The 113,810-nt window shown below is 48.6% G+C and carries 118 protein-coding genes, 2 pseudogenes, 2 riboswitches and 2 other annotated features (2 of these 124 running past the window's edge); of the genes and pseudogenes, 50 read left to right on the top strand and 70 right to left on the bottom strand.

The window, feature by feature from the left end:
* From BBB58_RS04050 to ypfJ, 5 genes are all read right to left on the bottom strand, one after another.
* Positions 1–746, bottom strand: the 5' portion of a protein-coding gene (locus BBB58_RS04050) for a PTS transporter subunit EIIC (RefSeq protein ID WP_031422144.1). 628 nt of this gene lie to the left of the window's left edge; only the first 746 of its 1,374 coding nucleotides appear in the window; its start codon is at positions 744–746; its stop codon lies off the left edge, out of view.
* Positions 747–759: 13 nt separating this feature from the next.
* The gene (murQ, locus tag BBB58_RS04045; protein WP_074035613.1) at positions 760–1,653 is read right to left on the bottom strand and encodes an N-acetylmuramic acid 6-phosphate etherase; all 894 of its coding nucleotides are present in this window, start codon (positions 1,651–1,653) and stop codon (positions 760–762) included.
* Positions 1,654–1,754: 101 nt separating this feature from the next.
* Positions 1,755–2,222 (bottom strand): GNAT family N-acetyltransferase, encoded by a 468-nt coding sequence (locus BBB58_RS04040; RefSeq protein ID WP_074035611.1) that lies wholly within the window; start codon positions 2,220–2,222, stop codon positions 1,755–1,757.
* A complete protein-coding gene (locus BBB58_RS04035; protein ID WP_074037872.1) occupies positions 2,219–3,067 on the bottom strand; it encodes a MurR/RpiR family transcriptional regulator in 849 nt (282 codons plus the stop codon). Before BBB58_RS04035 ends, BBB58_RS04040 begins: the two co-directional genes overlap by 4 nt.
* 94 nt (positions 3,068–3,161) lie before the next feature.
* Positions 3,162–4,016, bottom strand: a complete 855-nt coding sequence (ypfJ, locus tag BBB58_RS04030; RefSeq protein WP_031422139.1) for a KPN_02809 family neutral zinc metallopeptidase — start codon at positions 4,014–4,016, stop codon at positions 3,162–3,164.
* A gap of 147 nt (positions 4,017–4,163) precedes the next feature.
* Here ypfJ and thmT point away from each other — a divergent pair, with 147 nt between their 5' ends.
* Complete coding sequence (gene thmT, locus BBB58_RS04025; RefSeq protein ID WP_012727443.1) at positions 4,164–4,352, top strand: 2-hydroxymuconate tautomerase; 189 nt, start codon at positions 4,164–4,166, stop codon at positions 4,350–4,352.
* A 39-nt stretch (positions 4,353–4,391) separates the two neighbouring features.
* On the opposite strand, the pseudogene BBB58_RS04020 reads toward thmT, so the two are convergent.
* Together BBB58_RS04020 and BBB58_RS04015 are read right to left on the bottom strand one after the other, a co-directional pair.
* A pseudogene (locus tag BBB58_RS04020) lies at positions 4,392–5,978 on the bottom strand (Na/Pi cotransporter family protein).
* Positions 5,979–6,000: 22 nt separating this feature from the next.
* Positions 6,001–7,296, bottom strand: coding sequence for an HD domain-containing protein (locus tag BBB58_RS04015; protein ID WP_074035609.1), 1,296 nt, complete (start codon positions 7,294–7,296; stop codon positions 6,001–6,003).
* Positions 7,297–7,403: 107 nt separating this feature from the next.
* On the opposite strand from BBB58_RS04015, the gene BBB58_RS04010 reads away from it, so the two are divergent.
* Both BBB58_RS04010 and BBB58_RS04005 read left to right on the top strand, forming a co-directional pair.
* Positions 7,404–8,246: a lipoate--protein ligase family protein gene (locus BBB58_RS04010; RefSeq protein ID WP_074035607.1), complete on the top strand. Its 843-nt coding sequence runs from the start codon at positions 7,404–7,406 to the stop codon at positions 8,244–8,246.
* 8 nt (positions 8,247–8,254) lie between these two features.
* Complete coding sequence (locus BBB58_RS04005) at positions 8,255–9,100, top strand: DegV family protein (RefSeq protein WP_074035605.1); 846 nt, start codon at positions 8,255–8,257, stop codon at positions 9,098–9,100.
* Positions 9,101–9,141: 41 nt separating this feature from the next.
* Here the strand turns inward: BBB58_RS04005 and BBB58_RS04000 are convergent, their stop codons facing one another.
* Complete coding sequence (locus BBB58_RS04000) at positions 9,142–11,091, bottom strand: glycoside hydrolase family 3 protein (RefSeq protein WP_074035603.1); 1,950 nt, start codon at positions 11,089–11,091, stop codon at positions 9,142–9,144.
* A 288-nt stretch (positions 11,092–11,379) separates the two neighbouring features.
* Here BBB58_RS04000 and lipA point away from each other — a divergent pair, with 288 nt between their 5' ends.
* Together lipA and BBB58_RS03990 are read left to right on the top strand one after the other, a co-directional pair.
* Positions 11,380–12,315: a lipoyl synthase gene (gene lipA / locus BBB58_RS03995; protein ID WP_074037871.1), complete on the top strand. Its 936-nt coding sequence runs from the start codon at positions 11,380–11,382 to the stop codon at positions 12,313–12,315.
* A 17-nt stretch (positions 12,316–12,332) separates the two neighbouring features.
* Positions 12,333–13,163 carry a lipoate--protein ligase family protein gene (locus BBB58_RS03990; protein WP_074035601.1) on the top strand — a complete coding sequence of 277 codons (831 nt, stop codon included), beginning with the start codon at positions 12,333–12,335 and terminating at the stop codon, positions 13,161–13,163.
* 35 nt (positions 13,164–13,198) lie between these two features.
* Here the strand turns inward: BBB58_RS03990 and desA are convergent, their stop codons facing one another.
* The 6 genes from desA to BBB58_RS03960 all read right to left on the bottom strand — a co-directional run bounded on the left by desA (position 13,199) and on the right by BBB58_RS03960 (position 19,275).
* Positions 13,199–14,212: a Delta(5) desaturase DesA gene (desA, locus tag BBB58_RS03985; protein WP_074035599.1), complete on the bottom strand. Its 1,014-nt coding sequence runs from the start codon at positions 14,210–14,212 to the stop codon at positions 13,199–13,201.
* 201 nt (positions 14,213–14,413) lie between these two features.
* Positions 14,414–15,955 carry an alpha-amylase gene (gene amyS, locus BBB58_RS03980; RefSeq protein WP_439097892.1) on the bottom strand — a complete coding sequence of 514 codons (1,542 nt, stop codon included), beginning with the start codon at positions 15,953–15,955 and terminating at the stop codon, positions 14,414–14,416.
* A 175-nt stretch (positions 15,956–16,130) separates the two neighbouring features.
* Positions 16,131–16,658, bottom strand: a complete 528-nt coding sequence (locus tag BBB58_RS03975; RefSeq protein ID WP_074035595.1) for a DUF2812 domain-containing protein — start codon at positions 16,656–16,658, stop codon at positions 16,131–16,133.
* On the bottom strand, positions 16,655–16,987 hold the full coding sequence (locus BBB58_RS03970; RefSeq protein ID WP_012727454.1) for a PadR family transcriptional regulator: 333 nt from the start codon (positions 16,985–16,987) through the stop codon (positions 16,655–16,657). Before BBB58_RS03970 ends, BBB58_RS03975 begins: the two co-directional genes overlap by 4 nt.
* A gap of 129 nt (positions 16,988–17,116) precedes the next feature.
* Positions 17,117–18,244: a YfbR-like 5'-deoxynucleotidase gene (locus BBB58_RS03965; RefSeq protein WP_074035593.1), complete on the bottom strand. Its 1,128-nt coding sequence runs from the start codon at positions 18,242–18,244 to the stop codon at positions 17,117–17,119.
* A gap of 11 nt (positions 18,245–18,255) precedes the next feature.
* Entirely contained in the window at positions 18,256–19,275 is a 1,020-nt protein-coding gene (locus BBB58_RS03960; protein ID WP_031422116.1) for an ion channel, read from the bottom strand.
* A gap of 106 nt (positions 19,276–19,381) precedes the next feature.
* Here BBB58_RS03960 and BBB58_RS03955 point away from each other — a divergent pair, with 106 nt between their 5' ends.
* The 5 genes from BBB58_RS03955 (at position 19,382) to BBB58_RS03935 (ending at position 22,468) form a co-directional block, all read left to right on the top strand.
* Positions 19,382–19,840 (top strand): hypothetical protein, encoded by a 459-nt coding sequence (locus tag BBB58_RS03955; protein ID WP_012727457.1) that lies wholly within the window; start codon positions 19,382–19,384, stop codon positions 19,838–19,840.
* A complete protein-coding gene (locus BBB58_RS03950; protein WP_012727458.1) occupies positions 19,837–20,205 on the top strand; it encodes a hypothetical protein in 369 nt (122 codons plus the stop codon). Before BBB58_RS03955 ends, BBB58_RS03950 begins: the two co-directional genes overlap by 4 nt.
* Positions 20,202–21,431: a glutathionylspermidine synthase family protein gene (locus tag BBB58_RS03945; RefSeq protein WP_074035591.1), complete on the top strand. Its 1,230-nt coding sequence runs from the start codon at positions 20,202–20,204 to the stop codon at positions 21,429–21,431. The genes BBB58_RS03950 and BBB58_RS03945 overlap by 4 nt, the downstream gene beginning before the upstream one ends.
* Entirely contained in the window at positions 21,428–21,841 is a 414-nt protein-coding gene (locus BBB58_RS03940; protein ID WP_012727460.1) for a DUF350 domain-containing protein, read from the top strand. Before BBB58_RS03945 ends, BBB58_RS03940 begins: the two co-directional genes overlap by 4 nt.
* 210 nt (positions 21,842–22,051) lie before the next feature.
* Positions 22,052–22,468, top strand: coding sequence for a hypothetical protein (locus BBB58_RS03935; protein WP_143180220.1), 417 nt, complete (start codon positions 22,052–22,054; stop codon positions 22,466–22,468).
* A 41-nt stretch (positions 22,469–22,509) separates the two neighbouring features.
* Here the strand turns inward: BBB58_RS03935 and BBB58_RS03930 are convergent, their stop codons facing one another.
* The gene (locus tag BBB58_RS03930) at positions 22,510–23,610 is read right to left on the bottom strand and encodes a globin domain-containing protein (RefSeq protein WP_012727462.1); all 1,101 of its coding nucleotides are present in this window, start codon (positions 23,608–23,610) and stop codon (positions 22,510–22,512) included.
* 186 nt (positions 23,611–23,796) lie between these two features.
* Here BBB58_RS03930 and BBB58_RS03925 point away from each other — a divergent pair, with 186 nt between their 5' ends.
* A complete protein-coding gene (locus tag BBB58_RS03925; protein WP_012727463.1) occupies positions 23,797–24,237 on the top strand; it encodes an RrF2 family transcriptional regulator in 441 nt (146 codons plus the stop codon).
* A 22-nt stretch (positions 24,238–24,259) separates the two neighbouring features.
* On the opposite strand, the gene BBB58_RS03920 is transcribed toward BBB58_RS03925, so the two are convergent.
* Entirely contained in the window at positions 24,260–25,192 is a 933-nt protein-coding gene (locus BBB58_RS03920; RefSeq protein WP_074035587.1) for a ring-cleaving dioxygenase, read from the bottom strand.
* A 119-nt stretch (positions 25,193–25,311) separates the two neighbouring features.
* On the opposite strand from BBB58_RS03920, the gene BBB58_RS03915 reads away from it, so the two are divergent.
* The 6 genes from BBB58_RS03915 (at position 25,312) to BBB58_RS03890 (ending at position 30,610) form a co-directional block, all read left to right on the top strand.
* Complete coding sequence (locus tag BBB58_RS03915; RefSeq protein WP_012727465.1) at positions 25,312–25,521, top strand: helix-turn-helix transcriptional regulator; 210 nt, start codon at positions 25,312–25,314, stop codon at positions 25,519–25,521.
* Positions 25,518–25,985, top strand: a complete 468-nt coding sequence (locus tag BBB58_RS03910; RefSeq protein WP_074035585.1) for a hypothetical protein — start codon at positions 25,518–25,520, stop codon at positions 25,983–25,985. Before BBB58_RS03915 ends, BBB58_RS03910 begins: the two co-directional genes overlap by 4 nt.
* A 129-nt stretch (positions 25,986–26,114) precedes the next feature.
* Positions 26,115–27,443, top strand: coding sequence for an MATE family efflux transporter (locus tag BBB58_RS03905; RefSeq protein WP_074035583.1), 1,329 nt, complete (start codon positions 26,115–26,117; stop codon positions 27,441–27,443).
* On the top strand, positions 27,427–29,718 hold the full coding sequence (gene gshAB, locus BBB58_RS03900; RefSeq protein WP_074035581.1) for a bifunctional glutamate--cysteine ligase GshA/glutathione synthetase GshB: 2,292 nt from the start codon (positions 27,427–27,429) through the stop codon (positions 29,716–29,718). The genes BBB58_RS03905 and gshAB overlap by 17 nt, the downstream gene beginning before the upstream one ends.
* Before the next feature lie 62 nt (positions 29,719–29,780).
* On the top strand, positions 29,781–30,113 hold the full coding sequence (locus BBB58_RS03895) for an ArsR/SmtB family transcription factor (RefSeq protein ID WP_031422096.1): 333 nt from the start codon (positions 29,781–29,783) through the stop codon (positions 30,111–30,113).
* On the top strand, positions 30,110–30,610 hold the full coding sequence (locus BBB58_RS03890; RefSeq protein ID WP_012727470.1) for an SRPBCC family protein: 501 nt from the start codon (positions 30,110–30,112) through the stop codon (positions 30,608–30,610). Before BBB58_RS03895 ends, BBB58_RS03890 begins: the two co-directional genes overlap by 4 nt.
* Positions 30,611–30,653: 43 nt before the next feature.
* Here the strand turns inward: BBB58_RS03890 and BBB58_RS03885 are convergent, their stop codons facing one another.
* Genes BBB58_RS03885 through BBB58_RS03875 form a run of 3 tightly spaced genes read right to left on the bottom strand, consistent with a single transcriptional unit; the run spans position 30,654 to position 33,242 of the window.
* Positions 30,654–31,712 carry a threonine aldolase family protein gene (locus BBB58_RS03885; protein WP_047794793.1) on the bottom strand — a complete coding sequence of 353 codons (1,059 nt, stop codon included), beginning with the start codon at positions 31,710–31,712 and terminating at the stop codon, positions 30,654–30,656.
* A 55-nt stretch (positions 31,713–31,767) separates the two neighbouring features.
* Positions 31,768–32,748, bottom strand: a complete 981-nt coding sequence (locus tag BBB58_RS03880; RefSeq protein ID WP_074035579.1) for a zinc-binding dehydrogenase — start codon at positions 32,746–32,748, stop codon at positions 31,768–31,770.
* A gap of 2 nt (positions 32,749–32,750) precedes the next feature.
* The gene (locus BBB58_RS03875) at positions 32,751–33,242 is read right to left on the bottom strand and encodes a lactoylglutathione lyase family protein (RefSeq protein ID WP_074035577.1); all 492 of its coding nucleotides are present in this window, start codon (positions 33,240–33,242) and stop codon (positions 32,751–32,753) included.
* A gap of 118 nt (positions 33,243–33,360) precedes the next feature.
* Between BBB58_RS03875 and BBB58_RS03870 the strand changes: the two genes are divergently transcribed.
* Complete coding sequence (locus BBB58_RS03870; RefSeq protein ID WP_074035575.1) at positions 33,361–33,669, top strand: winged helix-turn-helix transcriptional regulator; 309 nt, start codon at positions 33,361–33,363, stop codon at positions 33,667–33,669.
* A 28-nt stretch (positions 33,670–33,697) separates the two neighbouring features.
* On the opposite strand, the gene BBB58_RS03865 is transcribed toward BBB58_RS03870, so the two are convergent.
* Positions 33,698–34,078, bottom strand: a complete 381-nt coding sequence (locus tag BBB58_RS03865) for a VOC family protein (protein ID WP_074035573.1) — start codon at positions 34,076–34,078, stop codon at positions 33,698–33,700.
* 75 nt (positions 34,079–34,153) lie between these two features.
* Here BBB58_RS03865 and BBB58_RS03860 point away from each other — a divergent pair, with 75 nt between their 5' ends.
* Positions 34,154–34,636 carry a GNAT family N-acetyltransferase gene (locus tag BBB58_RS03860; protein ID WP_074035572.1) on the top strand — a complete coding sequence of 161 codons (483 nt, stop codon included), beginning with the start codon at positions 34,154–34,156 and terminating at the stop codon, positions 34,634–34,636.
* 14 nt (positions 34,637–34,650) lie between these two features.
* Here BBB58_RS03860 and BBB58_RS03855 read toward each other — a convergent pair whose 3' ends face one another.
* From BBB58_RS03855 to mtnK, 5 genes are read right to left on the bottom strand one after another with little or no spacing between them, the layout of a single operon-like run.
* Entirely contained in the window at positions 34,651–35,652 is a 1,002-nt protein-coding gene (locus BBB58_RS03855; protein WP_074035570.1) for an ABC transporter permease, read from the bottom strand.
* 1 nt (position 35,653) lies between these two features.
* A complete protein-coding gene (locus BBB58_RS03850) occupies positions 35,654–37,027 on the bottom strand; it encodes a sugar ABC transporter ATP-binding protein (protein ID WP_074035568.1) in 1,374 nt (457 codons plus the stop codon).
* Complete coding sequence (locus BBB58_RS03845) at positions 37,027–38,106, bottom strand: sugar ABC transporter substrate-binding protein (protein WP_074035566.1); 1,080 nt, start codon at positions 38,104–38,106, stop codon at positions 37,027–37,029. Before BBB58_RS03845 ends, BBB58_RS03850 begins: the two co-directional genes overlap by 1 nt.
* A complete protein-coding gene (mtnA, locus tag BBB58_RS03840; protein WP_012727480.1) occupies positions 38,099–39,133 on the bottom strand; it encodes an S-methyl-5-thioribose-1-phosphate isomerase in 1,035 nt (344 codons plus the stop codon). Before mtnA ends, BBB58_RS03845 begins: the two co-directional genes overlap by 8 nt.
* Positions 39,130–40,281, bottom strand: coding sequence for an S-methyl-5-thioribose kinase (gene mtnK, locus BBB58_RS03835; protein WP_074035565.1), 1,152 nt, complete (start codon positions 40,279–40,281; stop codon positions 39,130–39,132). The genes mtnA and mtnK overlap by 4 nt, the downstream gene beginning before the upstream one ends.
* A gap of 82 nt (positions 40,282–40,363) precedes the next feature.
* Positions 40,364–40,466: riboswitch (SAM riboswitch) on the bottom strand.
* A 205-nt stretch (positions 40,467–40,671) separates the two neighbouring features.
* Positions 40,672–40,773: riboswitch (SAM riboswitch) on the top strand.
* Positions 40,774–40,845: 72 nt separating this feature from the next.
* On the opposite strand from mtnK, the gene BBB58_RS03830 reads away from it, so the two are divergent.
* Genes BBB58_RS03830 through BBB58_RS03815 form a run of 4 tightly spaced genes read left to right on the top strand, consistent with a single transcriptional unit; the run spans position 40,846 to position 43,808 of the window.
* The gene (locus BBB58_RS03830; RefSeq protein WP_074035563.1) at positions 40,846–42,000 is read left to right on the top strand and encodes a 2,3-diketo-5-methylthiopentyl-1-phosphate enolase; all 1,155 of its coding nucleotides are present in this window, start codon (positions 40,846–40,848) and stop codon (positions 41,998–42,000) included.
* Entirely contained in the window at positions 41,997–42,647 is a 651-nt protein-coding gene (locus BBB58_RS03825) for a 2-hydroxy-3-keto-5-methylthiopentenyl-1-phosphate phosphatase (protein ID WP_074035561.1), read from the top strand. The genes BBB58_RS03830 and BBB58_RS03825 overlap by 4 nt, the downstream gene beginning before the upstream one ends.
* Positions 42,644–43,261 (top strand): methylthioribulose 1-phosphate dehydratase, encoded by a 618-nt coding sequence (locus tag BBB58_RS03820; protein WP_074035559.1) that lies wholly within the window; start codon positions 42,644–42,646, stop codon positions 43,259–43,261. The genes BBB58_RS03825 and BBB58_RS03820 overlap by 4 nt, the downstream gene beginning before the upstream one ends.
* A 13-nt stretch (positions 43,262–43,274) precedes the next feature.
* Complete coding sequence (locus BBB58_RS03815; protein WP_074035557.1) at positions 43,275–43,808, top strand: 1,2-dihydroxy-3-keto-5-methylthiopentene dioxygenase; 534 nt, start codon at positions 43,275–43,277, stop codon at positions 43,806–43,808.
* A gap of 36 nt (positions 43,809–43,844) precedes the next feature.
* Here the strand turns inward: BBB58_RS03815 and BBB58_RS03810 are convergent, their stop codons facing one another.
* Entirely contained in the window at positions 43,845–44,675 is an 831-nt protein-coding gene (locus BBB58_RS03810; RefSeq protein ID WP_074035556.1) for a TerC family protein, read from the bottom strand.
* 254 nt (positions 44,676–44,929) lie between these two features.
* Here BBB58_RS03810 and folE2 point away from each other — a divergent pair, with 254 nt between their 5' ends.
* On the top strand, positions 44,930–45,841 hold the full coding sequence (gene folE2, locus BBB58_RS03805; RefSeq protein WP_074035555.1) for a GTP cyclohydrolase FolE2: 912 nt from the start codon (positions 44,930–44,932) through the stop codon (positions 45,839–45,841).
* A gap of 42 nt (positions 45,842–45,883) precedes the next feature.
* On the opposite strand, the gene BBB58_RS15050 is transcribed toward folE2, so the two are convergent.
* From BBB58_RS15050 to pta, 4 genes are all read right to left on the bottom strand, one after another.
* Positions 45,884–46,072: a hypothetical protein gene (locus BBB58_RS15050; RefSeq protein ID WP_143180218.1), complete on the bottom strand. Its 189-nt coding sequence runs from the start codon at positions 46,070–46,072 to the stop codon at positions 45,884–45,886.
* Entirely contained in the window at positions 46,048–46,347 is a 300-nt protein-coding gene (locus BBB58_RS03800) for a rhodanese-like domain-containing protein (protein ID WP_041917952.1), read from the bottom strand. The genes BBB58_RS15050 and BBB58_RS03800 overlap by 25 nt, the downstream gene beginning before the upstream one ends.
* Before the next feature lie 38 nt (positions 46,348–46,385).
* Positions 46,386–47,105, bottom strand: coding sequence for a DUF2711 family protein (locus BBB58_RS03795; protein WP_074035553.1), 720 nt, complete (start codon positions 47,103–47,105; stop codon positions 46,386–46,388).
* A 76-nt stretch (positions 47,106–47,181) separates the two neighbouring features.
* Complete coding sequence (pta, locus tag BBB58_RS03790) at positions 47,182–48,171, bottom strand: phosphate acetyltransferase (protein WP_074035551.1); 990 nt, start codon at positions 48,169–48,171, stop codon at positions 47,182–47,184.
* 338 nt (positions 48,172–48,509) lie between these two features.
* Between pta and hemQ the strand changes: the two genes are divergently transcribed.
* Positions 48,510–49,286, top strand: a complete 777-nt coding sequence (gene hemQ / locus BBB58_RS03785) for a hydrogen peroxide-dependent heme synthase (RefSeq protein WP_074035549.1) — start codon at positions 48,510–48,512, stop codon at positions 49,284–49,286.
* A gap of 75 nt (positions 49,287–49,361) precedes the next feature.
* A complete protein-coding gene (locus BBB58_RS15130) occupies positions 49,362–49,508 on the top strand; it encodes a hypothetical protein (RefSeq protein ID WP_012727492.1) in 147 nt (48 codons plus the stop codon).
* 3 nt (positions 49,509–49,511) lie between these two features.
* On the opposite strand, the gene BBB58_RS03780 is transcribed toward BBB58_RS15130, so the two are convergent.
* Entirely contained in the window at positions 49,512–50,450 is a 939-nt protein-coding gene (locus BBB58_RS03780) for an ATP-grasp domain-containing protein (protein WP_074035547.1), read from the bottom strand.
* Between the two features lie 153 nt (positions 50,451–50,603).
* On the opposite strand from BBB58_RS03780, the gene BBB58_RS03775 reads away from it, so the two are divergent.
* Positions 50,604–52,094 carry a potassium/proton antiporter gene (locus tag BBB58_RS03775; RefSeq protein ID WP_074035545.1) on the top strand — a complete coding sequence of 497 codons (1,491 nt, stop codon included), beginning with the start codon at positions 50,604–50,606 and terminating at the stop codon, positions 52,092–52,094.
* 41 nt (positions 52,095–52,135) lie between these two features.
* Here BBB58_RS03775 and trpA read toward each other — a convergent pair whose 3' ends face one another.
* Genes trpA through trpD form a run of 5 tightly spaced genes read right to left on the bottom strand, consistent with a single transcriptional unit; the run spans position 52,136 to position 56,361 of the window.
* Positions 52,136–52,903 carry a tryptophan synthase subunit alpha gene (gene trpA / locus BBB58_RS03770; RefSeq protein ID WP_074035543.1) on the bottom strand — a complete coding sequence of 256 codons (768 nt, stop codon included), beginning with the start codon at positions 52,901–52,903 and terminating at the stop codon, positions 52,136–52,138.
* Positions 52,900–54,087: a tryptophan synthase subunit beta gene (gene trpB, locus BBB58_RS03765; RefSeq protein WP_074035541.1), complete on the bottom strand. Its 1,188-nt coding sequence runs from the start codon at positions 54,085–54,087 to the stop codon at positions 52,900–52,902. Before trpB ends, trpA begins: the two co-directional genes overlap by 4 nt.
* Positions 54,084–54,638, bottom strand: a complete 555-nt coding sequence (locus BBB58_RS03760; protein WP_074035539.1) for a phosphoribosylanthranilate isomerase — start codon at positions 54,636–54,638, stop codon at positions 54,084–54,086. Before BBB58_RS03760 ends, trpB begins: the two co-directional genes overlap by 4 nt.
* Positions 54,614–55,375 (bottom strand): indole-3-glycerol phosphate synthase TrpC, encoded by a 762-nt coding sequence (trpC, locus tag BBB58_RS03755; RefSeq protein ID WP_074035537.1) that lies wholly within the window; start codon positions 55,373–55,375, stop codon positions 54,614–54,616. The genes BBB58_RS03760 and trpC overlap by 25 nt, the downstream gene beginning before the upstream one ends.
* On the bottom strand, positions 55,372–56,361 hold the full coding sequence (gene trpD / locus BBB58_RS03750; protein WP_074035535.1) for an anthranilate phosphoribosyltransferase: 990 nt from the start codon (positions 56,359–56,361) through the stop codon (positions 55,372–55,374). The genes trpC and trpD overlap by 4 nt, the downstream gene beginning before the upstream one ends.
* A gap of 55 nt (positions 56,362–56,416) precedes the next feature.
* Positions 56,417–56,644 (bottom strand) — a binding site (T-box leader).
* Between the two features lie 48 nt (positions 56,645–56,692).
* Positions 56,693–56,921 (bottom strand) — a binding site (T-box leader).
* A 242-nt stretch (positions 56,922–57,163) separates the two neighbouring features.
* Here trpD and BBB58_RS03745 point away from each other — a divergent pair.
* Complete coding sequence (locus BBB58_RS03745; RefSeq protein WP_244150774.1) at positions 57,164–58,477, top strand: amino acid permease; 1,314 nt, start codon at positions 57,164–57,166, stop codon at positions 58,475–58,477.
* 83 nt (positions 58,478–58,560) lie between these two features.
* On the opposite strand, the gene BBB58_RS03740 is transcribed toward BBB58_RS03745, so the two are convergent.
* From BBB58_RS03740 to BBB58_RS03730, 3 genes are all read right to left on the bottom strand, one after another.
* Complete coding sequence (locus BBB58_RS03740; protein WP_074035532.1) at positions 58,561–60,051, bottom strand: murein hydrolase activator EnvC family protein; 1,491 nt, start codon at positions 60,049–60,051, stop codon at positions 58,561–58,563.
* Positions 60,052–60,471: 420 nt separating this feature from the next.
* Positions 60,472–60,837: a DUF423 domain-containing protein gene (locus tag BBB58_RS03735; protein ID WP_074035530.1), complete on the bottom strand. Its 366-nt coding sequence runs from the start codon at positions 60,835–60,837 to the stop codon at positions 60,472–60,474.
* Between the two features lie 12 nt (positions 60,838–60,849).
* Entirely contained in the window at positions 60,850–61,455 is a 606-nt protein-coding gene (locus BBB58_RS03730) for a trimeric intracellular cation channel family protein (protein WP_012727503.1), read from the bottom strand.
* Between the two features lie 93 nt (positions 61,456–61,548).
* Between BBB58_RS03730 and BBB58_RS03725 the strand changes: the two genes are divergently transcribed.
* Positions 61,549–63,186 (top strand): ABC1 kinase family protein, encoded by a 1,638-nt coding sequence (locus BBB58_RS03725; protein WP_074035528.1) that lies wholly within the window; start codon positions 61,549–61,551, stop codon positions 63,184–63,186.
* Here BBB58_RS03725 and BBB58_RS03720 read toward each other — a convergent pair.
* Positions 63,125–64,708, bottom strand: a complete 1,584-nt coding sequence (locus tag BBB58_RS03720; RefSeq protein WP_074035526.1) for a GNAT family N-acetyltransferase — start codon at positions 64,706–64,708, stop codon at positions 63,125–63,127. The genes BBB58_RS03725 and BBB58_RS03720 overlap by 62 nt on opposite strands.
* A complete protein-coding gene (locus BBB58_RS03715) occupies positions 64,705–65,217 on the bottom strand; it encodes a glycerol-3-phosphate acyltransferase (protein ID WP_074035524.1) in 513 nt (170 codons plus the stop codon). Before BBB58_RS03715 ends, BBB58_RS03720 begins: the two co-directional genes overlap by 4 nt.
* Before the next feature lie 92 nt (positions 65,218–65,309).
* Here BBB58_RS03715 and BBB58_RS03710 point away from each other — a divergent pair, with 92 nt between their 5' ends.
* Positions 65,310–66,722, top strand: a complete 1,413-nt coding sequence (locus BBB58_RS03710; protein WP_074035522.1) for an NAD-dependent succinate-semialdehyde dehydrogenase — start codon at positions 65,310–65,312, stop codon at positions 66,720–66,722.
* 51 nt (positions 66,723–66,773) lie between these two features.
* Here BBB58_RS03710 and BBB58_RS03705 read toward each other — a convergent pair whose 3' ends face one another.
* The 6 genes and pseudogenes from BBB58_RS03705 to BBB58_RS15045 all read right to left on the bottom strand — a co-directional run bounded on the left by BBB58_RS03705 (position 66,774) and on the right by BBB58_RS15045 (position 70,844).
* On the bottom strand, positions 66,774–67,406 hold the full coding sequence (locus tag BBB58_RS03705; protein ID WP_031422042.1) for an HAD family hydrolase: 633 nt from the start codon (positions 67,404–67,406) through the stop codon (positions 66,774–66,776).
* A gap of 113 nt (positions 67,407–67,519) precedes the next feature.
* Positions 67,520–67,884: pseudogene (locus BBB58_RS03700) on the bottom strand (rhodanese-like domain-containing protein).
* A gap of 108 nt (positions 67,885–67,992) precedes the next feature.
* The gene (locus BBB58_RS03695; protein WP_074035521.1) at positions 67,993–68,271 is read right to left on the bottom strand and encodes a DUF5327 family protein; all 279 of its coding nucleotides are present in this window, start codon (positions 68,269–68,271) and stop codon (positions 67,993–67,995) included.
* Between the two features lie 61 nt (positions 68,272–68,332).
* A complete protein-coding gene (locus BBB58_RS03690) occupies positions 68,333–69,619 on the bottom strand; it encodes a DUF2252 domain-containing protein (RefSeq protein WP_074035520.1) in 1,287 nt (428 codons plus the stop codon).
* Between the two features lie 13 nt (positions 69,620–69,632).
* A complete protein-coding gene (gene msrA / locus BBB58_RS03685; RefSeq protein WP_074035519.1) occupies positions 69,633–70,583 on the bottom strand; it encodes a peptide-methionine (S)-S-oxide reductase MsrA in 951 nt (316 codons plus the stop codon).
* Between the two features lie 78 nt (positions 70,584–70,661).
* Complete coding sequence (locus BBB58_RS15045) at positions 70,662–70,844, bottom strand: hypothetical protein (RefSeq protein ID WP_074037870.1); 183 nt, start codon at positions 70,842–70,844, stop codon at positions 70,662–70,664.
* Between the two features lie 224 nt (positions 70,845–71,068).
* Here BBB58_RS15045 and BBB58_RS03675 point away from each other — a divergent pair, with 224 nt between their 5' ends.
* Together BBB58_RS03675 and BBB58_RS03670 are read left to right on the top strand one after the other, a co-directional pair.
* Complete coding sequence (locus BBB58_RS03675; protein ID WP_074035518.1) at positions 71,069–72,145, top strand: diguanylate cyclase; 1,077 nt, start codon at positions 71,069–71,071, stop codon at positions 72,143–72,145.
* A 128-nt stretch (positions 72,146–72,273) separates the two neighbouring features.
* On the top strand, positions 72,274–72,798 hold the full coding sequence (locus BBB58_RS03670; protein ID WP_074035517.1) for a hypothetical protein: 525 nt from the start codon (positions 72,274–72,276) through the stop codon (positions 72,796–72,798).
* A gap of 253 nt (positions 72,799–73,051) precedes the next feature.
* Here the strand turns inward: BBB58_RS03670 and cydC are convergent, their stop codons facing one another.
* The 8 genes from cydC to arcA form a co-directional block, all read right to left on the bottom strand.
* Positions 73,052–74,770 (bottom strand): thiol reductant ABC exporter subunit CydC, encoded by a 1,719-nt coding sequence (cydC, locus tag BBB58_RS03665; RefSeq protein ID WP_074035515.1) that lies wholly within the window; start codon positions 74,768–74,770, stop codon positions 73,052–73,054.
* Positions 74,767–76,491: a thiol reductant ABC exporter subunit CydD gene (gene cydD, locus BBB58_RS03660; RefSeq protein ID WP_074035513.1), complete on the bottom strand. Its 1,725-nt coding sequence runs from the start codon at positions 76,489–76,491 to the stop codon at positions 74,767–74,769. The genes cydC and cydD overlap by 4 nt, the downstream gene beginning before the upstream one ends.
* 122 nt (positions 76,492–76,613) lie before the next feature.
* The gene (locus tag BBB58_RS03655) at positions 76,614–77,303 is read right to left on the bottom strand and encodes a Crp/Fnr family transcriptional regulator (RefSeq protein WP_074035511.1); all 690 of its coding nucleotides are present in this window, start codon (positions 77,301–77,303) and stop codon (positions 76,614–76,616) included.
* Positions 77,304–77,419: 116 nt separating this feature from the next.
* A complete protein-coding gene (locus tag BBB58_RS03650) occupies positions 77,420–79,762 on the bottom strand; it encodes a glycoside hydrolase family 31 protein (RefSeq protein ID WP_074035509.1) in 2,343 nt (780 codons plus the stop codon).
* Between the two features lie 163 nt (positions 79,763–79,925).
* On the bottom strand, positions 79,926–80,888 hold the full coding sequence (gene arcC, locus BBB58_RS03645) for a carbamate kinase (RefSeq protein ID WP_074035508.1): 963 nt from the start codon (positions 80,886–80,888) through the stop codon (positions 79,926–79,928).
* A gap of 14 nt (positions 80,889–80,902) precedes the next feature.
* Positions 80,903–82,378 carry an arginine-ornithine antiporter gene (gene arcD, locus BBB58_RS03640; RefSeq protein ID WP_074035507.1) on the bottom strand — a complete coding sequence of 492 codons (1,476 nt, stop codon included), beginning with the start codon at positions 82,376–82,378 and terminating at the stop codon, positions 80,903–80,905.
* A gap of 52 nt (positions 82,379–82,430) precedes the next feature.
* On the bottom strand, positions 82,431–83,459 hold the full coding sequence (gene argF, locus BBB58_RS03635) for an ornithine carbamoyltransferase (RefSeq protein WP_074035506.1): 1,029 nt from the start codon (positions 83,457–83,459) through the stop codon (positions 82,431–82,433).
* Positions 83,460–83,480: 21 nt separating this feature from the next.
* Complete coding sequence (gene arcA / locus BBB58_RS03630; protein ID WP_074037869.1) at positions 83,481–84,710, bottom strand: arginine deiminase; 1,230 nt, start codon at positions 84,708–84,710, stop codon at positions 83,481–83,483.
* Positions 84,711–85,031: 321 nt separating this feature from the next.
* On the opposite strand from arcA, the gene mgtE reads away from it, so the two are divergent.
* Positions 85,032–86,390 carry a magnesium transporter gene (mgtE, locus tag BBB58_RS03625; protein ID WP_074035505.1) on the top strand — a complete coding sequence of 453 codons (1,359 nt, stop codon included), beginning with the start codon at positions 85,032–85,034 and terminating at the stop codon, positions 86,388–86,390.
* Between the two features lie 114 nt (positions 86,391–86,504).
* Entirely contained in the window at positions 86,505–88,283 is a 1,779-nt protein-coding gene (locus BBB58_RS03620) for a solute:sodium symporter family transporter (RefSeq protein ID WP_074035503.1), read from the top strand.
* 20 nt (positions 88,284–88,303) lie between these two features.
* On the opposite strand, the gene BBB58_RS03615 is transcribed toward BBB58_RS03620, so the two are convergent.
* A complete protein-coding gene (locus BBB58_RS03615) occupies positions 88,304–88,996 on the bottom strand; it encodes a GGDEF domain-containing protein (protein WP_167365512.1) in 693 nt (230 codons plus the stop codon).
* A gap of 379 nt (positions 88,997–89,375) precedes the next feature.
* Between BBB58_RS03615 and BBB58_RS03610 the strand changes: the two genes are divergently transcribed.
* From BBB58_RS03610 to BBB58_RS03595, 4 genes are all read left to right on the top strand, one after another.
* Positions 89,376–90,392 (top strand): serine hydrolase domain-containing protein, encoded by a 1,017-nt coding sequence (locus tag BBB58_RS03610; RefSeq protein WP_074035499.1) that lies wholly within the window; start codon positions 89,376–89,378, stop codon positions 90,390–90,392.
* Entirely contained in the window at positions 90,389–90,778 is a 390-nt protein-coding gene (locus tag BBB58_RS03605) for a GNAT family N-acetyltransferase (protein WP_074035497.1), read from the top strand. Before BBB58_RS03610 ends, BBB58_RS03605 begins: the two co-directional genes overlap by 4 nt.
* A gap of 11 nt (positions 90,779–90,789) precedes the next feature.
* On the top strand, positions 90,790–91,497 hold the full coding sequence (locus BBB58_RS03600) for an SDR family NAD(P)-dependent oxidoreductase (RefSeq protein ID WP_074035495.1): 708 nt from the start codon (positions 90,790–90,792) through the stop codon (positions 91,495–91,497).
* A gap of 82 nt (positions 91,498–91,579) precedes the next feature.
* Complete coding sequence (locus tag BBB58_RS03595) at positions 91,580–91,789, top strand: hypothetical protein (RefSeq protein WP_012727529.1); 210 nt, start codon at positions 91,580–91,582, stop codon at positions 91,787–91,789.
* 18 nt (positions 91,790–91,807) lie between these two features.
* On the opposite strand, the gene BBB58_RS03590 is transcribed toward BBB58_RS03595, so the two are convergent.
* Positions 91,808–92,230: a hypothetical protein gene (locus tag BBB58_RS03590; RefSeq protein WP_012727530.1), complete on the bottom strand. Its 423-nt coding sequence runs from the start codon at positions 92,228–92,230 to the stop codon at positions 91,808–91,810.
* 143 nt (positions 92,231–92,373) lie between these two features.
* Here BBB58_RS03590 and BBB58_RS03585 point away from each other — a divergent pair, with 143 nt between their 5' ends.
* On the top strand, positions 92,374–93,369 hold the full coding sequence (locus BBB58_RS03585) for an MDR family oxidoreductase (RefSeq protein ID WP_074035493.1): 996 nt from the start codon (positions 92,374–92,376) through the stop codon (positions 93,367–93,369).
* A 67-nt stretch (positions 93,370–93,436) separates the two neighbouring features.
* Here the strand turns inward: BBB58_RS03585 and BBB58_RS03580 are convergent, their stop codons facing one another.
* The 3 genes from BBB58_RS03580 to BBB58_RS03565 all read right to left on the bottom strand — a co-directional run bounded on the left by BBB58_RS03580 (position 93,437) and on the right by BBB58_RS03565 (position 95,917).
* Positions 93,437–93,781, bottom strand: coding sequence for a YflT domain-containing protein (locus tag BBB58_RS03580; protein WP_074035491.1), 345 nt, complete (start codon positions 93,779–93,781; stop codon positions 93,437–93,439).
* Positions 93,782–93,877: 96 nt separating this feature from the next.
* Complete coding sequence (locus BBB58_RS03575; protein WP_074035489.1) at positions 93,878–95,335, bottom strand: UDP-N-acetylmuramoyl-L-alanyl-D-glutamate--2,6-diaminopimelate ligase; 1,458 nt, start codon at positions 95,333–95,335, stop codon at positions 93,878–93,880.
* Between the two features lie 348 nt (positions 95,336–95,683).
* A complete protein-coding gene (locus tag BBB58_RS03565; RefSeq protein ID WP_074035487.1) occupies positions 95,684–95,917 on the bottom strand; it encodes a WYL domain-containing protein in 234 nt (77 codons plus the stop codon).
* A 121-nt stretch (positions 95,918–96,038) separates the two neighbouring features.
* Here BBB58_RS03565 and BBB58_RS03560 point away from each other — a divergent pair, with 121 nt between their 5' ends.
* Together BBB58_RS03560 and BBB58_RS03555 are read left to right on the top strand one after the other, a co-directional pair.
* A complete protein-coding gene (locus BBB58_RS03560) occupies positions 96,039–96,254 on the top strand; it encodes a hypothetical protein (protein WP_012727536.1) in 216 nt (71 codons plus the stop codon).
* 155 nt (positions 96,255–96,409) lie between these two features.
* Positions 96,410–96,715: an RNA polymerase sigma factor gene (locus BBB58_RS03555; RefSeq protein WP_074035485.1), complete on the top strand. Its 306-nt coding sequence runs from the start codon at positions 96,410–96,412 to the stop codon at positions 96,713–96,715.
* On the opposite strand, the gene BBB58_RS03550 is transcribed toward BBB58_RS03555, so the two are convergent.
* Together BBB58_RS03550 and BBB58_RS15040 are read right to left on the bottom strand one after the other, a co-directional pair.
* The gene (locus tag BBB58_RS03550) at positions 96,661–97,461 is read right to left on the bottom strand and encodes an HAD family hydrolase (protein WP_074035484.1); all 801 of its coding nucleotides are present in this window, start codon (positions 97,459–97,461) and stop codon (positions 96,661–96,663) included. The genes BBB58_RS03555 and BBB58_RS03550 overlap by 55 nt on opposite strands.
* 85 nt (positions 97,462–97,546) lie before the next feature.
* A complete protein-coding gene (locus BBB58_RS15040; RefSeq protein ID WP_143180216.1) occupies positions 97,547–97,732 on the bottom strand; it encodes a hypothetical protein in 186 nt (61 codons plus the stop codon).
* 127 nt (positions 97,733–97,859) lie between these two features.
* Between BBB58_RS15040 and BBB58_RS03540 the strand changes: the two genes are divergently transcribed.
* From BBB58_RS03540 to BBB58_RS03525, 4 genes are all read left to right on the top strand, one after another.
* Positions 97,860–98,420 (top strand): RNA polymerase sigma factor, encoded by a 561-nt coding sequence (locus BBB58_RS03540; protein ID WP_074035482.1) that lies wholly within the window; start codon positions 97,860–97,862, stop codon positions 98,418–98,420.
* The gene (locus tag BBB58_RS03535) at positions 98,417–99,139 is read left to right on the top strand and encodes an anti-sigma factor (RefSeq protein ID WP_031422001.1); all 723 of its coding nucleotides are present in this window, start codon (positions 98,417–98,419) and stop codon (positions 99,137–99,139) included. Before BBB58_RS03540 ends, BBB58_RS03535 begins: the two co-directional genes overlap by 4 nt.
* Before the next feature lie 63 nt (positions 99,140–99,202).
* Entirely contained in the window at positions 99,203–100,108 is a 906-nt protein-coding gene (locus tag BBB58_RS03530; protein WP_074035481.1) for a Gfo/Idh/MocA family protein, read from the top strand.
* Positions 100,109–100,121: 13 nt separating this feature from the next.
* The gene (locus BBB58_RS03525; protein ID WP_074035480.1) at positions 100,122–100,313 is read left to right on the top strand and encodes a hypothetical protein; all 192 of its coding nucleotides are present in this window, start codon (positions 100,122–100,124) and stop codon (positions 100,311–100,313) included.
* A gap of 43 nt (positions 100,314–100,356) precedes the next feature.
* Here BBB58_RS03525 and BBB58_RS03520 read toward each other — a convergent pair whose 3' ends face one another.
* Positions 100,357–101,256 (bottom strand): DMT family transporter, encoded by a 900-nt coding sequence (locus BBB58_RS03520; protein WP_074035478.1) that lies wholly within the window; start codon positions 101,254–101,256, stop codon positions 100,357–100,359.
* A 328-nt stretch (positions 101,257–101,584) separates the two neighbouring features.
* Here BBB58_RS03520 and abc-f point away from each other — a divergent pair, with 328 nt between their 5' ends.
* A complete protein-coding gene (gene abc-f, locus BBB58_RS03515) occupies positions 101,585–103,429 on the top strand; it encodes a ribosomal protection-like ABC-F family protein (RefSeq protein WP_084543027.1) in 1,845 nt (614 codons plus the stop codon).
* A 25-nt stretch (positions 103,430–103,454) separates the two neighbouring features.
* Here abc-f and BBB58_RS15125 read toward each other — a convergent pair whose 3' ends face one another.
* Positions 103,455–103,619: a hypothetical protein gene (locus BBB58_RS15125; protein WP_167365511.1), complete on the bottom strand. Its 165-nt coding sequence runs from the start codon at positions 103,617–103,619 to the stop codon at positions 103,455–103,457.
* 569 nt (positions 103,620–104,188) lie between these two features.
* Positions 104,189–105,037: a Cof-type HAD-IIB family hydrolase gene (locus BBB58_RS03510; RefSeq protein WP_074035475.1), complete on the bottom strand. Its 849-nt coding sequence runs from the start codon at positions 105,035–105,037 to the stop codon at positions 104,189–104,191.
* A gap of 166 nt (positions 105,038–105,203) precedes the next feature.
* On the opposite strand from BBB58_RS03510, the gene kynU reads away from it, so the two are divergent.
* The 4 genes from kynU to BBB58_RS03490 all read left to right on the top strand — a co-directional run bounded on the left by kynU (position 105,204) and on the right by BBB58_RS03490 (position 109,398).
* Positions 105,204–106,478, top strand: a complete 1,275-nt coding sequence (gene kynU, locus BBB58_RS03505; protein WP_074035474.1) for a kynureninase — start codon at positions 105,204–105,206, stop codon at positions 106,476–106,478.
* A gap of 13 nt (positions 106,479–106,491) precedes the next feature.
* On the top strand, positions 106,492–107,331 hold the full coding sequence (gene kynA / locus BBB58_RS03500) for a tryptophan 2,3-dioxygenase (protein ID WP_074035472.1): 840 nt from the start codon (positions 106,492–106,494) through the stop codon (positions 107,329–107,331).
* Between the two features lie 15 nt (positions 107,332–107,346).
* Positions 107,347–107,970 carry an arylformamidase gene (gene kynB / locus BBB58_RS03495; protein ID WP_074035470.1) on the top strand — a complete coding sequence of 208 codons (624 nt, stop codon included), beginning with the start codon at positions 107,347–107,349 and terminating at the stop codon, positions 107,968–107,970.
* Positions 107,971–108,243: 273 nt separating this feature from the next.
* Complete coding sequence (locus tag BBB58_RS03490) at positions 108,244–109,398, top strand: sugar phosphate nucleotidyltransferase (protein WP_338082750.1); 1,155 nt, start codon at positions 108,244–108,246, stop codon at positions 109,396–109,398.
* Between the two features lie 54 nt (positions 109,399–109,452).
* Here the strand turns inward: BBB58_RS03490 and rbsB are convergent, their stop codons facing one another.
* The 5 genes in view from rbsB to rbsK are tightly spaced (at most 59 nt apart) and all read right to left on the bottom strand, a layout consistent with a single transcriptional unit that may run on beyond the window.
* Positions 109,453–110,328 carry a ribose ABC transporter substrate-binding protein RbsB gene (gene rbsB, locus BBB58_RS03485; RefSeq protein ID WP_074035469.1) on the bottom strand — a complete coding sequence of 292 codons (876 nt, stop codon included), beginning with the start codon at positions 110,326–110,328 and terminating at the stop codon, positions 109,453–109,455.
* Positions 110,329–110,387: 59 nt separating this feature from the next.
* Positions 110,388–111,353, bottom strand: a complete 966-nt coding sequence (locus BBB58_RS03480) for an ABC transporter permease subunit (protein ID WP_084543025.1) — start codon at positions 111,351–111,353, stop codon at positions 110,388–110,390.
* A 1-nt stretch (position 111,354) separates the two neighbouring features.
* Positions 111,355–112,833, bottom strand: a complete 1,479-nt coding sequence (locus tag BBB58_RS03475) for a sugar ABC transporter ATP-binding protein (protein WP_074035468.1) — start codon at positions 112,831–112,833, stop codon at positions 111,355–111,357.
* Positions 112,834–112,844: 11 nt separating this feature from the next.
* A complete protein-coding gene (gene rbsD, locus BBB58_RS03470; protein ID WP_012727563.1) occupies positions 112,845–113,234 on the bottom strand; it encodes a D-ribose pyranase in 390 nt (129 codons plus the stop codon).
* On the bottom strand, positions 113,234–113,810 hold the 3' portion of the coding sequence (rbsK, locus tag BBB58_RS03465) for a ribokinase (protein WP_074035466.1). It continues 308 nt past the right edge of the window; the window shows 577 of its 885 coding nt (coding positions 309–885); the start codon falls outside the window, past its right edge; it ends in the stop codon at positions 113,234–113,236. Before rbsK ends, rbsD begins: the two co-directional genes overlap by 1 nt.

The following is a 113,810-nucleotide window of genomic DNA, read 5'->3' as shown; positions in this document are numbered from 1 at the left end:
AAAATAATATCAATGGATACCGGCATGAAGCGACGAATGTGCTTCTCGATATACGTCATGAGCCAACCGGCAAAAATAACACCGAATAATCCACCACGCCCGACGACGAGCGGCTCCCCATAAATGACGATGTCCGCGAGAAGCGGGTTGAACAGGATCCCCCCGGCAATCGCCCCGAGTACCGGCGTTCCTCCAAACTCTTTTGCCGTGTTCCAACCGACAAGGATGGCTAAGTACGCGAAGACCGTGCTACCGAGCACGAGTAGAATCTGCATCCATGTCTCCGTCCGGTCGACGCCGGCGTTGACGGCAAAGTTCGCTGCCCCGTTAATGATCCCCGATGCGACAAGTCCCGGAATGAGCGGAATGAAGATATTCCCGAGGCGACGAAGAAATCGTTTGAACGGTGACTTTTGTTTTTCTTTCACCTTCTTGCGTTCGATTGCCGCACGCTCCTCTAACGTCAGGTTCGCATCAACCGACTCTTCCCCGATTGCGAGCCCTGTCTCATGACTCATATAATCCGCGACCCGATTCACAGTACCTGGGCCGACGACGATTTGCAGCGTCTCATCATTGATGACACCCATGACCCCGTCAATCTTTTTCAATGCGTCAATGTCTGCCTTTGTTCCATCTTTCAGCGTCAGTCGAACACGTGTCATACAATGCGCGAGTTGACGGATGTTCTCTTTCCCCCCGACATGTGCGAGGATATCCCGTGCTAAAACCTCTTCTTTCTTCATCTCGATTTCCCCCTTATAGCGCCTCGCGGACGAATCCGTTCGCGCGCTCTAATCGTTTGACAGCCTCCTCATAAGAGACGTCCGCTAAAATCATGACAATCGCCGTTTTGACGTGCCCCTTGGATGAAGCAAAATAACGCGCGGCCATTTCCATGTTGACCCCTGTCGCTTCTGCAATCATCCGCTTGGCACGCACTTCTAGCTTTTCATTCGTCGGTTGCACATCAACCATCAAGTTTTGATACACTTTCCCTACTCCAATCATCGACGTCGTCGAAATCATGTTGAGGACAAGTTTCTGTGCTGTTCCCGCCTTCAATCTCGTTGAACCGGTCAGTACTTCCGGTCCCGTTTCCACTTCAATCGGGTAATCCGCATGTCGACTGATGACTGCATCGCGATTACATGAAATTGAAGCTGTTGTGGCACCGAGTTCTCGTGCGTAATCGAGACCTCCGACCACATATGGCGTTCGACCGCTCGCTGCAATCCCAACGACTGTATCCTCTGCCGTCAAATGAAGCGCTTTCAAATCTGTGACCGCCAATTCCTTACTGTCTTCTGCTCCCTCAACGGCTTGAATGAGCGCGCGTTCGCCGCCGGCAATCAGTCCGATGACTTGATTGGGTGATACTCCAAAAGTTGGCACACACTCCGCTGCGTCTAAAATCCCTAAACGTCCACTCGTGCCCGCACCGATATAAATCAGGCGACCGCCTTTACGAAAGGATGCGATGACTCGCTCCACGACTTTTGTGATGACCGGAAGTTGCTCTTGAATCACTTGAGGAACTTTATGATCCTCTGCATTCATAATCGCCAATCGTTCCTCAATCGACATCTCGTCCAGGTGCATCGTTCGTTCATTCCGTCTTTCTGTAGCCAGTTTATCTAGCATCGCCACCATCCTTTCTTCTCTATGATTTCATCGTACTATATTGAAATTTAAAGTCAATTTATAATTTAATTTTTATGAAATTTAATTTCAAATAAACTTTAAAGAAAAACTCACTCTGAACGAATGAGTCGTTTTTTCTTTACGTGCACGCGTGTTCCTTTATTCGTGATCGAATCCTTCTCATACACGTATCCGTTTCGCTCCCAAAATCGGCGAGCTCTAACATTATGAGGAAGCACGCCTAACCGAAACTCCATTTGATACGGGCGCATATATTGGTCTTCCAATTGTTCATACAACGTTTGCGCCAAACCTGTCCCATGGAGAGATTCTTCGACAACGAACAAACCAAGCCAAAGCGAGCCATCGATCGGATGTTTTTTTAAGAGGTCGGCGATTGCCACGATTCGCTCTTCTTCACGAAAAATCAGGCTAATGGTACCTTCTTCTTCAAAATCTGCCACGTTCTCGTCACGAAACATCTCGACTGTCTGTTCATTCAATCTTGCGAATGTGCGCAGGTCCATCAAAAAGCGTTGCAATTCTTGACGATCTTGAGCCGTATAAGGTTGAATCATCGGCGTAGTTTCACCATCTCATCACGGGCTTCTGCGTACCGATCAATCAACCCTTCTCCCTTCCGGTGGAGGAGTCCCATATATAACGTATCGACAATCGTCAATTGTGTCATCCGTGAGGCGATGCTCGCGATTCGGAAGTCGCTCTCGACGTTCGGTGTACAGAGTCGAACGTCCGCTTCTCGGTAAAGCGGTGATTTGTCGAGGTTAGTGATGGCGATGACCGGAACACGTTTCTTTTTCTCAATTCGGACGAGCTCGAGCACATCTTTCGTTCGTCCTGACGTGCTGATTGCGACGAATACATCAGACTTTCCTAAATGCGGGATCAGCGACAACATATAATGAAAATCGGGAGAGGTCGTGGCCGCATATCCCAGCTTCGTAAACTTATATTGCGCATCGATTGCCGCAGTCGAAGACCCACCGACCCCGTAAAAGATGACGCGGTTCGCGCGAGCGAACAGGTCCACTGCATGTTCAAGTTCTCGTTTATCCATCGCTTCGGCGCACGCCTCGATTGCCGCCTTGTTCACATGGATGACTTTTTTGAACGAGTCATACGGCGTGTCTTTTTGCTGGAGGACGTTAAAGTCCGTCAGCGTCGTCTCCGTGACAGCCAAGTCTTTCACGAGCGCAAGCTTGAACGCTTTAAAACTATCAATTCCGACGACTCGAGCGAAGCGAACGATACTCGCCTCGGACACATCCGTCTTTTGGGCAAGCTCTTTTGTCGTCATGTTTGGAATGAGTGTTGAATGGGACAAAATATAGTCGGCGATCTTCTTTTCGACCGCTGTCATATCCTCTTTCGCTAAATCAATTTTCGTAAGTAAGGATTCCATTTGGTCATCCCCTTCCTGCAACTGTTGTTCTTTTATGATAGCGGATTCCTTCCACATATTCCAATCACCTAAAAAGATCGAGCAGGCGCCCGATCTATAAGTTGTTCGTATTGAACGTGTCGCCACCTTGAATCGATCCGTTCTCAAACCCTCTCTCGAACCACCGCATGCGTTGTTCCGACGTCCCATGCGTGAACGAGTCTGGTGTCACATATCCACGTGCCTGACGCTGCAGCGTGTCATCGCCAATCTGATGCGCGGCATTCATCGCTTCTTCCACGTCTCCCGCTTCAAGATACCCTAACCCTTGCGCGTGATGGGCCCATACGCCCGCATAGTAATCTGCCTGCAACTCGAAGCGTACGAGATAGCGATTGAATTCGGTCTCGCTCATCTCGTTACGAAGCGGCATGATTTCTTCTGTCGTCCCGAGAAGCGTTTGGACATGATGCCCGACCTCATGGGCAACAACATAAGCCATCGCGAAATCCCCTGGTGCATTGAAACGTTGACTCAATTCATCATAAAAACTCAAATCGATATACAGTTTTTGGTCGCCGGGACAATAGAACGGACCCACAGCGGAGCCGGCAATACCACAAGCGGATTCAACCTGTCCGGAAAATAGAACGAGCGTCGGCTCTTCATAGGTCATCCCATTTTCAGCGAAGATGTCTGTCCACACTTCTTCCGTATCCTTTAAGACAACCGCTACGAAATCTGCCATCTCCTCTTCACGAGCCGTTCCGGTATACGTCCCCTCCGATTGAGGTTCCCCGAGTCCGATATTGTTGACGAGATCGGTCGGGCTTCCCCCGTTCAATAATGTAAAAACGATGACGAGAATCAACCCAAGACCGCCTCCGACCCCGGCAATCCCTTTCCCTCCGATGCTACGCCCACGTCGATCCTCGACGTTCCGGCTCTGTTGTCTTCCTTTCCACTTCATCCCGATTCCTCCTACATTCGCTCTGTCTTGTTTATTACCCCAAATCCGGTAAAAGTGAGCTCATGTTTCGAGGTAGATGAGAATTTTCTTTTCTAGAGGAAGGGGATTCTCTACAATGAAAGAGACTTCAGCAAAGGAGGAATGACCATGCCTTATGTAACTGTAAAAATGCTCCCGGGCCGTACCGTGGAACAAAAACGCGCGTTGATTGAAAAAGTGACGGATGCCGTCTCCGAAACGACGAATGCGCCAAAAGAAAACATCACCGTCTTCATCGAAGAGATGGATGCGACACATTACGGACAAGCCGGCGTCATGCACGCAGATAAGAAGTAAGTGACGAACGGACTCCTGATATGGAGTCCGTTTTTTGTTCTAGTCTTCTCGGTTCACGTCGAACCGTTCACTCGGTACGGTCGGCTTAATCAAGTGACGTGTCGCTCGCCAAATGTGGTAGCCGATACGGTCGAGCCAGAGCAATACTTGTACTTTTTGTATCGTCTGGTCCATCTCCAACTGATTCGCCGCCGTTTCTTCTAGCAGCTCCGAGCGATGTGCTTTCCGATATTCCGCCAGTTGTTTTGAGGCCTGTTTCCACAGCTTCGAATCCTCTGGTGGCGTATGATGATTCAGTTGATTCACAAGGTCAAGCTCATGCAATACGAGTTCTCGTGCCGCTAAAAAGTCGGTGTCCCGAAGTGCGTGGACCGGTTCGACTTCTCGCAAGACATATAACCAGCGTTCCAGATGATCGATCGTATGCAAGAGGGATAGATGTTGGCCATAATCATTTTGCTTTCCTTCATCTTCAAGACGTATCGTGCTCAAAAAGACACGGACATCACTCAACGTCTTGTCGACGAGCGTCAATTCATCTTCACGAAGACGTCCCTCTCGGACAAGCAATTCCGTCTCATTTCCTAAATATCGTTCGATTTCAAGTAAAGAGCGTCGTGTCGCTTCAAGAGCGACCGTCGGGAGTTGTGACATGTTTTTATCGAGCAGACGTGTCAATTTTTTGGAGCGACTCGGAATCCACTTCAGTAATCGCCGTGCGAACGTTTGATAAAATGGTAGGAATAAGATCACACCTAGTAGATGGAATGTCGTATGGAATAAGGCGAGACGTAATAAGTCGTTCCAGTTGAACCAATCGGCTACTCGATTGACGACCTCGAAGAGAACGGGGAACGTCAGCCATCCAATGAGGACGATTGACACGTGGTAGATGGCATGCCCCAATACAATGCGTCGGGCTGACTTCCAGCCTCCGATTGAACCGAGTGCCACGACGAGGCTCGTCCCCGCACTTTGACCAAGCACCAAATAAGCGGCTTGCGGGAGTGAAATCGCCGCCGTCGCGAGAGCCGTCATCGTTAGCACGAGTCCAATCGTCGATGACTGAAGGACGGCGGTCATCATAAATCCGATTCCAATCAGAAGTGCCTGATGCAGAACGGTCATCTCACCGGCCGAGCCAAACGAGAACGTGACGACATCCCGCATCGCTTCTTGAAGTGTCCCAATCCCAACAAAGATCAACCCGATACTGACGAGCAACAGTCCCACACGGCGAAGATGCGGACTGGATAGACGAAACGCCATCCCGATTCAAATGATCGGCAAAAACAACTGGCGCACGTCTAAGTTATAGCCGAGGATGGCAATGATCCATCCCGTCGTCGCGCTGCCTACGTTTGCGCCAATTACGAGAGGTAACGATTGCGTGAACGTGAGAAGCCCCGCGCTCACAAACCCAATCGTCATCAGTGTCGTCACCGAGGAAGATTGAAACAGGGTCGTCAGCATTGCGCCGAGAGTCGCCCCTGACAAAGAGCCGTCGGTGAATTGATTCAACCGATGACGCAATCGTGTACCAGCCCATTTTTTGAGCGTATCTGTCAGTAACGTCATCCCGAGTAAAAAAATCCCGATTCCACCAATCAGTGTCGCAATCTCCATCGTGTCACGCCCCTTTGCGTGTTTAATCGTCCTTCAATGTCGATAAAATCCACGATTTTTCATTCGCATAATCTTTTAAATTCAACAACACATCTTCCGGATAATAAATTTTTTCATCCGATTGTCTCGAGTTCAAAATCGACTGGACGAGCATCGAGACCTCTGAAATCTCTTTTCGCTCCCCGTCATTCATCTGTAGATAAATCCCCTCGTATTTGCCTTGTCCTTTATATAAATCGTATGGCAATTGACTCAATTGATCTTCAAGCAGATAGTATGTTGGTGGAAGCCCGATCGTCTCCATCGTCTGTCGCAAGCGCTCCATATAACGGACACGATTCGCTTCCGGGAAGTTCTTATATTTTAATAATCGGCGATTCACGAATCGACTCGCCAAATCGGCTAGAATCGCGTCGTCTTCTTCCATCCATTCTTGGAAATAGAAGTAGACGACCGTCTCATCCAATTTCAAATATTGTTCGAGTGACATACCGGTGCGTTCAAAGATCGGCAAAAAGTGTTTCGGCGTCATGTTAAACTCATAGCCACTCTCATAGAGCTCCTGTGCCCGCTCAAGAATCGCTTTCAAGAGGAGATCGCTCGACCGTGTCGCCGGATGAAGGTACACTTGCCAATACATTTGATAGCGACGCATAATATAGTCTTCAATCGTATGCATCCCAGACTGCTTGACCACGACTTGGTCTTCATCCGGACGCAAGACGCGCAACATGCGTTCTAAATCAAACTTTCCATAACTGACACCCGCAAAGTGAGCGTCGCGTAACAAATAGTCCATCCGGTCGACATCAAGCTGTGAGCTGAGCATATTGACGATCAAGCGATTCGGATGCGTCTTATTGATGATAGAGGCCACTTCTTCGGCAAACCCGACACCCATCTCAGATAAAACCCTATTTACTTCGGTTTCCCCTAAAATGATGCGCTCCGTCCACACTTCATGACGAACGGAAAAGACGTGCTCGAACGCGTGCGAGAATGGACCGTGTCCGACATCGTGCAAGAGCGCTGCTGCCAACAGTAGTTCACGGTCGCGGTCGTCCCATTCCGGATACTGTTGGAACTGATCGATTAACTGGCGTGCGATTTCATATACGCCGAGCGAGTGATGAAATCGCGTGTGCTCCGCGCCAAAAAAAAACAAAAAAGACGTTCCAAGTTGTTTGATACGACGCAAACGCTGAAATTCTTTCGTATTGATCAACTCCCAAATGAGGTGATCGTAAACATAAATATATCGATGTACCGGATCCTTAAATACTTTCGATCCAGATAGTTGTCCTCGAGACGAGTACATGACATGCCCTCCTACGTTTCGTTATGTTCTAGATTCGACTTCAAACGAATCGTTCCCTCCATGCTATAATGAGGAGGAAAATTTTTTGTGAAAAAAAATTAAAAAATATGATCCATCCATTATTACGACAACCGAGCTATCGCATCATCGATCAGTCGAGTCTTGGCACGATGTTTCAAGCGGAACAATCGTTTGCGACTGATGATACGTTATGTGCGTCAACGCAAGAACGAGGTGCCGTCTTGCGGGCATGGGTGCACACCGATACGATTGTACTCGGAATCCAGGATGCTCGGCTGCCTCATTTGAAAGAGGGAATTCGTTACTTACATGAACATGGATTCCGTCCCGTCGTCCGAAACTCAGGCGGTTTAGCCGTGGTGCTAGACGATGACGTCCTCAACCTTTCTTTAATTTTACCAGAGAAGGACGGGATTCAAATCGACAGCGGCTATGAGGCTATGACCTCGCTCATCCAACACATGTTCCAAGACGTCACGAATGACATCGTCCCAGGTGAAGTCGTCGGCTCATACTGTCCTGGAAGTTTCGACTTGTCGATCGACGGCAAAAAGTTCGCTGGGATTTCGCAACGACGCGTCCGTGGCGGTGTCGCCGTTCAAATTTACTTGAGCGTAAGACAGAGCGGGAGCGCACGTGCTGAAATCATCCGTGACTTTTACAACCTTGCCATTCAAGGAGAAGTGACAAAATTCACGTACCCTACCATTGTACCGGAAACGATGGCTTCGCTTGAAGACTTGCTTGGAATCCCGCTTACCGTGCAAGATGTCCTCACTCGAGCCTACCGCGTTCTTTCCACTGTCAGTTCGCTCCAAAACGCGACACTGACGGCAGACGAGCAAACGATGTTTGCAAGTCAGCTCGAACGCATGTGGAAACGGAATGAGCCGTTACGCGACATTGAACAACAATTAACAGAGGAGTGATTCATCCAATGTTTAAACTGATCACAGACACCGGAGCCGATTTGACACACGATCAAATCATCGAATACGGTCTTGAAATTTTACCGCTCGGTGTCATCATCGACAACGAAGAATTTTTAGACGGCGAAACGATTCAACCGAAAGAAGTATACGATGCGATGCGTCAGGGTAAGACGCCAAAGACGTTCCAAATCGAGGCGTCACGAATCGAACACTGTTTCCGTCAGCATCTCGAGGCTGAAATCCCGTTCTTATATCTTGCTTTCTCCGGAGAACTCTCCGGTACATACCAAACCGCTGTCATGGTCGGCGAAATGTTGAAAGAGGAATACCCAGACAGTACATTCACGGTTCTTGATACACGGACCGCCTCTGTCGGACAGGCATTGTTCGTCAAAACGGTCGCAGCGTATAGCCAAGACCATACGTATGAAGAAACGGTCGAGTATGCCACTTCGCTCGTCGGCAAAGTCCGCCACTTGTTCACGGTCGAATCGCTCGAATATTTGATGCGGGGCGGACGTGTCTCGAAGGCGAGTGCTTTCATCGGAGACTTGTTGACGATTTTACCGTTATTGACGGTTGAGGACGGCAAGCTCGTCCCGATTGAAAAGGTGCGTGGTCATAAAAAGGTCATGCGCCGGATGGTCGAATGGACAGTCGAATCGAAGTCGATCGTCGAGAACGGAGACCTCTTCATCGGTCATGGTGACGACCTAGAAAAAGCCGAACAGTTCGAGAAGTTGGTCCGCGAACATCTCGAACCGAAGCACATCACGAAGACACTGGTCGGGTCTGCCATCGGTGCCCACACCGGTCCCGGTCTACTCGTCATCGCCTATTTCGAGGCATGAAAAAATGAGCTCTCCCGATTTTCGGGCGAGCTCATTTTCGTTTAGCGATTCCAGTTTTTAAATCCATCACCGAACTGCGCGTAATTTTCGTCTTGGAATACACCGTCCACAAATTTCGGTACATCTACCGGCAACTTCCCTTGTGGCTTCACTTCACCGAAGATGGCACGAATGCCTGCCGGTAAGTTCGGACCAGCCGACTTCAAGTTGCCCGCCTCCGAATCTGGACCGTTCGGATCGCCTTTGAATCCATAGATTAAGAGATGTGCGGGGGCATCCGGTTGAACGGCAATGTCGTATGGGTTGCGCAAACTGAGTAAAACCGATTGTTTCCCTGTCTCATTTGCATAACGGAACACTTCGGCCGGTACATAATGATCAGCTGATGTCGGTTTTAATTTCGCGCTGTTGTTCACGTTCGAACCGACGATGATATAGTCAGCCGCCTCAACTTGTTGCCGTAGTGCCGGATTTTGATTTAGATGCGGCGTTGATGCTGAGTAGTTGGCCGTGATGACGTTCACGTCTTTCATATTCCCTGCATTCTTTTCTAGTGACTTGATTGTTTTCACCATGCTATCCGTTTGGTCTTTCGCTGGCGACAAGACGAGCACCGTGTCTCCTTTTTTTGTTTTTAATGGGAGCGTCTTCTTCTCGTTCTTCACGAGAGTGACGGCCGCCTCCGCGATTTCACGTTCCTTCGCTTTATGCTCAGCGCTTCCTACCGTGGCATTCGCTTCTGCGAGCTTCATCTCGAGCGTCGTGGAGTCCGTCGTTTCTCCCCAAATTCCACGCTCCGCTTTCAGTTTTAAAATGCGTTCCACTGATTCATCGATGGTCGCCTCCGATAAACGTCCATCCTTCACTGCCGCAATGACTTCCTCAAAGATTGCTTCGAGTTTGATCACATCTGCTTCCGAGCGTAAAATCGTCGGCATGAGCGCGATGTCGACCCCTGCTTCGAACGTCTTGATGACCGCCTCTGCTTCCGTAAAATTGTCTGCGATGGCTTGCATGTTGAGTGCGTCGGTCACCACGATTCCTTCATATCCGAGTTCCTCACGAAGCACTCCCGTGATGACATCATCCGAAAGCGTCGCCGGGAGTGGGAACGTGCCGCGTTCTGATTCGACGACCTCGTCCTCGATTTGTGGCATCCCGATATGCGCCGTCATGATCATGTCGATCCCTTCTGTGATGGCACGTTTGAACGGTAACAACTCGAGACCACGCAACTCGTCGAGTGATTTATCGACAACCGGTAACCCATAATGCGAGTCGACAGCCGTATCGCCATGACCTGGGAAATGTTTCGCCGTTGCTGCAACACCTTGGTCTTGAATACCTTGTGTCATCGCGGAACCGAGTTCCCCGACTAGTTCAGGGTCGCTCGAGAACGAACGGACGCCGATGACCGGATTCCCCGGATTGTTGTTGACGTCAAGTACCGGTCCGAAGTTCACGTTTACCCCGAGTGCGTTCAATTCAGAACCGATGATTTCCCCTGCATCATAGGCATATTGACTGTTACGTGTGGCCCCGAGTGCCATATTCCCCGGTAAATTCGTTCCCGTCCCAAGTCGTGTCACAATCCCACCTTCTTGGTCGATCGTGACGAATAACGGGACATCATTGCTGGCATCTTGTTTCACGACTTCTTGCAAATCATGAACGAGTTTCGTCGTCTGTTCCGTTTCCTTCACGTTCTCCGCAAACAATATCACTCCACCGAGATCGAAACGATCGATGACACGCGCCACTTCCGGTGCAAGAGATGTATGGTTCGCCCCGTTCCATAATCGGAAGTCCGGCATGATCATCTGCCCGATTTTTTGTTCGAGCGTCATCGACTCTAGCTGCGTGTTGACGCGCTGGTCAATCGACATCGTCGGCGTCCCTTCCGCCACGACCGCGTCTGCTGCTGGAACCGACGAGACGAGCAATGCCGTCGTCAATCCGAGTGTTGCCGTCCAATTCAGTGCCTTGTTCATGTTCCCACTCCCCTTAGTCAAATTTGGCTGACCCCCAAACGAAAAGGCATGGAGGAAGAAGCGTTGCCTCATCAACGCTCGTTCACCCCATGCCTGATCGCATCAGTTACATTTGGTCCTTATTCAGGTGGTCAACAACAGTATAGCAACTCCACTTTTTTTAAACAATTGTTCAAGTGAAAGCGTAACCATTTTGAAACAATGTTTCTGTTTTGATACACAGTGAACTGTATTGGCAAAACCAATAATTTCTGTGGTTCGTTTTTGATTCGTTTTTTGGTAAACTCAATTCGATACAGAAAAAAAAACAAAAAGGGGGAAATTATTGTGGCAAGAGGGGAACTGAAACGTAAGCCGGAATGGTTAAAGATTAAATTAAACACGAATGATACGTATACCGGCCTAAAGAAGAAAATGCGCGAGAAAAATTTACATACGGTATGTGAGGAAGCGAAATGTCCGAACATTCATGAATGTTGGGCGGTACGTCGGACCGCAACCTTCATGATTCTTGGAAGTATCTGTACACGTGCTTGCCGTTTTTGTGCCGTCACGACTGGGAAACCGAACGAGCTCGATTGGGAAGAGCCAAAGCGTGTCGCCGAATCGGTTCGACTTATGAACTTGAAACACGTCGTCATCACGGCTGTCGCGCGTGACGACTTGAACGATTACGGGGCTACTGTCTTCGCAGAAACGGTTCGCGCGGTTCGCGCCATGAACCCGGAGACATCGATTGAGGTGCTCCCGTCAGACATGATGGGTGACTTCTCTGCCTTGCAGACGTTGATCGATGCGGGTCCTGACATCATGAACCATAACTTAGAGACAGTCCGTCGCCTCACACCGAGAGTCCGTGCGAAAGCAACATATGACCGCACGCTCGAGTTCTTGAAGCGTTCGAAAGAATTGAACCCAGATATCCCGACGAAGTCATCGATCATGGTTGGGCTTGGGGAGACGAAAGAGGAATTGATTGAAGCGATGGATGACCTCCGCGCGCACAACGTCGACATCTTAACGCTCGGTCAATACTTGCAGCCGACGAAGAAACACCTCGAGGTGGAACGTTACTACCATCCGGACGAGTTCGCCGAGTTGAAAGAGATTGCTCTATCAAAAGGATTCTCACATTGTGAGGCAGGTCCACTCGTCCGTTCGTCATACCACGCGGATGAACAAGTACACAAGGCGCGTCGCCACACGATGTTGCCAATCGACTAACAGAAAGAAGAGAGATTATGACTGGTACGACGTGGCACTTACTTAGAACTGAATCGACTTCACCGGCTAAAAATATGGCGATTGATGAAGCCATCGCCAATTGGGTCGCAAAGGGAGAACTCAAACCGACGCTTCGTTTTTATTCATGGGCACCTCATGCAATCAGCGTCGGACGTTTCCAGCGAGCGACGCGTGACTTGGATCGGGACGCCCTCAAAGCGAACAATATTCCGGTCGTTCGTCGCTTAACAGGGGGACGTGCCGTGTTGCATGCGGATGAGTTGACGTATAGCGTCATCTTGCCCGAATCGACCCCTGCCCTCCCGACGAATATCATCGAGAGCTATCGCCTACTCACGGAAGGGGTTCGTCGCGGATATCACGAACTCGGCGTCCCCGCCGAATTTTCGGTGCCATTGACGGAAGAGGATCGCGAAGCGCTCCGCAAACCAAAATCGGCCGTCTGCTTCGATGCTGCTTCATACTATGAGCTTGCTGTCGACGGGAAGAAGATTGCGGGTAGCGCACAAGTGCGCCACCAAGGGGCCGTACTTCAACATGGTTCGATTCCTCTCTCCGTCGATGATGAGGTGTTGTTTGACTGTTTCGCGATGGATGAGACGGAGAAACACGAAGCCAAAACACGCTTCAGCGAAAAAGCCGTCGCCTTGAACGACACGTTAAATCGTTTCGTTTCCTTTGACGAAGTAGCGGACGCATTCGAGACCGGCTTCAAGGACGCTTTTTCGTTGACGTTCGAACCGCTTGTCTTCACGAAAGAACAGCAAGCCGAAATCGATTTGCTCGTCCAGAAGTACGAGAGTGATGAATGGGTCTGGAAACGCTAAAAAGATTGTCCCTTTTCATCAGGGACAATCTTTTTTTATGCCGCATTCGCTCGGCGCAACAGATGGCGCACTTCTCGGAACGTGACGAATGTTTTGTTGTTCGCATCATACAATTTGTAGCGTAACGATTTCAAACTTGAAAACAGTCCGATTGTCGTCGCCCGTTGTAACGGCGGTGTCGACGTATGTGCTTTTTCTAGATGGTAGTTCGGCACGCGTGGACTCAGATGGTGGACATGATGGAATCCGATATTACCCGTCACCCATTGAAGCACTTTCGGCAACTCGTAATACGAGCTTCCTTCGATGGCCGCCTTTACATAATCCCATTCCTGCTCATCTTCAAAATAGGAATCTTCGAACGTATGCTGAACATAGAACAACCAAATTCCGAGCACACCGGCGATGAACATCGTCGTTCCTTGTACAATCAAGAACGCTTGCCAACCGATCAGATAGATGAGCGCGCTATATAGGACGACGAGAGAAATATTGATGAGATACGTATTTTGTCGTTCTTTTTTCCGCGCGTCCTTTCGGTTGAAACGACTCGTGACGAGAATAAGCCAAAGTGGTCCGAGACCGAACATAACGAGCGGATGACGATATAGGCGATACTTTAGACGAGTCCATTTTGACGCTTCGATATACTCCTCAATCGTCATGACCCAGATGTCGCCGACACCCCGTTTATCCAAATTCCCACTCGATGCATGATGAATCGCATGCTCTCGTTTCCACTTCTCGTATGGAAATAACGTCAAGACCCCTGTAATGGTTCCGACAATCGCGTTCGCTTTCTTATTTTTAAAGAATGAACCGTGTGTGCAGTCATGGAAGATGATGAACATCCGCACGACAAATCCTGCTGCAATCAACGTGAACGGCAATGTCAGGAAAATCGAGACACTTAGTAGTTGGTACGCTAAAAACCACGATACGAGAAACGGTAAAATCGTATTGATCATCTGCCGCACACTGATCCGAATATCGGACTTTTCAAACGGCGAGACGTGCTTTCTTAATTGGGCAATCTTTTCTTTACTCATAACAACCTCCTTGAATTCAACAGAAAAACAACGCAAAAATATAGATAAAACCAACAACCAACGTTGTTCAATGTGAATTCATGGATCGGAAGTATTCCCTATCAAGAATTAACACTAGGTCATTATATCACGTATAAAACTTATGTGGTGAAAAAAAAGAAAAAAGACTCGCCCCTATCTTTAGAGACAAGTCTAACTGATTCATTGTTGCGTATAGATGGAAACCGAGCCACCGTTGACGAAGAACTCGCCCCAACCGTCCGCATTGATCGTCACGAGACGTCCGTTATTTCCTGTCATGTCTTTCCACACTTCCCCTGCATTCTGTTTTCCGACATACATCCATTTCGCCCCGCCTGGTCCGTCCGATAAAATCGTTGCAAGACCAGACTTCGCACGGTCCGTCACTCCTTCACGTGTCCATCCGATGACGTCTTGGTGATTGATGTAATCATGTTGTGTGCCGTAGGCGAAATCTTTACGCGCTTTCAAAATGGGTTGAAGCGACGCTGACATATTCGGTATTTCACGGTTCGTCGTCCCTTTCGTTCCATAATAATCTCCGTAGAATAGTGCTGGATACCCTTGACCACGTGTCATGATGGTCGCGTAGGCAAGCGGTTTGAACCAATTCGCGACTGTTGACTCAAGTGACTGTCCTGGTTGCGAATCATGATTGTCGACAATCGTCACAGCGAGTGTTGGGTGCTGCTCGACGACCGTACCTTTTAAAATGTTCCGCATGTCATAGTAACCGCCACCATTCCCTGCCGCTTGGAAATTGTAATGGAGTGGTACATCGAATACGGAATGAGTGTAGCCCGTCTTGGCCAAGTAATCATTGATGGCCCCTAAGTCATTCTTCCAATACTCCGCAACAGTGAACATCTCTTTTCCGGTTGCCTGACGAACACTCGTCACCCATTCCTTTAAGTATGAATGATTGATATGCTTCACCGCATCCAGTCGGAAGCCGTCCAATCCAAGCGAATCCGCGTACCATTTCCCCCAGTTTTTCATCTCCTGACGTACTTCCGGATGCTCAAAATCGACATCGGCGTACATCAAGTAGTCATAGTTCCCGTTCTCACCCGACACTTCACTATCCCATGCCTTACCCGTACTCTTGAATTTGTAGATTCGGCTCAGACTTCGTGATTGATCCCAGTCGGTCCCATCAAAATGATACCAACGCCACTTGAACGGCGAGTATGTATTGTTCCGTCCAGCAAAATTGAATCCAGTCCAGGCAGAAATGGCATATTCCCCAGACGTCTCTTGATTCCGGTTAGAAGGATTGACCTCGACAGCTTGAACGGATTCGGTATAATCCGCTCCGCCTTTATGGTTCATGACGACATCCCCATATACGCCAATCCCTTTCCCGCGTAAGTTGGAGATGGCCGATTGTAGCTGCGCTTTTGTTCCATACTTTGTCCGAGTCGTTCCTTTTTGATTAAATTCTCCAAGGTCATACAGATCATACGCCCCGTATCCAACATCATTTTGTGATGTCCCTTTATACGCTGGTGGGATCCAAACGGTCGAGATCCCGATATCTTTTAAGTGCTGCGAATCGTTCGAGAGTCGGTTCCAGTGTTGGCCATCGTTTGGAACATACCATTCAAAGTATTGCATCATCGTACCGTTCTGTGGGGTCACTGCCTGTGCGACCGGTTGCCCCGAAAGCAGTGCAATCGATGTCACTCCAGCTAGGACAGCAATCCCTTGTCGTTTCTTCAACATCCTTCATTCCTCCTCAAATAGTTAATGAAAGCGCTTGCATTAATTATTGTGAATGATTTTTAATTTGTTGCATAAATAGACACTAAAAAACAGTTCTCTCTCCCTAACTATTTCTCATTCGAATAGTTCAGTCGAACGAAACAAAGACGGATGGCTTGTGCCATCCGCCTAGTCATCTTTCCCGGCTAATTCGTTTGCGTTTGAAACGGTAGCCGATGTACGGAAGTCCTGTAAACACGAGACCGATTGTCACGAGTAGTTGAATCCCAATCAATATTGTCTCGACAACGGTTGGCCAATCAAACTGAAACAACGAACAGATTGCAATCCATAAAATACCTAGGATGAGCGCAGCTCTTCCCATCTGACGCTCCATGTCATGATATTTTTCTTTTTTTGTTTCGACATCCGAGTAAATCGGCTTGGCATCTCGATCTCCTTTGAAAATATGAATCTCATCCCCGGTTGATGTGACATGTTCCCACCCGCTCGACGCAAACAGGTCAAAGTAGTCTTCGTCTGGACGAGTACGATAGTCCAAACTATACTGAACGTCTTCCGGTTCCCCTTCAACGAGCGTGTATCCTAGCGGGGCAAACTTCTTCAAATGCCATCCCTTGGCCGCCATTCGTTCTAGTTTCCGCATCTCACGCTCTTCAGCAAACGCCAATCCCCAGCTCGACATATACTTTTGTCTCATCTTGATCCCTCCATATCCAAAATGGCACAGGCATCTTCGACCATCGCCTGTCGTCTCTTCACATCATCCGTTAAAATCGAGCGGCCTTTATTCGTGATTCGATAGTTCTTTTTCTTTCCGTCCCCATCCATCGGTTCAATCAGTTCGGCGTTCAACAACTTTTTGATAATCGTATACATCGAAGCCGGACCAATTTGCATTCGCCCTCGCGTGGTCTCTTCGACAAATTGCATGACTAAATAGCCATGACGCGGCGTCGTGAGAGCCAACAGAATATAAAACATACTATCCGTCAGTTCCCCTAACTCTAATGAGTCCGTTCGCGGCATCTTTCCACCTCCTATATCATTGAATGATATATTTCTTATACTCAATATATATCGTTAAATGATATATGTCAATAAATGAAATAAAAAAAGCCGCACCCTTTTAGGTATGCGACTTCAAGATAAACGGTTTTAACTAGTGACATAGTCTAAATCATGCAAGATATACGCCAGGAAGAAAATCATGCTTGGATTCTCATATCGCATCTGGACTTTACGGAGCTGCTCGCGATACGTGACCTCATACTCGGCCCCGTTCATCTTCCGCTCCATGTTCATCTTGATGAGCGCATCAAGCTTGTCCATCATATCGACGAGCATTCCCTCATACGTATCGTCTTTCGAGTCAGCCATATATCGACGGAACGCCGGTTGCATATACTCAGGCAACAGTCCAAGCAGACGTTCACTTTCCGCTCGCTCGTATGCCTCAAACGCAGCCCCCGTCTCTTGCGTCGAATGTTTGACTGGACCGAGCACGTCTCCGGTCACCCCTTCAACTAAATCGTGACAGAGAAGACGAGCCACGAGTTCGGCGACATCGACATCGACGTCGTACTTCTCACGCTCTAAGAGCCCACTGAACATACCGAGCGCGGCAGCCCGGAAACCATGAATCGCATCGTTGTCGTCAATCGTGTTAAAGCGACCTTTCCAGCGACGGACACTATCCATCCGCATGACGTTCTCGATGAATCGCAACACATCCGTTTCTGCCTCGACCTGGTCGAACAGCCAGCGGACCGAATCAATCGGATGATGTCGGAGTGCGGCTTTCATCTCTTCTAGCTTGTCATCAAAGTGCGGAGAGCCGTGCGCGACTTCTCGTCGCACGAACAACATCGCATCGAACGAATCAATTCCGTCCACGATTCGACCTTCGAACGAATCATCTTCCGCTTCCACCACGAAACGATGAAAGTGAGGACGTAATGATTGCGACAGCAACTCGACAAGACCGAGACTCGCTGTTCGTTCCATACGCTCGATGTGACCGATCAAGGTCGGTTCTTTTTTTTTCCGGTGCATGATCGGGCCCGTCTGGACTTCATTCATGTCGTGGAAAATGGCTTTCCCGAGTAAATCGAGCAAATCGACTTCACGTCCGTTCTCTTTTTCCACATAAGCCGCGATCAAGCTAAAGACCGCGACACGAAAGCTATGACTCGCTGCGTTATCATGATAATGGGGGGCATATTCATCCCACCGTTGCACGTTTTGCATACGTGTCATCTTTCGGATAAACGTTCCGTTATGCATGGTTTCACTCCTTACGATAATCGTTCAAATACATCGTCATGACAGACGACATATAACATGTCTGTTTCCTGAAGCGGCAAATCGAGCATCGTCGCCACATCCAAGCGGTCATTGACCGCGATGAGTGTCACCCCTGATTCAAGTAACGCTGTATTTGCTTGTCGAACATTCTGCCACTCGACTTTTGGTTTCAACGCTTGAATGTTCCCACCTGACTGTTTGCTCAACAACTGACGGAAAATTGCTGTCGTTCCAGGTTGTAACGTCGCTTTTGCCATCAAGAGGGAGACCGAGTCGTTCGCTAAAATAAAATCGTCGACGCGGACGTGTTTAAATTTCGAGATATTTCTTTCTTCACACACTTCGACGACCGTGTGCAAGTCCACCTGATACTCAGAAGAGAGTGCCTCGACCGCTGACGCGATTAATAACGACTTCCCATCGGCGAGTAACGTCTCCGTGATACGGGCATCCGCAAAAATCGCGACGCGTCGCGCCTTCAAGACGTTTGCTTGCAGCAATACCGCTTCATCCGAAGCATCGCCTGATACGAAGTGAACTTGATCGTGCACGTACGGTTCCTCAACTAACTGATCAATCAATACGATCTCTGCTTTCGGTTCGTAGTTAAGCACTTCATCGATTGCTTTCTTCGTCTTCGGGGACCACCCGATATACACATAATGTCCTTCTCCACGATACACTAGTCTTCCCTCCCGTTTTAGCCGTTGAAACGTCGCACCGATTTCAACCAATTTTCCAATCAACGCCCCGATAATCCCAATCCCGAATAGGAATAAGAATATCCCGAGCCATCGCCCTGCCACGGAGGACGGATAAAAGTCCCCGTATCCGACGGTCGTCAATGTCGTCATCGTCCACCAGAACGAATCAAACAGTGATCCGAATGTCTCTGGTTCTAAAACATAACCGAGCACGGTTCCTAAGATAATGATGCCAATCGAAGCTAAGACGACATTCAAAAATGATAATTTCGCTAACCCTTTCCACACACGAAATAAGATATGCACTGTTTCCCCCTCCTTCTCTCTTATATACTAAACGTAACCACAAAAAGATTCACGAAACCATTTTGATGGTGATTCCAAAAAAGAAGAAAAAAGGAAGGACTGACTTATGAACTCCATCGTCTTAGAGTATCGTCTCTATAAAAATGAATTATCGTTCGAACCACTATACCATTACACGTCTCTCGGCTTAGACGAAGTGCTAGCTCGTCGTGAATGTGAGTTTTTCGTCAAAGACGGCATGACCTACAAACAACGCTCGTCTGCCCTTGAAGGCGATCAATACTTTTTAATTTATGTCGATCGCTATACAGAGGGACCGATGGACAAGCACGAAACGAGCGACATCAAAGTCGAAATCCGCACGCTAGACGACCGGTTTGACAACCCATTACTCGAAGCCTATTACGTCGACCGCCACCTTGATGCACTCGCCATGCTCGGAAGCCAGTACTTGTATGTCGCCGGTAAAGAATATGAGCGCGATTCAGCAGAAACAGATGAAGATCGTGGTGTGTATGTTATCTACGTCACACCGACTGGTTATGAATTGGAGGAATCAACATGAAGACAAGCAAGAAAATTTTAAGCGGACTATCCGTTGCGGTATTGACCACTTCCCTTGCCGCGTGCGGTGGGGATGAATATGAAGAGGCGGCACTCCCGGAAGAACCGACCGGATACGAATGTGACGATTGGGACTGGGATGACGAGACCGAGTCGTATTATTGTGACGACGACCGCTCTCCGCACTATGGTAGCTACTTCTTACTCGGTAGCCTATTCCGCTCAAAAAATGCGTTGAAGAGCTCTTCGTCGTATAAGACGTACAAAGCCAACGGTGGTGCGACCGGTGCCGTATCGAACGGCTCAAATTCAGGATCGTCAAAATCTGGACTCGGCAGTGGCTCTAAAGGTGGATTCGGCGGATGACGCGTGACGAACTTTACAGTCAAATCCCTTATTTTTGGCCCGATTTAAACGATGAAGAATATGCCTTATATGATTGTTTTGAGATGACCGCCTCGCAGGTTGCCTCTATCCGAGAGGCAACCGAGGCGGTTGACTCGATTTTTCGGAAGACGAATCAATTATTACGCACCCTACCTGACGAAACGCTCCGACTGCTTGGTTACCCTGAGGCGAGTCTGCAGTTCTTACGGGAGAAGACGATACCGCAGGAGACGATCATCGGTCGTTACGACTGGATCATGAAAGATGATCAACTCAAGTTGATGGAGTTCAATGCAGATACGCCGACCTTCATTAAGGAGCTGTTTGATGTGAACGGCGTGGTCGCTTCCGAGTTTGGTCTACTCGACCCGAACAGGGAAGCCACCCCCCAACTGAAAATTGAGCTGCGGAAAGCGATCGTCGCCGCGTGGAATCGACTCAAACGAGAAGGCACACCGAAAATCGTTTTTACGGCACATGATGATAACATCGAAGACAAGTGGACGGCACGATTTTTACAAGAAACGCTCGACGTACCGTCTGAATTCGTACCGTTGCACACTTTACTCGTCGACGAAGACGGCGTCTACACACCATCGGGTGAGCGAATTGACATCTTATATCGCCAAACATATCCGATTGAGCACCTTGTGGACGACCGGGCTCCAGACGGAGACTTAATTGGCATTCGGTTACTTGAACTCGATCAACAAAAATACGTGTCACTGCTCAATCCCCTCTCTGCGTTTCTCATGCAATCGAAAGGCGTACAGGCGCTGATTTGGGAATTGTATGAGACCGAGACACTATTCGATCAAGCCGAGCGCGACATCATCGGAACATATTTTTTACCGACTTACTTAGAAGACACACCGTTTCTCGGTGAATCGGACTATGTCAAAAAGCCGGCATTCGGACGTGAAGGGGACTCCGTCATCTTGTATACGAAAGATGGTCAACCGTTTCATCGCGAAACATTACAGACGTATGCGGAAGAAACGGCCGTGTACCAACAGTTCATCGAACTCCCGACACGGATGACGACAACCGTCAAAGGTCGTATGGAGACACATTACATGGTCGGATGTTTTTGCTTGAACGGACACCCATCCGCACTCGGTGTCCGCGCCGGCAGCATGATCACGAACAACCAATCTTATTACTTAGCCGTTGGCACACCTATACAAAAGGAGACGAACTCATGACATTCATCACACTCGATTCAATCTTAAGCTTCCTGGCCCACCTCGGGACAGGATTCGGTCTCATTCTCGCGGGACTCATCATCTTCGCACTAACGACCAAATATTCGGAACGCAAGTTAATCAAAGAAGGCAACATGGCTGTCGCGTTGAAACTTTGGGGGAAAGCACTAGGACTCGCCATCGTCATTTATACAGTCTGGGCGAACAGCGTCAACTTGCTCGATGCGTTCATCTGGGGACTCGTCGGTATCGCCGCCCAAGTATTGGCGTTCTGGACGTTTGAATACATCCTTACACCAGGCGTGAATTTAGAAAAAGAAGTCGAGAATGGCAACATGGCCATCGGTTTCAGCTTGTTCGCCGCATCACTCGTCGTCGGGATCATCGTCGCCGCGAGCTTGACGTACTAATCAAACACCCCATGCACGCATTTGCGAAGCATGGGGTGTTCGTATTTATAAAAGTCAGGAGGAACAATCATGTCGAAGCGAATCATCTTACTCACAATCGTTTCCGGTCTCATCATCGTAGCCATCGCAGTCGGTGTCGGACTTTACACCTACACTAACATTCAGGCTGGTGACTCATAAGAAAATGCCGAAAAAGAAATGAATCGTTATATGACGACGAACAATTGGTATACGTTTGAAATTCATAATATGGAACAGTCCGTTCTCTCTTTTTACACAAATGAAGACCGCTCCGTCATCGGTCTAGCTGAGATTGATGTCGAAACAGGGAACTTAGGGTCTGTCACGAAACAAACAGAGCCGAATCAGCCTTTTGATTTCGTTATCCTTCGAGTTGAAGACATGGAGTACATCGGTGTTCACCTTAAAGAGCGACCGGAAGATGTCGTCTATTTACGGTTAAACGGTGACGATGTCTCAAAAGATTTTCTTGTAAACGATCCCGAAATTGAAAGCTACACCATGACATATGTCATTGAAACAACACAACCGTCAGATGGTTCGTGGTCACTTGAAACATTGGATGCCAACAAACAAGTCATACATTCAAGTAAACTTACGGAATAACCTATATTGTGCATCAAGACGACTTTTTCCAGTCGTCTTTTTTAGTTGGTCGCAAGAACTCCAGACGGTCCGAAAAATTCATATCGTGCCTGTGGAATAGCGCGAACGACCGTTTCCATCATCGCATTCGGTCCGCACGTATAAACATCATGCCCTTCCACATCAAGTTCCTCAAGGTGTGACTTATTCATGCAACCCGATACGTCATCTGCATGTGTGAGCAGATGAAGCCCTTCCTTCACGAGTTCATCGAGTTCGTCTCCGAGTGGACGAAGGTCCATACTCCGAACCGCGTGCAATAACGTGACAGGACGTCCTTGTTCGAGTGCCGTCTTCGCCATGTTGAAGAGGGGCGTAATCCCGATTCCTCCCGCGATGAGTGTGAGCGGACGTTCAGACGTTTCAAGGATGAATTCTCCTGCTGGTGCGCTCATCGGGACTTCTGTTCCGACCGTCTGCTCATGAAGCCAGTTTGAGACGAGTCCCTCCGCTTTCGGCGCAATCCAGTAGCCGTCCTCTGTCGTCTCGATGACACTATATTGACGATGATGTAGGATGTCCTCTCCTGCAATGCGCGCTTGAACCGAGACATATTGTCCTGGGATGGCTGTGCCAATAACTCCATCTTTCGCGACGAGACGGAATCGTTTCACTTCAGGTGTATCTACTATGATTTCTTCGATGACGAACGGTTTGAATCCGACCCATGGCGCGTCATCATACATTTTTTTCTCGAGTGAGATGAAGACATCGGCAATCACACCGTAAGCTTTTGCCCATGCATCGATGATGTCAGGTGTTGCAGCTTCACCGAGTACGTCTTGAATCGCCGCAAGCAAGTTCTCACCAACGATCGGATAATGCTCCGGGCGGATGTTCAAACTTTTATGTTTATGAAGTGCTGGTTGGATGGCAGGAAGAATCGCTTCGAGTCGGTCGATATGAAGCGCAGCCGCATAGACCGCGTTCGCGAGTGCTTCCGGCTGACGTCCTCGCTTTTGGTTCGTATGGTTGAAGAAGTGACGAACTTCTGGATTTTGTTCAAACATTCGTTGATAAAAATGCTTCGTGATCGTCACACCATTTTCTTTCAAAACTGGTGCCGTCGCCTTTACAATCTCAATCGTTTGTTGATCTAACATGTGAATTTCCCCCTTTTGTTTTGTACACGTTCATTATGTGAGTCAAGTCACTTTAAAGCAATATATTAAATACTTGTTTAAAGTAGATTTCACGTTTCTGACTTATTTTCGCCATCACCCTTTCACATTTGTTCGAATCGCACTTTTTTTTATTGTCTTGTACAATGAAACGAGAGGTGATGATGGATGAGACTCACGCAAACATGTGACTACGCACTGCGAACGTTGATGTATAGCGCTACGTTTTCACATCGGCTCGTCACGATTCAAGAAGTGGCAGACCAATATAACATCTCCAAAAACCATGTCATGAAGGTCGTATATGAGCTTGGGAAACATGGTTATTTGGAATCGGTGCGTGGTCGAGGCGGCGGCTTTCGACTCGCACGACCGATGGATGACATCAATGTAGGGGAAGTCGTTCGGACGATGGAACCGTTCGAACTCGTGGAATGCTTCGGGGAAGGCCGATGCGTCATCGCACCTGCCTGTGATTTACGAGGTGTTTTGAATGAAGCCATGTTGGCGTTTCTTCATGTACTCGATCGTTACACGATTGCGGATCTCGTCGTCAACCGAACGAACGAACTCGCCATGTTATTAGGCGTACAAAACCCGACGGACTGAAATGGTCCGTCGGGTTTTCCGCTTACAAAGACTTTAGTTTTGATTCGATTTCTGCTCGCTTTGACTCAAGAAACGGAGGCAAGGCTAATCGCTCTCCGAGTCTCTCAAGCGGTTCATCCATCGCAAATCCCGGTTCATCTGTTGCCAGTTCCACTAAGATTCCGCTCGGTTCGCGGAAGTAAATCGACTGAAAATAGTAACGGTCAATAAGACCAGAGTGGCTGATTCCATGTGCGTCAAGCTTCTCGATCCACTTCGTCATATCGTCTGTTTCTTCCACTCGAATCGCCACATGATGCACACTCCCTCGCCCTGGTCGTTCCGATGGCAAATCCGGCCGATCGACGAGATGAATCTCTGTTGCCACACCACCCTCGCCCGTCTCAAAGACACGCACGTCATGTCCATCCCGTTCAAATGTCGTTACATATCGATAGCCAAGCACTTCTGTCAGCACCCGTGCCGTCTTGTCAATCCGCCGTACCGTCCACTCACTGAATCCGAGACCGAAGATGCCGAGGTCCGTTGGCACTGGACCTTTGCTCCAAGGTGTCCCACTCCCTCCTTCTACAAGACAGAGACGTTGACCCTCATGATCTTCGAACGAAAGGGTCGCCCTTCCTAAAACCAACTCGATTTCTCCGTAAGATACATCGAAAGCGTCAAAACGCTCCTGCCAGTACGCGAGCGCTCCATCCGGCACCCTGAGTGCTGTCCGAGAAATACTGCTTGACCCTCGATACGTCTGTCCGAGAAACGGTAACTCAAAGAACGTCAAATCGGTTCCAGGCGTACCCGTCTCGTCTGCATAGAACAAGTGATACATCGATGGGTCATCCTGGTTAACCGTCTTTTTGACGAGCCGCATCCCTAGTATTTCCCTGTAGAATCGCAAGTTCTTCTTAGCATCCCCGGTCATCGCTGACACGTGATGTTGTCCACTAATCACCTTCATCCCTCATCTCCCCTTTCGACTATATCGTTATTGTATCATCCCCAAATGAGTAAAGTCCTCTTTACATTATGTAAAGTTTGTTTTACACTAGTGGTAGAAACTAGAAATGAGGTGGCACGATGCCATTGATCAACCGCGTGAAAGAACTGCGTGCCCGGCACCAGTTAACCCAAGGAGACCTGGCCGAAAAAGTTGGTGTGACGAGACAGACGATCATCTCGCTCGAGAAAGGCAGCTACACGCCGTCGCTCATGCTGGCGATGCACATCGCAAGGGTGTTTGAGGAACCGGTCGAATCTATATTCACAATCGAGGAGGAATCACAATGAAACATGTCGTCATTCAATCTATTTCAAGTATCATCCTGTATGTCCTGATGGCTTTTCTATTCAGTTCGTTTTTATCTGATATGTCGAAAACAGTCATCGAGTCTGACCGATTCTTAGTTGAATTTAATCTACTTCCACTACTTTTACTCGTTGTTTTTGGCATCGTTTGGACAGTCTATTCGTTTAACACCCGGCCGAATAAACAGTTGAGCTTTGCCCAATGGTCCGTCCGGATGACAGAGTTCAGTGAGGTCGATGAGCGTGAACAAATCATCACAGCGAAAGCGACAAAAGCTGCCTACGTCTCGTTCGGCATTTCAGTCCCAATCCTTATGGGATCGTTCATGTTCTATCCGTTATTTGAAGAGACGCTCCCTGCCTATCCAATATACGCCCTTGCTTCTACATTGATCATCGCGACACTCGTTTATATGACGACCTGGATTCGCGTCTATCGACATTAAGGAATTCATCACGAATTCCTTTTTTTGTGTCTATTTTTCATCGATTCGGCTATCATGATTGCCAATTCTATTACACCGTGTTTATATATAACTAAATGGTTATATAAAGAATGTAAGGAGTCTTGCTTTGTGAAAACCGTCGATTTGACGATTGGAAACGTGCAACGCGTCATTCTGGCTCTTGCCCTTCCGCTCGTCGGTAGCTCGTTATTACAATTTACGTATAGTCTCGTCGACATGTTTTGGGTCGGTGCGCTCGGGAGCGATGCTGTGGCAAGTATCGGTGCAGCTAGTTTTTATATCATGCTCGGACAGGCGATTCAATCGTTGATTGTCGTTGGCGCCGGCATCAAAGTATCACAAGCTGTTGGGAGACGTGACCTCGATTCGGTTCAGCGTCATGTCCGGGCCGGCAGGCGTCTGAATCTAACACTCGGTCTTTCGTACGCCTCACTACTAATTGTATTCGGTCATACCCTCATCGGCTATTTGAATATGGGTGCCCCCGCTGTGGAGCAGCTTGCGTATGAATATTTGTTCGTCAGCGCGCCGATGCTCATCTTTTCTTTCTTTAATTTGCTGTTTGCTCGTCTATTCAGTGCATATGGCAATACGACAACAGCGATGCGAATCAATGCGACAGGTGTCATCCTCAATATGATTCTCTCCCCGATTTTCATTTATCCATTCCAACTCGGTGTGATCGGGGCTGCTCTTGCAACACTTGTCGCCAACGTCATGATGTTCGGATTGTTTTGGCACCGCGCTCGTACATTATTCAATTGGGATGAAGTCGTTCAGCCGACTCGAGCTGACTATAAAGAAATCATCCGTCTTGGTTTTCCGATGGCAACCCAAAGGATTTTGTTCACGGTAATCAGTATTTTTCTTGCCCGCATGATTGGCTCATACGGGACGGAAGCGATTGCGGCACAGCGCATCGGACTTCAAATCGAATCGATTGCCTACATGATGATTGGTGGCTTGAACGGAGCAATGGCTAGCTATACCGGTCAAAACCTCGGGGCACGAAAAGTAGATCGTGTTTATGAAGGTTACCGGGTAACGACCCGACTCGGGATGGTTTACACAGGATTCATTATGTTGTTCTTTTTATTCGTCCCAGATTTACTCATTGGTCTATTCGTCGATGACGTTCGAACCATCGAAATTGGGGCGAGCTACTTGCGAATTATCGGCATTTCGCTCGTCTTCTCATCGATTGAAATGATCGGAAACGGATACTTCTCAGGACTCGGATTACCGAAAATCCCCGCGACCATCTCGATTATTTTCACAGTGGCCCGTATCCCGCTCGCATTTTTTTTTTTTCCTTATCTCGGAATCGATGCTATCTGGTGGAGTATCGCCATCTCAAGTATCACAAAAGGGCTTGTCTCTGCCCTCTTTGTCAAAATAACGAAAAAGGAAGTGATTTCCCTTGCAGAAGCAGTTTAATCAACTACCCCACCATCTCATCACAAGTGGAAAATTTGCCATCGAGCGAGAAATGTTACGAGTCACGTCAGAAGGCACACTAGCTGTTACGAAGCATCCAAAAGCACTCGGTCATAAAGCGACACATCCATATATCACGACCGACTTTTCTGAAAGTCAAATTGAGCTTGTCACCCCGACGTTTCCGACGATTGAGGCGGCACATCATTTCTTAGAAACGCTTTACGATATTACGGCGCTCAACATAGGCGATGAACGCCTTTGGCCACAATCGATGCCATGTGCCTTGCCGGAAGGTGGTACGATTCCACTCGCTGATTTTGGTGTGTCCGGAATAGAGGCTAGCCGTTATCGTGAGCATCTGCTCCAAAAAAATGGTGCGAAAAAACAACTCATTTCTGGAATCCATTTCAACTTTTCATTTTCCGATGAGATGTTATCCGCATTATACGAAGGATCCCCTGAACAATATCGACACTTCAAAGATCACCTATATTTGAAGTTAGTTCGTCAATATTTACGAATGCGTTGGCTCATCGTCTATTTGCTCGGTGCTACACCAGCCGTTCATGTGAGTTATGAAGAACAATGTGTCAGTCAGATGCAAGCGCTCCATGTAGACACTTTTTCAAATAAACAAGCATTGTCCTATCGGAATAGCGACTGTGGGTATACGAATGTTGAACCACTTTATCCAAATTATGCGACACTCTCTAGTTATATAGATGATGTAAGATGGTTCATTGCCAAAGGCGAGATTGCCAATCCGAACGAACTCTACTCCCCTATCCGATTGAAAACATCGAAAGGTGGTAACGACTTAAATCAACTCGAGGCACACGGTATCGATTACATTGAAATTCGCAATATCGATTTGAATCCGTTTGAAAAGACCGGAATTGCTCGTTCAGATTTACGGTTCCTTCATCTGTTTTTGTTGTACTTGACCTTTACTGAGGAGACATCTCATGTCGATTGGCAAGCTGAAGCGTACAATAATCAACAACGTGTCGCCAAAGAAGGCATGTCTCCCGCAAGCATATTGACTCGAGATGGTTACGCCATACCTTTACACACGTACGCGACAGAACTTCTCGACGCCATCGATTCGTTCAACACACACTATGACCTCGGCTTCGAAGATGTCTTTCCCGCTGTACGCGAAAAAATTGATCACGTGGACAGGACGTACGCTTCCCGATTAAAGACGATTATGATCGAGACAGGTTATCACGCATGGTCCCTCGCCCAAGCAGAACACTTTTATGAGGACGCCTATGTAAATCGTTTTCGCATTCACGGTTATGCCGACCTGGAACTGTCTACTCAAATCTTAATGAAATCCGCAATTAAACGTGGTTATCGTGTCGATGTCATCGATCGTTCTGACCAGTTCATTCGGATTCGAAACGGCAAACACGAAGAATACGTCAAACAGGCAACGAAAACATCAAAAGACAATTATGTTTCCGTCTTAATGATGGAGAATAAAACGGTGACAAAGTTTGTACTCGCAGAGCATGGCATTCGTGTCCCTGAAGGGATAGAACTTCAAGAGGAATCGGATTTATCTCAGGCATGGCATTCATTTTCAAAACAACCCATCGTCTTAAAGCCGAAGTCTACAAACTTCGGAGTCGGTATTCACATTTTTAAAGACGGAGCGACGTATGAGGAAGCACTGTCTGCATTTCAGTATGCGAAAACGTTTGATGATGTCGTTTTACTTGAGACATTCTTACCCGGAAAAGAATATCGCTTCCTCGTCATCGGGGATGATGTCGCGGGCATCCTCCATCGTGTCCCGGCGAACGTCACTGGAGATGGCACCTCTTCGATCCGTCAACAAGTTGCGACAAAAAATGAAGACCCGTTACGCGGAAAAGGATACAAGACACCGCTCGAGAAAATCGAAATCGACGAGGTCGTCATCTCATTTTTACGTGCTCAAGGCAAGACCCCCGATAGTATTCCCGCTCTCGATGAGCGTGTCTTCTTACGCGAAAACTCTAATATCAGTACCGGCGGAGATAGTATCGACTATACGGATCAAATTTCTGACATCTATAAGCGTATTGCTGTCGATGCCGCTAAGTCAGTCGGGGCAACCATCTGTGGTGTCGATATGATGATTCCCTCTCTCGATGATGCGCAAATCGAATACGGTATCATCGAATTGAATTTTAATCCCGCCATCCATATCCACGCTTTTCCTTATGAAGGAAAAGAACGACCGATTGGTGAGATGCTACTTGATTTATTGTTTAAATATTGAGTATTCCTGTTTCAGAATATTCCTAATTGGGAATATTCAAAATAAGAGAACGGTGACGAAAAATGGAAGAGAGATTGGCTTCTTTGTTTCAAGCGTTAGCCGACCCGAACCGGTTGCGGATGATCGAATTGTTACGGAAACAAGAGTGGACGGTCGTAATGATGGCAAATCAGCTTGGGATCAGTCAACCGCAGACATCGAAGCACTTGCGAATTCTGTATGATGCAGGTCTCGTCACAGTAACCATTGATGCCAATCGAAGACGTTATGCACTCAAGTCTCAAGCACTCGAACCGTTAGATGCTTGGCGGACCTATATGGCTCGGGAAACAGAGCGACTCGATCGATTGGAGACGTTTTTAGCGGAGTCACAGCGAGAGGAGAATGGATCATGAGTACGGTCAAATCACATGTAGAGGGCACGACATTGATTATGGAACGTCTGTTCAAGGCACCACGCCAACTTGTATTTGAAGCATTCTCGACACCTGCACATTTAGAGAAATGGTGGGGACCGTCCGGATGGGAGACGAAAGTATACAGCTTCGACTTCAAACCGGGGGGGATTTGGCATTATTGCATGACTTGTGTCGACAAAGAACAAGGTGACTTTTATGGTATGGAATCATGGGGCAAATCAACCTTTATCGACATCGATCCATACTCCCGAATCGTCTATACGGATGCATTCTCGGATGCGGACGGACACGTCAATCCGGACTTGCCTGTCATGACGATCACAAATGAATTTCTCGATACATCGGAAGGCACGTTATTCATTAGTCGCTCCGAATTCCCGAATGAAGAGGCTCTCCAACAAGTCGTCGAAATGGGCGCTGTCGAAGGGTTCACTTCCCAACTCGATCGTCTCGAAGCGATTGTAAGCCAGTAAAAAACATGCACCGTTCCCGAAAAGGAATGGTGCATATTTTGATTCATCTGAACTGCCGAAACAATCCATCAAGCTGTTCTCGCGTAATCCGTTCAAACGCATCTCCGATGCTTACTTCGGTTGAACAGTGTCCGTCTTTTTCAACAAGATACCCCGTAATGCCTACTTCTGTTTCTTCTTGGATGCGCGCAATTTTCTCACCAATTTCTTCCTTCTCCCCTTGAAAATGAAGATGGAACATATTCGTGACCGGGATGCGTGGAGTCGTCCACACGCCATCGAGTTCATTGAAGCGCGCTGCCAAGCGGACGGCCTCGTTTCGATACTCGGTCATCTTGTCTTTTCGTAGCTCATAATAATAATCCGCAGACAGGATGTATGGATATAAGCTGATCAAGTCACCACCGTAGCGTCGCTTCCATACTTTCGACGTGTCACAAAATGCCTTCGGTCCAGCAAGGATGGCACCGGCAATGCCACCGATTCCTTTATAAAACGAGACGTATACGCTATCAAAGAGCGCACAAATCTCAGATGCCTCTTTTTCATAATACGGAAGCGATTCGAACAGTCGTGCACCATCCAGATGTAGATGAATCGCTTTCTCACGACAGTGTTCATGAATTGCCACAAGTTCCTCGAACGTCGGCAATTCCCCACCGATTTCTCGTTGTGGCAGTTCGAGCAACAGACACGCGATGTCCGGTAACGCTTGAATCTCTTCGAGCGTCATCAATCGGTTTTCGTCCCCCACTAAAATCGGTTCGATGTGATGCAACTCTTTTAAACCATCCTGCTCATGAATTTCAAGGTGGCACAGCGGGTGATATGCGACCTTTTTCTTCCCTGTCTCATCACACCAAATGCGTAGCGCAATCTGCTGTGCCATCGTACCGCTTGGAAAGAAAACTGCCGACTCTTTCCCAAGAACCTGTGCCATCTTCTCTTCGAACTGTCGAATCGTTTTCCCCTGTCCATACTGATCACTCGGCTCATCTTCACGCACATGCTCAAATGCGCGTTTCAATACCCCGGCTTCCCGTTTGCCGTGACCGCTCAATTGAACGTTCGTCTGACGATACGTGTCTGCCAATCGCTCCATTCTTTCCCCTCCTCGACAAATAAGCTCCCTGTCAGTATAACAGGGAGTCCTCTCTTCAGTCGCGAATGCGGACGATGAGTTTACCGCGCACTTTTCGCGTTTGTAGTTTTTCGAGACCTTCTTTCAATTGGTCGAACGACAACACTTCTGTGACGAGATCGTTCAGTTCACCTGCATCGAGCAAGTTCATCATCTCTTCGGCCATATACGCCAAGTTGCGAATCGCATGTTCGTCCTCGCTCGCATGCGCCGCCCCGAGTGCCACTTCGTGAATCGAAGGAGATAACGTGAAGCCTTTCATGTTCGTCATGTCTGGTGGCCCGGCGATGTAGGCGAGGTGTCCGCTGAATGCGAGACGATCTAGGTCTGCTGTCGCAACGTCTCGTCCGACTGTATTCAAAATCAGGTCGACACCACGTCCATCTGTTTCTTCCATGATCCGTGACGTCACGTCCTCGACGTTATAATCAATCACCACGTCCGCCCCGAGTGATTCTACCCACTCAACGTTCTCAGGAGATGCCGTCGTGAATACCTTCAGACCGAGCCGTTTTGCGAGCTGAATCGCAAATCCACCGACACCGCCCGCTCCTGCGTGTACGAGAATCGTCTCCTTATCTCGCGTGTTCAGCTTCTGCATGACCGCTTCATATGCTGTCATCCCCGCACACAGGATAGAAGCCGCCGCCTCATCGCTTACACCTTGCGGAACGACCGCACACGCCCGGGCATCGACGACCGTATACTCGGCGAATCCCCCATATTTCGAAAGATCCGTATGAACAGCCACACGCGAACCCGTAATGATGTTGGCGATACTCGAACCGACCTCAACGACTTCTCCGACGAGGTCGACACCGAGAATGTGTGGATATGACCAATTCGGGTTTCCATTTGATCCGACTTTATAATCGACCGGATTCAAGGCGACCGCTTCGACACGAATCAACAGTTCTCCCGCTCCTGGTGTCGGTCGGTCGATTTCTCCAATATGCAGATGATCAAGACCAGGTTGATCGAGTAGCCATGCTTTCATGTTTAGTAAGCTCCTTCCGAATACGTGAGTTCGTATGAGTGTGAATAAATTTCAACGAGGTTGCCGAATGGATCTTCGCAGTACACCATGCGGTACGGTTTTTCACCTGGGTAGTATTCACGAATCGGCATCCGTTGTCTCCCGCCGTGAGCGACAATCTTCTCGACGAGCCCTTCGATGTCAGGGTCTTGTACACAGTAGTGGAAGATCCCTGTCTTCCAAAACTCGAAGTTGTCTTCTGGTGTTTCGTTGTTCGGGAATTCGAACAACTCAATCCCGATTCCGTCTCCCGTTGACATATGAGCGATTCGGAATTTGCCCCAGCCCGGTCCGAAGACGTCGGTACACATCACACCGATTGGCGAATCATCCTCGACAACGTCTGATGGTGTCATAATCGTATACCACCCCATCACGTCCTCATAAAATTTTACGGCCTCAGCGACGCTCGGTACAGAAAGACCGATGTGGGAAAATGTTCTTGGATATGTCATGTTTCATCTACTCCTTTTTTTTTTCTCTATTTAGCGGATAACGATAAGATACTGTCATAAAAACAAGAAAAAAAGTACGCACATTGAAGTAACTACCCGAAAGTGAGGTTCCTTGAACATGACCACATCGTTCCCCGTCAACCGCGCACTTGAGATTATCGGCGGCAAATGGCGCCCCCAAGTGTACTGCACGCTTCAAGATGGACCGCTTCGTTTTTCTGATATTCAACGAGCGATTCCGGACGTCAGCCGAAAAGTGTTGACCGACCAATTGCGCGAGCTCGAGCAGCTCGGCATGGTTCACCGTGTCGACTACTCGACCGAGAAGCACCTGCACGTCGAATATTCATTGACCGAAGACGCCCTCGGACTGCAACCCGCCATGAATGCCCTTTGTTCATGGGGAGAGTGCCACGACAAAAAATAATCCCGAGCCACATGGCCCGGGATTATTTTTATGAGGCGAACAGACTAATCAAATTCCCATCCGCATCGTACAGGATGGCGTAACGTTGACCCCAGAACGCATCCCACGGTGCTTTGTGTGACGCATAACCTTGTTCAAGGACTGAATCATACAAAATATTCAGCGACTCTCGACTTTTACATAAGAAGGCAAGCTCAATCCGATGTCCTTCTGCCTGTTTCCATTCCCCGTACACCGATTCGGCCACTTCCACCGTATCGAACGCGAGACGCACGCCCCCCTCATCGATTTCCACATGCGCTTCTCCATTCATCGCTTCCGGAATCTCAAACCCGAGCGCACGATAAAAATCGAGTGAGCGCTTCATATCCTTCACGACGATGCCGATCATATCCAACTTGACTGCCATCTTGTCCCCTCCCTTTATTTTCATGATACGATTTGAGTGTAGCACGACCACTTCCATCAGAGACGAGGAATTTCAATGAATTATACGTTTCAACCACTCACCCAAGAGCAAGCAGAACGTATCGCCTTTGAGTGGCGCTATGAAGGCGACTACGCGTTTTACAATATGGACGCCGACGAGGAAGACCTCACCTCATTTTTAGATGCAGATGAACGGGGCGACACGACGTTCGCCGTCCTTGAAACGAATGAGATGATCGGCTTTGTCACGTTACAATTCGAATCACCAGGAACTGTTACCATCGGTCTTGGCATGCGCCCTGATTTGACGGGCAACGGTAATGGATATCGATTTCTAACATCGATTTTAAATTGGATTGATGCGACATATGGGACTTGCAATGTGTGTCTTACTGTCGCCACGTTCAACAAGCGAGCAATCCGTTTATATGAATCGCTCGGTTTCACCCCACAGGAAATATTTATGCAGGAGACGAACGGTGGAGTGTATCCTTTTCTTTCGATGACACATGAACACAGCAAAACCCCGAACAACTGATGTCCGGGGTTTCGTTATGTCCGCTGCTTCTTTTGAATATATGAGAGACCGAGCGCTCCGATGAGAATCGTCCCTTTGACGATGTCTTGCGCATAATACGGGACATCCCACATCGTCAGTCCGTTTAGAAGAATCCCAATCAAAATAGCTCCAATCAATGTTCCGATGACGTTCGGACGCCCTGTTCCGAAGACAGCATAACCAATGTAAGCAGCCGCGACGGCATCCATCAAGAGGGGTGCCCCAGCCGAGACCTGACCAGTCCCAATCCGAGATGCAAGAATGATCCCACCGATGGCCGCAAACAACCCACTGAGCACGTAGGCATAAAGTTTAATGCGATTCACGGCAATCCCAGAACGACGGGCCGCTTCGGCGTTCGATCCGATGTAATAAAATTCACGCCCAGTCCGCGTATAAGTCAAGAACAGATGCGCTCCGATAAAGAATACCAGCATGAGTAGGGCGACGAACGGAATCGGACCGATTGTCCCTTGACCGATGAATAGAAACGACGGAATGAAACGTCCTGGCGCCGTCCCCCCTTCAATCGGCATGTTGTCATAAATCGAGAATCCTTTCGTATACGTCAATTGAATCCCGTTAATGACGTACATGATGGCGAGTGTCGCTAGTAAATCCGGCAACCGAAACTTGATTGTGACGAGCGCATTTAACAGCCCGACGAGAATCCCGAGTGCAAGTGGGATCAGCAGAGCGACGAGTAGCTCTTGTCGATGAAGGACGAGGGTTGCTGCCGCCCCGATTGTCGCAAGACTCGCCGTCGATCCGACTGATAAGTCAAATCCTCCTACGATGAGCGAGAATGTGACGCCAAGGGCAAGTAACGACACGATTGAAACCGATTTGATGATGTCACTAAAATTTGCATACGTCAGAAATTGATTGTTCGTCACGGTAAAGACCGCAATCAAACCAAGGATTGCGAGTAACGTCCCATACTGACCGATATGACCGCTGATTCGTTTTCGTTCCTTGACCACCAATTGTGCCATCTTACACGCCTCCTTTCTCTACAATTTGTCCACGGTCGAGCCAAACGATTCGATTGGCGACCCGTTCGAGTTCATGTCGCTCACTTGACGTGAACAATACGGTCTTCCCTTGTTTCGCGAGTGCAATGACGCGTTCATACACGTCTTGTTTCGCTGCGATATCGATTCCTTTTGTCGGTTCGTCGAGCAGATAGATGTCTCGGTCATCGAGCAACCATTTGCTGAAGACGACCTTCTGCTGATTTCCGCCACTCAGCTCACTTACCGGTTGTTTCACGTTCGCATAGCGGACACGAAGCGATTTCAATACGTCCGAGACATCATCGGTCTTTCCTGCGACAGCAATCACGTTCCGTTCAATCGTCTCGTCTAAAAATAATCCATGACGACGTCTCTCCTCTGGAACGAGTGCAAATCCTAAACGTACGGCGTCTGCCGGTTCTTTGATCACGTGCTCTTTCCCCTCGATTGTGATGGATTGACGAATCCCAGAAAGACCGAACAATGCTTCCATCAGTTCCGTCTTCCCACTTCCCGTCAATCCACCAATCCCGAGCACTTCCCCGCGATACGCTTCAATCGAAATGTCAGATTGGAAGAGTGGAAGGGGCAACTGCGCAGACAAGAAAATCTCATTTTCAGGCACTGCCTTTTCTAACACTGCATCAAATGTCGTCCCACTCAAAAATGTCTGCACCGCTTCCGAGGAGAGCGATTGGTACGGTCCATCGTACACAACACGTCCGTCTCGAAGAAACGTAGAGGTCGACGTGACCCGTGTGAGCTCGTTTGAACGATGCGTGACCAATACAATTCCGACTCCTTCTGTCGCAAGCTTCTGTAACAATTCCAGTAAGGCGTCGGCCTCCGTTTCCGATAAGGCAGCGGTCGGTTCGTCGAGGAGTAAATACTTGGCATCGCTCTCGAGTGCTCGGGCGATGAGAAGGCGCTGCTTCACGCTGAGCGGGTATTCACCGGCTGGAATCGTTGGATCGACCTCTAAACCGACTCGGGACAACACGCGTTGCGCTCGCTCTTTCAAACGTTGCGGGCGAATCCATTTCACCGTCTGCCATGGAAGGACATTCTCATACACAGGCAAGTCCAAATAGAGCGCATCATCGACTTCTTGCGATACCGTGATGATGCCATGACGAATCGCTTCCGCTGGTGTGAGCCAGATTGGTTTTCCATCAATGGACAATTCGCCGGACGTCGGTTCGACCGTTCCGTTTAGCAGTTTGATGAGGGTACTCTTACCGGCCCCGTTCAAACCGAGGAGACCATGAATGTCTCCAGGCTTCAAACTGAATGACAGTTGATCAAGCACCGTGACGTCACCGTACTGTTTCGTGATTCGTTCCAAGTGAATCATCAGTCCGTCTCCTTCATCCAATCCGACCATGCCGCATTTGATTCGCCCCAACCCGGAACGTACTGTCCAAGATCATCCATCGTGACAGCCTCGTCCGGCAAGACATCACGATCCACTAGATATGGGTCGACCGAATGAATGGAAGGCGTTTCGTCCCCGACTACTTTTTGATAAGCGTAACGGACTTGAATGCGACCGATTTCGGCTGGATCTGTGGCAGCTGTCACTTTCCACGGACTTCCCTCTTCTTGCATAAGTTGTAAATCTTCGTCACTCAAATCAATTCCATAGACGGCAATCTCGTCACGTCCTGCCTGTTTGATGGCACGGCTCGCCCCTTTTGCGAACTCATCCCACATCGCAAACACCGCATCAATTTCGCCTTCCGGGTACTTCTTCAAAATCGCCTCCATCTGGCTTTGCGTATCGAGCGCCGTGTTGTTCGTCGCCGAACCGAACTTTGCGACTTCCTGGATGCCGGGATAGCGTTTTAAGAACGCGTCATAAATCGTATGTCGACGTTCCATCGGGGTGAATCCACCGACCCAAATCGTGACGATGTTCCCTTCCCCGTCCAAATCTTCCGCGAGTGCTTTGAGCGAGCGCCATGCTAGTGAATAATCATCTTGGTCGATGACCGTCACGCCTTCGTTCGTCAAATCGTTATCGAATGCAACGACTTTGATGCCTTTGTTGAGCGCCCGTTGAACCGGTTCTTTCAAGGCATCGGCACGTCCGTGGTCAATCAAAATCACATCGACTCCTTGCGTCGTCGCCGTATCGACATAACTCGCCATTTTCGACAAATCATTTTCGGCATTATACACTTTCACGTTGCCACCGAACGCTTCGACTTGCTCGGTCACCCCTTCGATATACTGCGAAGAGAACGTCCCGATCGACATCTGCATAACGAGGGCGACTTCTAGATTTTTCGGAAGCGTCTCATTTGAGACGTTGACGGTTTTCGCTTCCGTTTTACTTGTTGTCGTAGTCGTTTTCGGTTGAGCCTGTTCATTCGTGCATCCGGCAAGTGCCAGGATGACGGTCAACAGGAAGAAGATGATTTTTTTAGACATATGTGTTTCCTCCTACATGTTCTACAATGACCGACTCAGTCGGTTCGAGCACACCTGTCTCTGTAATTAGACCGGTAATCAGTTCGGGTGGTGTCACATCAAACGCCGGATTGAAGACGGTGATGCCGACGAGTGCCGTCGGATGTCCCCCGATATGGGTCACTTCATGCGCGTCCCGTTCTTCGATTTGAATCGTGTCATCTGCCTCTAAATCGAATGTCGAATGCGGAGCAGCCACATAGAATGGGATGCCGTAATGCTTCGCCAAAATCGCAAGCTGAAGTGTTCCGATTTTATTCGCTGTATGACCGGTACGGGTGATGCGGTCCGCCCCGACGATGATAGCATCGATTTGTTTCGTCTGGATGGTCCAGGCCGCCATGTTATCTGTAATCAGTGTGACATCGATATCTGCCCGGTCGAGCTCCCATACGGTCAGTCGTGCTCCTTGAAGCAGCGGTCGCGTTTCGGACGCGAACACCCGAAACGGGATGCCACGCTCTTTCCCGACATAGAACGGCGCGAGCGCGGTACCGTATCGTGACGTCGCGATGGCACCGGCGTTACAAATCGTCAATACGTTGCCACCAGCGGGTAACACGGTGAGCGCATGTTCCCCAATCGTGCGATACGTAGCCACGTCTTGTTCAAAGATTTCAATCGCACGCTGCTTGATTGCTTTTGCAATCTGTTCAAAGTCCTCTCCCACATTCAGTCGAAGGAGTGATTCGATGACATGCTGTAAGTTGACCGCGGTCGGTCTTGTCGCAATCAACCGTTGACCGACTTGATTCAATTGGAGATGAAAATATGGATTGTCTTGCAGACGTGACGCTTCTTTCGCAAGGACAAACGCCCCGAAATAAGCGATGGCCGGTGCACCGCGAACTTGAAGCGACTTGATTGCCTGCTCGGCTTGTTCGAGCGTCAACACTTCGACATAGCGCTCTTCTTGCGGCAACAGCGTCTGATCTAAAATCGTCAACACTTCCGTGTCGGCATCGAAATGAATACTTTGCACACTCATACGCGCACCTCCGACAAGACCGGGATCAGCTGATCGATCGATTGAATCTGATGACGCTGTTTGATGAGACGCGTACCAAGTTCTAGGGCGTGGCGTTTCCGTTCGATGCGAAGGTCATCCGGCAATGTCTCTAAGTCGGCGACACCAGCTAGACCGACCGTCCGCCGAATCAATTCGCAACCTGCGTAGCCGATCGCATCGCTCAAAATGGATGGCAACAGTTCGTCCACGAATCCTACTGTGTTGAACGGCTCGACCGTCTGTGTAAAGCGGGTACGGAACGTTTTTTCGAACGTCTCCCAGACCGTGAGCACTTCTGTGAAGCGTTCGAATCGTTTCAACGGATGCGCATACGTTGAGAACACCAAATGGGCAATGATTTGACCGATGTCAAAGCCGAACGGACCGTAAAAGGCAAACTCAGGATCGATGATTTTCGTTTCCAAACGGGTCGCAAAAATGCTTCCTGTATGTAAATCTCCATGTAGCAACGCTTCATGTTTGGTCACGAACCCAACCTTCAATTTCGTCACTTCAATTTTCAAGGCGAGGTCTGACCACAGTTGCTCCACATCCGGACGAAGGGCCGCTTCGATTTGATTCGAATCTGCATCGCGATACGGGTCGGTGAAGATCAGCTTTTCCGTGATATCGCATAGCTCTGGATTGTAATACTCTTTTTCTTTTTGTTTCTTCACGAGCGGTCCGTTCGCGTAGTCAGACGTCGCAAACAACGTTTCACCGAGAAACGTACCGACGTGGCGGGCTAAATTCGGATAGCTCTCTCCTTTTAGGAAGCCCGTCCGAACAATCTCAAACGCTGACAGATCCTCCAAAATCGTATAGGCGAGTTCACGGTCGCTACCGAGTACATCCGGTACGAACTGAGGAACGACCTTAGAAAATTCACGGAGTGCCAGTTGTTCGATCCACGACCGGTCAAGCGTGAGCGGCCAACTCTCTCCCACGACTTTTGCGTACGGCAACGCTTGTTTCACAATCAATGACGTTTCTCCTTGACGAATGCGAAAGACGAGATTTAAATTGCCATCCCCAATCTCCTCACATTCTGCAATCCCCTCTTCTAGTAACCCCAACTGTCGAACGTGTTCGACGACACTTTGTTCTGTAAACGCCTCATAAGCCATGATGATTTTCCCCTTTCTTGGATCTATGCATGAAAAAAGCCCCTTTCTCCGCGAGAAAGAGGCACACCCAAAATGGTTGTTCCTCTCATCTTTCAGACATGTGTCTGGTGGATGTAGCACCGTGCCAAATGGTCGGTTGCTGCGGCGTCTTAGGGCCAATTCCCTCTGCCAACTCGCGATAAGAGTAAATGATGTAATTGTGTTGGACGTGTTGAGACGAATATTACGGACTAGGCATGCTAGTTGTCAATCCTCTATTTTCAGTCGCCCACTTATTTTCGACACGCATATATAGAAACATTATTTTTAAACAATTTTTCTCAAAAAAAGGAATTGACGAGTGAGCGATTCTATGTAAAAATTCAATTAAATTTCACAACTTCACAACTATTCTTATCAAGAGCAGACGGAGGGACAAGCCCGATGATGTCGCAGCAACCGACCAGAAATGGCACGGTGCTAATTCTTGCAGCTAACGCTGAGAGATAAGAGTTCATTGTTTTTTTGAATGACCTCTTGCCTTGGCATGAGGTCATTTTTTTTTTTACCTGAAAGGAGGAACTTATGGGAATCATCGCTACTTATGAAATCAAACATACCGATCACGTCGAGCGTGTAGCTGAGAAAATCGCACATGAGCTGACCGTCGGGACATGGACCGAGTTGAACCATCTCGAACAATATCAACTGCAAGCGTTCCGAGGTGAGGTCATCGCCACGTCCCAACAAGAAACGACAAGTCGCTTCTCGATTCGCTACCCGCTACATAACGTGACACCGGACTTTTCGTCCATTCTGACGACGACATTCGGTAAGCTCTCCCTCGACCCAGGCGTTCAACTTGTCGACCTCTCGCTTCCAGAGGAACTCGCACCGGACTTTCCGGGTGCCGCATTCGGAGTTGAAGGGGTCCGGGACATCCTTCGTGTACACGACCGCCCGCTCGCGATGAGCATCTTCAAAGGCGTCATCGGACGAGACCTTGATTTTTTGTCGACACAACTCCGGGACCAGTTCGCAGGCAGCATCGACCTCGTCAAAGACGATGAAATTCTATATGACAATCCGCTCACCCCGTCGCTCGAACGGGCACGGATCGGGGCATCGGTCATCCGGGAGCATAAAGAAACGACCGGTCGCTCCGTTCTATACGCCGTCACGTTGAGCGGACCCGTTTTCACCTTACGCGACCAGGCGAAGCGATTGATTGAGGCAGGCGCGACCGCACTCTTATTCAACGTATATACGTATGGGCTCGACGCATTGCGCGAGCTCGCTAAAGATCCTGAGATTCATGTCCCGATTTTGGCACATCCCGCTTTTGCCGGAGCGTTGACCGGATCGGTTCGTCATTCCCTACTGTTCGGGAAACTGATTCGCTTGGCCGGGGCAGACTTGACACTCTTCCCGTCGCCATACGGTTCACTGTCGACACCGAAAGACGAGGCACAACAGATTCAGACGTACGCGACAGAACCTCATTGGACGAAACCGATTCTGACGGTCCCGTCTGCCGGAATCCATCCTGGACTCGTACCAGATTTGATTCGTGACTTCGGATCAGATGTCGTCATCAATGCGGGTGGTGGGATTCACGGACATCCAGACGGTGCGGCTGACGGAGCGAGAGCGTTCCGCCAAGCGATCGATCAAGCAATTGGTAAGACGAGCGAGACCGATGCGTTATCGACTGCTTTAGATGCGTGGGGTGCACGATGAGTACGCACGTCATCTGTGATTTCGACGGGACCATCACGGAAGAAGATAACATCATCGCATTGATGCGACGCTTCGCCCCACCTGAATGGGTCGAACTTAAAGATGGTGTGTTGAACCAAACGCTTTCCATTCGCGAAGGCGTCGGTCAGATGTTCAGCTTGCTCCCGAGTGAACAGGAATTGAAGTACCGTGAATTTCTTCAGTCGACCATAACGTTTCGACCAGGGTTTATCGAGTTTTTACAGGAGACACAGTCATGCGGCTTTCGATTTGATGTCGTCAGTGGCGGAATGGACTTTTTCGTCCATCCGATTCTAGAAGGTTACGTCGAACCGGAACACATCTACTGCAATCATGTTGATTTCTCTGGAGAGACGGCACACGTCACCTGGCCTCATACATGCGATGTCCATTGTTCGAACGATTGTGGATGCTGCAAGCCGACGATTGCCCGACAGATTGTCTCACCTACCGACACGTTGATTGTCATCGGGGACTCCGTCACCGACTTTGAAATCGCCAAACGTGCCGACGTCGTGTATGCACGGGGGCAATTGATTTCGCTATGTGATGCGGAAGGAATTCGACATATTCCGTTCGAGACATTCTACGATATCTCAGCTCATATGAAAGGAGTGAACGTATGACTGTGCAAGAACGGTGGGGAGAACTTGCCGACATTAAAGACGAGCTCGCCGCACGAGACTGGTTCCCCGGAACGAGCGGGAACCTGGCGATCCGCGTATCAGATGACCCATTGACATTCCTTGTGACGGCAAGCGGTCGTGATAAACGAAAGCGCACCGATGAAGATTTCGTCCTCGTTGATGCGACCGGTCAATTGATTGGAGAGCAGACAGGCAAACCGTCGGCTGAGACGTTGTTACATGTCGATATCTTCAACAATACGAACGCAACATGTTCGCTTCACGTGCATACGGTCGACAATAACGTCATCTCGGAACTGTATGCTGCAAAAGGTCATGTTACGTTCACAGGTCAAGAAATCATCAAAGCGCTCGGTTATTGGGAAGAGACGGCCAGTGTACGAATCCCGATTATCGAGAACCACGCGGATATCCCGATGCTCGCTCGCGCTTTCGCCACACACGTCACAAGCGATGCCGGTGCCGTCCTCATTCGGAACCACGGAATCACCGTTTGGGGCGAGACGCCAGCTGCGGCAAAACGTTATTTAGAAGCATATGAATTTTTGTTCAGCTATTCATTAAAATTACGCGCCTTAGGCGTCCATTCATAAGGAGGAATTCAACATGGCAACGATTTATTTCCAACAAACAGAAGAACGCGTCAGCGACCAACAAGAGGTACGTGCCTTTTTAGAATCACGAGACATCCTTTACGAAGCATGGGACATCGCAAAGTTACCGGCTTCTCTTCAGGAAAATTACCAACTGACAGACGAAGACAAAGAAGCCATCTTGGCGACGTTCCGTGACGAGATTCAAGATGTATCAGCACGACGTGGCTACAAGACGGCTGACGTCATCTCGCTATCCGATGCGACACCGAATTTAGATGAACTGCTAATCAACTTCCAAAAAGAGCATCATCATACAGATGACGAGGTTCGTTTCATCGTCAGTGGTCACGGCATCTTTGCGATTGACGATGCAGAACGCGGATACTTCAATATCGAACTCAATCCAGGTGATCTCATCTCCGTGCCGGTCAACACACGTCATTACTTCACATTACAAGAAGACCGCCAAGTCGTCGCCGTTCGTATTTTCGTGACGACTGAAGGCTGGGTACCGATTTACGACAAAGAGAATGTAACTGCATAAGAAAAGGTCTCTCGCTTAAAAACGAGAGACCACTTTTTATTGTTTGACCGCTGTCGGTTTCGATGAGAACCAGCCCCATGTCGCAATCCCGACCATGACCGACCAGAAGAAAATCGTCCAAGCTGTCGAGTGGACGAACCCGTCTGGGAGTCCCATGAATTCGAATGGTGTTCCGGCAATCAATTCCTTGAAACCAGGGTGTTCAAGTACGAGCACCGTCAACTTGACCCCGACCCAACCGACGATGATGAAAGCGGCCGTTTCAAGTGTCGGACGCTGATGAAGCAACTTGACGAAAATCCGAGCTGCGAATCGCATCAAGACGACCCCGATGAGTCCACCGGTCAAGACGACGAAGAACTGACCCGAGTCAATCCCACCGATTTCACCTAGACCGAGTGGTGGCAAGCTGACCGCAAGCGCGACCGCTGCCAAGATTGAGTCGACGGCAAAAGCGATGTCCGCAAACTCGACTTTTGCGACAGTGAGCCAAAATTCTTTTTTTGTTTTTTGCTTCTCCGTGACAGCCGTCTCTTCCTTCGCCTCGGCCGCCAAATCTTGCTTCGGCTCCATCTTTCTCGCCTTATAGGTCATATACAGGTGTCGCGCACTCATCCCGATTAAGTAAAGCGCACCGAGTGCCTGAACTTGCCATACGTTGATCAAGAACGAGATCAAGAACAATGCGATAAATCGGAAAACAAATGCCCCGAGGAGTCCATAAAATAATGCCTTCTTCTGCTCTGTACGCGGCAAGTGCTTGACCATAACGGCCAAGACGAGCGCGTTGTCTGCAGATAACAAGCCTTCCAAACCGACGAGTACGACGACGATCCAGGCATACTGCAGGACTAACTGCCAATCCATAAAAACATCTCCTTTTTTCTTTCAATTCCTTCATATTTAATAGTGATCTATTTTTTAAGTTCACAGGACCATTTTATTCCCGTTCACAAAGTAAATCAATCCTCTTTCTTCAATATCTGAAGGATTTTTTTTTTATTTCATATTCAAAACATGTTATGAGAGCAAAATCATACCCGTTCAGCCATCATTTCGTGATAAAATCCTAACAAGAACGAGTGGTGCTTTAAACAAATCGAAAAAAGGAGAATCCGATTATGTCTACAAGCCATGTCGCTTTACCTACTAAAGCAGAACGACATAAATTGTTCGGGTCGGTCCCACCGATTAAAGGAACAAAGCCGACCGAAAAAGAACAAATGGTCGATTTACAAAATACACCGAAAAACTTCTTGTTCGCCCTCGACAGTGTCGGCATCTCAAACGTGAAGCACCCCGTGAACGTCGAGACGCCAGAAGGGGTCCAGTCAACGGTCGCCACATTTGAATTAACGACATCGCTCGTACAAGACCGTAAAGGGATCAACATGTCTCGTTTGACAGAGCAGCTCGACGCGTACCATCAACAAGGGTGGACGGTATCAAACCGTTCGTTAATCGTGTTCGCGCAAGAGCTCGCCGAGCGTATGGAACAAACAGAAGGCCAATTGACAATCCGTTACCCATGGTTCTTCACGCGTAAAGCACCTGCGACAGGTCTTAGCGGTTTGATGAACGCGGACGTCATGCACCGTGTGACATATAACCTCGAAACGGGTGTTGCAAACGTGACAGTCGGTCTCGTCATCAACGTCACGACGCTTTGCCCATGCTCAAAAGAAATCAGTGAATACAGTGCCCATAACCAACGTGGGTACATCACGATCGAAGCCGGTCTTGATGAGACATCGATGGACGGATTCGACTGGCGTGCAGCACTTCTCGATGCAGCAGAGTCAAACGCCTCAGCACCACTCCACCCGGTCCTTAAACGTCCGGATGAAAAACGTGCGACTGAAATCGCGTACGAAAACCCACGTTTCGTCGAGGATATGGTCCGCTTGATCGCGGCTGACTTGTACGAGATGAAACAAGTTGTGAACTTCTTCGTCGAATGCCGTAACGAAGAGTCGATTCACCAACATGACGCAATCGCATCGATCACATTTGATAAACGCCAAGACGCATAAAAAAATGCGGAACCTTTTTTATAAAAGAGGTTCCGCATTTTTTTATAGACTTGTCACGAGTTCAATCGTCAATAGGATGATGATGAGCATCACCCACACTGCCCAGACGAGTCGCCACTTCTCCCAGTCAAATCGCTTCATCACCGCATAGACCGTGAGGTAGAGCGCGATAAGAAGGGGTACAACGACCCAAGGATTCTCTAGTATCACGCCTCGATGTCGCCGTCCCAAGCTAGCATTCCGCCGTCGACATTGACGACTTTGTAGCCTTGCGACTCTAAGTAATCACACGCCGTCTGACTCCGTCCACCTGAACGACAGATCACGTGATAGACATTGTCTTGTGCCAACTTTTCTGTCACTTGTGGGAATTCCGATAATGGATAGAGTGGTACGTTCGGGATATGCCCTGCCTCATATTCATCTTGTTCGCGCACATCGATGATATGGAGAGACTCCCCGTTCTCTAATTTTTCTCTTAATTCTGTCGCATGAATACTTTGCATACATAGTTCCCCTTTCAATCATGGATTTCTCTTTTAGTTTACCTCAGCTTATGCTCCGACAAACTCCAGTTGATGGTCGTCTCAGCATCACAATAGAACCCTTCGAACTCGCATCGTTCGACGACCTGTTCGATAAACGCGCGACTGCCACAAAACAACGTGAAATGGCTATCCCAAGGTGGGACGATGAGCCATTCGTGTTGATAACCGAAAAACGTCCGATGTTGCATGCCCCACGTATCAGCGGCTAGCGTCTCACTGAGATGGATGAGATGCCGTTCCGTACAAAATTCGTCTCCGGTCCAGATCCAGCCTTCTCCCATCTCCAAAAGTACACGCAACACTTGATTCTTTAGCAGATCCGACAGTTCCCCTTCACCTGGTGGGAGCACATTCTCACGTTCGCAATATTCAATGATTCGATTCGCCCCTTCTCGATCTTCGGCGTGTAGTTTCAGCGCCCCAATCATCGTTCGGAGCGCGTGGTCGATACGGCTCACGTCACGAAAACCTAGTCTTCGCCTCATCTCTTCCCATGTAACGGACCGAAATTGCTGTTCGACCTCGTTATTATCCAGATCGGTATAACGATCAATCATGGTGGGGTGACCTATTGGAGCAAGGAATGGATGAAACACGATGAAGACCGTTTCAAATACCCCTTCATAATACGTCTTAATCGAATCATCATCCCCGCCACCAAACATAGCGTAACGATGTCCTTCAGGTAATAAAACACTCTCATCTAGTTCGTCCATTTCATCACTCCTTTCTTGAATAGTTTATAAAGAGCCATCAAAAAAAGCATCCTTCTATAAGAAGAATGCTCCGGACTCACGCTTCGTTGCGCTCGTCGATTGCTTGCGCCGCTGTGATGAGCGTCAATTTGTAGACGTCCTCTTCGTTACAACCGCGTGATAAGTCGTTCACTGGTTTGTTGAGACCTTGAAGGATCGGACCGATCGCTTCAAATCCACCGAAACGTTGAACCATCTTGTAGCCAATGTTACCGGCTTCAAGACTTGGGAAGACGAATACGTTCGCCTTACCAGCAACGTCAGAACCCGGTGCTTTCTTCGCCGCTACGCTAGGGACGAATGCCGCATCGAATTGAAGTTCTCCGTCGATTGGAAGGTTCGGTGATTTTTTTTTTGCCAGGCGTGTCGCTTCCACGACTTTCTCTGTTTCAGGTGACTTCGCAGAACCTTTCGTCGAGAAGCTAAGAAGCGCGACTTGTGGGTCGATACCGAACGTCTTCGCTGTCGCTGCCGACAAGAACGCGTTCTCTGCTAAATCTGCCGCGTCCGGTGCGATGTTGATCGCACAGTCCGAGAAGACGTATTGCTCGTCGTCACGTACCATGATGAACACACCTGACGTCTTTTTGATGCCTGGTTGCATTTTAATGATTTGTAGTGCCGGACGTACCGTATCAGCCGTCGCGTGCATCGCGCCTGAGACAAGACCTTCTGCTTTGCCTGTGTGAACGAGCATTGTTCCGAAGTAGTTCACGTCTGATGTAAGGAGTTCGCGCGCTTGTTCAGCCGTTGCTTTTCCTTTACGACGCTCGACGAATGATTCGACGAGGACGTCGATGTCTTCGTATGTCGCTGGGTCATATTGTGTCAAACCTGAGATGTCGAAACCGTGTTTCGCCGCAACCGCTTCGAGATCTGCTTTCGCACCGACGACGATTGGTTCTACCATACCGTCTGCTTTCAATCGAACAGCGGCTCCAAGAACACGCTCATCGATACCTTCCGGGAAGACGATGGTCGGACGAACCGGGCTAACTTTTTGTTTTAACGTTTCAAATAATTTCATAACGAATGAACCCCTTTTCTCAATTTACAGCATGACTGCTAATGGTTTTGCCGTTGACTTGTGTCTTTACGCGATTTCAATTATACACAGTACCCTTTTCAAAATAAACTATTCTGCCCATTTCGCCATAAATCGCTTAGAATCAATCATTATATGAATAGAACAGTTTTGACAAACCGACTGATACAGCCATTTTTTTAGCCGTTTTCATGTTTCTGTCCTCTGTTCTTTACCCGCCATGAATCGTGATAACCCTCACAGTGCCTCAAAGTTGCCAGTCAGTGAAGCGTGTATGGTAAAATAGACGGCGAAGCCAAGTCCCGAAAGGAGATTTTTTTATGTCAGAACGTCCAGTACCTACAACAGATACACAACATGCCGCCGCCACATTAGACGGATGGTATACACTTCATGATTTCCGCACGATTGATTGGGCTCGTTTGAAACTCGTCGATGCTGAAAAGCGTCAACAGATGATTGATGAGTTCACAGCGTTCCTCGCTTCTCTCGAAGAAGTTGAAGCAAAAGGCGAAGGAAGCCACGCCTTTTACTCGATTCTCGGTCAGAAGGCAGACCTCGTCTTGATGGTGCTTCGTCCGACATTCAACGAACTTGAAGATGTCGAGCGCGCCTTCCGCAAAACGGCGCTATACGACTATATGATTCCGTCGTATTCATACGTGTCGGTCATCGAGCTCGGGATGTATCGCGGATCTGGAGACGGGGACCCGTATCAAAATCCTCATATCCGCTCACGCCTCTATCCGACACTTCCAAAAGCCGCACACATCTGTTTCTATCCGATGAGTAAAGCTCGTCGCGATGGCGACAACTGGTACATGTTGTCGATGGATGAGCGCAAAGACCTCATGTATCGTCACAGCATGATTGGCCGTAGCTACGCCGGTAAGATTCAACAGTTCATCGGTGGGTCGACTGGATTCGACGCATGGGAGTGGGGCGTCACGCTCTTCGCTGAAGATTCACTTCAGTTTAAGAAAATCGTTTACGAGATGCGTTTCGACGAAGTAAGTGCGAAGTATGGAGAGTTCGGCGACTTCTACGTTGGGAACATCTTACCAAAAGAAAATTTGAGCACATTCTTTAGCGTGTAAAAGGTTTACGCGTATAACACCTCGGGAATTAAGGATGATGTAGGCAAGTTATCCTGATTAACGAGGTGAACAACGATGCGCGTGTTTAAAGAAACCGATCGTGACACTGCGGAACGTTTAGATTCGTTCATCGAACGAATGGCACCGACAGCAGAATTAGTCCAACATCGATTTGAAGAGCAACTCAAACATACACAGCAAAAGGGTCAGGCGAGCGCCTGACCCTTATTTTGTCGTAGTGACGTGAAGTGCGTCGCCTAAGAAAGTAGCCAATTCAAGCATTCCGTAGCGTCCGGCTTTCGCTTCAGCATCGGAATTATAGTTCGTGTTTGTATTGACGTCGTATGCGTAGACGTTGCCGTCTTGGTCTCGAATGATTTCAATCCCCGCAATATCGATCGCATTCGCTTTTAAGAACTGTTCGAGCTTTGGAATGATGGGGTCATCGAACCCTTCGACGATTTCAAACTTCGCCGGCGGCGTCTCCCCGACTGGGCAGAACTGGTCTTCAATCGAGCAGGCATCAGCAGGACAGAGCTCGAACCCTTCCGACGTGTCGACACGGACCGCATAAAGGAACTTTCCGCCGATGAACTCGCAACGGGTGATATACGGTTCCGGGGCTTCGATATACTGTTGAATGAGCGTGATGCCGTCAACCGATTCCTCGAACGAGGGACCATATACATATTCTTTGAGTCCTTCGATCGTATGGAACAATTGGACCCCAAGTCCTTTTCCGGCACGATTATGTTTCGTGATGAATGGCGTCAAAGCTAACTGCTCAGCCGCTTCGATGATTTGCGCCTTACCGACTGCCGCAATCGTCTTCGGCACGCGAATCCCTTCACGTCGAAGCGCCGTGTATTGATTGACTTTACTCACTTCGAGGCGGATGGCACGTGTGCCGTTGAACACGGTCCGGTCGTTTGCCTCTAACCAAGCGAGGACGCCTTCCGTCAATTCTGGTGCGTACCGATGCCCACGTGTGTGCGAGGAGGCACTCATCCGATTATAAAAGACACCTTCCGGGGGCATTGCTTCGAGATCAATCGTCCCTTGGTCCAAGTGCCACAATTCATATGGCAAGTTCAATTCTTTTAAACGGTGGACAAGGTGGTTCGTCCATTCTTCGTTTTCATGAATGACGTGAATTTTAGACATCATCATTCCTCCTTCTATGATGTGTTTACTTTACCATATTCATAACCGACAATTCCAATGTGTATGGTTTGCCTAATCCTCAATTCTGAAATATCAGACGATTTCATGGTATAATGAACTTAAGAGTATTGTTTCAGAAAGGAAGTGTTGTGTTTGCCCGTACCTGTTATAAGTACTGATGTACTCATTTTACTCTTCGGTCTACTTCTCGTTGCCGGTGTCATGGCGACACGAATCTCGACTCGATTCGGCTTGCCCGCCTTGATTTTATTTATGGGAATCGGCATGATCATGGGAAGTGACATTACTGGTCTCATCTTCTTTGACGACTCGAATTTAGCGCAGCTGATTGGAGTCGCTGCCTTGATTGTCATTTTGTTTGAAGGGGGTCTTCAAACGAAATGGTCATCAATCCGGAGCGTCCTCGCCCCTTCTGCCTCGCTGGCGACGCTTGGGGTATTGATTACTACAACAGTAGTCGCCGTGGCCGTTCGTTTCGTATTTGGTTTCGATTGGATTGAATCTTTCTTGTTCGGTGCGATCATCGGTTCGACCGACGCAGCGGCCGTCTTTGCCGCATTTAAAGGAAAGAATATCTCACCGAAAGTCGGTGCGACTCTCGAAGCCGAGTCCGGCACGAACGACCCAATGGCGATGTTTTTGACGATTCTCGCCCTCGACTTCATGATGAAGCCGGATACGACCATTTGGGACGGAATTTGGATGTTCGCCCTTCAAATCGTTGTCGGGGCATTGATCGGCTTCATCCTTGGACAACTGTCTCGCCTCATGTTGAACCACTTGAGACTTGATTCGAGCGGATTACATGCCGTCCTCATGATTTCCATGGCGTTTCTTACCTATGGTGTCACAGCTTACTTATTGGGAAGCGGATTACTCGCCGTCTATATCGCCGCCATGATTGTCGGAAATGCGGATACAGCGCATGAAGTGACAATCGTCCAATTCTCAGAAGCGCTCGCGTGGATCATGCAAATCATCATGTTCGTCATCCTTGGGTTACTCGTCTTCCCTCGTCAACTCATCGAGCCGGACTTGATTTGGAAAGGACTACTCATCTCATTCGTCCTTATGTTCTTGGCACGTCCGATCGCCGTCTATTTATCGACACTTGGCATGTCATTTACGAGAAAAGAAAAGTTGTTCATCTCATGGGCTGGTCTAAAAGGCGCCGTGCCGATCGTCCTTGCGACTTTCCCGCTTATTGCCGGTACCGAAAATAGCCAACTGTTATTCAATGCCGTCTTTTTCGTCGTCGTGACGAGCGCCCTGATCCAAGGGACGACGTTGACGCCACTTGCCGAGAAGTTAGGGTTGCTCGGTCCGGATAAAATCCGTTCTCCGTATACGATCGCCCTCGTCTCAAGCAAACAGTCTCAACATAAGCTCGTTCCTTATGCGGTCACAGCTAGCTCATCCATGATCGGAAAGACGCTCGCGGACATCACGCTCCCACCGAACACTGTCGTGAACGCCATCGTCCGAAATGAGTACTTGATTCCACCGAACGGTCAGACAGCCATCGAAGAAGGCGATCTCTTATACGTGCTTGCCTCGATGTATCGTCATGATCAACTCGACCAAACATTTGGTGAAGATGGGCTAGACCGAGTGGAATTATGAGTAAACGAATAACCGGCGCCTCATTTGAAGCGCCGGTTTTCTTATGCGTGTAAGTGTTTTGCTGATTGAATCAACGTCTCGACATCCTCTGTCCGTCCTTCATGAAGCGCCTCGACGATGAAACTCCCGACGACGACACCGTCACACGCTTGTCCCAACGTCTGCACTTGCTCCGGACGATGGACTCCGAATCCTGCTAAGACGGGAACACGTGACTGCTCAGTCAAACGAGTCAAGTAGGCGAGTAACTCGACCGGGAACACATCCGCTTTCCCGGTCGTCCCTTTGAGCGTGACCGCATACACGAATCCTTCTGCTTTTTCTAAGATGGACGTTGTCCGCGCCTCACTGCTCGTCAACGTGACGAGCGGAATGACGGCGACGTCATGCCGATTGACATCTGCGAACAACTGAAGACTCTCCTCAAACGGAAGGTCAGGAATAATGACCCCGCTCACCCCACATTCGTTCGCCCGATCAAAGAACGGTTGGACCCCGAACCGAAACACTGGATTCAAGTAGGTCATCAAGACGATTGGAACGTTAAATTGATCATTTCCTTCTATTAAATGGTTCAATACCATTTCAAGCGTCACACCTGCTTCAAGCGCGCGCATTCCTGCCGCCTCAATAATCGGTCCATCCGCTACCGGATCAGAGAAGGGGATCCCGAGTTCAATCGCCGTCGCCCCCATCCGCTCTAGTTCCACGATGGTCGGGATCAGCCGGTCCATCCCGCCGTCACCGGCCATGATATACGGAACGAACGCCGCTCCTTCTCGCTGTCGAATCGCTGTCTCTAGTTTCATCGTGTCGCCACCTTCTCTCGGATTGTATGGACGTCTTTGTCTCCGCGCCCTGATAAACAAATCACCAGTGTATCGTCTTCTCCCATCGTCTTCGCGAGCGTCTCTGCGTAAGCAAGGGCGTGTGAAGACTCTAAGGCAGGAATGATTCCTTCTTGTCGGCTGAGGGCGAGACACGCATCGAGTGCCTCGTCATCCGTGACGGCCGCATAGCGCACCCGCTCAATGTCTTTCAAGAAACTGTGCTCTGGTCCTACCCCTGGATAATCGAGTCCGGCTGAAATGGAATGGGCTTCCTCGATTTGACCCGCTGCGTCTTGCAGGACATACATGAGCGACCCATGTAAGACACCGACTTCCCCTTTTGTGAGGGTTGCTGCGTGTTTATCCGTATCAATGCCACTTCCTGCCGCTTCGATACCGTAGAGTGCGACCGACTCATCGTTTAGAAACGGATAGAACATCCCCATGGCGTTGCTCCCTCCGCCGACACAAGCGACGACGGCATCCGGAAGGCGTCCCGTCTGTTCGAGGATTTGACGACGTGTCTCTGTTCCGATCACGCTTTGGAAATCACGTACCATCTGCGGAAACGGATGCGGTCCGAGAACAGAACCCATCACATAGTGCGTATCGTCGACATGTTTGACCCAGTAACGGAGCGCTTCATTGACGGCATCCTTTAAGGTGCGACTGCCTGATTTGACAGGGACGACTTTCGCCCCGAGTAGTTCCATCCGAAACACGTTCAATGCTTGGCGTTCAACATCGACCTCACCCATGAAGATGGTACATTCTAAATCGAGTAGTGCGCATACTGTTGCCGTCGCGACACCGTGTTGTCCCGCGCCTGTCTCGGCAACGACTTTCTGTTTCCCCATCCGTTTCGCCAGGAGCGCCTGCCCAATCGTGTTGTTGATCTTATGGGCACCGGTATGGTTCAAGTCTTCACGTTTCAAATAGATGTTCGTCCCGAGACGGCGACTCAGGTTCGACGCATAATAAAGTGGCGTCTCACGTCCCACGTATTCACGTAATAAAGAAGAGAAGCGTTCTTGAAACTCAGGATCTTGCTTCACCTCTTCATAAGCGACCTCTAATTCTTCGACCGCCTGCATGAGCGTCTCCGGAATGTACTTTCCACCATATTGTCCAAACTTCCCGTTCACTGGTTGTGCATACATCATAGTTCCTCCTTGGCGCGTTGAATGAACGCACGAATTTTTTCGATATCTTTCACACCGTCCGTCTCGACACCGCTCGAGACGTCGACGCCGTCTGGTTGAATCATTTGAATCGCTTGTCTCACATTCTCCGGGGATAGCCCGCCCGCTAGCCAAAACGGACGCTGCGGCCGGTCGATTGCGCCCCAGTCTAACACCTGTCCACTTCCCGGATTCGGATGATCCATCAATCGTACATCTGCCGTCTCCTCGGTCGACGCATCGATGATCGATAACCCGAAGATACGGAGTTGTTCCATTGACTGCGTCCGATGGTGAATTTGTAAATCCGTCAGTCCTACATTCAACGTTTCCTCAATCTCTTCCATTGAAGGACTTAAAAACACACCAACGATTCGAACCGATTCCGGGATGTGTGCGGCCAGTGTCTTCGCAGTCGCCACGTCGATTTGACGGGAACTCGGGGCGAAGACAAACCCGATGGCATCCGCTCCCGCCTCGACCGCCGCCTCAACAGCTTCCTTTGTTTTTAGTCCACAGATTTTAACGAACATGTTTTCAACTCCTCGAGTAACCGGGTCGGGTCCTCTTCACGCATAAGTGCTTCCCCGACGAGAATGGCGCTTGCCCCAGCTTCTTTTAAACGTGCAGCCGCCTCGACTGTACTGACCCCGCTCTCGCTGACGAATGTGACCTCAGGATAGCGTTTCATCAAATCAATCGATGTTTCGAGGGATACCTCGAACGTTTTTAAGTCTCTGTTATTGATGCCGATCAACACGTCATCAAGTTCGAGGGCGATGCATAACTCCGCCTCATCATGTACTTCGACTAAGACGTCGAGACCGATGGAGCGAGCGTATCGCGTCAACTCCTGAAGACGTGTCGGATGGAGTGCCGCCACGATCAAAAGTGCCACACTCGCTCCGTAATGCTTCGCATAGTCGAGTTGTCGTTCATCGATGATGAAATCTTTACAGAGCACCGGGATGGTGACGACATCGGCAACTTGTCGCAAGTCGTCAAAAGAACCGTTAAAGTACGTCGTGTCTGTCAAAACGGAGATCATCGTCGCACCAGCTTTTTCATATTGACGTGCCCTTTTAGCGACGTCGACCGTCTCCCGAATCATTCCTTTCGAGGGGGACGACCGTTTGATCTCTGAAATGATATGGAATCCCTCGCTCATCACATGTAAGAGAGAGATTGACTTCGTCACGGGGACATCGATGGGCTGCATGCCGCTAACCTCTTCTATTTTCGTTCCGATGATTTTCGTTAAATAACTCATGCTTCGACCTCCGTACGTTGTAAGTTTTGTAATACGCGTAAGGCGTGCCCTTCATCGATACTACGTTTTGCTTCTTTCACTCCTGCACGAAGCGTTGCGGTCGTACCATACGTGCAAAGGGCAAGTGCCGCGTTTAATAAGACGACGTCGCGTGCCGGTCCCGACTCTCCATTCAATACGGCAAGAAGTGTCGCAGCGTTCTCTTCTGGTGTGCCTCCACGTAGCGCTTCAAGCGGTGCCCGCATCAAGCCGACATCTCGTGGGTCGACCGCATAACGCGCCGTCTGTTCCCCATCAAAGAAGTACACGTCGTTCACACCGGCGAGACTCGCTTCATCGAGTCCACCTGCTCCATGGACGACCATACCGCGCTCCACCCCGAGATGACGCATCGCGGTCGCCATCTTCTCGAGTAACGATGGATGATAGACACCGACAAGTTGTCGTTTCGGACGAAGCGGGTTCGTTAACGGTCCGATTTGGTTGAAGATGGTCGCCGTCGCGAGCCGTTTCCGGACCGGCATGACATGCTTCATGATCGGGTGGACATGCTGGGCGAATAGAAAACTGAGATTCGTCCGTTTCAAGTCAGCATGTACTTCTTCTGCCGTCTTCACAATCGGAACGTTCAATGCCTCTAAGACGTCCGCGCTTCCTGATCGACTCGAGACGCTTCGATTCCCGTGCTTGGCGACCGGAATCCCAAGACCCGCCAGGACAAAGGCGACGGTCGAACTGATATTAAACGTATGCGCCCCGTCGCCGCCGGTACCACAAACATCTAGTACGGGTAAATCACTTTGGGGGAACTGTGCCGCTTCACGAATGTATGCTGCGAGTCCTGCCATCTCTTCTGCTGTCTCACCGCGCTCTTTCATCGCCAGCAGCACTCGTTCGATTTGCGCTTCATCCGCTTGGAACATCTCGCTCGCTGCCACTTTCATATCTGCTGTTGATAATGCGTTTGTCTCCAATTGTTGAATCATCGTCTGTTCCCCCTCTAAAAATGTGTATAAAAAAACTCCATACGACAGTCGTCGTATGGAGGACGGTTCAATACCGCGGTGCCACCTCTCGTTGATTTCAAAGAATCCACTCTCCGATGCAATCACATCGTATCCCGATAACGGGGGAAACCGTCACGACCTACTCTCTTCAGCCATGCTCTCATGAGCCCATTCACGCGGACGCCTCGGTCAGGATCTCACCATCCCTGACTCTCTGGACGAAACGTCTTCTCGCGCTACTCTTCTCAATCCTCGATTTATATAAATGAAACGAAAAAGGGGTCACCCGTCTCCTCATAGCCTGCGCTATAAGAAGGACGAGTAACCCCGTGGTGCCACCTTCGTTGGTTCCAAAGAACCCACTTCACGGACAATCATCCGCTTCCCCGTGATAACGGTGGGTAACCCGCTAAAGCCTACTCAAAGTTCGGTTTAGAGCTCAGAAGTCCATTCGCGACGTCCCATATACTGATTCGCACCAACCATCAGCTCTCTGTCATACAGGATTCGTCGTTACTTCTCTTCGTCGACGCCTTTATTCGTTTCAGTTAAGTTAATTCGTACTATACAGGGCAGATGAATCCAAAAAAAATAAAAAAATTATAAAAACTTTGCCTCTATATGTGCATCCAAAAATGAGAAACCTTCATCGATTTTTTTTTTTTACATTGTTTTTTTTCTTCTGCTATAGTCGTCCACAACAACATTTCACTCAGCTAAAGGAGAATCGATTTTGGAAACAAATAAACTAAAGCGCGAGCTGTCCACCCGGCAACTCACGATGATTTCCCTCGGGAGCGCCATCGGAACCGGGCTGTTCCTCGGAAGCGGTCTCGCGATTCAAACCGCTGGCCCGAGCGTGCTCGTCAGCTATGCCATCGGGGCGTTCATCGTCCTCTTACTAATGGGTGCTCTCGCCGAAATGACGGTCGCCCATCCAACATCCGGATCATTCGGAACGATTGCCGAGCGATACGTTCATCCACTCGCCGGTTTTCTCGTCCGTTACTCTTACTGGGTCGCGAACGTACTGGCTGTAGGGGTTGAAGTCAGTGCCATCGCCATCTACATGCGCTACTGGTTCCCAGATGTGAACGGGTTCGTTTGGGTCGCCCTCTTCGGTGGACTACTCATTTACGTCAACGCCCGTCACGTTCACACGTTCGGAACGACCGAATACTGGTTATCCTTCATCAAAGTAACTGCCATTATCTTATTCATCGTCCTCGGTGCCGCCACATTGTTCGGCGAACCAGGATCACCGATTGAGTCAATCACGACAGGAAACGAAGGCTTCTTCGCGTTCGGCTTTTACGGAATGTGGGTGACGATTTTCATCTCCCTCTTCAGTTTCCTTGGAACCGAACTCGTCGCTGTGACAGCGGGAGAAGCGAAAGACCCGGACCAGGCCGTACCACGCGCTTTACGCGCGACCGTGTTCCGCTTGACGTTCTTCTATGTCGTCACGCTCGCGATCATGCTCATGCTGATCCCATGGCAGCAAGCCGGGATCGACCAAAGTCCGTTCGTGCTCGTCATGGAACAGTTCGATGTCCCGTTCGCGGCAGGCATCCTCAACTTTGTGATTTTGATCGCCGCCTTGTCTGCGATGAACGCGCAGCTTTACGCGTCGACACGTATGATGTACTCGCTCGCGGAAGCCGGCGATGCACCGAAAAAAAAAAAAAAAATCAGCAAAAATGGGATTCCAATGTTCGCGCTACTCGTTTCAACAGGCGGGATCGTCCTCGCCGCTTTGCTACAAGTATTCATGGAGTCGTCGTATCCATTCTTGATGGGAATCTCGATGTTCGGAGCTATTTTCACTTGGTTCATGGTCTTCGTCTCCCACTTGTTCTTCCGTAAGAAATGGACTGGGCGAAAACTCCCTGTCCGCATGATGGGATATCCATTCCTCCCATTGCTCGGGGCGGTCTTACTGCTCAGCCTGATGATCACGACATGGTTCACGGATTTCAACATCTTGCTGAAATTCGGCGTACCTTGGTTGATCGGATTGACGATCATCTATTACGTGCGTGAACAAATGCGTAAAAAACAAGATCGTCCAAGCGATATTGAACAAGCCAACTAACGAGTATCCCTTCGCAATCGCGGAGGGATTTTTTACGCACAAAAACTCCTTTCGCAATCGAAAGGAGTTTTCTGGTTGATGCATCAGAAGAACTGACGCGGATTGACCGTGCTACCTGCGCTCGTTGCCGAGTATGAGTAGCCGCCTTTATGAATCTCAAAGTGCAAGTGCGGACCTGAAGAGTTCCCTGTGTTTCCAAGTGTCCCGATGTTCGACCCTTGCGTCACACGCTGTCCAGAGCTGACAGATACCGAGTTCATGTGCGCATAGACCGTGGTCCAAACTTGACCGTTGATCACGTGTGCGATCATGACGTGGTTCCCGTATGCGCCACCCCAACCTGCACGAATGACCGTACCTGTCGCAGATGCGCGAATCGGTGTCCCTGTTGGACCAGCGATGTCTACACCGTTATGGAACGTGTAACCAAACGCACCGCTCGCCGGACCCCATCCTTGTGAGTAGCGTCCTGAAGCCGGTTGAATGAACATCGAACTAGACGGAGCTGGCGTCGATGTCGTCGGCGCCGGTTTTGGCTCTGGTTTCGGAGCTGGCGTTGGAGCCGGTGCCGGTTTTGGAGCTGGCGTTGATGCCGCCGTGTTGTTTGAAGACGACGAAGACGGGGTATTCGATTTATTGTCTTGCTTTTGTTGAGCAGCTTGACGAGCTGCTTCCGCTTCTCGTTCTGCCTGACGGGCAGCCTCAGCTTGACGTGCAGCTTCTGCTTGGCGGGCTTCTTCCGCCTTACGTGCCGCCTCTTGACGAGCTGCTTCTTCCGCACGACGACGGGCTTCCTCTTCTTCCCGACGCTGCGCTTCGATTTCAGCCGCGATTGCCTGTTCTTGAGCGACTAATGTTGCTTCAATCTCTTGAAGGTCAAAGATTTGCGATTCGAACTTGATGTTCTTCTCTTCAAGCTCTTTGATGCGTTTTTCACGTTGCTTCATTTTCTTCTCAAGCTCGGCTTGACGCACTTCGAGTGCTTTTTGTTGTTCAAGAAGTGAAGCACGCTCTGCTTTCAAGTCAGCCTGCGCTTCTTTCAACGAACGCTGTGTCGCTTCATAGTCATCAAACAACTCTTGGTCACTACGCTGAATCGTTCCAGCTGTGATCATACGTGTCACGAGATCAGAGAGATTTTTTGAACCGAAGATGAACTCAGCCCAGTTGATTGAACCGCCACCGTTCTTTTGCATCGTGGCCATACGCTCTTTCATCATCGCTTCTTGCGCCTTCATTTTTTCTTGGTAATCTTTAATATCGGCTTCAAGATCCTCGATCTTCATCTCGGTGCGCTTGATTTCTTGGCGTTTCATGGCGACATCATTGATGATGTCTTGCAATTGTGCGTCCATTTTGTTGACCTCAGCCTGAACTTTTGAAATCTCTTCCTTGTTTCCTTCAATTTTTGAAGATGTTTCTGACTGGTCTTTTTTCACACTGTCGCGCTTTTCTTTTACTTTTTGTTGTTGTTCTTGCTTCTCTTTAATCGAAGTCGATGCATCCGCAACTGTATGTGTGCTGATGAGCATCACACCGAGCGTTAACGTCGAGACTGTGCGTTTCCAATTCATGAATGGGGTACATCCTTTCTTAAATGACAAACGTGAGTACCTACTACACTACATATTTAAAGCCGTTTAAGTATGTAACAAAAACGATCATTTGGTTGAGTTTCAACACGACTAATTATATCTAACTGATAGATATTTTCCTGTTAAAGTTATATTTCAATTTTATTACGCAAGAACAAAGGTGCGGACAATGAATGCATAGAACTTATTATTTACCAATACCTTTTCAGACTGTTCGATTTGACATCTTTCTGTAATGTTTTATGTAAATAGAGAATTATTTACCTTATCTTAAAATAATAAGCGAATAGGGCTGTATATCCCTTTTCCAATTAATAGGAAAAAAAAACAAAAAAATCCATGCCGTCGCTGCATGTAAACATGAGCAAGGCATGGATATCGAATAAATGGATTCTCAAGTTATAGTTTCATCGCACCGACGATGACAAAGATCCAGGCAGCGATGAATAACACGCCGCCAATCGGTGTCACGGCTCCGAGTTTTGTAATTCCCGTCAATGCCATGACGTACAAGCTTCCTGAGAAGAAGACGATCCCCGCAAACATGAGCCAACCGGCCACGTTGAACTGGCTGATGCTCACGCGCATGAGGAGCGCTGCAATCCCAATGATTCCAAGCGCGTGCACCATATGGTAGAGCACACCTGTCTGCCAGTTTGCCAACATGTTTGGCGCCAATCTCTCTTTTAGCGCATGGGCGCCGAATGCACCAAGTGCCACACCGAGTGCCATCAATCCGGCACCGATCATTAATAAGATCTTCATTTCCGTTCCCCCTTATCTGACTTTTCGTGCTGGTAAATTCCACTTCCGATAGTAGGATATCACTCGAAGTGTCGCGACGACAATTAAAAGCGCGTACACAGCAAGACCGCCTTCGAGCTTGAAGTAATACGTAATGACCGCAATGAGAATCGCCCAAATCGCATACACCTCAGATTGTAAGACGAGAGGCTTACGTCCTGCCAATAAGTCCCGGACAACACCTCCGCCAACGCCAGTCAAGACAGCCGCCGCAATCGCAGCAGATAAAGGTAAATCAAGCTTGATTGCGACCTGCGCCCCTTGAAAGGCAAAAGCGACGAGACCAATGGCGTCGACAATGACACCCCAGCGTTCCCAATGTGGCAATACGACACTCGGGAGCAGGAAGATGAGGAGTGCGACCAGAAAACATAAAATAAATAAATCATTCTGTTGCCAAATTAAACTGACGGGGTTTCCTAACAGGACGTTTCGGATCGCGCCGCCTCCGAAGGCGGTGATAAACGCCAGTAACCAAACTCCAAAAATATCGTATTTTTCATCCATCGCAATGATGGCTCCGCTCGCCGCGAACGCAATCGTTCCGACGACGTTGAGCAATTCCCACTCCATGAACATCCCTTGCCCTTTCTTCAACGCATTGTATGGTAAAGTATAGTTACAAAAATTCAGGTCAGTCGTGCGACTGTCGTAAAGGATGTCGGTATTACAATGAAACGTATCGCTTTGTTCCGCATATGGATTATCGTCACCATGTTCGCCCGATTCATCATTCGGCTGTACGCCTTTTCACGCAAACAACAACAAGGTGTCGCCACGACAGAAGAATATGAAGCACTGATGCTCAAGCTCGCGCGTGAGTATAAGCGTAACGCGCTACGACTCGAGGGCTTGTTAATCAAACTCGGACAATTCTTATCAATTCGTGCAGACTTGCTACCACCCGCCGTCTTGAACGAGCTGTCAGAGCTCGTCGACCGTGTCCCGACGTCTGGTTGGGAGAAGTCGCGCGCGATTCTAGAGGCAGAATGGGGCGTCCCATATACCCAAGTCGTCAAAGACGTCGGCATCGACGCCGTCGCCTCGGCTTCCATCGGAGAAGTATATGGTGCCACGCTTCTTGAAAACGGCAAACGGGTCGCCATCAAAATCCAGCGTCAAAAAATCGAAAAAATCATCCGAACTGACTTCCGTGCGATGCGGATTGTCACATCGATGTTAAAGCGGACATCCCTCGCTAAATCAACCGACTTAGATAGCTTATATCGCCAAATGATTTTTGTCATCGGGGATGAACTAAATTTCCAAACTGAATTAAAAAACGCCCTGTATTTTAAAGCCAAATACGCCGATAACCGAGACGTTTACATCCCGGACTATCACGAACATCTCTGTACGAACCGCGTCTTGACGATGGACTGGGTCGACGCACGCCGAATCACCGACCTCGCCTTTTTAAAAGAAAATGGAATCGACCGTTCCGCCCTAGCTGAACGACTCTTCACACTCGCTGCCGAACAGCTATTGTTTGGTGGGCAGTTCCATGCCGATCCACACCCCGGAAACGTCCAAATTCGAGCCGATGGCACCATCATCTTACTCGATTTCGGTATGGTCGGACAGACAACGGCGCAAGACATGGCCACGATTCGGAATATCTTACAGGCGTTCATCTCGCTCGACTATGATAGCATCGTCGATGGATTAGAAGACTTGCGCTTCCTCTTACCGACGGCAAACAAACAAAACATTCGCCAAGCGCTAGAGAAAGCGGTCACTTTCTACCTAGAAACGGACATCGATACCGTCGATACGAAATTGATTGAGAAGGTGTTACAGGACATTCAATTGCTCGTCAAAAACGAACCGATTCAGCTCCCGGCAGAATTTGCCTTCTTCGGTCGGGCCGCCTCGACCTTGCTCGGGATTCTGCAAATCCTCGATCCGAAAATCGATCTGTTCACACTCGGTAAACCGATTGTCATCGAATGGCTCGAGGAAGACGGGACAACGCTTCAAAATCGTTACGTGAAGACCGGAATCAACTACGCGAAGAAACTGTTAAACGTTCCTCCACTTCTGGATAATTACTTAAAAGAACCGACACGAAAACGTCTGTCGGAGCAAGCGATGTTCCAACGAAACCTTGAATCCAAGGAACTCTTGCACCGTCAGACGTTCAATGCCATCGTCATCTTGCTCGGTTTGCTCGTCGGCCTACTCGGCTATATTCGACCGGATGAATGGCTCTTCTGGTCAGGTGGCGTCGTCTCCGTTTTAGCTTATTTCAATTGGAGACGCCTCGGACGAAAGATTCGTCATTTGGCACGCCAAGACTTTCGAGTATAAGCGAACCGTCACTCTCAGCAGTGGCGGTTTTTTGTTGAATCCATTGTGCGATATAAGCACCGACGTCACGCATCATGCGAGGTGTCGTCCAACCCATGGTCGATACTTGAATGACGTTCGCCTGCTTTAAGTAGTCACTCTCATACTGGACGAGATAGCCTTGATAGGACAGTTGGCGCCCGAGCTCGACCGAGGATAGCTCGCACGGAACTGGAATCGTGATGATGCCAGGTGATTGGGCGGGACACACATCGACCGATAAACCGTTCTCTTGTAAGGCATTAAGCAACGTATTCATCTTTACAGAATGTGAAACGACTTCATCTTCTTTCAACTCATCCAGCGCGATCGCCATCGCTGAGAGAAGCGGTTCCGATTGTGTGAAGGCAATCGGTTGATAGAGGGATAGATCCAAATAGCGCGCTGTATGTGGTGTCGCAATCGCTGGATGCTTCATTGCCACGAACGCGAGACCCGGGGCGTTCCGTAACGCCTTTCCTGAAGAGAAGGTCACGTAGTCCGCAAACGAATAGTCATAGACGAACGTTCCGACGGCACTGATCGCATCAATGGCGACAACGCCTTGCCATGTATGAAGCGGGGCAAGGTTGATTAAAATCCCTAACGATGTCTCGCAATGAACCGTCCACACCCAGTCTGGTGCAATGCGCTCAAGTTGCGAAATATCCCATTGTCCCTCTTGGTCCACTGCGACCACGTCAAAAGACAGACCGACACGCCGGGCATGGTCAATCAAGCGTTCTCCAAATTCACCCGCATTGAAAATGAGGCCGTGTCCGTCCAATCGAGCCGCGACCGCATCGTTAGCGACGGTCCCGCTTCCAAGGAGCGTATAGACATGAGGGAGTCCGATTCGTTCCGCCAGTTTTCGTTGTACCGCTTCAAGCACTCGTCCCGTTTCGTTTGAACGATGTGGGCGCGGCTGCATCGAGAGTCGTTCCCTCACACGGTCCGAACATTCAACGGGTCCTGCTAGCAAACTTTTTGGACGTAGGATCGATGCTGATTTGGATTCATAAAAAGCCGAACGCGTCAACATCATCGGAACATATCTCGCTTCGTCAGGACCAATCGGATCTGCGAACGGCACAAACCCGAATCGATGATAGAGCACTTGTTCACGTGTCGTTCCACTGATGACAATACCATCGACATCACGCTCTGTCGCATCGTCGATGACCGCGCGCATCAATCCAGCGAACGACCGATTGCGTCGATAGGGTTTAGTCACAGCGAGGAGGCGAATCTCAAGCCAATTCCCATCAGGAATGCGTACTCCTTTTTGTTCCAACGAAAACGGCCGTTTGCCACGTAACGCACACATGGCGACCACTTCCCCATCCACTTCTCCAATCCAATATGTATTTTCTTCGTGAAATCGGTCGACAAGTCGCCTTTCCGGATTTGGTGGATGTTGTGGAATCTCTTCAACGAATGTTTCGTAATTTAACCGATGTATCGCTTCAAAATCTGATATTTCGGCTTTTCGATACACAATCATGTTCTTTCCTCCTTCACATGATGATACGTAATCACGATAGCGATGAGTATGGCCCAGATGACATCTTCGAGACTTCCGAAAGCTGCCAACGGTAATAACGTAAGCATGACTAATCCCGTCTCGCGAGAGTTCCCCGTTAATTTGATTAAGAGTAACAAGATAACAAGACCCCCAATAAACCACCACGGCTCATATGCCCATAAAATTCCAGAAAAAACGGCATATCCCTTCCCTCCCGCACGGATTCGCCAAAATGGATAAATATGCCCGAGCGTGAGCGCGAAAACCGTCTGCCAAAAATATGGTCCGCTCATCTGTAGGACGAGAATCGTCTTGAGCACGTCGAATCCATAGACGATTAGAAACGCCTTTACTCCACCGATGCGATGCGCATTGCGTGCACCGGTATTCTTCGAACCAGTTGTCGCTAAATCATGTCCACTTAGCACCCCATACAGTCTGCCCCCGAGCAGACTTCCGACTAAATAGCCAATGACGATGATCCACATAGTATCCCCTCTTTTTTTGTTTATTTGTGAACGTTTCAGAAAAACGGGTATCCTCTAATTAACTGTGCACTTTTTGGAAAGGGGAAATCAAGATGCGAGAAGAGAAAAACTTCATTAACGGGGAATGGACAGAAACGGGACAAACGATCGAGGTACGAAATCCAGCCACAGGCAATGTGATGGACGTCGTGACAAAAAGTGATACACAAGAAGCGACACAAGCCGTCGACGCTGCGCATGAGGCGTTAGAAAAATGGCAACAAAAAACAGCAGAAGAACGAGGGGAACTACTTACTGAATGGCATCGTTTGATTGCAGAACATACGGAAGAGCTTGCCCGAACGATGGTCGAGGAACAAGGAAAACCGCTCAAAGAAGCGATCGGCGAAATCAACTATGCAAATGGATTCATCGACTGGTATGCGGCAGAAGGGCGTCGTGTATACGGTGAGACGATTCCTGCTTCATCGAACCAAAAACGAATCTTTGCCATTAAACAACCGGTCGGCGTCATCGCAGCCATCACACCTTGGAACTTCCCGGCTGCCATGATCACACGGAAAGTTGCTCCAGCGCTCGCTGCGGGCTGTACGGTCGTTATGAAACCAGCATCGGCGACCCCGTTGACCGCCATCGAATTGGTGAAATTAGCGGAGAAGGCCGGATTCCCAAAAGGGGTCATCAACCTTGTCACAGGACAAGCGTCAGATATCGTCAAAGCGTGGCAACAAGATAAACGGGTCCGAAAGTTGACGTTCACAGGATCCACGGAAGTCGGGAAAATGCTCATGCGTGATGCTGCGGACACGATGAAAAAGATTTCGCTTGAACTGGGTGGGCACGCCCCGCTCATCGTCACAGCTAAAGCGGATTTAGATAAGGCTGTTCCGCAAGCGGTCGCCACGAAATTCCGAAACGGCGGACAGACGTGTGTCTGTGCGAACCGAATTTATGTCGAACGCGCCGTCGTCGATGAATTCTCGGAGCGTTTCATTAAAGAGGTCGAAGCGTTGAAAGTCGGGAATGGACTAGAGGAAGGTGTCGACATCGGTCCGCTCATCGATGACGATGCGCTCAGCAAAGTCGAAAAGCATATCGAGGACGCGCAGATTCGTGGCGGTGAAGTGTACGGTGGCGAGGTGCTAGACGGCTTATTCATCCGTCCTGCTGTCATCCGTTATGCGAATGAAGACATGCTCTGCATGAACGAAGAAACGTTCGGACCCGTCGCACCGATTGCAACGTTCGATTCGCTCGATGAAGTCATCAAACGGGCGAACAACACGCCGTTCGGCTTAGCCGCTTACTTGTTCACGCAAGACATCAATGAAGCGGTCTATTTAGCTGAATCGTTAGAGTATGGGATTGTCGGTGTGAATGACGGACTTCCGTCAACGCCGCAAGCGCCTTTCGGTGGTTGGAAAGAGAGCGGACTCGGTCGTGAAGGCGGTCATCAGGGTATTGAGGAATTTTTAGAAGTAAAATACATCTCTCTCGGATTGTGAGTATAGGTATACAAAAAGGCTTGTCGACATTGATATGCGACAAGCCTTTTCTTATCGGTTGACCCACTCGACTAAATCGTGTGGAGATTGAATCACGTGATCTGCAAGTGCCCACTCTTCTTCATTACCGAACCCGAATCCTGTCAAGACGACGGGGAAGTCATGAGCGCGAGCCGCTTCGACATCCGATTTACGATCACCGACCATAATATAGTCCGCCTCTCCGTGCCGGACACGGTGCGCTGTCAGAATGTCTGCCTTCTTCTCGCCCCCAACAGATTCTAAACATTCGGGTGCCGTCATATATGGACGAATCTGTTGCGTATCTAAAATCAAATTCATATAATGAACACCGCAGTTACTCGCTGTCGTCAGCGTATGACCTTGCTCGTGAAGTGTCTCCAACATCTCACGAATTCCGTCAAATAAGACATTTTGTCCTTCCATCGTTTGCTCAAGCGTCGTATGACGGAGTCTGCGAATGAGACGAATCTCCTCAAGCGTCGCTTCTGGGATGACATGCTCCCAAAACGCGTTACCTGCCAAGCCGTATCCTGAACGGACCGCCTCTTCACTCGGTTTCGGAAGATGAGGAAGCTCCTCGAGTGCCTCATGAATCGCCTTCGTCATCGGTCCGGTCGTATCTACTAACGTGCCATCGATATCAAATAAAATTACTGCCATTGGATTGATCTCCTCTCTTTCACTCTCTCCCTACCGTAGCAGAATCCCCGAAAATGCAAAAGAGAAAAAATGGAAACAAAAAACGACTGAACCGATTCGTCCAGTCGCATCTATTATCCACGCCAGAAGTTCATTCCACCCTTTACAGAATAAACGTCGGTATATCCGGCACTCTTCAGCATCGCTGCCGCGCGTTGGCTACGCATCCCGCTCTGACAGATAACATAGACTGGACGCTCTTTTTTTTTTGATATTTCGCTTGAGCATTACCGAATCCAGATAAAGGTACATTTTTTTTTTGCTTGATATGTCCCCCGCGGTATTCATGCGGCTCACGTACGTCCAACAATTGAATGTTCCGTTCTTCTGCGATTCTCCGTTTTAAATCATCCGTCGAGACTGTTTTTACATTGTTTCGACGACTCCACCAGAAATACACAAGTCCAATGACGACTGCCACAAAAAGAAAGTCCAACATATTCACGCCTCCATTTGCATTTCGTTTCTTGTACCCATTATACCCCCTAAGGTATTTAAGTCAATGAAAATGAATCCACAAAAAAACCACATGTGCATAACATGTGGTTCAAAAATCGAGCAATGAATCGGATTTAGGTTGTTCGTCTTCTTCCATGGGAATCCCGAGAAAAGCGGCCATCTGACGATCAAGCGGAGGTTTCGTTTCACTTGTCACGGTCGGGGACTGTGATGCCCCAACGCTTTTTTTTTTAGACGTCTCCGCTAACAAGAGTTCACAAAAACCCATTAACTTTGCCAAATGACGCTTTTGCGCTTCGCCGGTTGACGACTCAATCTGTGTCATCACCTGACGCATTTGGGCGATGACTTGTTGTTCTGTAATCATAGTCCGTACACATCCTTTACGCTTCCATTGTGCAGGATTTCATCCTCAATTCGCAAGTTCCTTAACGATTCCTTGACTCGACCCAGTTTAAAAAGGCGTCATAATCAAAACGAACTTGATTTGCATAAAAATCAGCCCATCTCGATAACTGTCGAATAAACAGGGACGGAGAGTCACCGATTGCCGCCGCGATTCGTTCGCTTGCCGTATAATCGAGCACATTGGAGGTCGCATCGGCCCGTGCATGAATCTTCGCCGTGATTTGCGCTTGCACCTTCAACGTCTCAATGAGCGACGTCTCATCTTTCATATGTTTCGCTTTCACTTTTCGCTTATACGGAGAACGTTGCCTCACATAATATTCTTTGTCGTCAATCGTCAAATAGCCGAGATACGGGTCACGACTGTGGACCATTGCCCGTTGCGCAGCGACGACACGAGCGCCTTGATGCGACAATCCGTTTTCAAACAGCGGATGTGTCGGAAGAAAGAGAGACGGGACGGCAGATTGTGCTTGTTTCATCTCTAAAATGACATCTTCATCATGCTCTTCATCGGCACCTTCAATCAAAATATAGTAGCGTTCTAATCCGATAGAAGCCGTTCCGCTTTGAAGTTTGATGGCGATATCTTTGATTTCATAGTGATCGGCATGATGTCGGTGTTGATTTGACAAAGAAGACAGATAATCGCCCCATGCCGCTTCAATTTTCTCCCGTACTTCCGAGGAGATGGGAAGCAAGTCGTCACTCGTTGAAAAATAACGTTCCTCGTCCCGTACCTCCGTCCGTTCGGACATGAATTCATCTTTCTTCTTCTCCGCTTTTTTAATGACTTTTTTGACCGCTTTACACGTGTTCTCTTTCGTGAATTGAATATGCTCACTTCGTCCAAGCGCATGTTTTTCAATGGCTTTGGCATAGGACTCAGCAAACGCTTGAATGGCTGCTTTGCCATCGAACCCGGACTCGGCGGCGAATAAATCGACAGAGACCGCCATCCGCAACAAATCAAACAGGTATGAACCGATATACGCCTCATCAAAGTCGTTCACGTCATAGATGATGGTACCGGCCCCGTCTTCGAACACACCGAAATTTTCAAAGTGTAAGTCTCCTTGAATGAACGTCGGATGATCGGGACCTGTGTCAAACGCGATTGGCACTTTCGCAAAGTCGTAGTAGAACAAGTGTGAGCTACCCCGAAAGAACGAGAACGGGCTCGAACTCATCTTCGCATATTTTTCTTGTCTCGCCTCTTCCGAAAGCTGTCGAATCGACTGGTCGTAAAAATCAAGGACGGTCCCGATCGTCTCGCATCGAATTTGTTGTTTGACGGCTGTGAACATACGACTCTCCCCTTCACTTGTTGAATAAGTGTTTATATTCCCCGTACCCGGCCTCTTCAAGCTCTTCTACAGGAACGAATCGGAGAGCGGCCGAGTTAATGCAATAGCGTAAGCCGCCAAGCTCTTTCGGACCGTCATCAAACACGTGACCAAGGTGACTGTCCCCTTGTTTTGAACGGACTTCTGTCCGTACCATGTGGTGCGTCGTGTCCATGTTCAAATCGACTCGCTTCTCCTCGATTGGGCGTGAGAAGCTCGGCCATCCGCAATTCGACTGAAACTTATCGTGAGATGTGAAGAGTGGTGTCCCGTCGACGATATCGACGTACAACCCCTCCCGCTCTTCATCCCAATATTCATTTTGGAACGGTGGCTCTGTCCCGTTTTCTTGCGTCACTTTATACTGCATCGGTGTCAAGCGTTCACGAAGTGCTTGTTGTTGTTTGCGATCACTCCACGCCTCTTTGATGAACTTCGCGCGCCCTGAACCGACACGGTACATCTCATAACGGAACGGATTTTTTTTATAGTAGTCTTGATGATAGTCTTCCGCTTCCCAGAACGTTTTCGCAGGACGGATATCGACTTCAATCGAGCGATCGAACCGACCCGAATCTTCCACTTCCTGTTTCGAACGCTCTGCTGCAGCCCGTTGCTCTTCTGAATGATAGAAAATGGCTGGACGATAGGATTCACCGCGGTCATTGAACTGCCCTCCGCCATCTGTTGGATCGATTTGACGCCAATAGATGCGTAACAACTCCTCGTACGAAATGACTTCTGGATCAAATGTGATTTCAACCGCCTCTAAATGTCCTGTCGTCTCCGAACAGACTTGTTGATACGTCGGGTTGTCGACATGTCCTCCTGTATATCCAGAAATGACACGCTCCACTCCCTCATATTTATGAAACGGTTTGACCATGCACCAGAAACAGCCTCCCGCAAATGTAGCTTTTGCCATGATAAATCCCCCCTTACTTTATAGTGTACCCAAAAATGTGAAAAAAAAACAAAAAACGAGAACCACAATGTTCTCGCTTTAGTCCTCTTCCACCTGATTCACATGAAGCATCACCAAAAATAAGATGACTCCAACAATCGCAGCCCCTAATAGCGTCAACACCATGTTATCTCGAGCCGATAAAGTATAAAAGATCGCTAATCCAATCAAAATGAGCGCAATCGGAATAAACGCTCGTTTAAAATGATCCCAGTAACGCACGGACAGTCCTCCTTTTCTCTTATCATACCAAACTTTCGATTTTCCATAGCGAAAGTTATAAAAGATGAGGAGAACCTGAACAAATCCAAAAGGATTCCAAAACGATTTGCTTGAATAATCATTCAAGAGAGCTTCTTTCCGCAAGCAGGTTATTCCTGTTTGTTTCCAACTATATACTATATACTGTAACTAAATATTTCCATACGGGATAAGGGGGAGCTCCGATGCTCACAATCATAAATGCGTTCTTTATCAACCTGTGTATCTTGTTCACGCTCTTCACGATTTCCTTTTTACCGTTTCGAAACCGCCCTCGTCTGACGCCACAGTCTCCTCTCAAAGGAAGGATTTTACTTGGGGTACAGACCGGATTGATTGCCATCCTCCTTTTAGTAAATGCCTTACCGCTCGAGGGGATACTCATCGACTTACGTAATATTCCCGTTTTGCTTGCCGTTCTATTCGGGGGATGGGTGAGTGGTGCTGTCGCAGGTATCATATTATTAATCGGTCGTTCCCTAGTTCTGTTCTTTACAGACGGTACCATGCTCGGTCTCTATCTAGCCATCGCCACAATAGTTACGTTAATTGTCTTAGCAGGTCTTTTACGGAAACGCATGGATAATACTCGGCCCACTTTGCTCGTATTCACTACAATCAGTATTGCCATTTTTGGGGCAGCGATTTATACCGCGCTTCCACTAAATTTGTTCTATCCCGTCTTAATCGTCTATACGTTAATGTCTTACGGGGGAGCGTGCGCCGCCTATCGATTACTGCTCGAACTACGCCGTCACTTCGAGAACGTCCAACATCAACAGCAACTGGCGCGGACAGATGCGCTCACCGGGATTGCCAATCGGCGTCTCTTGAACGAAGCCATGGCCAACTTGACGGTCGAGGCAGAAGAATACGCATTGATTTTGGTCGACATCGATCATTTCAAACGGGTGAATGACACATACGGTCACGACGTCGGAGATGATGTTTTGCGCGAGCTCGGCATGCTCCTCGTGAATGAGAGCAATGAGCGCCATTTAGTCGGTCGCTTCGGCGGCGAAGAATTTTTAATCGTCATGCCCCATGCTAATCGAGAAGAAGTATCGCAGCTTGCTGAATCTATTCGAGAAAAGGTTTCAACGTTCCCGTTCGAGACGAGTGCCGGTACGCTCCACATCACTGTTTCGCTTGGAGCTTGCCATTCGAATGATATTGAAATCGACAGTGTGTTAAAACATGCAGATGAAGCGTTATATCACGCAAAAGAGTCCGGTCGGAATCGTTTCATCCTCGCCTCTTAATGTTTCAAACTCTTCACACTTGAGCGCGTTTTCTCGCTTTACTTTCTCGAAATGAATCGTTAAACTAGGCTAGACTTTGATTCAGATCGATACATCATGATTTATTCAGAAAAGGGGAAACATCGTTCATGTCAGTTTTGTTATCTTTATTTGGAATTATGTTTATCGGCTCGTTCGCGATTGATTATAGACGTGGAAAGACACTTCAACAATCGGCAATCGGTGGGATTCGTTCGATTCAGAACAACATGTGGATTTTCTTCCGGACCTCACTTTCGATGATGATTATCATCGGTCCTCTCTTATTGATTTCAGGTTTCGTATTCTCGGATTTGGTGACCTTTAACACGATCCCAGCATTCATCATCGCCGTTCTCAGTATCGGCTTTGCGGAACGGATTATCGGGATGACCGTGGCACCACTCATCCGCACGTTTTGGCATCAACGCGGTCGTCTTATGCCACTTTATTTAGATGCCGCTCTCTACGTATTCTTACTCTCTATTCTCGTTCTAGAGTTCTTGATGAACATCCCGGGGATTGATCTTCAGTCACCGTTCATCGCGCTATTCTATGCGTTCGCTCTCTTCTTCACGAGATACTTGTTCAGTTTGATTCGATTCACGGTTCAAAAAGGCGTAGCCTCGAATTAATTCATGACCCAATCCATACGTGTTCGCACGTATGGATTTTTTTATTATTCTTATTGACAATGAGAATCGTTATCAACTATACTCTAGTTGTAGCTTCCCAAAAGCTTGGCGTGCACGTTCCCCAAACATATCACGTCACGTGGATTCCCCTCCACGACACTCTTTTTGAAAGCATTGCGACAACCCCCATTTGTTGCACCCATATTTGCCATAAACAAGACGAGCAGCCCACCGACGGGGCTGCTCGTCTTTTTCATGATGCGAACACTTCTTGCTCGATTTGTTTCAATTCATAGAACATGCCACGTTTCGTCATCAATTCCTCATAAGAACCGACCTCGACGATCCGGCCAGCTTCCATGACGATAATCTGATCAAACGTTTCGAGACCCGTCAAACGGTGACTGACGAGAATGAGTGTGCCTGTTCCAGCTTGCTGTAACAATTCAGAAAAGACATGGGCCTCCGTTCCTGCATCGAGTGCCGATGTCGGTTCATCAAGCAACCAGAGAAGTCCGTTTTTAAGAAGTGCCCGTGCGATGGCGAGGCGCTGACGTTCTCCACCTGACAAGTTCGCCCCTTTCTCCAGGACCGGTTCGTCTAGCGAGAATGACAAACGGACGCGCTCAAGCGCTACGTTCATCGCTTCATCTGTGAAGTCACCGGCTAACGCCAAGTTGTCCCGTACAGTTCCATAAAAGAAATGATTGTCTTGCAAAACAACGCTCGCATGTTGCCAAATGGCTGTCTGTTTGACATCCTTCACGTTGTACTCATCCAACCGAATCGTGCCGTCTTCCGTCCGAACGAAAGCCAAGAGCAGTTGAAGTAACGTCGACTTCCCTGACCCGCTCGGTCCCACGATGACCGTCTTCGAACCACTTGGAATGTGTAACGTCACCTCATCGATGACATCTCGATACGTATTCGGATAACGATAGCGAACATGGTCAAATGAAATGGACGGTGCGGCCGTAAACGTCACGTCTTGACGTTTCGCCTCACGCGCCTCAATCGTTTCACTCGGCTCCGTCACTTCAAACAAACGATCCGCTGCTTGCTTGCTGTCTGCAAAGTGACCGGGGAACACGGCCATCGGCGTCGTATTCTCAAACGCTGTGAGCGACATCATGATCAGCATTGCCAAGAACAACCCGTTCAGGTCTCCATTTACCACCTGATACGCACCGATGGCCAAGACGCCCCATGAGACGAGTAAGGAAGCGGCAACGACGAGCGCCGAATTGAAGAACTGATTCGTCGTGTCTTTCCGCTCTGCCTCCATGTAACGCTCACTGTGCGAATAGACAGCTTGTTTCGTGCGGTCAAGTTGGTGATGAAGTTTTAAATCCCGGTATCCGAACAGCATCTCTGTCAATTGAATCGACACATCTCCACGCAATCCACGAATCGTCTCGTCATGACGGGCACGAATTCGTGCAAATCCGAGCGGAATCAAGAATCCTGTAACGAGTACACCAAACAAAATCCATAGGCTGACCGCAAACGAGAAGAAGGTGACAAAGAAGATGGTACTCAAAAAGACGAGTACGAGAATGATCGGTGGATAAAACACGCGAAGGAAGTAGTTTTGAAGACTCTCAACGTCCCCGACGACGCGTGCGAGCAAATCGCCGCTCCGATATTTCGCAAAGATGGACGGAACGAGCGGCTCTAACTGACGATAGAACCGGACGCGCAACTCACTTAAAATCGTAAACGTCGCCCGGTGTGAGGCGAGGCGTTCCCGATAACGGCTTCCTGCCCGGATGACACCGAACAGTTTAATCAAGACGACGGGTACCATCAACGCATACAGGGGCGGGACGAGCCCGGCGCGTGATACGAGATAGCCACTTGCCGCGAAGAGGGCGACCGCCGCAATCCCTGCTGCATATCCAAAGAAGATGGAGAGGAGGATGTCTTTCTTTTCGCGCATCATCCATTTTGTAATCGTCCAAAGCGAGTTCATCGGCTCACCCCTTTCTGAAGTGCAAACAACTCCGCATACTCTGGGACAGCGAGTAACACTTCATGCGTCCCTTCTGCGATTCGCTTCCCATCATCCATGAACCAAATCGTGTCTGCCTCTTTGATTGTATGCAGACGATGCGCAACCGTGATTAACGTTGCACCTTTTGACAGCTCTTCAATCGAGCGTCTGACAATCCGCTCTGTTTTCAAATCAAGGCCGGTCGTCGGTTCATCAAACAATAAAATACCAGGTCGCTTAAAGAAAGCCCGTGCGAGTGCAAGGCGTTGCCGTTCCCCACCAGATAGTCCAAACCCACCTTCTCCGAGTTCTGTCCAGATTCCGTTCGGCAACTGGTCAATCACCTCGGATAGTCCAGCTGCCTCGGCTGCTTCGAGTAACGCACGCTCGTCAGCCACTTCACCTAAAGCAATGTTTTCGGCGAGTGTCCCGGCGAACAGATACGGATTTTGAGAGATATATGCAATATTTCCATACCAGGCAGATTCCTTATACGTATGCAAGGGTTCGCCATCCACGAGGACGCGCCCTGATTTCACTTGCAAAAGTCCTGAGATCACGTTAAGGACAGTCGTCTTCCCGGAACCGCTCGCGCCGACTAACGCAAGGTGGGTGCCGGACGAGATGCGACCACTCAATGGCTGGAGGGAAAAGCGCCCACCAGCGTACTCAAACGATATCTCTTCAAGCTCGAGGTCCGGTGTCCGTGAACGAAGCGACTTTGTCCCCCACTGAATGCGATCATCCGGGGCGTCTAATACGTCAAAGATTCGGTCTGCTGCGCCCATACTGCCACGTCCCGTATGAAAGGCACTGCCCAGGTCTTTGATGGCCAAGTAATACTCTGGCGCCAACACAAGAATCAAGAATCCTGAGAAGAACGTCAGGTTCTCCCAAACAACCATCTGTAGCGCGACTTCTAGTGCTACAACGCCGGTGCTGAGCATCGAAATGAATTCCAACATGAGGCCAGATAAGAATGCCGTCTTTAAGACGACAATCGTCGCATCCCGAAAGTCGAGACTGCTCTTCTCAATCGCTTTCGCTTCTTGTTCGGTCCGATTGTAGAGTTTAAGTGTCGTCAAACCCTGAAAGACATCCAAAAACTTTCCGGAAAATTGATTCATCTTCTCCATCTGTTCCTCAGATTTTTTCTGTGTCGCAATCCCGATGATAATAAAGAACAAAGGGATAAACGGCGCTGTCACCATCATGATGACACCTGAAATCCAATGTTGGCTGAAGACGACAACCAAAATCAGAAGCGGGATAATCGAGGTTTGAATCACTTGTGGCCAATATTGACTGAAGTAGGCGTCAACCTCGTCAACAGCATCCATGAACACACTGACTTTCTTCCCAGATTGTCCCGTCAAAGAGGACTCGACCGGGCTCGTGGCATAGCGATCTAGTAATTGCAGACGTAACGCCCGTTTCGCCTTTTCCGATAAACTCGCTCCGATTCGTCCGGAAAAAAAACCAAAAAATGCTCGTACCAATAGGGCGACGACGAGCCAAAGTAACGCCGGAACGACGGTTTCAAATGATTCATCTTTTAAAAAGATTCGGTCGACAATGTCGACGATTAAATACGCTTGCGCCAAAATCGATAGTCCAATCATGACCGCAGACAATACCAGTCCGATGATGTGACGTCGCTCGGCGAACGCAAGGGCTTGCAGTCGTTTCACTGCATTCATCCTTTCTCTATTCACAATCCGATTGCTTTGTGAGATTCATCACTAATTATACAATATGACACGTCTTGAAGCGAACGCTCCGCTCGTTCCGACATGCAAAAGACGCCCTCTCCTGAGTGGCGTCAATCGAAGTCTTGCTCAAAGTATTCAGGATGCCCGATTACAAGTTGGTGGTCATCCATTCGAAGCACCTCTTCTTTACGAAGCTTCGCTAAAATCGTAGAAACCGTCTCTCGAGACGTTCCAGATAGACGAGATAGTTCCATCGCCGTGAACGGACAGCGGACACGTACCCCTTGCTCATCCGGTTCACCTAAATCTTCAATCAAAAAATGGATGGTATTGAGTACACGTTCTTTCGCGCTCGGGGTAATGATCTCTTGGACACGTCGTTCATGTAAATCTAAAATACGATTCATCTGTCCAATGATATAAAGCAGCATGTTCGACTGTGTGGATACAAACCGCTCGAATCGGTCGGTCGGGATATAGATGACGTCAATATCCGTCACCGCTTCTGCCGTATGACGGTAGTCTTCCTCCGTGAACAAACCATTGTACGGAAAGAACTGTTTGGGCTTCACGTAGTCCGCATATTGATGCGTCGCATGCTCGTTCATCCGTTCAAGTCTGATGTATCCACTCATTAAGAAATACACGCGCTCTCGCGGGTCTCCTTCCATGAACAGGAGCTGTCCTTTTCGATACGTTCGGCAATAGACGTGCGGGACGAGCTGTTCAAGCGCTCGACTCGAACAGTTCGCAAACAGTGTCAACTGCCGTAAATCATCAATCGTCCACTTATGTCGCATCTGTATCCCCTCATTTCTAGTTAAATCCCCTACCTTAAGTATAAATGGATTCAAAATGATACCGCTTTCAAAATCCGACAGTTTTCTGACATGACAAAAGGGGGTCTCCCCCCTTTTCAGTCCAACATCAGTTCTAATAGGGCGTCTTGCAAATCTCGATCGAGTTCTAACGCATGGAGGTCAAACAGCCAGGCCTCGAGACGCGTCTTCGTCGTCGCCATCTGGTACAACCGATCTTTCAAATCGTAGGCGATTTCCGCGCGATCTAAGAATCGATAGAGACGATCAAGTCGATGGGCGTTCTGTGTCACATCGACGGGGAGCGTCACCGTCTGCTCCTGCTTCAATTCACCAATCGGGATGTGTAACGTCTGCGTCTCAGCGTCATAGTCCCCTTCCCCGACAACGCCTCGAACAAGAACGGTCAATGTCCGATTCGCCGGAACGAGGGTCAGGTCTCCTGACATCTCGATGCGAAGCGTCCGCGCTTCCCAATCGAGCGTGAACGTCGTTTCAAGTGAGGCACCTGTCTCATAATCGCGGCTTTCCCCGTCATCTTCATACATCGTGAACGTGTTCGAGGCACCTGGAAAGACGAGTACTTCTAGCTCGCTCGGGTTCCCCGTCTCGTTCTCATGCGGTTGATGCGGCATAAGGGGAACGATGGCACCCGCTTTGGCGAAGACTGGTTGTCCATCGAGTCCACGGAACACACGAATCGACTTGTCGCCTTCGTAACGATGTCCTGTGAAGAAGTCAAACCATTCTCCTTTCGGTAGCCAGACATTCGTTCCGGCGACGTGGAGCTTTCGGTCCATCGGCGTGACAATTGGAGACACAATGAGTTCGCTGCCAAAATAAAACTGATTCGGTGCTTGATAAGCTGCTTCGTAATCGGGATGTTCGATATACATCGGCAGCACGAGCGGTAACGCATCGGCATGGTTACGATAATTCATCGTGTATAGATAAGGAATGAGCTCGTGACGCAGACGTAAGAATCGCTTCATCGACTGTTCGGCTTCGATCCCGAAACGCCAAGGCTCTTTCCCGTTGAATGTGCTGAACGTCGAGTGGAGGCGCATGATTGGACTGAATACCCCGTATGCGACCCAACGCGCGGCGAGCTCATCGTCTTTTTTCCCACGATGATGGCCTCCGATATCGTGACTCCACCAACCGTAACCGATGTTTGTCGCTGTCGCTGTAAAATACGGCTGGAAGGCGAGCGAAGCCCACGAGATGATCGTGTCTCCTGAGAATCCGACCGGGTAACGGTGGCTCCCTGGTCCTGCGTAACGAGAGAAAATGAGCGGACGCTTACCGTCACGGGCGATGTCGATGGCATGATAATGATTCAGCATCCATAACGGGTCGAGTCCTTCCATCTTCGAGGTCGACCCTTGTTGCCAATCGATCCACCAAAAATCAACGCCGTCTGCCTCATGTGGATGGTGCATTTGTTCGAAGTACGCTTGAATGAATCGTTTGTCTGAAAAATCGAATGGGATTCGGTCCCCCGATTCCGGGTCGACGCCCATGGCCTCGGCCATCGCCGCATATTGGTCTTCAAACGCACGCACTCCGTCCGCCGGATGCAGGTTCAACGTCACCATCATTCCTTCGTCTTTTAACCATTTAAGGAAACGCTTCGGTTCTGGAAATAAGTTTTTATTCCAAGAGTAGCCCGTCCAACCACTCCCGTACTCTTCCGGGATGTCCGTCACGTGCCAATCCATATCGATGACACTGACCGAGAACGGGACATCTTCTGACTTGAAACGGCGCATCAACGCCTTATACTCTTTTTCGTCGTATCGCCAGTAGCGGCTCCACCAGTTCCCAAGCGCTTTACGAGGAAGCATCGGCGTCGGACCCGTCAACGTGTAAAAGTCTCGAAGTGCCTGTTTATAGTCATGGCCATATCCGAAGTAGTAAATGTCATGGGTCCCTTTTCGTCTCGGCTCGACGAAGCGATCATCTGTCATCAAAAACGAGGATGAATCATCAATGATGGCATATCCTTGTTTGGAGAGAATCCCTTCTTCTAACTCCGTCGCCCCGTCCACATGGTCGAGTGTCCGCGCCGTCCCTTTCAGCGTCCGCTCCGGACCGTTGAACATGTAACGGCTATAATACGTGCTAAAGTTCCCTTTCACGTCTACGTAGAGCGTGTTCGGTGCGAACGGACCTTTCGTATAATACAAATGGACATGTTCTGTGATGATTTGGAGTTCTGTTTCATCTTCAATCACTCGGAATTGCGGAACGTCAAATTCCCGATTCCATACTACTTGGGTGGCACGGTCTTCAAAGACACCGTCCTCCGCATATTCCATTCGAATCAACTGACTCGTCAATACGGTGAAGCGATAGCAGCTTCCTTGTACGATTGCTTCTTCTCTTGCTTTTGGTCTCATCCACGACTGGTACACATGATTTTCTTCGAATAGGCGCATACATTCGAGCGATTCCGCTCTCCGTCACTTCCTTCCTGAAATTAGTGCAAACGTTTACACTGAATATGATAGCAATCTCATTTTTGGCATACAACATTCCTTCCCCTTGAATCCGAACAGAAAACAAAAAAAGTCGCAAACGCTTCACGTCTGCGACACATTCTTATTGTTGGAGCGATGGAGCCAGGCGGACACGTGTGCCCGCTTCCCCGTCAATGGCTGCTAAAGCCTGATCGAGCGACGTGATGATGGCGACACGGTTCGTACCGGATTCGGCAAACTGAAGCGCCGCTCTTACTTTCGGCAACATACTACCTGGTGCAAACTGCCCTTCAGCGATATAGGTCTCCATCTGTTCTTTCGACGTTTCTTGAAGTGCCATCTCATCTGGCTGCCCAAAATTGACATACACATGTTCGACAGCCGTCAAAATGAGTAACACATCTGCGTTGACGAGGTCAGCCAGTTTTGCAGCCGCGAAATCTTTATCAATGACCGCTTCGATGCCGACGTATCCGTCCATTGTCTCCATAACCGGAATGCCACCGCCACCGGAAGCGACAACGATGTGCCCCGCTTCAACGAGTGTTCGAATGATGGTGTGTTCGGCGATTTTCATAGGGATCGGACTCGGGACGACACGACGATATCCCCGTCCTGCGTCTTCTTTGAAGACATAACCCGTCGTCCGTTCGAGATGAAGTGCCTCGTCTTCCGTATAAAATGGACCGATTGGCTTAGTCGGATGATGAAACGCACTATCGTTTGGATCGACAATACTTCGTGTCACGAGCGAGGCCACATGCTGTTCAAGGCCACGTGCACGCAGTGCTTTGGTCAATGCGTTTTCAAACCAGTATCCAATCATCCCTTGCGTCATCGCACCACAGACATCAAGCGGCATCGCTGGTGTGGCTGGACTGTCTGATGCGGCTTGTTGCAACATCAGGTTTCCCACTTGCGGACCGTTCCCATGCGTGATGATGACCTCGACTCCTTCAGCGATGAGTGCAGCGAGAGATTCCGCCGTTGCCTCAACTGCCTGTATTTGTGCTTCGGCTGTCGCATCTTTGCCTTGCTGAATCGCATTCCCGCCTAAGGCGATGACCACACGTTTTTTCTCCATATCCATACCCCCGATCAAATGACTGAGATATTACCCGATAGTATGCGTACGACTGCGAAGATGGCCAGTGCGGTCAACACACCGGCGACCATCCATTCCGTTTTAGTGAGTGACTTGATGCCATTTTCACGTTGTGCCTTCATGTAGAGAAGGGTTCCCGGTGCATATAAAAGTGTAGTGAGAAGTAAATAATCGATTCCAGCGGCGTATATGAGCCATAGTCCATAAACGGAAGCGACCAATCCAATCGCTAAATCGCGTGTTTTTCGTTCACCGGAACTGTATCCGATTCCGTTCTTCGCCACTTTCACTTGGTAAAAGGCCGAGAACACGTATGGGATCAAAATCGCACTCGAAGCGAGAGAAAAGGCAAAGTTATATGCGGCATCTGAAATCAAGAATGTGAAGAGGAAGAGCTGAATCAACCCATTCGTTAGCCAAAGGGCATTGACAGGAGCTTGATTTTGATTCTCTTTCGTGAACCATTTCGGGAAGACTCCATCTTTGGCGGCAACGAATGGGATTTCTGCCGCTAACAGCGTCCAACCGAGCCATGCGCCAAGGACAGAGATGACGAGTCCCCCGTTGATGAGCATCGCACCCCACGGACCGACGGCCGACTCGAGCAAATATGCCATCGCTGGTTGCGAGGCGTTCGCTACATTTTCGGGAGTCATGAGACCGAGCGACATGATAGAAATGAGCAAATAAATGACGAGCGTTCCAAGTAGCCCAATAACGGTTGCTTTCCCGACGTCCGAACGTTTCCGAGCACGGCCAGATAGCACGACGGCCCCTTCCACACCGATAAAGACCCAAAGTGTCACGAGCATCGTCGAAACGACTTGGTCACGCACACTTCCCCATGAGAAGCCGCCTTGTCCCCAAAAATCGAAGGTGAAGTTTTCGAGATTAAAGAAGAACAAGGTAATCGAAAAGAATGCAAAAATTGGGACGAGCTTGGCAATCGTCGTGACGATGTTGATCATCGATGCCTCATGTACCCCACGTAAGATGAGTGTATGCACGAGCCACAGCATAATCGATGCGCCAATAATCGACGCGATATTCAATCCCCCTTCAAAAATCGGGAAGAAATAACCGACCGAACTGAACAGCAGTGTGGCATACGCCACGTTTCCAAGCCAGGCAGACAACCAATATCCCCATGCCGAGTTAAATCCGACGAACGATCCAAAACCTGCCCGTGCATAGCTGTATACGCCACCATCGAGATCTGGACGACGCATCGTCAAATTTTGAAAACTGAGACCGAGCGCGATAATCCCGATTCCTGTGATGACCCAACCAATAAGAATGGCACCCGCATTCGCACCTTGCGCCAAATCGGCAGCCAAGTTAAAGGCGCCACCGCCAATCATCGACCCGACGACAAGTGCCGTCAACGCTCCGAGACGTAACCGCTTATCTTTCTTTTCAGGATGTACTCCAGCCGAACCACCTGAGTCATGCTCCAACTTCGTAGACATTCTACTCATCCCTTTCGCTTATTTTGAAGCAGGAGGGGAAACCCCCTCCTCGTCAACGATCAAGCCATTCGCGTGTCTCCGTGAGCGTCGCTGCCATCACCGCCTTGATGGTATGCATCCGGTTTTCTGCCTCATCAAATACGAACGAATGACGGCTACGGAATACTTCGTCGGTCACTTCCATTTCAATCAACCCATATTGCTCATGAATCGCCCGCCCGACCTCCGTTTCTAAGTCGTGGAATGCCGGAAGGCAATGTAAGAACATGATGTCCGGATTGCCACTCTTTTGAAGCATGTCCATGTTCACTTGATACGGTCGCAACAGTTCGATTCGTTCTGCGAACGCCGCTTCCTCGCCCATCGATACCCAGACATCGGTGTAAACGACGTCGGCTTGGTCCATCGCTTCCTCAATGCTCTCTGTCAAGGTGATCACAGCCCCTGTTTCAATGGCGACCGACTTCGCATAGTTCACGATCTCGTCAGATGGCCAGAGCGATTTCGGCGCACAGATTCGCATATCCATCCCAACTTTTGCACCACCGATCAACAACGTGTTTCCCATGTTGTTCCGTCCGTCACCTACGTACACAAATTTAATTCCGGCAAGTTCTCCTTTTTGTTCTTTTACCGTCAAAAAGTCGGCCAAGATTTGGGTTGGATGATACAAGTCGGTCAAACCGTTCCACACCGGTACGCCGGCGTCTTTTGCAAGACCTTCGACCGTCTCATGAGCGAAGCCACGGAACTGAATGCCATCAAACATGCGTCCAAGAACGATCGCGGTATCACGTACCGATTCCTTCTTCCCGAATTGAATATCATTCTTGCCTAAATATTCAGGGTGCATCCCTAAATCGATGGCAGCGACAGTGAACGCACAACGCGTCCGTGTCGATGGTTTTTCAAAGAGTAAGGCAATGTTTTTACCTTCACAAATCCGATGTGGAACACCTTGTTTTTTTTTTTGTTTGAATGCAGCAGACAAGTCGATCAAGTAGTTGATTTCTTCACCCGAAAACTCAATTAGCGATAAAAAATGACGACCTTTCAAATCAAAATTGAACGTTGTAGACATACTGCTTCCTCCTTATCACATTTAGATGTCTTGGCGGATAATCGGACAGCTCATGCAACGTGGACCCCCACGACCGCGCGATAGTTCACTCGACATGATTTCGATCACTTCGACGCCTTCTTTACGAAGTAACTCATTCGAGACATAGTTTCGGTCATACGTGACCACGACACCCGGCGCGATGGCGAGCGTGTTCGATCCATCATTCCACTGTTCGCGGGCTGCCGCAATCGGATCCCCACCGCCACAAGGGATCAACGTCGCCTCTTGTAAGCCGAGGACATCTTTTAACACCTTCAACAAATCCGAGTGCTGGGCAATCTGAAGTTCACCTTCCGCGTTTAGCGTGAGCTCGAAAATGTTCATCTTCCCTTCCGGTCCTTGAATGAACGGATGGATGGTAAATTTATCATGATCGACCATCGTGAAGACGGTATCAAGGTGCATGAAGGCGCGTGATTTTGGAATTTCGATGGCGATGACTTTTTTGAAGCTGTCTCCATGCTTGAGTAGGTTGAGGGCGACACGTTCGATGCCTTGCGCGGTCGTTCGTTCCGAGATACCGATGGCGACGACTTCTTTCGACAAGACGAGTTCGTCTCCCCCTTCCATCGCAAACCGATAATCTCGGTCCGACCAGATGGGAACATCGTGTTTCGCAAAGCGTGGGTGATAGCGCATAATGTATTGCGTGAAGAGTGATTCGCGGCGACGTGCCGGTTCTTTCATGCGGTTGATGGAGAGTCCGTTACCGATTGCAGCGGCCGGGTCTCGTGTAAAGTAGAGGTTTGGCATTGGGTCCAAAAAGAAGGGGTACGTATCTTCAATCATTTCATGCAGATGTCGACGTTTTTCCGGCTTGATTTCCGATTTCCGGATACCGGCCATCACCGTCTCAATCAACATTTCATTATCAAAATCGAGCAAATACTCTTTTAATGTTTCGTAAGAACCGTTGATATTTGATTTTGACTCCGATAAGATATCCGCAACAAACTTTTCGCGCACACCAGGGAGTGATAACGTTTCGGCCATCAGTTTCTCGAGATAAAGGACTTCCACACCACGATTTTGAAGCGCACTCGCAAAATAATCGTGCTCTTTTTGAATGACCGGTAAATGGGGAATATCATCGAACAAGAGGCGCTCTAAATATTCCGGGGTAAGGTTCTCTAACTCCCGACCCGGTCGCTTCAGTAATACCGTTTTTAATTCTCCAATTTCTGAATACACATGAATCGGATGTTTCAGCGTCGTATCTTGTGAAATCGGTTGATTCGTCATTGAGATCATCTCGCTTCCTCCTTGTGATTCGGGTGTGTGACTACCCTTACCTTATCACTTTACCAAATTTGCGAATGTCTAATCCGACAGTCCATCTGTTGCCGATTCCGCATCGATATGAATAAATGTTCACTCTTGTGAATGAACAAACAATGCCCCAGAAATCAGGACGATGACAAGGGGAAATAAGATGTATGGCTGATGTATAGCATCGCCCTAAAAAAAGCAGAAACTTTTTTTATTCACCGTAAAATAAATTGAAAACGTGAGAGATCAGGATGTGAGCATATGAAAATTGAAGAAACGGAATACAACGAACATGAAGCAGCACTTCGCACATTGATTCAAAAGGGAGACCCGGTCGATTTTCAAGACCTCTTTCTCTCCCTCCACCCGGGTGAACAGGCGGATCATTTTATCGAACTGACTCAAGATGAGCGGTCGTTCGTGTATCGAACCATCTCCCCCGAGGTATTCACCGATCTATTTGAAAAGCTGACGTTAGAAGAGCAATGTACATTCATCCAAGAAACACCCCAACCGTATGCCGTCCGAATCTTGAATGAAATGTATTCGGACAACGCGGCCGACTTGATGCGGGAACTACCCGATGCGTTCATGGACACGCTATTTGAGCAGATGGATGATATCGAGGAACAAGAAGTCAAAGACTTGATGCAATATCCGGAGGAAACGGCTGGATCGCTCATGACGACCGAGTTCGTCGTCCTTCAAGCTGATAAGACGGTCGGACTGACCCTTGAAGAGTTGCGTGAACTCGGACCAGATGCCGAAACGATTTATTACCTATATGTGGTCGACCAAGCGCACCAACTGGTTGGTGTTGTCTCCTTACGTGATTTGATTGTCGCACCACTCGAGGCGAAAATTGAAGACATCATGGGGTTCCGCGTCATCTCGGCAAACGTCATGACCGACCAGGAAGACTTGGCCAGGATTGTCCAGAAGTACGATTTGTTGGCCCTTCCCGTTATCGATGATCAGCAAAAGCTACTTGGCATCATCACGGTCGATGATGTATTAGACGTCATCGAGCGCGAAACGACCGAAGACTTTGAAGAACTCTCCGCGACAAAGGGTTCGTCTGATATCAACATGAGCCCGCTAGAAGCAGCGAAAAAACGTGCCCCTTGGATTGTCAGCCTCATGTTTCTCGGCATGATTACAGCTTCGACGATTGGCGGTTTCGAAGACACCCTTGAAACGATTGTGCTTCTCGCTGTCTTCATGCCACTTGTCATGGGCTCTGCCGGGAACGCAGCCACGCAATCCCTCGTCGTCGCTGTGCGCTCAATTGCACTCGGGACCATCAATCGAAAGAACGTTATGAAGATGATTCGACGCGAACTCGGGACGGGTATCATTTTAGGAATCGCTTGTATGATTGTCATTTTTGGCGTCATCACGCTGCTATACGACAATATGCTGATTGGCTTCATTGTCGGAGTTTCTATCTTTGCTGCACTCAGTGTCGCTACGATGATTGGAACGATTGTCCCGCTTCTCATCAATCGCCTGAAGTTAGACCCCGCTGTTGCCTCTGGACCGTTCATCACGACATTGATGGACAATCTAGGGCTCATCATCTACTTCACGGTTGCGACGTCTATGCTCCAATTCTTTTAACACTCGAGACATCGAGTGTTTTTTATTTTCTCTGATCAAAATGACTACAGTACAACATTTTAGGGTATTTCCTACAAATACATATAAAACATAAGTAAGGAATGAGGGGATTTCATGACATTTCAACAAGTACTCTACATACTCGTGACCGGCGCCCTGTTCATGGCGCTCGTCGCTTACGTCTCGTATCGCATGACGAGAGGAAAAGTCGAAAGCGCCGACGATTACTTCTTGGCTGGTCGCGGTTTAACGGGTGTCTTCATCGCGGGATCGCTCCTGTTGACCAACTTGTCAGCGGAACAATTGATTGGCTTAAATGGCCAATCGTTCGCCGGCAACATGTCAGCGATGGCATGGGAAGTGACGGCCGGTATCGCTGCCATCATCATGGCGCTCTTTTTGTTGCCACGTTTTCTTGGCATCGGAATTTCGACCATTCCTGAATTTTTAAGTCAACGCTATGACGAGGACGTTCGTCGATTGACTGTCTTGTTATTTCTACTCGGCTATATGTGCGTGACGATTCCATCGATGCTGTACTCGGGTGGATTAGCCGTCCTGCAACTGTTCGATGTGCCGGCCCTTCTCGGCATCAGCTTTGAGCAGTCCCTTTGGCTCGTCGTTTGGTTCATTGGGATTATCGGGGCGATTTATGCCATCTTCGGAGGTCTTCGTGCCGTTGCCGTATCGGACACGTTGAACGGGATCGGACTCATCATCATTGGATTCCTCGTTCCGACACTAGGCTTTCTCGCACTAGGGGACGGGAATTTATTGGACGGGATGAAGACGATTGCGACGACGAATCCCGAAAAGTTGAACGCCATCGGTTCCGCTAACGACTCGGTCCCGTTTCTCTCCATTTTCACCGGAATGATTTTTGTGAACTTGTTCTATTGGGCACTGAATCAATACGTGATTCAACGGGCCCTCGGTGCAAAAAACTTAACGGAAGGACAAAAAGGCGTTCTCTTTACCGGCTACTTGAAATTACTCGTTCCAATCTTCATGTTGTTACCTGGCGTCATCGCGTTTCACTTGTACGGGTCGAACGTCGAGAAGGCAGACCTCGCTTATCCGAGTTTGATTGCCGAGCTGTTACCGATGTGGCTCATGGGCTTTTTCCTCGCCGTCTTGCTCGGTGCCGTATTCAGCTCGTTCAACTCGCTCTTGAATAGTATCGCGACGCTCTTCGTACTCGACATTTACAAACCGAAGTTTAAACCGGATGCTTCTGACCAAGATTTGATTCGCGTCAGCAAATGGTTCGGGACGTTCGTTGCACTCGTCTCGTTCTTTGTCGCCCCGAATCTTATGTATGCGCCAGATGGCTTGTGGGACTTGATTCGTCGCTTCACCGGTTTCTTCAACATCCCGATTCTCGTCATCGTTTTAATCGGGATGCTTGTTAAACGTGTGCCGCCAATCGCCGCGAAGACCGTCGTCTTTTTCCACGTCATCGCTTACTATTTCCTCGTATGGGGGACGAAACAATGGTTCGGCGTCGAAATCGGCATCAACTTTATCCATATTTACGGAATCCTCTTCGTCATCGAGACGGGGATCATGCTCGTATTTGCGCGTGTGCGACCAATGCTTCAAGCAAATCCGATCCGAATCGAACTAGGGAGAGTCAAACCATGGCGTCATGCCCTTTCGACATCCATTTTGCTCGTCGCTTCGATGATTTTCGTTTACCTTGTATTCTCGCCAATCGGACTCGCTTATGCGAACGGCATCGTTTCCGGATGGTTTGCTCCACTGACAGTGGGACTTGTCGTCATAACGTCCGGGCTCATCTGGGCATCTTACCGCTATGGTATTTCTCGTTATGAAAGCTATCTAAACAATTTGGGTGAAGAGCCGTCCGATGTAAAAGAACAAAGCAGCTAAACCAATAGACCTCCTTGAACTTACACGTCAAGGAGGTCTACTTTTTGTTGTCTCTTCCGTTCATACATGGCATCGTCCGCACGTTGCCAAAGCGCCTCAATCGTTTCCGGACATGATGCCCACGCCAACCCGATGGCGACAGAAATCGATTCTTTTTGACAAGCCGCTTCGATTTGACGAACCATTCGTTCACATGCGTCGCGGGGCATCATCTCTAGAAACAAGACGAACTCATCTCCCCCTAAACGATACACGGATGATTCAATTCCCTGAAGAATCATCCCGACCCGTTTCAACAAATCGTCACCAGCAGAATGTCCTTCCATGTCGTTTACGACTTTCAAATCGTTCACATCCAGCACGATGATTCCGACGTCACACGCATTTCTTGCTTGAGCAATCGTTTCTTCAAACGCCCGACGATTGAAGACACCGGTCAAGCTATCGTGGCGACTTTCATACATGAGACGTTCACGCTCGGTCATGGCTGCTTCGATGTTCCGAATCACACCTTGAACCGCTACGATTTCACCATTCTCATAGATTGGTGTCGTATATTCCTCGAACCATACGTAAGCGCCGTCATTCGTGCGCCATCGTTGAAGAATCGCTTCTTCATAATTGACGCGTCCCGCCACTTTATCGAGTAATAGTCGCCGATCGTCCGGGTGGATTCTCCGAAAACACTCTTGTGCATCTGAATAACTTCGCATCAACGTTCCTTCTCCAAGATATAAATCCAAAGAAGGACTGATGTATCGGAAACGCCACGTAGGTTTTGTTTCAAAAATGTAAATGACATCTTTCGTTTGATTCCCGAAATGCATAAACGAAAGAGACTGTGAATGTGGCTGTGGACGTTTATATAGCCACAAGGCAATTAAAAATCCAACGAGTATCCCCCAGAAGAATAACGTCATTGAATCCACTTCCTCTCTGTTCGCCCATATCGTACCACGTTCGAGGTCAGACACCTGTCTCAATTCCTGTTATTTGGTAAATGTTTTTTTTTTTATTGAGTAAATTTTAGAGAGATTGTGATGGACATGATATAGTCGACTTATTGAATCACTCAATACATGGAGGTTTCTCATGCCACATTTCACACATCCATCGATTGACGAGACATTTTCGGGTGTCTATTTGCTCACCAATCGAAATGGATCAATCCACCAGTCTTACGGCTATGCGAATCGCTCAGAACAGATTCAACATGACGTGATGACACGGTTCGGAATTGCGTCCGGTTGCAAGCTGTTTACAGCAATCGCGATTTGCCAGTTAGTCGAGCAAGGGAAACTATCCTTTTCCACCTCGCTTGACTCATTTCAAACATTTGCCTTAACTCATCTGTCACCAAACGTCACCGTACATCAGTTGTTGACGCACACATCAGGAATCCCTGACTATTTTGATGAATCCGTCTCTGATGACTTTGAAGCGCTATGGCGTGATATCCCGATGTATCGGCTTCAACAGTTACGTGATTTTTTTTTTATGTTTCAACAAAAATCTATGAAAGACGAACCGGGTTCTCGATTCTCCTACAATAATGCAGGATATATTCTGTTAGGGTTGATTGTAGAAGATGTGACCGGGCAATCTTTCACCGACTATGTCGAACAATCGATTTTTCATCCTGCTGGTATGATTGATTCTGGATACTTTTCACTCGATGCCTTGCCTTCTAGAACAGCACTCGGTTATATTGACCACTCGGACGGCACATGGCGTACAAACCAATATGCGATTCCAATCAAAGGAGGAGCAGATGGTGGCGCGTATGTGACCGCTCAAGACATGACCAAATTTTGGAAATCGCTGTTTTCACATCAGCTTCTTGATACCGCTTCTACGTCGCTTCTTTTGACACCACACGTGACGGTTAATGACCGCGGCGGGAGTTATGGATACGGACTTTGGATTCAACATCACGCATCGGGAGATGTCTATAAATATCACGTGATGGGCTATGACCCTGGTGTCAGTTTCCATTCTGGTTACTATCCAGAAATCGATACCATCTCGGTCATTTGTTCAAATCAATCAGATGGGGCGTTCGACGTCATGAAACAGATTGAAATGCAGATTGGAGAACGGATTGAATGAACATTCGTACTTATATGGAATCAGACTTTGACTCGATTCAACAACTTAATCGCGATGAAGGTTGGAGCCAATTGGTAGAACGTGACGCGTTGACCCGTGAGGCATGGCGTCAATCAAACGTCACCTATGTGATGGAGTCTGAAAATGGAAAGATTGTCGCTTATTTGCGCGGATTGACTGATACGACAGTCAGTTTGTATGTTTGTGAACTGTTGGTCGCTTCTACATATCGTAGACGTGGTCTTGGCGAACAGTTACTCCAACACGTCCATACACTTTATCCAGACACACGGCTTGAGATGCTCGCAAGTCAAAATTCCCACACATATTACGAGAAATTACGGTTTCGTCCGTTCTACGGTTTTCGGAAAACGATTCACGAATAGGAGGAATGTATATGAAACTTGCTATCATCACAGGCGCATCGCGTGGTCTCGGCCGTTCCATCGCTCAGGAACTACAAGCTAGAGATTACGAGGTGGTCGGGCTCTCTCGCTCACAGGCGGAAGACGTTACGTATCAGCAACGATCAGTCGACCTATCAAACGTCTCGGGGATTGATGCAGTCATTCGGGAGATCACACCATTTCTAGAGCGGGCTGATTCGGTTTTGCTCGTTCAAAATGCAGCATGGATTGAACCGATTCATCGTGTCGGACAATTAGATGGTGAGAAAGTGACCGCTCATGTCCACGCCAACCTGCTTGCGCCGATGCTATTGGCGAATGCGGTCCTCGCTTTCAACAAGCCGACCGATTTGATTCATGTGACCTCTGGCGCGGCCAAACGTCCGATCTCAGGTTGGAGCGCATATTGTGGCACGAAAGCAGGACTCAATCATTTCACGGAGACGCTTGCACTAGAGCTAGAAGGAACCTCACATCGTGCAGCTCTATTCAATCCAGGTGTGATGGATACGTCGATGCAGGCGGAGATTCGTTCTTCCTCGAAAGAGGCGTTCGCTGACCTTGAACAATTCCGTGCATACGAAACAGAAGGACGACTCCGTTCTCCTGAAACGGTCGCTCGTATATTTGCTGAACAGTTGATTGACCGTCCTCTAGAAAATGGCAAGACCTATTCGATTTACGACTTGATCAAATAATAAAACAGGTCAAAAAAAGAAACACCCTTCTCTCGTCAAACCGTCTACACTACATGCATAGATACGTGAAAGGGTGAATTTTATGAAAACCATTGCTGGAGGATTACTGCTATTTGGACTGTTTAGCCTCACAATGTCGTTCACAATGATTGGTGATACCGCTGTCGTCGGGGCGATGGTGAGTGGTGTTTCAATTTTATGTAGTGTCGGATTATTATTTGGGGCGACTGAACTCAGTCGGATTCGTCACGACCTGCTCCACGACAAAAAAACGTCTTTCCCATCTGAATGAGGGAAAGACGTTTTTGATTCAATCTTCTTCGTATTCCTCTAATAAATCATCAACATCATATTCTTCGAAGTCATCTTCATCGATAAAGATATCGCGATCGTTCACGACGTGAATCGGACCATTGGCCACATCGATTCGAATCGTCCACGCCCAAGGAATGCGTAATCGGTTATAAACACCTGTCCAGAACTCCATTGACTCTTGCTCATACTGTTCAAATTCTGTCAGAAGTTCTTTGAACGACACGCCTGTTAACTGGAAGTTTGAATCTTGGAGCCGTTGGAGCGCATGATGCTTCGCTTCTAATTCGGCCGCTCGAACCATTTCCTCAGCTGTCGCCATCTCCAGGATCGTCCCGTCTGGTGGGAGAATATCGTATACGTTGAACAATTCGCCTTCTTCTACTTCTACATCGTCAAACTCATAGTCATCGTGCCGCATACTACATTCCTCCTTACGCAATTTGAATCCCCTTTATTGTACCACTCTCTACCCGTTTCCCCCTAAAGATTCGTGCATATATTTCATTTTGCCAGGGAAAGACTGTTAGAGTGAGGACATCTATAGGAAAAGAGGTTAAGCAGATGAATAATGAATCATTCCAAGCACTCGTGCTAGACCAACACGAGAAACGCCTTCATGCCGAAGTAAAAGAAGTGAACGCCGACGTCCTTCCGAAAGAAGAGGATGGAAACGTCTTAGTCGAAGTCCACTATTCCGCATTGAATTATAAAGACGCGCTCGGATTGACGACTTCAGGAAAAATCGTCAATCGCTATCCGTTCATTCCGGGATGCGAATTCGTTGGAACTGTCGTCGAATCAGACCACCTCGACATCAAAGTTGGCGATGAGGTGATTGCCACTGGTTTCGGGATTGGGGAACGGCATTTCGGTGGATTTAGCCAGTATGCGCAAGTACCGGGGAAATGGCTCGTGAAGTTACCTAAAGGAATGAGCATGCGAGATGCAATCGCCATCGGAACACCAGGACTCACCGCCATGCTTTCCATTGATGCACTCGAACACGCTGGTGTGCGTCCAGGCGAAGAAGTGCTCGTCACAGGAGCGACAGGTGGTGTCGGAAGCTTCGCGATTACGTTGCTTCGTCGCCTCGGCTACCATGTCGTCGCCTCCACTGGTAAAACAGATTCACCATACTTACGCTCACTCGGTGTCGAGACGATCATCGATCGAAGCGAATTAGAAGGACCTGCCCGTCCCCTTGCCAAGCAACGCTTCGATGCCGCTATCGATTCGGTCGGTGGAAATACACTCGCCAACATCTTGAGCCAGATACGATATGAAGGTGCTGTCGCCGCATGCGGTCTCGTCGGAGGCGCCGAGTTGCCGACGAGCGTTTATCCGTTTATTTTACGCGGCGTGAAGCTCATCGGCATCGATTCGGTCATGCAACCCATGGTTCGTCGTACGAACGCATGGGAACGCCTCGAAGAACTCATCGATCCGAAAGTTCTCAACGAGATGATCCATGAGATTCCGTTACACGACGTCCCTCGTCACGCCGAGGCGATGATGCGTGGCGAATTGAGCGGTCGTACCGTCGTCCGCCTTCGCTAAGCACATGAAAAGAGGCTGAATCACTCACGATTCAGCCTCTTTCCTCTCTATTCTCCATGGTGTGAAATCAGATGGTGAATCCGGTAGGTGCGTCTTTCACGACAACGAGTACCTTCCCTTGATCTAACTTTTCTTCGAGACGCTCTGATTCTTCTTTTGTGAAGCCGAGCTCCTGAAAATCGGCTCGCAGTTCATCTCCTTTTTTGCTGAACACGTTTTTGGCAGCTGTCCCCAAACCGACGTCACTTGCTGAGACGGTGTTCGCATCGGCATTGTCCGCGACACGCTTACTTCGATCATCGTCATGTGTGATGACGTAGATGTTAGATTCATCAATCCCATTTGTTTTCATCGATTGAACGGCGGTAACGACTTCTTCATCATTTGTAAATTCTTTGTACAAAACTGACATGTCTATTCTCCTCCTTCAATTCTACTACATTATTAGTTATTACCTTCCTTCCTGTTCTTCACACATTAAAAAACGATGACAAACGTCATCGTTTTGTTAAACGGCAGGTTCCTGCCCTTTTCGCTTTTTCAATTCTTCTAATAAAATGTTCGATTCATTGAATGGAATCGACTGGCGACCAATCCGTTCGATGTGGTCATGTCCTTTCCCAACGACCACGACACGCTTTCCTTCTAACGCTTGCGTGGCCGCATGGCGCAGGGCTTCTTCCCTTGCTTCAAACGTCACATACTTCACATCCGGTTGGATTCCTTTTACTAAGTCACGAATGATTTGTTTCGGGTCTTCCATGCGGACATCATGTACGGTGACAATCACCTCGTTTGAATAGCGGCTTGCGATTCGTCCCATATCTTGACGTTTCGTGGGATCTCGGTCTCCTGCCGCACTTAACACGACGACAAGTGCACGGTCGTCTTGTTGCAATGTAGACAAACATTTCTCTAGCCCGTCTGGTGTATGAGCATAGTCGATATATATCTCGGCATCCTCTGTAGCTAAACGTTCCAACCGCCCTTTTGGCAAGGTGAGTCCTGGAACATTTGAAACGATGGTCCGTAGCGCCATATCCGAAGTCGACACAAGTCCGATGGCCGCCGCTAAGTTCGCTGCGTTGAACGCCCCCATGAATCGGACGGGCACTTCGAGCTTGAACTCCTTCATCCTGACGAGTACCGTTTCTTCACGCCAAATCACTTGGATGTCGGCCTCGATGTCCTCTTTTGTACTATACATAATGGCTTGACGTGTCGGCGCAAACTCAGCCATGACATGACTAGCCGGATCTTCCGCATTTAACACAATCGCCTCACCATTCGTCACTTCCACCTGTTCAAACAATCGCGCTTTGGCCCGGGCATACTCATCCATCGAACGATGATAGTCTAAATGATCATGCGTCAAATTCGTAAACGCAGCAGCATGAAAGTGTATTCCCGCTACGCGACCTTCCATTAAGGCATGCGATGATACCTCGAGTACGCAATCCGTGACGCCTGCATCGACCATCTCTGCTAAGATGCGATGTAAGACGACGGCTTCTGGTGTCGTATTGGCAGTCTCAACCGTTTGATTATGAAAACGCGCGCCAATCGTACTAACGATTCCGACACGACGTCCTGAAAGACGCAACAAATCATAAGTCAATGTCGCCGTCGTAGTTTTTCCATTCGTTCCTGTCACACCGTATATACGCATCCGATGAGAGGGGTGATCATAAAATACACTCGCAACCTCTCCTGCCGTCTGTTTCGTATCGGCAACAACCACATTCGGAACATCGAGATCGAGTGGATATTCTGAGATGACCGCACTCGCACCGTTGGCGACGGCGTCCTCCGCGAACTTATGACCGTCAACCGTATAACCGCGAATGCAAATAAAGACATTCCCTGAACTGACCTTCCTGGAATCGGTTTCGACTCCGGTCACCCATGGATCAAAAATGTCATCCATCTCATTTTGTAAAATGGCGGATAAACGTTTCGTTCTCATGCTGTGTACGTCCTTTCTCATGGGTGTCGCTAGGTTCATAAAACCTTATCGTCATGTTACTAGATTTTAACGGCAATTGAGATGACAAATATATTACTTCCCGTTTTCAAAGAAAAGCAATAACTTAACAAAAAAAACCTAGACGTTGCACTCACGTACTAGGTTCCTCCATTTTGAATGCTAAATTGTATTTTAGTAGCTCCGCAAAAAAAACAAAAAGGGCATTCGGTCCGATTCCATGCCAACTCGCAACCTCACGGCGTGTATAGGGACACAATTCATGCAGAGACTCGATTCCTTTAGCGACTAGTGCCCTTTTAGCTGGCGCTGCTAACGTTGGTAAGGCAATCATCCAATCTCCGCCTTTCGCTTTCTAAATCGTCCGTTGATGGGAAGACAGGCAAGAACTTGCTCGATTCGAAACGTTCGTCTCGCTTGTTTATTCAAATCCCATGCCACCACGTACTCTCCTTGCACTTTAATCAGTTTGACCCGCCGCTCTGAAAATGTCCCATGTCGATCGACATACACCATTTCTGTGACTTGTCCCGAACGCATCCATCGTAACAATTCTTCTCTCATCCTGTTTTCCCTCCTTTATTTTCATTATACAGAACATTTGTTCCTATTTCTATTGATAAGCTGTTCGCTGATTCAAATTTCGATTATGATGAAGGAAATCAAAAGAAAAAAGAAAAAACCGATGACTTATGTATTATTACTGATCTTGGCTGCCTTTTTATTCGGGGCAATGATTTTCGCTGCGCTCGCGTTACCAAACCTTCGCAACATTTTATTCAATCGTGGCAGTTTGTTCAATCAACAGAGTGAAACCGTCACTTGTCCGAAGTGTAAAACATCATTCAAACGCGCGCCGGGAGACGCACAAACTTGTCCGAATTGTTATCACACTTTTTGAATCGTTGAGGGGCATGCATATTCGACCGCAATTCTTCATATTCCTTGGTTTAAATGGGAGCAAATGAGTGAAAGAACAGAGAGAATGCTTTATCTGAGTAAAGTTCCTGATTCTTTTATCGTTGAAACCTTCATTCCATACGAAAGGAGTTGCATATGCTTCCTACACTCGATGAACGCCTGGTCGATCAAATTCGTCTTAAAAATCGCCAAGCCTTAGAACATTTATACTCACGCTATGAAAAACTACTTTATCGATATGCGCTTCATCTGAATGACCATCCTGCAACTGCAGAGGCGGCCTTGACCGATTTATTTTGTCGGATTTGGCAACAACGTCTTCACTTCAATCCACATTCCGAAACGATTCGTGCGACCCTCATCCGTTCATTAGAGGAAATCATGCACTATATGAAAGAGGACAAATCAGATTCCAATACTTCTAAAATCCCTTCTGCATAAGGTTTTGTTGTCATCTCCGGATACATCTGTTTTGCCTGTTCGGTCGCATTGCTCACTAAATAGCCTTTTCCTACATGCGCTAACATCCCAAGGTCATTCCCACTGTCGCCGAACGCATATGTTTCTTTGCGTAAGAAGGAAACAGTGGTGCATACATATCGAACACTGGATTCTTTTCCGGCATGGATTGGATAAAAATCAATATCCCATGCATCCATCGGATCACCCGCTTGCGGATTGCATTGGCTGATGTTGACAGCAATACCTTCTTTATCAGCTAGCATGCGAAGCGTTTCGCTCCAAGATCCGATTTGGTCACGGATGTAATAGCTACGGATCCAAGGACTCGTCCCAAAACCCGGTTGCGCTTCTAGTTCAATCCGCATCTGTTCAAACTGTGACGCAACACGTTCCACACGAGATATAAAATCATTCGGGAATAGCGCTTGATAGGATTCTTCTAAAGAAAACGTTCCGTCTACGTCAATATGATACAATTCCGTACCTAAACTTGAAGCGATACGGTGAGGCCAAAAGCGAAGGTTTGCCTGTTCAACTTTTTCACGTAGCGATTTGAGTGAACTACCTGTCACCCACATCGTTGACAATCGATGGGAATATTGTTCCAAAAAATCTTCGAGCCGACGAACGGATGCCAATTGTTCCGGTGTACATGCATGAGGAAAGTAGGTCTCATCAAAATCAAAACATATGAGGATGTGTCCCTCATTCGTAAATCGCTTCATGATATCGTCTCCTTATCGTTTTCTCTTCCTCCTATAGTACAATGAAACAAAGGAGGCATCTTATGATTTCACGAATTTCTCGAGCTTATTGCCAAATGAGTAGCTTGATTACCGGATTTTTTTTTTTTTTTGCTTTTCTTTTTGGCATTCGCACATACTTCTTATGGACGACGATGAGCTCTCCCTTAACTGCGATTGGCTTGATGCTGATGACGGCGATTGGACTAAGCTTCATCACGTACCAGCTTTCAGAGAAATTAAGATTATTCATCTATTCGAAGCTTCCGGATCAAGCAGTGACATGTTCAATAAATAGTCACACAAAATAGGCATCCGTTTTTTTATTTTATACGTTAGATCAATACAAGGGACATCCCTTCTGCGCAAAGGAGTATGTTATGACTGACTTAGAGTTATATGAGCGTGTCAGGCAAAAGGACAAAGAAGCGCTCGAAATATTGTATGATCGATACGAACGCATTTTATACGCATTTGTCCTACAACTGACAAAAGATCGTGATTTGGCCGAAGAAGCCATGCAAGAAGTATTCATCAAGCTTTGGCGTGGCGGAGGCGTTTACGATGAGTCAAAAGGAAAATTTCGTTCTTGGCTCTTCACAATGAGCCGTCATGTGGCCATTGATTTAATTCGGAAGCGTAAACCGGATTTACAATTAGATGAATCTTACGCTGAGGCCATCCCTTCCGACTCACCGTCCGTCGAGAAAGAAGTCGAGTGGCAAGAAGAGCGCGCCCAAATCGAGACAGCCATGGCCACATTACCAGCCGAACAACAGCAGGTCGTTCGACTCATGTATTTTCAAGGAAAGAGCCAGCAAAAAATTGCTGATGCATGCGGCATCCCGCTCGGAACGGTAAAAGGAAGGATTCGACTGGCGCTAAGGCAACTGAGGAAACAGTTATCCCATGAATTCATCGGAAAGGAGGTAGAACAATGAACGCATGCGACCAATTGATTGACTACTTCAACCAACATTTAACGGAAGAAGAACGAATGAAATTTGAACAACATCTGGCAACGTGTAAAGACTGTCAAGAAGAGCTCGAACAACTTGAAGCTCTTGTCGGTGGCGTCGCGTTCTTGTCTACTCCGACTGAGCCACCCCGAGGCATGAAAGCGCGTGTCCTCGATCGTGTATTCGAAGAAGAAGACAATGAACCCGTCATAACAACCGACACTTCTGCATCAGTTCCACCGGTGACACCGTTCAAACAGAAGAAGAAACGGAACGTACCGGTCTGGGGAACGGTCGCTTTAGCAGCGGCACTCCTCCTCTCCTTGATCGGGAATGGATATTTGCTTACCAATCAGCCTGATGCCCCTGCCATCGCGTTAACCGAAACGATTCCACTCGACGGCGAATCGGAAGGAACCGCTTACCTTGCAGAGCAGGACGGTGCGACACAACTGATCGTCCAAACGAATGGTCTAGCCTCACTCGATGCCAATGAGGTATATCAAGTATGGCTATTAAAAGATGGTGCCCCGATTCCGACCGGCGCTTTTGTCACCGACGACAAAGGGAACGGGACGGTTATCTACACGCTCGACTCAGATGAAGTCGACGTCGACTGGGATACCGTCGCCGTCACAAAAGAACCGAATCGTGGCAATGAAACGCCACAAGGTGAAATCGTCTTAAGTGCTAGTCTTTAATTCCTGAACCGGACACATCCGCTGTCCGGTTTTTTGTTTTTTTGAACCAAAGGAGTGAAAGGGATGCAAAAAACAAAAATCGGTATTGTCGGACTTGGAAATATCGCTCAAAAAGCGTATTTACCCATCCTTTCGATTCATCCCCGAATCGAGGTAGTCGGTGCCTTTTCCCCGAACACATCTAAGCGAGACATGATTTGCCAAACGTATCGAATGACCTCTTTCGACACGTTGAATGAACTCGCCTCATCCATCGATGCAGCGTTCGTACATAGTTCAACGGAAACTCATTATGACATCGTATCGTATTTATTAGAACACGGCGTCGATGTTTATGTTGATAAGCCCCTCGCCGCAACAATCGAGGAAGCGGAGCAGCTCGTCATTCAAGCCGAACGTCTTGGGCGTAAATTGATGGTCGGGTTCAATCGACGTTTCGCTCCGATGTATATGCGTCTACAAAACGAGTCCTCTGCTCACATGATTGATGTGGTAAAACATCGCGAGAATGACGTCGGCCCTAAGGATGCGACCTTCACCTTACTCGATGATTACTTACATGTCATTGATACGCTACGTTTCCTCGCTGGTAATAAGCTAACACTCGTCTCGGGTCACGTCGAAGTCAATGACAAGCATGAGCTTCGATTCGCCCGCCACGTGTGGCAAGATGAGCACGGAATGCACACGACATCGATGCACCGTTCAGCAGGAGTGAACCATGAGCACGTCTCGATCGTCCGGGATGGCGAACGATTGTCTGTCGAAGAGATGGTCACGCTGCATCGTTTCAAGCAAGGTCGGCATGAGGTCGAAACGTTCGGGTCGTGGGACACGACACTCACGCAACGTGGTTTCCAGGGCGCGATTGACCACTTCATTTCCGCACTCATCGATGATACAGCGATTTCAACAGACGGTCGTGTTGCCCTTGAGACACAACGATTTGTCACAAATCTAATCAAGTGAAGGAGGGCTATATATGGATTTCTTTTTCTACATCATGGTTATGGTGATTGTCGTCTCGTCAGTCGGTGCCAATACGATTATCAAAACGAGAGAAGCACGTGTCGAAGAACGACGATTGAAGATCGAAGAAGAGAAACTCGCGATCCAACGGCTTGAACTCGAGATGAAGCGCGAACAAGACAAACTCGACCATCATGGATTTTAATCAAAAGCGGTCACCCTCCAAAATGAGGGCGACCGCTTTGCCATTACAGATGACGATTTGAAATCGGCAGTTGTTCTCTTCGTTCCGCGAGCGTCGACCACGTCACAGCCGTCATGATACAACCGGCACCGATAAAGAAGTTAAGATGGAGCGTTTCGTTCAAAACGAGCCACCCGAGCGTCCCGCCAACCAAGGGTTGAAAGAAGAAAAAGAGTGACCCGACACTCGCATCCATTAACTCGAGTCCTTTGTTCCAGAAGAAAAACGCTCCTGCCGTCGATACGACACCGATATAGAGAACACTAAGCCAAAGGACGCCATTTAACTTTGGCCAACCTGCTTGCATGACCTCTATACTCATCAAAGGCGTCATCAATAACCAGGCGACTCCAATCGCAAATGTCGTGAGCGTCAAGGTCGACAACGTCTGTGTGCCGATTTTTACATAAATCGACATGAGCGCCCACGTCACGGCAGCTAGAACAAGTATGAAACTGCCTACTCGATACGTCCCTTCCCCTTCCCAACCAACCACGATGAGAACACCGACCGTTGCCAATCCAAGTGCTCCAATCTTGACAGGAGTCAGTCGTTCCTTCAATAGGATTCGGGCAAATAACACCATGAAAGCTGGCGTCGCTGCGGTCACAAGGGACCCGGTATGTGCATCCGATAGCTTCGTTCCGATAAATTGAAACGAAATCGAGGCAACGTATCCGATGACACCGACAAGTCCGATCCATTTCCAATCTGCCCTTCGAATCGATTCTCGTCCAAACCGAAACCAAACGACGAATAAGACCATAAATGCAACAGCGTATCGTAACCAGACGAACGTGAACGGTTCAATATATGCGAGTGCATATTTACTGACCACATACATTCCTCCCCATATACTCGCCGCAAGGGTCAAACTGAGTGCTCCTAGCCATTCTTTCCTCATTTTCTCGCCTCCTCAATGGCGACTATATACGACGCCTTCGCTTCGATTCCCTCTATTTTCATTGTAAAGTAGATGAAAAACGCTTACAATCAAGATATAGATTGAATGAAAGGAGGGAGAAAGGTGAAATTTGTCGGACGTACGCATTGGACAACTGAACATTTGTACATTTTGCGTGCGATTTTTCACGATGTCGCTTAATCAAGGGACCCGTCTGTCCTTTTTTAGACATTGCTGAATATACGACAAAGCGCCTCTCTCTTTCTAAACCGAGCGCTTCTTTGCGCTCGGTTTTTTTGATAGGCCCTAACCTTAGGAGGAACCTATTATGTTGATCGATCTTCAACACATTCAAAAACAATACGGCGGGCACGCCGTTCTCACAGATGCGAATTTATTCATGAACGAAAACGAACGAGTCGGTCTTGTCGGCCGAAACGGTAGTGGCAAAACGACGCTGTTACGAATCCTTGTCGGCTCTGAAGAGCATGACGCCGGTACGATTTACCGCCGACAACGACTCTCTATCGGCTATTTGGTGCAGCTTCCTGACTACCCTGGACGCAGTGGTCGTGAGGTCCTCTATGCTGCTTTTGAGGAAGTGACTCGCCTGAGTGAAAAAATGTCTTCCCTCGAGCAAGAGATGGCGACGTCCGAACAGCTCGAACGCCTTCTCGAATCATACGGTGCCATTCAAGAACAATTCGAACATGCGGGTGGATATGTCTACGAGTCAAAAATCAGCGCAATGATCGATGGACTCAAATTAACCTCATTCGTGGACCAACCGTTTGATACGCTAAGCGGTGAAGAGCGTACAAAAATCGGTCTCGCGTTGGCGCTTCTTCAGGAACCAGAGCTACTCATTTTAGATGAACCGACGAACCATCTAGATTTAGAAGCGATGACATGGCTCGAATCCTATTTACAGGATTATGCTTCAGCGCTCCTCATCGTCTCCCATGACCGGGTCTTTTTAGATGCGGTCGCCACGCGAATCGTCGAGTGCGAGGATGGAGAATTGACGAGTTATCCTGGGAATTATACGGACTTCGAAGAACAAAAAGAAAAACAGTTGCTTGACCAGTTTCACGCTTACACGGAGCAACAGAAGAAAATCAAAAAAATGAAGGAAACGATCCGGCAGTTGCGGCAATGGGCCAACGAGGGAAATCCGCCGAATGAAAAGTTCTATCGTCGCGCCAAATCGATGGAAAAGGCTCTCGAACGAATTGAACGAATCAAGCGACCACAACTCGAAGCCGAGCAACCGAATATCCAGTTCACGACGAACGGGCGAACCGGGCGCGACGTCTTCGAAGTGAGTGACGTGACACTCACGTATGATCGTCCTCTATTTGAAGACGTGCACTTCTACACAGGTCACGGGGAACGCGTCGCCATCGTCGGACCGAACGGGAGTGGAAAGTCTTCGCTTTTGAAAATATTGCTCGGTGAAGTTATCCCGCAAGCCGGAACCGTAAGGCGAGCCGACCAAGCCAAAATCGGCTATCTATCGCAACACATCACATTCGACGAATCTCATCGCTTAATCGAGGCGTTTCGGGACCGGATCGCAGTCGATGAAGGCAAAGCGAGACACCTTCTCGCTCAATTTCTGTTTTACGGCGCGAGTGTGTTTAAACCGGTCACGAATTTGAGCGGCGGGGAGAAGATGCGACTCATGCTTGCCATCCTCGTCCATGAAGAAATCAATGTCCTTGTCCTAGATGAGCCGACGAACCATTTGGATATCGAATCGAGAGAGGCACTTGAAGAGGCACTCGAACATTTCCCTGGAACGGTCGTTACGGTTTCCCATGACCGCTACTTCTTGAATAAGCTGTTCCCTATCACGTATTGGCTCGACGGGACGATGACACGTTTCGAAGGTAACGTCGCCTATGCCCTCGACAAACGTGGACAGGAATCGAAAGATGAACCTAAAACGGAACACATCAAACAATCAAAATCGCTGAAGCAGACGAAACCTGCTCCATCTACGGTTGATGAGGAAACTCACCTAACCCAATTAGAGACAGAACATCGGGCACTGCTCCAACGGATGAATGAATTGGATGACCTTGATGAATTGATGGCGTTACAACGACAAGTTGATGCATTGCAAGAAGAAATCGATGACGTGATGACACGTTTGCTCGAATCTTTATAACCTAATATAGAGAAGCGGCACCCAATCAAGGGCGCCGCTTCTTTTGCTCGAATCGAATCTGTATGAAATAGCCGATGACCGCGATAGCCATCAACCCAATTGGGAGTATGCGGTAAAGACCTTCCATCGTTCCCGTTGTCAAAAGAATCACTCCACTAAGGAACGTTCCGAACCAATATAGCTTTGGCATATGATCCCTCCATCGGTTGCATTCACTCAATAGGATACCACAAGAAAAGCGCCCTCACTCGGCGCTTTTCTTGATTCTCTAGTCCCCGGACTTTCATCCAACCAAGCCCTCGCTCGATTGACCGTCCCATCCATGATTTGGTTCGACTAGAGATGTCCAAGCCAACGTGACGCATCATTCCAATCCGTTCATCGTCCATTGGTTCACCAATTGTTTTTCATTCGAAAACATGAAATCGAATAGGTGACTCATAGACATTTTGATCGAATGGGCACGAGAGGACTTGGCACCTATGATGTCCACTTCTGACGCGGATCATGTGGAATTCCGTATACAAACAGTCTGTCTGGTATACTTGCTCCGATGGCAAGCAGAGGCCGACGTATCATCGTTTGGAATGCACGATTCACGTTCATATGGACTTTGCCCATCCCTTTCATCCATAAGCGACAGGTGACGAAAGTGCCTCCCCGTTCCCCGACTCATTTCAGAAAGTGAATGGTTACATGTATACAATATCCGTTTTAAGTGAGATTCAATCCTCGTTCACGACTTCTCCATAATCCAATTCATACATAATGCGTCAGCGCATAAGCGACCCCGTCCTCTTCTACATCCTTTGTAATATGCGTGCTCAAATCTTTTAACGGATCCACAGCATTCCCCATCGCAATCCTTGTTTCTGCCACTTCGAACATCGACACATCATTCAGATTGTCTCCGATGGCGACGACATCACGCATCGGAATCTGATAATGCTCAGCTAGCTGTTTCAATGCTGCACCTTTACTCGCATGAGGATGTCCGATTTCAATTTTCGTCCACCCTGCTGTCGTAATCAAAATATCGTTCCGCGGTTCATAGATTTTACGCAACCGGTGTAGCTTTTGGCGATCGAACGAATAAACAAATACTTTGTACACTTCATCTCGTGCAAAGTCGATGTCTGCCATCGAATCCATATACGTCAGACCGAATTGCTCATTTTGAATTTCAATCTCACGTTCCGCCCACTCGCGAGTGAACGATTGATCGTGTGGCAACACCTCATCGAGTTCCCGCTTCAGTAAATCGCTTCCTGAACGGAGAACCTTCACTCCCGCATTCGTATAAAATTCAACGTACGCATCGTCCGCATCAGCGATTTCCCACAGTTCATCTACGATTGTCTGATCCATCGCATGATAGTAAATTCGCTCGTTCTCATAGAACCCGATTGCTCCGTTACCTGACAAAATCGGACAGACGAGGTCACTTCGCTTCAACAGCTCCTCGATATCATGAATCGAACGTCCTGAACAAATCGTGACGATATCACCCTGTTCTTGCCGACGACGAATCGCCTCCTGGTTTGCCTTTGTTATCACGCCCGTGCGCGATAACAGCGTCCCGTCTAAATCAATCGCAATCAATTTCATATCGTTCCCTCCTCCTTAGTTCTTTTCCCGATTCAACTGCGTAAAACACGATGAAGGGAATACCAATGTGTATGATGTCTACCTGCCCTCGTTGTTTGTTGACTTCCTTATGTCCGATTGCTACGATTTTGACAACGTACAAGCTTTAAAGGGGGAATATGGGGAGATGAACGATTTCACACGTGCTTACGCACAACAACTAGACAAACAAGACCCGCTCGCATCGTATCGGGAAGAATTTTATTTACCGGAACACGGGATTTATATGGATGGGAATTCACTCGGTCTCTTATCGAAACGAGCCGAGCGCACACTCCTTGAATCACTTGCGGACTGGAGAGAGCTCGGGATCGACGGCTGGATGTCAGGTCGCCATCCTTGGTTCAACTTGTCCGAAGAGTTGGCCGCACTGAACGCGCCGCTCATCGGTGGAAAGCCGGAAGAAGTGATGGTCACTGGTTCGACGACCGTGAACTTGCATCAACTCGTCGCATCGTTCTTCAAACCAGAAGGCAAACGCACGAAGATTTTGGCAGACGCCCTCACGTTCCCGTCTGACATTTACGCTTTAAAGAGCCAGCTCGAATTGCGTGGACTCGACCCTTCTGAGCACCTCGTTCAAGTCGACAGTCCGGATGGGCGCTTCTTGGTAGAAGACGACTTGATTGCCGCGATGACCGACGAGATTGCCCTGATCGTATTGCCGACCGTCCTCTATCGGAGTGGTCAGATTTTAGATATGCCTCGTCTAACGAAGGCGGCACACGAGCGTGGAATTTTGATTGGCTTCGATGCCTGTCACTCCGTCGGCGCCATTCCTCATGACTTCCACGACTGGGGTGTCGACTTCGCATACTGGTGCAACTATAAACATTTGAACGGGGGTCCAGGAACGGTCGGGGGCTTATTTGTTCATGAACGTCACTTCGGCACGACACCTGGACTCGCCGGTTGGTTCGGTTCGCGCAAAGATAAGCAATTCGATATGGACCATACGATGACACCAGCCGAACATGCCGGTGCGTTCCAAATCGGAACACCACACGTTATGAGCCTCGCTCCTCAACTTGGTGCGCTTGAGATGTTCAACGAGGTCGGGATGGAAGCGATTCGTCAAAAATCACTCGCGCTCACGACGTATATGATGGATTTGATCGAAGAGATGCTCGCACCTCACGGATTCTTCATCGGTAGCCCGACTGACACACGACAGCGCGGCGCTCATTTGAGCCTCGAGCATCCTGAAGCGGCACGCATCTGTAAAGCGTTGAAGAAACATCACATCATCCCTGACTTCCGCGCACCGAATATCATCCGTCTCGCGCCGGTCGCACTATATAACACGTTTACCGACGTGTATGATGTGATCGTGACGTTGAAGAAAATCATGGACGACAAAGAATATGAGGCGTTCGAGAACGTCCGCGAAGTGGTCGCATAAGGGAGGAACTGTCATGAGTGAACGCACAGAACAAAAAAAAGAAAAATCGATTCAAACAGATTTCTCAAAAGACATGTCGTACGGGGACTATCTCCAGCTCGACCCGATTTTATCAAGTCAACATCGCCTTTCTGACCATCATGATGAGATGCTGTTCATCATCATCCACCAGACGAGCGAGTTGTGGATGAAACTCATTTTGCATGAATTGACAGCAGCCACGACGGCCATCACGAACGGCGAACTCGAACGTTCGTTCAAGATGCTCGCTCGCGTTTCGAAGATTCAGCAACAACTCATCCAGTCATGGGGCGTTCTCGCGACGTTGACGCCGGCCGAGTATTTAGAGTTCCGAGATCAACTCGGCTCTTCATCTGGTTTTCAATCTTACCAGAACCGACAAATCGAATTCGCGCTCGGCTTCAAAAACGCACGGACGCTCAGTGTTTACGCGCACGATAAAAAACTGTATCCATTGCTCGAAGGCTCGCTACAAGCTCCTAGTATTTACGATGTGACCGTCCGCGAAATGCATCGCCGCGGTCTTCCGATTGATGCGAGTGTACTCGAACGTGATGTCACTCAGGACTGGGAATGGAACGAGAGTGTTGAAAAAGCGTGGGTCGAGGTCTATCGAGACGTCGACACGTATTGGGACTTATATGAGCTCGGTGAAAAGCTACTCGATATCGGTAGCCAGCAACAGATGTGGCGCTTTAACCATATGAGCACCGTGGAACGCATTATCGGACAGAAGATGGGGACAGGTGGTTCGTCTGGCGTGAACTATTTACGTCGCGTGCTCGACCATCGCTTCTTCCCAGAACTGTGGACGGTCCGGACATCACTATAAGAGGAGCTGAATGCAATGACTTGGATTGATGTATCACAGCCACTTCATGCCGATGTTGCGACATGGCCGGGAGATACAAAATTTTCGTATGAAATCGCGTGGCCGATGGCAGAGAGTGGTTCGGTCAATGTCGGGAAGATGACATTGAGTTTACATCTCGGGACCCACATCGATGCACCGTTTCATTTTGACGACCATGGGAAGCGCGTGATCGACCTCGATCCGTCTGTATATATCGGACCAGCCCGTGTGATTCATCTACCGCATAAGGCAAAGATTGAAGCATCTGATTTGGATGGTCATGATTTGACTGGGGTGGAACGCCTCATCTTAAAAACGGATGGTTGGCCCGATAAGAGCGTCTTCCCCGAGACGATCCCTGAACTGACACCCGCTCTTGCCGATCGTCTCGGGGAACTTGGAATCTTCTTGATCGGACTCGACTTACCGTCCGTTGATGCGATTGACAGTAAAGAGATGAGCGGCCATCACGCGTTAGCACGAAATAGTGTGCATATCCTAGAAGGACTCGTTTTAGACAATATCTTACCGGGAGATTACGATTTAAATGCCGTCCCTCTCCCAATCGTCGAAGGGGATGGAAGTCCCGTTCGCGCATTGCTTCGCCCTATATTGTAAAGAGATAGCCGGAATCGGCTGTCTCTTTTTTGATTAGACAGGGATAGTCCGACGTTTGGCGAAATAGATGAGAAACTCTATTTGAAGAGAGGACATTCGATGAAGATTCTATTATTATCTGACGGTGATGGAAAAAGACTATGGCCACTTTCGAACAATTCGAATGCCAAACAATTCATTCGTTTATTGCCTAGCAGAGGTGGAACGAAACAATCAATGCTTGAAAGAGTTTAAAATCAACTAAAAACACAAGATTTAGACACTAACGCTTTCATTATCACAAATGTAAAACAAAAAGATTGTGTCATTCATCAAGTTGGTACAGATACTAATATCATTTCCGAACCAACTCGTCGTGATACATTTCCCGCTATCGTTCTCGGGGCAAGCTATTTAAACGAGCAACATGTGCCTCTGGATGAAACGGTACTTGTGATGCCGGTCGATGCTTACGTCGACCTCCGCTTCTTTGAATATTTCCCTCAAGTCGATGAAGCAGTCCAAGCGAACGATGATGCTTTGCATCTAATTGGGGTCACACCCCTTCATCCGACATCAAAATACGGATATATCGTTCCAGACGAGACGGCCCAAATGTCCTCGGTTCGAATATTTCAGGAAAAACCGACCGTCGATGTAGCAGAACAGTTGATTGGACAAGGTGCCCTTTGGAACTGTGGAATCTTTGCTTGCAAGTTACATCTGTTACTTGATGAACTAGCAGAACGAAACTTACCGACAACTTATTCAGACCTCACTTCACGCTATGACGAATTAGAAAAGACTTCGTTTGACTATGCCGTTGTCGAACATGCAGAGTCGGTATTCGTTCACCGCTACGATGGCGATTGGAAAGACTTAGGAACATGGAACACATTGACTGAAGAAATGACGTCCACAACTCACGGTCAAGTCGAACTGTTCGAATCGACGAACACGCATGTGATCAATGAATTGAACCTTCCTTTGATTGGGATTGGGCTAGAAGACCTTGTCGTCGCCGTCAACGCGGATGGAATTCTCGTCTCGAAGAAAGAGGCGACCCCGCAGCTGAAAGATTATCTCGCCTCATCCGACGACTATCCAAAATTCAAATGGAAGCGATGGGGGCAGTCGGAAGTCATCCATCATGAGACACTCGCCGATGGGCATCACAGTGTGACACGTCGCATGCTCGTTCAAGCAGGGAAAGAACTCAGTTACCATTATCATGAAGAGACCGATACAATTTGGACGATTCTCCAAGGCACAGCAATCGTGACGATTGATGGAGAATCATTTGAGGTAAGACCGACCAATGCCATCTCAATTCAACGCGGAAAAGCACATATGTTAAAAGCAAGCGAAACCGTCATTTTAATAGAAGTGCAGTACTCTTTAAAATATATGAACAACGATACACAATTTCTCATTTCCCCATATAAATAAAAATGACCTCACGAGCTCTACCCGAAATCAAGGCATCGTGAGGTTTCTTCTTACTTATTTGATTAATTCGAGTTCGACCGGAATGTTTTCCTCTACTGTTTCACCTTTCAGGTGGTTGATTGCCGCTTCTACACCCAACTTCCCAATCTCAGCTGGTTTTTGGGCAACCGTTGCTGCCATCGTCCCACCTTCGACCGCTTTGACGGCATCGTCTGTCGCATCGAATCCGATGACCTTCACGTCACTCATTCCAGCCGCTTCGAGTGCTTGAACGGCCCCGAGTGCCATCTCATCGTTATGTGCGAATACAGCGACGATGTCTTTATTGTCCTGTAAGATGTTCTCCATGACCGTCAATCCTTCTGCACGGTCAAAGTTTGCCGATTGTTTTGCCACGACTTCCAATTTCCCATCGATCGCTTCGTTGAATCCTTGTCCGCGGTCACGTGTCGCAGACGCTCCTGGAATCCCCTCGAGCTCGACGACTTTTTGCCCTTCGCCTACGAGTTCGACCATGTAGTCACCCGCCAACTGTCCACCTGCGACGTTATCTGATGCCACGTGGGCGACGACGTCCCCTGTTTCAGCGTTACGGTCTACCGTGATGACGGGAATGCCTGCATCGTTCGCTGCTTGTACCGCCGCGCCGACTGCTTCTGAATCTGTCGGGTTGATGAGAATCAAATCCATCCCCTTTTGAATCATATCTTCGACGTCATTCACTTGCTTCGCCGCGTCGTTTTGCGCATCCGCTACCGTCAACGTCGCATCCATTTCGTTCGCCTGTTCTTCTGCGCCTTCTTTCAGTGCGACGAAGAACGGGTTATTCAATGTTGAGATCGATAAGCCGATTTCATAATCGCCATCTTTCGTTTCCGTTTCAGACGATGACCCCGGTTGTTCAGTCGAGCAAGCTGCCATCAGTACCATTGTCAGTGCGAGTAGCCAAGCTGTCCATTTTTTTTTTTTCCGTTTTCCCCTTTCGCGTGTTACGCGTTTTGTCGACGATCAAGCAATACTGCAAACAATATAACTGCACCTTTTACGACGAGTTGGAAGAATGATGATACGCCAAGAAGGTTCAATCCGTTATTTAATGTTCCGATGATCAACGCCCCAATCAACGTCCCGACAATCCAGCCGCGACCACCCGCAAGACTCGTTCCCCCGAGAACGACCGCTGCGATGGCATCGAGTTCATACGACGTTCCTGCTGTAGGTTGTGCGGAATTGAGACGTGACGTCAAGATGATGCCAGCGAGTGCCGCAAGCATACCGGATAGCGAATAAATCATGATTTTGACTTTATTGACGCCAATCCCCATCAATTTAGCCGCTTCTTCATTCCCACCAATCGCATACGTATGACGACCAAATGTCGTCTTCTTCAAGATGAAGTAAAGGACACCGAATGCGAGTAGCATCGTCAATGCCGGCACCGGAATGATCCAGAAATAACCACGTCCGAGCATCTCAAACCAACCGGAATTCCCGAGACCTGTAATCGGTCTTCCGTCCGTATAGACGAGCGTCAATCCCCGATAAATGGTCATCGTAGCCAATGTCGCGATGAACGGTGCCACTTTTCCGTACGTGATGACCGCCCCGTTGAACGCTCCGAGAACGGCACCTGCAATCAAGCCGAGTGCAACGGCCATAACCGCATGTTGACCGTCCACCATCATGCCTGCCACCAGTGCAGAAGCGAGCGCCAAAATCGAACCGATCGATAAATCGATGCCCCCTGTCAAGATGACAAACGTCATCCCGAAGGCAATCAAGGCATTGATCGACACTTGGCGGAGTACGTTAAAGATATTATTTAATGATAAAAATCCTGGTTCGAGCGCCGTCACGACGACGACGATGACGAGTAGACCGAACAGCGGTCCTAATTTTTGTCCCCATCCGAGTCGACCCGGGCGCTTCAGCGAAGTTGTTGCTTTCAATTCCATATCATTGCCCTCCTGTCGCATACGTCATTACTTTTTTTTTTGTCGCCTCTTCTTTCGTGAGCGTTCCGGTTACGACACCTTCCCGCATGACGACGATCCGATCACTCATCCCAAGCACTTCCGGTAAATCAGAAGAGACCATGATGATGGCGACACCTGATTCCGCGAGATCACTCATGATATTGTAAATCTCTTTCTTAGCACCGACGTCGACGCCTCGGGTTGGTTCATCCAAAATCAAGACGTCCGGTTCGACACCTAACCATTTACCGAGCACAACCTTCTGTTGATTCCCACCAGACAGCGACTTCACTTTTTTTTCCATCGAATGATGTTTGACCCGCAATTTTTGTTTTTTTGTCTCGGCGAACGTCTCCTCCTGTTGCTTCGAGATGACCGATCCTTTTGCTCGTTTATCAAGTGTCGGGAGCGACAGGTTTTCTCTTAGCGAGAAATCGAGGAGTAAGCCCTCTCCTTTTCGGTCCTCTGTCAAAAACGCGATACCGTGCTCGATGGCGTCGGCTGGGGTCTTGATTCGAATCGGTTTCCCATTCAGTTTAATGACTCCCCCTTTGTGGGTGTCTGCTCCGAATAGCGCACGCATCACCTCGGTACGCCCCGCTCCCATCAATCCAGAAAACCCAACGATTTCTCCGGCACGAACGTTGAACGATACGTTGTGGAACCGGTTACCTATTAAATCATCCACCTCGATCACGACGTCCCCAAGTGTAGCGGTACGCGTCGGATAGCGTTCTCCAATCTCACGACCGACCATATCGCGCACCGTTTCCTCAAATGAGGTGTCTTGAATCATGCGAGTCGAAATGGATTGTCCATCCCGAAGTACCGTGATCCGAACACATAAGTCAAAAATTTCTTCCATTCGGTGTGAGATATAGATGATGGACACACCTTGATCACGTAAGGCCCGTGACACTGCGAAGAGTGCCTGGATTTCACGATCCGTCAAGGCGGCCGTCGGTTCATCCATGACGATGACCTTCGCATCCGTCATGAGCGCCTTGGCAATCTCAATCATCTGTTGCTGACCGACCGACAAATTGCGCGCCACTTCATCGACATCCATGAACACGTTCAATTCAGCCAAGTATTCTCGGGCACGTCTGGTCATTTCCTGCTGTTTGACCATCCCGAACGGTCCCGTCAGTTCTCGACCTAAAAACAGATTTTCTGTCACCGTCATCTCCGGTAAGATATTGAGCTCCTGATGGATGAAGGCGATGCCTTCTTGCTCCGCTTCTTTTGGGTGCTTGAATTGACGTTTCGCGCCGTCGATGAGAATCTCGCCTTCATCCTGTGCATACAGACCGGTCATCACCTTCATCAATGTCGACTTCCCGGCCCCGTTCTCGCCCATAAGGGCATGAATCTCTCCAGGCAACAGTTCGAAATCGACTCCTTTTAAGACGGAGACTGGCCCGAACGACTTATGGATGCCTTTCAACTGAATATGCATCGAATCCCCCCTTAAAAAATGACCCCGGCATGTAAGATGACGTTTGCGTAAGGTGTCGCTTCCCCAGTTCGAATGACCACTTTCGCTTTTGCGACCTCCCGTTTGAAGTCTTCATGCGAACACATGTCGATGCTCGTGTACCGTTCTTTCAGTGAATCCGCAATCGTCGAGTTGTGTGTGAGGATTTCCTCAGCAATCGTGATGCGCTCTACGACCAAATCTGATTCGACGACATCGAGCACCTCAAGAAAGGAAGGTTCTCCGATGCGGAGACTAAGATCGACCCGCTTGACCCCGTCTGGAATCGGTAGCCCACAATCGGCGATGACGACGCGATCCGTATGCCCGAGGTCGGCAAAGATTTTTGCTAAATGACTATTCAAAATTCCTTGTTTTTTCATCACACGCGCTCCAATCGTTGTTGTACATCTTGTCGTGTCGGCATACCACCTTGTGCACCGAAGCCTTCGACACTCATGCCGGATGCGACTACGGCAAACCGTACGGCCGTCTCCAAATCGTCTTGTTCGATGAGGGAGACAGCAAGTGCACCGTTGAACGTGTCACCTGCTCCCGTTGTGTCGACGACGTTTGCTCGGATGGCTGGCACATGACGGACGTCTCGTCCGTCATGGAATCGAACGCCATGGACGCCTTCCGTGACGAGTAACTTGTTCGGATAACGTTTGAGAACATCATCTACGGACATTCCGTTGAATAAGTCACGGCATTCATGTTCGTTCGGCGTTAAATACGTGACGTCCTCAATCACTTCTGGTGGAAGCGGTTGAGACGGTGCCGGATTGAGTAGCACCGGAATCCCTTTCTCTTTACAGTAAGCGGTCACTTGTTTTACCGTCTCGATTGGAATTTCGAGTTGCAGGAGCACGAACGCCTGCTCGTCGAGAAAATGTTCGAGCTCCTCATCCGTGAAAACGACTCGTTTGTTCGCCGATTGGACGACGACAATCGAATTA

The sequence above is a fragment of the Exiguobacterium profundum genome, assembly GCF_001909285.1.
GTDB classification, from domain to species: Bacteria; Bacillota; Bacilli; order Exiguobacteriales; family Exiguobacteriaceae; genus Exiguobacterium; species Exiguobacterium profundum.
The sequence above is the reverse complement of the archived record's forward strand: the minus strand, read 5'-3'. Positions and strand labels throughout refer to the sequence as shown.

Excerpts from the sequence above, each read along its gene's own strand:
- BBB58_RS04015 (WP_074035609.1), bottom strand. The coding sequence starts at position 7,296 with ATGTACTCGTCTCGAGGACAACTATCTGGATCGAAAGTATTTAAGGAT.
- BBB58_RS03525 (WP_074035480.1), top strand. The coding sequence starts at position 100,122 with ATGGATTTCTTTTTCTACATCATGGTTATGGTGATTGTCGTCTCGTCA.
- BBB58_RS04000 (WP_074035603.1), bottom strand. The coding sequence starts at position 11,091 with ATGAACAAGGCACTGAATTGGACGGCAACACTCGGATTGACGACGGCA.
- BBB58_RS03730 (WP_012727503.1), bottom strand. The coding sequence starts at position 61,455 with ATGTTCATGGAGTGGGAATTGCTCAACGTCGTCGGAACGATTGCGTTC.
- abc-f (WP_084543027.1), top strand. The coding sequence starts at position 101,585 with ATGTTGATCGATCTTCAACACATTCAAAAACAATACGGCGGGCACGCC.
- BBB58_RS03600 (WP_074035495.1), top strand. The coding sequence starts at position 90,790 with ATGAAACTTGCTATCATCACAGGCGCATCGCGTGGTCTCGGCCGTTCC.
- BBB58_RS03560 (WP_012727536.1), top strand. The coding sequence starts at position 96,039 with ATGACTTATGTATTATTACTGATCTTGGCTGCCTTTTTATTCGGGGCA.
- BBB58_RS03540 (WP_074035482.1), top strand. The coding sequence starts at position 97,860 with ATGACTGACTTAGAGTTATATGAGCGTGTCAGGCAAAAGGACAAAGAA.
- BBB58_RS03885 (WP_047794793.1), bottom strand. The coding sequence starts at position 31,712 with ATGGAGCGATTGGCAGACACGTATCGTCAGACGAACGTTCAATTGAGC.
- BBB58_RS03970 (WP_012727454.1), bottom strand. The coding sequence starts at position 16,987 with ATGCCGCGAACGGACTCATTAGAGTTAGGGGAACTGACGGATAGTATG.
- trpA (WP_074035543.1), bottom strand. The coding sequence starts at position 52,903 with ATGAAACTAGAGACAGCGATTCGACAGCGAGAAGGAGCGGCGTTCGTT.
- BBB58_RS03740 (WP_074035532.1), bottom strand. The coding sequence starts at position 60,051 with ATGAATTGGAAACGCACAGTCTCGACGTTAACGCTCGGTGTGATGCTC.
- BBB58_RS03655 (WP_074035511.1), bottom strand. The coding sequence starts at position 77,303 with ATGCGACATAAGTGGACGATTGATGATTTACGGCAGTTGACACTGTTT.
- BBB58_RS03930 (WP_012727462.1), bottom strand. The coding sequence starts at position 23,610 with ATGTTAGATCAACAAACGATTGAGATTGTAAAGGCGACGGCACCAGTT.
- BBB58_RS03650 (WP_074035509.1), bottom strand. The coding sequence starts at position 79,762 with ATGCGCCTATTCGAAGAAAATCATGTGTACCAGTCGTGGATGAGACCA.
- BBB58_RS03945 (WP_074035591.1), top strand. The coding sequence starts at position 20,202 with ATGACGCGTGACGAACTTTACAGTCAAATCCCTTATTTTTGGCCCGAT.
- BBB58_RS03830 (WP_074035563.1), top strand. The coding sequence starts at position 40,846 with ATGGGAATCATCGCTACTTATGAAATCAAACATACCGATCACGTCGAG.
- BBB58_RS15040 (WP_143180216.1), bottom strand. The coding sequence starts at position 97,732 with ATGAATAATCTTAATTTCTCTGAAAGCTGGTACGTGATGAAGCTTAGT.
- BBB58_RS03955 (WP_012727457.1), top strand. The coding sequence starts at position 19,382 with ATGAACTCCATCGTCTTAGAGTATCGTCTCTATAAAAATGAATTATCG.
- BBB58_RS03590 (WP_012727530.1), bottom strand. The coding sequence starts at position 92,230 with ATGCGGCACGATGACTATGAGTTTGACGATGTAGAAGTAGAAGAAGGC.
- msrA (WP_074035519.1), bottom strand. The coding sequence starts at position 70,583 with ATGGCAAAAGCTACATTTGCGGGAGGCTGTTTCTGGTGCATGGTCAAA.
- BBB58_RS03555 (WP_074035485.1), top strand. The coding sequence starts at position 96,410 with ATGCTTCCTACACTCGATGAACGCCTGGTCGATCAAATTCGTCTTAAA.
- pta (WP_074035551.1), bottom strand. The coding sequence starts at position 48,171 with ATGAAATTATTTGAAACGTTAAAACAAAAAGTTAGCCCGGTTCGTCCG.
- BBB58_RS03925 (WP_012727463.1), top strand. The coding sequence starts at position 23,797 with ATGAGACTCACGCAAACATGTGACTACGCACTGCGAACGTTGATGTAT.
- BBB58_RS03780 (WP_074035547.1), bottom strand. The coding sequence starts at position 50,450 with ATGTCTAAAATTCACGTCATTCATGAAAACGAAGAATGGACGAACCAC.
- kynA (WP_074035472.1), top strand. The coding sequence starts at position 106,492 with ATGAGTGAACGCACAGAACAAAAAAAAGAAAAATCGATTCAAACAGAT.
- BBB58_RS03610 (WP_074035499.1), top strand. The coding sequence starts at position 89,376 with ATGCCACATTTCACACATCCATCGATTGACGAGACATTTTCGGGTGTC.
- BBB58_RS03605 (WP_074035497.1), top strand. The coding sequence starts at position 90,389 with ATGAACATTCGTACTTATATGGAATCAGACTTTGACTCGATTCAACAA.
- BBB58_RS03480 (WP_084543025.1), bottom strand. The coding sequence starts at position 111,353 with ATGGAATTGAAAGCAACAACTTCGCTGAAGCGCCCGGGTCGACTCGGA.
- BBB58_RS03975 (WP_074035595.1), bottom strand. The coding sequence starts at position 16,658 with ATGAGACAAAAGTATATGTCGAGCTGGGGATTGGCGTTTGCTGAAGAG.
- hemQ (WP_074035549.1), top strand. The coding sequence starts at position 48,510 with ATGTCAGAACGTCCAGTACCTACAACAGATACACAACATGCCGCCGCC.
- BBB58_RS03850 (WP_074035568.1), bottom strand. The coding sequence starts at position 37,027 with ATGATTCACTTGGAACGAATCACGAAACAGTACGGTGACGTCACGGTG.
- BBB58_RS04010 (WP_074035607.1), top strand. The coding sequence starts at position 7,404 with ATGATCCATCCATTATTACGACAACCGAGCTATCGCATCATCGATCAG.
- BBB58_RS03535 (WP_031422001.1), top strand. The coding sequence starts at position 98,417 with ATGAACGCATGCGACCAATTGATTGACTACTTCAACCAACATTTAACG.
- BBB58_RS03585 (WP_074035493.1), top strand. The coding sequence starts at position 92,374 with ATGAATAATGAATCATTCCAAGCACTCGTGCTAGACCAACACGAGAAA.
- BBB58_RS03950 (WP_012727458.1), top strand. The coding sequence starts at position 19,837 with ATGAAGACAAGCAAGAAAATTTTAAGCGGACTATCCGTTGCGGTATTG.
- ypfJ (WP_031422139.1), bottom strand. The coding sequence starts at position 4,016 with ATGAAGTGGAAAGGAAGACAACAGAGCCGGAACGTCGAGGATCGACGT.
- BBB58_RS04035 (WP_074037872.1), bottom strand. The coding sequence starts at position 3,067 with ATGGAATCCTTACTTACGAAAATTGATTTAGCGAAAGAGGATATGACA.
- BBB58_RS03880 (WP_074035579.1), bottom strand. The coding sequence starts at position 32,748 with ATGAAAGCATGGCTACTCGATCAACCTGGTCTTGATCATCTGCATATT.
- BBB58_RS03825 (WP_074035561.1), top strand. The coding sequence starts at position 41,997 with ATGAGTACGCACGTCATCTGTGATTTCGACGGGACCATCACGGAAGAA.
- BBB58_RS04005 (WP_074035605.1), top strand. The coding sequence starts at position 8,255 with ATGTTTAAACTGATCACAGACACCGGAGCCGATTTGACACACGATCAA.
- BBB58_RS03760 (WP_074035539.1), bottom strand. The coding sequence starts at position 54,638 with ATGTTCGTTAAAATCTGTGGACTAAAAACAAAGGAAGCTGTTGAGGCG.
- BBB58_RS03735 (WP_074035530.1), bottom strand. The coding sequence starts at position 60,837 with ATGAAGATCTTATTAATGATCGGTGCCGGATTGATGGCACTCGGTGTG.
- BBB58_RS03920 (WP_074035587.1), bottom strand. The coding sequence starts at position 25,192 with ATGAAGGTGATTAGTGGACAACATCACGTGTCAGCGATGACCGGGGAT.
- BBB58_RS03715 (WP_074035524.1), bottom strand. The coding sequence starts at position 65,217 with ATGTGGATCATCGTCATTGGCTATTTAGTCGGAAGTCTGCTCGGGGGC.
- BBB58_RS03935 (WP_143180220.1), top strand. The coding sequence starts at position 22,052 with ATGACGACGAACAATTGGTATACGTTTGAAATTCATAATATGGAACAG.
- BBB58_RS15130 (WP_012727492.1), top strand. The coding sequence starts at position 49,362 with ATGCGCGTGTTTAAAGAAACCGATCGTGACACTGCGGAACGTTTAGAT.
- BBB58_RS03705 (WP_031422042.1), bottom strand. The coding sequence starts at position 67,406 with ATGGCAGTAATTTTATTTGATATCGATGGCACGTTAGTAGATACGACC.
- BBB58_RS03990 (WP_074035601.1), top strand. The coding sequence starts at position 12,333 with ATGACTGGTACGACGTGGCACTTACTTAGAACTGAATCGACTTCACCG.
- BBB58_RS03520 (WP_074035478.1), bottom strand. The coding sequence starts at position 101,256 with ATGAGGAAAGAATGGCTAGGAGCACTCAGTTTGACCCTTGCGGCGAGT.
- BBB58_RS15125 (WP_167365511.1), bottom strand. The coding sequence starts at position 103,619 with ATGCCAAAGCTATATTGGTTCGGAACGTTCCTTAGTGGAGTGATTCTT.
- BBB58_RS03910 (WP_074035585.1), top strand. The coding sequence starts at position 25,518 with ATGAAACATGTCGTCATTCAATCTATTTCAAGTATCATCCTGTATGTC.
- kynB (WP_074035470.1), top strand. The coding sequence starts at position 107,347 with ATGACTTGGATTGATGTATCACAGCCACTTCATGCCGATGTTGCGACA.
- BBB58_RS03815 (WP_074035557.1), top strand. The coding sequence starts at position 43,275 with ATGGCAACGATTTATTTCCAACAAACAGAAGAACGCGTCAGCGACCAA.
- BBB58_RS03615 (WP_167365512.1), bottom strand. The coding sequence starts at position 88,996 with ATGCGAAGTTATTCAGATGCACAAGAGTGTTTTCGGAGAATCCACCCG.
- BBB58_RS03675 (WP_074035518.1), top strand. The coding sequence starts at position 71,069 with ATGCTCACAATCATAAATGCGTTCTTTATCAACCTGTGTATCTTGTTC.
- BBB58_RS03510 (WP_074035475.1), bottom strand. The coding sequence starts at position 105,037 with ATGAAATTGATTGCGATTGATTTAGACGGGACGCTGTTATCGCGCACG.
- BBB58_RS04040 (WP_074035611.1), bottom strand. The coding sequence starts at position 2,222 with ATGATTCAACCTTATACGGCTCAAGATCGTCAAGAATTGCAACGCTTT.
- BBB58_RS03580 (WP_074035491.1), bottom strand. The coding sequence starts at position 93,781 with ATGTCAGTTTTGTACAAAGAATTTACAAATGATGAAGAAGTCGTTACC.
- rbsB (WP_074035469.1), bottom strand. The coding sequence starts at position 110,328 with ATGGTACTGATGGCAGCTTGCTCGACTGAACAACCGGGGTCATCGTCT.
- BBB58_RS03595 (WP_012727529.1), top strand. The coding sequence starts at position 91,580 with ATGAAAACCATTGCTGGAGGATTACTGCTATTTGGACTGTTTAGCCTC.
- mtnA (WP_012727480.1), bottom strand. The coding sequence starts at position 39,133 with ATGAGTGTGCAAAGTATTCATTTCGATGCCGACACGGAAGTGTTGACG.
- desA (WP_074035599.1), bottom strand. The coding sequence starts at position 14,212 with ATGAGTAAAGAAAAGATTGCCCAATTAAGAAAGCACGTCTCGCCGTTT.
- trpC (WP_074035537.1), bottom strand. The coding sequence starts at position 55,375 with ATGAGTTATTTAACGAAAATCATCGGAACGAAAATAGAAGAGGTTAGC.
- BBB58_RS03965 (WP_074035593.1), bottom strand. The coding sequence starts at position 18,244 with ATGCATAACGGAACGTTTATCCGAAAGATGACACGTATGCAAAACGTG.
- argF (WP_074035506.1), bottom strand. The coding sequence starts at position 83,459 with ATGTCTACAACGTTCAATTTTGATTTGAAAGGTCGTCATTTTTTATCG.
- cydC (WP_074035515.1), bottom strand. The coding sequence starts at position 74,770 with ATGAACTCGCTTTGGACGATTACAAAATGGATGATGCGCGAAAAGAAA.
- BBB58_RS03855 (WP_074035570.1), bottom strand. The coding sequence starts at position 35,652 with ATGGCACAATTGGTGGTCAAGGAACGAAAACGAATCAGCGGTCATATC.
- murQ (WP_074035613.1), bottom strand. The coding sequence starts at position 1,653 with ATGGTGGCGATGCTAGATAAACTGGCTACAGAAAGACGGAATGAACGA.
- BBB58_RS03725 (WP_074035528.1), top strand. The coding sequence starts at position 61,549 with ATGAAACGTATCGCTTTGTTCCGCATATGGATTATCGTCACCATGTTC.
- BBB58_RS03745 (WP_244150774.1), top strand. The coding sequence starts at position 57,164 with ATGATTTCCCTCGGGAGCGCCATCGGAACCGGGCTGTTCCTCGGAAGC.
- BBB58_RS03475 (WP_074035468.1), bottom strand. The coding sequence starts at position 112,833 with ATGCATATTCAGTTGAAAGGCATCCATAAGTCGTTCGGGCCAGTCTCC.
- BBB58_RS03670 (WP_074035517.1), top strand. The coding sequence starts at position 72,274 with ATGTCAGTTTTGTTATCTTTATTTGGAATTATGTTTATCGGCTCGTTC.
- trpD (WP_074035535.1), bottom strand. The coding sequence starts at position 56,361 with ATGATTCAACAATTGGAGACAAACGCATTATCAACAGCAGATATGAAA.
- BBB58_RS03565 (WP_074035487.1), bottom strand. The coding sequence starts at position 95,917 with ATGAGAGAAGAATTGTTACGATGGATGCGTTCGGGACAAGTCACAGAA.
- arcD (WP_074035507.1), bottom strand. The coding sequence starts at position 82,378 with ATGTCTACGAAGTTGGAGCATGACTCAGGTGGTTCGGCTGGAGTACAT.
- BBB58_RS03575 (WP_074035489.1), bottom strand. The coding sequence starts at position 95,335 with ATGAGAACGAAACGTTTATCCGCCATTTTACAAAATGAGATGGATGAC.
- folE2 (WP_074035555.1), top strand. The coding sequence starts at position 44,930 with ATGTCTACAAGCCATGTCGCTTTACCTACTAAAGCAGAACGACATAAA.
- thmT (WP_012727443.1), top strand. The coding sequence starts at position 4,164 with ATGCCTTATGTAACTGTAAAAATGCTCCCGGGCCGTACCGTGGAACAA.
- BBB58_RS03620 (WP_074035503.1), top strand. The coding sequence starts at position 86,505 with ATGACATTTCAACAAGTACTCTACATACTCGTGACCGGCGCCCTGTTC.
- BBB58_RS03720 (WP_074035526.1), bottom strand. The coding sequence starts at position 64,708 with ATGATTGTGTATCGAAAAGCCGAAATATCAGATTTTGAAGCGATACAT.
- BBB58_RS03710 (WP_074035522.1), top strand. The coding sequence starts at position 65,310 with ATGCGAGAAGAGAAAAACTTCATTAACGGGGAATGGACAGAAACGGGA.
- BBB58_RS03870 (WP_074035575.1), top strand. The coding sequence starts at position 33,361 with ATGACCACATCGTTCCCCGTCAACCGCGCACTTGAGATTATCGGCGGC.
- mgtE (WP_074035505.1), top strand. The coding sequence starts at position 85,032 with ATGAAAATTGAAGAAACGGAATACAACGAACATGAAGCAGCACTTCGC.
- BBB58_RS03895 (WP_031422096.1), top strand. The coding sequence starts at position 29,781 with ATGGAAGAGAGATTGGCTTCTTTGTTTCAAGCGTTAGCCGACCCGAAC.
- kynU (WP_074035474.1), top strand. The coding sequence starts at position 105,204 with ATGAACGATTTCACACGTGCTTACGCACAACAACTAGACAAACAAGAC.
- BBB58_RS03890 (WP_012727470.1), top strand. The coding sequence starts at position 30,110 with ATGAGTACGGTCAAATCACATGTAGAGGGCACGACATTGATTATGGAA.
- BBB58_RS03550 (WP_074035484.1), bottom strand. The coding sequence starts at position 97,461 with ATGAAGCGATTTACGAATGAGGGACACATCCTCATATGTTTTGATTTT.
- rbsD (WP_012727563.1), bottom strand. The coding sequence starts at position 113,234 with ATGAAAAAACAAGGAATTTTGAATAGTCATTTAGCAAAAATCTTTGCC.
- arcC (WP_074035508.1), bottom strand. The coding sequence starts at position 80,888 with ATGGAGAAAAAACGTGTGGTCATCGCCTTAGGCGGGAATGCGATTCAG.
- BBB58_RS03845 (WP_074035566.1), bottom strand. The coding sequence starts at position 38,106 with ATGTCTAAAAAAATCATCTTCTTCCTGTTGACCGTCATCCTGGCACTT.
- BBB58_RS03915 (WP_012727465.1), top strand. The coding sequence starts at position 25,312 with ATGCCATTGATCAACCGCGTGAAAGAACTGCGTGCCCGGCACCAGTTA.
- BBB58_RS03800 (WP_041917952.1), bottom strand. The coding sequence starts at position 46,347 with ATGCAAAGTATTCATGCGACAGAATTAAGAGAAAAATTAGAGAACGGG.
- BBB58_RS03695 (WP_074035521.1), bottom strand. The coding sequence starts at position 68,271 with ATGATTACAGAACAACAAGTCATCGCCCAAATGCGTCAGGTGATGACA.
- BBB58_RS03860 (WP_074035572.1), top strand. The coding sequence starts at position 34,154 with ATGAATTATACGTTTCAACCACTCACCCAAGAGCAAGCAGAACGTATC.
- BBB58_RS03820 (WP_074035559.1), top strand. The coding sequence starts at position 42,644 with ATGACTGTGCAAGAACGGTGGGGAGAACTTGCCGACATTAAAGACGAG.
- BBB58_RS03940 (WP_012727460.1), top strand. The coding sequence starts at position 21,428 with ATGACATTCATCACACTCGATTCAATCTTAAGCTTCCTGGCCCACCTC.
- BBB58_RS03690 (WP_074035520.1), bottom strand. The coding sequence starts at position 69,619 with ATGTTCACAGCCGTCAAACAACAAATTCGATGCGAGACGATCGGGACC.
- trpB (WP_074035541.1), bottom strand. The coding sequence starts at position 54,087 with ATGATGTATGCACAACCAGTGAACGGGAAGTTTGGACAATATGGTGGA.
- BBB58_RS03875 (WP_074035577.1), bottom strand. The coding sequence starts at position 33,242 with ATGACATATCCAAGAACATTTTCCCACATCGGTCTTTCTGTACCGAGC.
- BBB58_RS03865 (WP_074035573.1), bottom strand. The coding sequence starts at position 34,078 with ATGGCAGTCAAGTTGGATATGATCGGCATCGTCGTGAAGGATATGAAG.
- BBB58_RS03795 (WP_074035553.1), bottom strand. The coding sequence starts at position 47,105 with ATGGACGAACTAGATGAGAGTGTTTTATTACCTGAAGGACATCGTTAC.
- BBB58_RS03810 (WP_074035556.1), bottom strand. The coding sequence starts at position 44,675 with ATGGATTGGCAGTTAGTCCTGCAGTATGCCTGGATCGTCGTCGTACTC.
- cydD (WP_074035513.1), bottom strand. The coding sequence starts at position 76,491 with ATGAATGCAGTGAAACGACTGCAAGCCCTTGCGTTCGCCGAGCGACGT.
- mtnK (WP_074035565.1), bottom strand. The coding sequence starts at position 40,281 with ATGGCTTATGAGGCGTTTACAGAACAAAGTGTCGTCGAACACGTTCGA.
- BBB58_RS03530 (WP_074035481.1), top strand. The coding sequence starts at position 99,203 with ATGCAAAAAACAAAAATCGGTATTGTCGGACTTGGAAATATCGCTCAA.